General features: G+C 65.8%; 94 protein-coding genes and 2 riboswitches (1 of these 96 only partly in view). Of the genes, 44 read left to right on the forward strand and 50 right to left on the reverse strand.

Translation table 11 applies throughout. The features are described 5' to 3' along the window. A partial coding sequence (locus tag AvAM_RS20975) for an IS481 family transposase (protein WP_137748895.1) occupies positions 1–1,057 on the forward strand: 1,057 nt, incomplete at its 5' end. Between the two features lie 254 nt (positions 1,058–1,311). Here AvAM_RS20975 and AvAM_RS20980 read toward each other — a convergent pair. After that, positions 1,312–2,133 carry an SDR family NAD(P)-dependent oxidoreductase gene (locus tag AvAM_RS20980; protein WP_137748896.1) on the reverse strand — a complete coding sequence of 274 codons (822 nt, stop codon included), beginning with the start codon at positions 2,131–2,133 and terminating at the stop codon, positions 1,312–1,314. A gap of 124 nt (positions 2,134–2,257) precedes the next feature. Here AvAM_RS20980 and AvAM_RS20985 point away from each other — a divergent pair, with 124 nt between their 5' ends. Together AvAM_RS20985 and AvAM_RS20990 are read left to right on the forward strand one after the other, a co-directional pair. Beyond that, entirely contained in the window at positions 2,258–3,211 is a 954-nt protein-coding gene (locus AvAM_RS20985; RefSeq protein WP_137748897.1) for an SMP-30/gluconolactonase/LRE family protein, read from the forward strand. 75 nt (positions 3,212–3,286) lie between these two features. Then, positions 3,287–4,222 (forward strand): aldose 1-epimerase, encoded by a 936-nt coding sequence (locus AvAM_RS20990; protein WP_137748898.1) that lies wholly within the window; start codon positions 3,287–3,289, stop codon positions 4,220–4,222. A 53-nt stretch (positions 4,223–4,275) separates the two neighbouring features. On the opposite strand, the gene AvAM_RS25950 is transcribed toward AvAM_RS20990, so the two are convergent. Then, positions 4,276–4,656 carry a DUF1801 domain-containing protein gene (locus tag AvAM_RS25950; RefSeq protein WP_249368284.1) on the reverse strand — a complete coding sequence of 127 codons (381 nt, stop codon included), beginning with the start codon at positions 4,654–4,656 and terminating at the stop codon, positions 4,276–4,278. A 466-nt stretch (positions 4,657–5,122) separates the two neighbouring features. On the opposite strand from AvAM_RS25950, the gene yjjJ reads away from it, so the two are divergent. Further along, complete coding sequence (gene yjjJ, locus AvAM_RS21000) at positions 5,123–6,481, forward strand: type II toxin-antitoxin system HipA family toxin YjjJ (RefSeq protein ID WP_137748900.1); 1,359 nt, start codon at positions 5,123–5,125, stop codon at positions 6,479–6,481. Positions 6,482–6,599: 118 nt separating this feature from the next. Here the strand turns inward: yjjJ and AvAM_RS21005 are convergent, their stop codons facing one another. Continuing rightward, complete coding sequence (locus tag AvAM_RS21005; RefSeq protein WP_171012356.1) at positions 6,600–7,178, reverse strand: TetR/AcrR family transcriptional regulator; 579 nt, start codon at positions 7,176–7,178, stop codon at positions 6,600–6,602. A 230-nt stretch (positions 7,179–7,408) separates the two neighbouring features. Between AvAM_RS21005 and AvAM_RS21010 the strand changes: the two genes are divergently transcribed. Beyond that, entirely contained in the window at positions 7,409–8,302 is an 894-nt protein-coding gene (locus tag AvAM_RS21010) for an NAD(P)/FAD-dependent oxidoreductase (protein ID WP_137748902.1), read from the forward strand. Between the two features lie 148 nt (positions 8,303–8,450). Beyond that, a complete protein-coding gene (locus AvAM_RS21015; protein ID WP_137748903.1) occupies positions 8,451–8,915 on the forward strand; it encodes an isoprenylcysteine carboxylmethyltransferase family protein in 465 nt (154 codons plus the stop codon). Positions 8,916–8,967: 52 nt separating this feature from the next. On the opposite strand, the gene AvAM_RS21020 is transcribed toward AvAM_RS21015, so the two are convergent. Beyond that, a complete protein-coding gene (locus tag AvAM_RS21020) occupies positions 8,968–9,912 on the reverse strand; it encodes a LysR family transcriptional regulator (RefSeq protein ID WP_137748904.1) in 945 nt (314 codons plus the stop codon). A gap of 97 nt (positions 9,913–10,009) precedes the next feature. Between AvAM_RS21020 and AvAM_RS21025 the strand changes: the two genes are divergently transcribed. Continuing rightward, positions 10,010–11,263, forward strand: coding sequence for an MFS transporter (locus AvAM_RS21025; RefSeq protein WP_249368270.1), 1,254 nt, complete (start codon positions 10,010–10,012; stop codon positions 11,261–11,263). A 110-nt stretch (positions 11,264–11,373) separates the two neighbouring features. Here the strand turns inward: AvAM_RS21025 and AvAM_RS21030 are convergent, their stop codons facing one another. Next, the gene (locus AvAM_RS21030; RefSeq protein WP_137748905.1) at positions 11,374–11,970 is read right to left on the reverse strand and encodes a molybdopterin-dependent oxidoreductase; all 597 of its coding nucleotides are present in this window, start codon (positions 11,968–11,970) and stop codon (positions 11,374–11,376) included. Between the two features lie 243 nt (positions 11,971–12,213). Between AvAM_RS21030 and AvAM_RS21035 the strand changes: the two genes are divergently transcribed. Next, positions 12,214–13,410: an MFS transporter gene (locus AvAM_RS21035; RefSeq protein WP_249368272.1), complete on the forward strand. Its 1,197-nt coding sequence runs from the start codon at positions 12,214–12,216 to the stop codon at positions 13,408–13,410. Between the two features lie 21 nt (positions 13,411–13,431). Here AvAM_RS21035 and arsB read toward each other — a convergent pair whose 3' ends face one another. The 4 genes from arsB to AvAM_RS21055 all read right to left on the reverse strand — a co-directional run bounded on the left by arsB (position 13,432) and on the right by AvAM_RS21055 (position 15,928). Continuing rightward, on the reverse strand, positions 13,432–14,454 hold the full coding sequence (arsB, locus tag AvAM_RS21040; RefSeq protein ID WP_137748997.1) for an ACR3 family arsenite efflux transporter: 1,023 nt from the start codon (positions 14,452–14,454) through the stop codon (positions 13,432–13,434). Between the two features lie 81 nt (positions 14,455–14,535). Beyond that, entirely contained in the window at positions 14,536–15,042 is a 507-nt protein-coding gene (locus AvAM_RS21045; RefSeq protein WP_137748906.1) for an arsenate reductase ArsC, read from the reverse strand. Positions 15,043–15,055: 13 nt separating this feature from the next. Then, positions 15,056–15,556, reverse strand: coding sequence for an ArsI/CadI family heavy metal resistance metalloenzyme (locus AvAM_RS21050; protein ID WP_137748907.1), 501 nt, complete (start codon positions 15,554–15,556; stop codon positions 15,056–15,058). 45 nt (positions 15,557–15,601) lie between these two features. Next, positions 15,602–15,928 carry a helix-turn-helix transcriptional regulator gene (locus tag AvAM_RS21055; RefSeq protein WP_137748908.1) on the reverse strand — a complete coding sequence of 109 codons (327 nt, stop codon included), beginning with the start codon at positions 15,926–15,928 and terminating at the stop codon, positions 15,602–15,604. A gap of 294 nt (positions 15,929–16,222) precedes the next feature. Between AvAM_RS21055 and AvAM_RS21060 the strand changes: the two genes are divergently transcribed. Next, positions 16,223–17,278: a methionine ABC transporter ATP-binding protein gene (locus AvAM_RS21060; RefSeq protein ID WP_137748909.1), complete on the forward strand. Its 1,056-nt coding sequence runs from the start codon at positions 16,223–16,225 to the stop codon at positions 17,276–17,278. Between the two features lie 14 nt (positions 17,279–17,292). Then, positions 17,293–17,958: a methionine ABC transporter permease gene (locus AvAM_RS21065; RefSeq protein ID WP_055397552.1), complete on the forward strand. Its 666-nt coding sequence runs from the start codon at positions 17,293–17,295 to the stop codon at positions 17,956–17,958. A gap of 254 nt (positions 17,959–18,212) precedes the next feature. Here AvAM_RS21065 and AvAM_RS21070 read toward each other — a convergent pair whose 3' ends face one another. The 3 genes from AvAM_RS21070 to AvAM_RS21080 form a co-directional block, all read right to left on the reverse strand. After that, on the reverse strand, positions 18,213–18,986 hold the full coding sequence (locus AvAM_RS21070; protein WP_137748910.1) for an N-acetyltransferase: 774 nt from the start codon (positions 18,984–18,986) through the stop codon (positions 18,213–18,215). A gap of 42 nt (positions 18,987–19,028) precedes the next feature. Then, complete coding sequence (locus tag AvAM_RS21075; RefSeq protein WP_137748911.1) at positions 19,029–20,033, reverse strand: tripartite tricarboxylate transporter substrate binding protein; 1,005 nt, start codon at positions 20,031–20,033, stop codon at positions 19,029–19,031. 95 nt (positions 20,034–20,128) lie between these two features. Then, a complete protein-coding gene (locus AvAM_RS21080; RefSeq protein ID WP_137748912.1) occupies positions 20,129–21,220 on the reverse strand; it encodes a tartrate dehydrogenase in 1,092 nt (363 codons plus the stop codon). 188 nt (positions 21,221–21,408) lie between these two features. Here AvAM_RS21080 and AvAM_RS21085 point away from each other — a divergent pair, with 188 nt between their 5' ends. Further along, positions 21,409–22,383: a LysR substrate-binding domain-containing protein gene (locus tag AvAM_RS21085; protein WP_137748913.1), complete on the forward strand. Its 975-nt coding sequence runs from the start codon at positions 21,409–21,411 to the stop codon at positions 22,381–22,383. Between the two features lie 100 nt (positions 22,384–22,483). Then, positions 22,484–23,062, forward strand: a complete 579-nt coding sequence (locus AvAM_RS21090; RefSeq protein WP_249368274.1) for a DUF1566 domain-containing protein — start codon at positions 22,484–22,486, stop codon at positions 23,060–23,062. 63 nt (positions 23,063–23,125) lie between these two features. On the opposite strand, the gene AvAM_RS21095 is transcribed toward AvAM_RS21090, so the two are convergent. The 8 genes from AvAM_RS21095 to AvAM_RS21130 all read right to left on the reverse strand — a co-directional run bounded on the left by AvAM_RS21095 (position 23,126) and on the right by AvAM_RS21130 (position 30,098). After that, positions 23,126–23,836, reverse strand: a complete 711-nt coding sequence (locus AvAM_RS21095; protein WP_137748915.1) for a YkgJ family cysteine cluster protein — start codon at positions 23,834–23,836, stop codon at positions 23,126–23,128. 11 nt (positions 23,837–23,847) lie between these two features. Continuing rightward, the gene (locus tag AvAM_RS21100; RefSeq protein WP_137748916.1) at positions 23,848–25,041 is read right to left on the reverse strand and encodes a serine hydrolase; all 1,194 of its coding nucleotides are present in this window, start codon (positions 25,039–25,041) and stop codon (positions 23,848–23,850) included. A gap of 98 nt (positions 25,042–25,139) precedes the next feature. Then, a complete protein-coding gene (locus tag AvAM_RS21105; protein ID WP_137748917.1) occupies positions 25,140–26,495 on the reverse strand; it encodes a HAMP domain-containing sensor histidine kinase in 1,356 nt (451 codons plus the stop codon). Then, positions 26,492–27,151, reverse strand: a complete 660-nt coding sequence (locus AvAM_RS21110) for a response regulator transcription factor (RefSeq protein WP_137748918.1) — start codon at positions 27,149–27,151, stop codon at positions 26,492–26,494. Before AvAM_RS21110 ends, AvAM_RS21105 begins: the two co-directional genes overlap by 4 nt. Positions 27,152–27,156: 5 nt before the next feature. Continuing rightward, on the reverse strand, positions 27,157–27,636 hold the full coding sequence (locus AvAM_RS21115; RefSeq protein ID WP_137748919.1) for a VOC family protein: 480 nt from the start codon (positions 27,634–27,636) through the stop codon (positions 27,157–27,159). Between the two features lie 303 nt (positions 27,637–27,939). Then, entirely contained in the window at positions 27,940–28,644 is a 705-nt protein-coding gene (locus AvAM_RS21120; protein WP_137748920.1) for an HNH endonuclease, read from the reverse strand. A 264-nt stretch (positions 28,645–28,908) separates the two neighbouring features. Next, positions 28,909–29,430 carry a GNAT family N-acetyltransferase gene (locus tag AvAM_RS21125; RefSeq protein ID WP_137748921.1) on the reverse strand — a complete coding sequence of 174 codons (522 nt, stop codon included), beginning with the start codon at positions 29,428–29,430 and terminating at the stop codon, positions 28,909–28,911. Beyond that, positions 29,427–30,098 carry a helix-turn-helix domain-containing protein gene (locus tag AvAM_RS21130; RefSeq protein WP_137748922.1) on the reverse strand — a complete coding sequence of 224 codons (672 nt, stop codon included), beginning with the start codon at positions 30,096–30,098 and terminating at the stop codon, positions 29,427–29,429. The genes AvAM_RS21125 and AvAM_RS21130 overlap by 4 nt, the downstream gene beginning before the upstream one ends. Positions 30,099–30,408: 310 nt before the next feature. On the opposite strand from AvAM_RS21130, the gene AvAM_RS21135 reads away from it, so the two are divergent. From AvAM_RS21135 to AvAM_RS21145, 3 genes are all read left to right on the forward strand, one after another. Further along, a complete protein-coding gene (locus AvAM_RS21135) occupies positions 30,409–31,497 on the forward strand; it encodes a DUF6817 domain-containing protein (protein ID WP_137748923.1) in 1,089 nt (362 codons plus the stop codon). Positions 31,498–31,706: 209 nt separating this feature from the next. Beyond that, positions 31,707–32,543 (forward strand): MetQ/NlpA family ABC transporter substrate-binding protein, encoded by an 837-nt coding sequence (locus AvAM_RS21140; protein WP_137748924.1) that lies wholly within the window; start codon positions 31,707–31,709, stop codon positions 32,541–32,543. Between the two features lie 499 nt (positions 32,544–33,042). Next, a complete protein-coding gene (locus tag AvAM_RS21145; protein WP_137748925.1) occupies positions 33,043–35,373 on the forward strand; it encodes a bifunctional diguanylate cyclase/phosphodiesterase in 2,331 nt (776 codons plus the stop codon). 127 nt (positions 35,374–35,500) lie between these two features. Here AvAM_RS21145 and AvAM_RS21150 read toward each other — a convergent pair whose 3' ends face one another. Next, the gene (locus AvAM_RS21150) at positions 35,501–36,145 is read right to left on the reverse strand and encodes an FMN-dependent NADH-azoreductase (RefSeq protein ID WP_137748926.1); all 645 of its coding nucleotides are present in this window, start codon (positions 36,143–36,145) and stop codon (positions 35,501–35,503) included. 152 nt (positions 36,146–36,297) lie between these two features. Between AvAM_RS21150 and AvAM_RS21155 the strand changes: the two genes are divergently transcribed. Together AvAM_RS21155 and AvAM_RS21160 are read left to right on the forward strand one after the other, a co-directional pair. Further along, positions 36,298–37,245, forward strand: coding sequence for a LysR family transcriptional regulator (locus AvAM_RS21155; RefSeq protein WP_137748927.1), 948 nt, complete (start codon positions 36,298–36,300; stop codon positions 37,243–37,245). Between the two features lie 200 nt (positions 37,246–37,445). After that, positions 37,446–38,315, forward strand: a complete 870-nt coding sequence (locus AvAM_RS21160; protein WP_137748928.1) for an HDOD domain-containing protein — start codon at positions 37,446–37,448, stop codon at positions 38,313–38,315. A 32-nt stretch (positions 38,316–38,347) separates the two neighbouring features. Here AvAM_RS21160 and AvAM_RS21165 read toward each other — a convergent pair whose 3' ends face one another. The 3 genes from AvAM_RS21165 to AvAM_RS21175 all read right to left on the reverse strand — a co-directional run bounded on the left by AvAM_RS21165 (position 38,348) and on the right by AvAM_RS21175 (position 40,972). Next, on the reverse strand, positions 38,348–39,430 hold the full coding sequence (locus AvAM_RS21165) for an ankyrin repeat domain-containing protein (protein ID WP_137748929.1): 1,083 nt from the start codon (positions 39,428–39,430) through the stop codon (positions 38,348–38,350). Continuing rightward, positions 39,427–39,966: a sigma-70 family RNA polymerase sigma factor gene (locus AvAM_RS21170; RefSeq protein ID WP_137748998.1), complete on the reverse strand. Its 540-nt coding sequence runs from the start codon at positions 39,964–39,966 to the stop codon at positions 39,427–39,429. Before AvAM_RS21170 ends, AvAM_RS21165 begins: the two co-directional genes overlap by 4 nt. A gap of 97 nt (positions 39,967–40,063) precedes the next feature. After that, positions 40,064–40,972 (reverse strand): hypothetical protein, encoded by a 909-nt coding sequence (locus AvAM_RS21175; protein WP_137748930.1) that lies wholly within the window; start codon positions 40,970–40,972, stop codon positions 40,064–40,066. 203 nt (positions 40,973–41,175) lie between these two features. Between AvAM_RS21175 and AvAM_RS21180 the strand changes: the two genes are divergently transcribed. The 6 genes from AvAM_RS21180 (at position 41,176) to AvAM_RS21205 (ending at position 46,510) form a co-directional block, all read left to right on the forward strand. Continuing rightward, a complete protein-coding gene (locus tag AvAM_RS21180; RefSeq protein WP_137748931.1) occupies positions 41,176–41,760 on the forward strand; it encodes an alpha/beta hydrolase in 585 nt (194 codons plus the stop codon). A gap of 209 nt (positions 41,761–41,969) precedes the next feature. After that, entirely contained in the window at positions 41,970–42,974 is a 1,005-nt protein-coding gene (locus AvAM_RS21185) for a sulfate ABC transporter substrate-binding protein (protein WP_137748932.1), read from the forward strand. Positions 42,975–43,011: 37 nt separating this feature from the next. Next, entirely contained in the window at positions 43,012–43,881 is an 870-nt protein-coding gene (gene cysT, locus AvAM_RS21190; protein WP_137748933.1) for a sulfate ABC transporter permease subunit CysT, read from the forward strand. After that, complete coding sequence (cysW, locus tag AvAM_RS21195; protein ID WP_137748934.1) at positions 43,878–44,780, forward strand: sulfate ABC transporter permease subunit CysW; 903 nt, start codon at positions 43,878–43,880, stop codon at positions 44,778–44,780. Before cysT ends, cysW begins: the two co-directional genes overlap by 4 nt. Positions 44,781–44,792: 12 nt before the next feature. Further along, positions 44,793–45,917 (forward strand): sulfate/molybdate ABC transporter ATP-binding protein, encoded by a 1,125-nt coding sequence (locus tag AvAM_RS21200; RefSeq protein WP_137748935.1) that lies wholly within the window; start codon positions 44,793–44,795, stop codon positions 45,915–45,917. A gap of 56 nt (positions 45,918–45,973) precedes the next feature. Next, a complete protein-coding gene (locus AvAM_RS21205; protein ID WP_171012357.1) occupies positions 45,974–46,510 on the forward strand; it encodes a disulfide bond formation protein B in 537 nt (178 codons plus the stop codon). Positions 46,511–46,647: 137 nt separating this feature from the next. On the opposite strand, the gene AvAM_RS21210 is transcribed toward AvAM_RS21205, so the two are convergent. The 3 genes from AvAM_RS21210 to AvAM_RS21220 all read right to left on the reverse strand — a co-directional run bounded on the left by AvAM_RS21210 (position 46,648) and on the right by AvAM_RS21220 (position 48,712). Continuing rightward, complete coding sequence (locus AvAM_RS21210; RefSeq protein ID WP_137748936.1) at positions 46,648–46,866, reverse strand: hypothetical protein; 219 nt, start codon at positions 46,864–46,866, stop codon at positions 46,648–46,650. Between the two features lie 176 nt (positions 46,867–47,042). Then, positions 47,043–47,714 (reverse strand): glutathione S-transferase, encoded by a 672-nt coding sequence (locus AvAM_RS21215; protein ID WP_137748937.1) that lies wholly within the window; start codon positions 47,712–47,714, stop codon positions 47,043–47,045. Then, on the reverse strand, positions 47,711–48,712 hold the full coding sequence (locus AvAM_RS21220) for a rhodanese-related sulfurtransferase (protein WP_137748938.1): 1,002 nt from the start codon (positions 48,710–48,712) through the stop codon (positions 47,711–47,713). The genes AvAM_RS21215 and AvAM_RS21220 overlap by 4 nt, the downstream gene beginning before the upstream one ends. Positions 48,713–48,802: 90 nt before the next feature. Here AvAM_RS21220 and AvAM_RS21225 point away from each other — a divergent pair, with 90 nt between their 5' ends. Together AvAM_RS21225 and AvAM_RS21230 are read left to right on the forward strand one after the other, a co-directional pair. Continuing rightward, positions 48,803–50,431, forward strand: a complete 1,629-nt coding sequence (locus AvAM_RS21225; protein WP_137748939.1) for an HD family phosphohydrolase — start codon at positions 48,803–48,805, stop codon at positions 50,429–50,431. Between the two features lie 196 nt (positions 50,432–50,627). Continuing rightward, positions 50,628–53,627, forward strand: a complete 3,000-nt coding sequence (locus AvAM_RS21230; RefSeq protein ID WP_212742292.1) for an EAL domain-containing protein — start codon at positions 50,628–50,630, stop codon at positions 53,625–53,627. A 130-nt stretch (positions 53,628–53,757) separates the two neighbouring features. Here AvAM_RS21230 and AvAM_RS21235 read toward each other — a convergent pair whose 3' ends face one another. Beyond that, positions 53,758–54,639 carry a LysR family transcriptional regulator gene (locus AvAM_RS21235; protein ID WP_137748941.1) on the reverse strand — a complete coding sequence of 294 codons (882 nt, stop codon included), beginning with the start codon at positions 54,637–54,639 and terminating at the stop codon, positions 53,758–53,760. 113 nt (positions 54,640–54,752) lie between these two features. Between AvAM_RS21235 and bla the strand changes: the two genes are divergently transcribed. Further along, entirely contained in the window at positions 54,753–55,670 is a 918-nt protein-coding gene (gene bla, locus AvAM_RS21240) for a class A beta-lactamase (protein WP_137748942.1), read from the forward strand. A gap of 47 nt (positions 55,671–55,717) precedes the next feature. On the opposite strand, the gene argA is transcribed toward bla, so the two are convergent. The 4 genes from argA to AvAM_RS21260 all read right to left on the reverse strand — a co-directional run bounded on the left by argA (position 55,718) and on the right by AvAM_RS21260 (position 61,658). After that, positions 55,718–57,064 carry an amino-acid N-acetyltransferase gene (argA, locus tag AvAM_RS21245; RefSeq protein ID WP_063461764.1) on the reverse strand — a complete coding sequence of 449 codons (1,347 nt, stop codon included), beginning with the start codon at positions 57,062–57,064 and terminating at the stop codon, positions 55,718–55,720. An 84-nt stretch (positions 57,065–57,148) separates the two neighbouring features. Beyond that, positions 57,149–59,176 (reverse strand): AAA family ATPase, encoded by a 2,028-nt coding sequence (locus AvAM_RS21250; protein ID WP_137748943.1) that lies wholly within the window; start codon positions 59,174–59,176, stop codon positions 57,149–57,151. 17 nt (positions 59,177–59,193) lie between these two features. Further along, complete coding sequence (locus AvAM_RS21255; RefSeq protein ID WP_137748944.1) at positions 59,194–59,445, reverse strand: hypothetical protein; 252 nt, start codon at positions 59,443–59,445, stop codon at positions 59,194–59,196. A 323-nt stretch (positions 59,446–59,768) separates the two neighbouring features. After that, positions 59,769–61,658: a serine hydrolase gene (locus AvAM_RS21260; RefSeq protein WP_137748945.1), complete on the reverse strand. Its 1,890-nt coding sequence runs from the start codon at positions 61,656–61,658 to the stop codon at positions 59,769–59,771. A gap of 106 nt (positions 61,659–61,764) precedes the next feature. Here AvAM_RS21260 and hrpA point away from each other — a divergent pair, with 106 nt between their 5' ends. After that, a complete protein-coding gene (gene hrpA / locus AvAM_RS21265) occupies positions 61,765–65,853 on the forward strand; it encodes an ATP-dependent RNA helicase HrpA (RefSeq protein ID WP_137748946.1) in 4,089 nt (1,362 codons plus the stop codon). Between the two features lie 527 nt (positions 65,854–66,380). Here the strand turns inward: hrpA and AvAM_RS21270 are convergent. Next, positions 66,381–71,537 (reverse strand): Ig-like domain-containing protein, encoded by a 5,157-nt coding sequence (locus AvAM_RS21270; RefSeq protein WP_137748947.1) that lies wholly within the window; start codon positions 71,535–71,537, stop codon positions 66,381–66,383. Between the two features lie 1,505 nt (positions 71,538–73,042). Between AvAM_RS21270 and AvAM_RS21280 the strand changes: the two genes are divergently transcribed. Continuing rightward, the gene (locus tag AvAM_RS21280; protein WP_137748948.1) at positions 73,043–74,728 is read left to right on the forward strand and encodes a long-chain fatty acid--CoA ligase; all 1,686 of its coding nucleotides are present in this window, start codon (positions 73,043–73,045) and stop codon (positions 74,726–74,728) included. A gap of 93 nt (positions 74,729–74,821) precedes the next feature. On the opposite strand, the gene AvAM_RS21285 is transcribed toward AvAM_RS21280, so the two are convergent. Continuing rightward, the gene (locus AvAM_RS21285; protein WP_137748949.1) at positions 74,822–75,196 is read right to left on the reverse strand and encodes a PilZ domain-containing protein; all 375 of its coding nucleotides are present in this window, start codon (positions 75,194–75,196) and stop codon (positions 74,822–74,824) included. Positions 75,197–75,366: 170 nt separating this feature from the next. On the opposite strand from AvAM_RS21285, the gene AvAM_RS21290 reads away from it, so the two are divergent. The 4 genes from AvAM_RS21290 to AvAM_RS21310 all read left to right on the forward strand — a co-directional run bounded on the left by AvAM_RS21290 (position 75,367) and on the right by AvAM_RS21310 (position 80,810). Continuing rightward, the gene (locus AvAM_RS21290) at positions 75,367–78,297 is read left to right on the forward strand and encodes an EAL domain-containing protein (RefSeq protein WP_249368278.1); all 2,931 of its coding nucleotides are present in this window, start codon (positions 75,367–75,369) and stop codon (positions 78,295–78,297) included. A gap of 254 nt (positions 78,298–78,551) precedes the next feature. After that, the gene (locus tag AvAM_RS21295; protein WP_137748950.1) at positions 78,552–79,076 is read left to right on the forward strand and encodes a hypothetical protein; all 525 of its coding nucleotides are present in this window, start codon (positions 78,552–78,554) and stop codon (positions 79,074–79,076) included. 128 nt (positions 79,077–79,204) lie between these two features. Next, complete coding sequence (locus tag AvAM_RS21300) at positions 79,205–79,981, forward strand: 2OG-Fe dioxygenase family protein (RefSeq protein ID WP_137748951.1); 777 nt, start codon at positions 79,205–79,207, stop codon at positions 79,979–79,981. 391 nt (positions 79,982–80,372) lie between these two features. Then, entirely contained in the window at positions 80,373–80,810 is a 438-nt protein-coding gene (locus AvAM_RS21310; RefSeq protein WP_094290608.1) for a universal stress protein, read from the forward strand. 198 nt (positions 80,811–81,008) lie between these two features. On the opposite strand, the gene AvAM_RS21315 is transcribed toward AvAM_RS21310, so the two are convergent. The 4 genes from AvAM_RS21315 to AvAM_RS21330 all read right to left on the reverse strand — a co-directional run bounded on the left by AvAM_RS21315 (position 81,009) and on the right by AvAM_RS21330 (position 84,779). Continuing rightward, complete coding sequence (locus tag AvAM_RS21315) at positions 81,009–81,992, reverse strand: tripartite tricarboxylate transporter substrate binding protein (RefSeq protein ID WP_137748952.1); 984 nt, start codon at positions 81,990–81,992, stop codon at positions 81,009–81,011. Between the two features lie 180 nt (positions 81,993–82,172). After that, a complete protein-coding gene (bktB, locus tag AvAM_RS21320) occupies positions 82,173–83,357 on the reverse strand; it encodes a beta-ketothiolase BktB (RefSeq protein ID WP_137748953.1) in 1,185 nt (394 codons plus the stop codon). A 92-nt stretch (positions 83,358–83,449) separates the two neighbouring features. Further along, entirely contained in the window at positions 83,450–84,223 is a 774-nt protein-coding gene (locus AvAM_RS21325; protein WP_137748954.1) for an SDR family NAD(P)-dependent oxidoreductase, read from the reverse strand. 40 nt (positions 84,224–84,263) lie between these two features. Then, the gene (locus tag AvAM_RS21330; RefSeq protein WP_137748955.1) at positions 84,264–84,779 is read right to left on the reverse strand and encodes a MarR family winged helix-turn-helix transcriptional regulator; all 516 of its coding nucleotides are present in this window, start codon (positions 84,777–84,779) and stop codon (positions 84,264–84,266) included. 68 nt (positions 84,780–84,847) lie between these two features. Here AvAM_RS21330 and AvAM_RS21335 point away from each other — a divergent pair, with 68 nt between their 5' ends. Together AvAM_RS21335 and AvAM_RS21340 are read left to right on the forward strand one after the other, a co-directional pair. Then, positions 84,848–85,738: an EamA family transporter gene (locus AvAM_RS21335; RefSeq protein WP_137748956.1), complete on the forward strand. Its 891-nt coding sequence runs from the start codon at positions 84,848–84,850 to the stop codon at positions 85,736–85,738. Between the two features lie 92 nt (positions 85,739–85,830). After that, complete coding sequence (locus AvAM_RS21340) at positions 85,831–86,448, forward strand: nitroreductase family protein (protein ID WP_137748957.1); 618 nt, start codon at positions 85,831–85,833, stop codon at positions 86,446–86,448. 40 nt (positions 86,449–86,488) lie between these two features. On the opposite strand, the gene AvAM_RS21345 is transcribed toward AvAM_RS21340, so the two are convergent. Continuing rightward, a complete protein-coding gene (locus AvAM_RS21345; RefSeq protein ID WP_137748958.1) occupies positions 86,489–87,151 on the reverse strand; it encodes an RluA family pseudouridine synthase in 663 nt (220 codons plus the stop codon). Continuing rightward, the gene (locus AvAM_RS21350) at positions 87,138–89,369 is read right to left on the reverse strand and encodes a PAS domain-containing sensor histidine kinase (RefSeq protein ID WP_137748959.1); all 2,232 of its coding nucleotides are present in this window, start codon (positions 89,367–89,369) and stop codon (positions 87,138–87,140) included. The genes AvAM_RS21345 and AvAM_RS21350 overlap by 14 nt, the downstream gene beginning before the upstream one ends. A gap of 249 nt (positions 89,370–89,618) precedes the next feature. Between AvAM_RS21350 and AvAM_RS21355 the strand changes: the two genes are divergently transcribed. Then, positions 89,619–90,275, forward strand: coding sequence for an NAD(P)H-dependent oxidoreductase (locus AvAM_RS21355; protein ID WP_137748960.1), 657 nt, complete (start codon positions 89,619–89,621; stop codon positions 90,273–90,275). A gap of 63 nt (positions 90,276–90,338) precedes the next feature. Here the strand turns inward: AvAM_RS21355 and AvAM_RS21360 are convergent, their stop codons facing one another. The 10 genes from AvAM_RS21360 to AvAM_RS21405 all read right to left on the reverse strand — a co-directional run bounded on the left by AvAM_RS21360 (position 90,339) and on the right by AvAM_RS21405 (position 102,476). Beyond that, complete coding sequence (locus tag AvAM_RS21360; RefSeq protein WP_137748961.1) at positions 90,339–91,679, reverse strand: MFS transporter; 1,341 nt, start codon at positions 91,677–91,679, stop codon at positions 90,339–90,341. Beyond that, positions 91,669–92,943, reverse strand: a complete 1,275-nt coding sequence (locus tag AvAM_RS21365; protein WP_137748962.1) for an acyltransferase family protein — start codon at positions 92,941–92,943, stop codon at positions 91,669–91,671. Before AvAM_RS21365 ends, AvAM_RS21360 begins: the two co-directional genes overlap by 11 nt. An 80-nt stretch (positions 92,944–93,023) precedes the next feature. After that, positions 93,024–94,034 carry a MerR family transcriptional regulator gene (locus AvAM_RS21370; protein WP_137748963.1) on the reverse strand — a complete coding sequence of 337 codons (1,011 nt, stop codon included), beginning with the start codon at positions 94,032–94,034 and terminating at the stop codon, positions 93,024–93,026. Between the two features lie 4 nt (positions 94,035–94,038). After that, complete coding sequence (locus AvAM_RS21375) at positions 94,039–94,407, reverse strand: FKBP-type peptidyl-prolyl cis-trans isomerase (protein ID WP_137749001.1); 369 nt, start codon at positions 94,405–94,407, stop codon at positions 94,039–94,041. Between the two features lie 208 nt (positions 94,408–94,615). Further along, a complete protein-coding gene (gene gcvP / locus AvAM_RS21380) occupies positions 94,616–97,528 on the reverse strand; it encodes an aminomethyl-transferring glycine dehydrogenase (RefSeq protein WP_137748964.1) in 2,913 nt (970 codons plus the stop codon). A 143-nt stretch (positions 97,529–97,671) separates the two neighbouring features. Further along, a complete protein-coding gene (gene gcvH / locus AvAM_RS21385; RefSeq protein WP_137748965.1) occupies positions 97,672–98,046 on the reverse strand; it encodes a glycine cleavage system protein GcvH in 375 nt (124 codons plus the stop codon). An 86-nt stretch (positions 98,047–98,132) separates the two neighbouring features. Beyond that, positions 98,133–99,275, reverse strand: a complete 1,143-nt coding sequence (gene gcvT / locus AvAM_RS21390; RefSeq protein ID WP_137748966.1) for a glycine cleavage system aminomethyltransferase GcvT — start codon at positions 99,273–99,275, stop codon at positions 98,133–98,135. Positions 99,276–99,325: 50 nt separating this feature from the next. After that, a riboswitch (glycine riboswitch) is annotated at positions 99,326–99,457 on the reverse strand. 21 nt (positions 99,458–99,478) lie between these two features. Continuing rightward, positions 99,479–99,568, reverse strand: a riboswitch (glycine riboswitch). Between the two features lie 17 nt (positions 99,569–99,585). Beyond that, a complete protein-coding gene (locus tag AvAM_RS21395) occupies positions 99,586–100,863 on the reverse strand; it encodes a TRAP transporter large permease (RefSeq protein WP_137748967.1) in 1,278 nt (425 codons plus the stop codon). After that, positions 100,860–101,354 (reverse strand): TRAP transporter small permease, encoded by a 495-nt coding sequence (locus AvAM_RS21400; protein WP_137748968.1) that lies wholly within the window; start codon positions 101,352–101,354, stop codon positions 100,860–100,862. The genes AvAM_RS21395 and AvAM_RS21400 overlap by 4 nt, the downstream gene beginning before the upstream one ends. A gap of 150 nt (positions 101,355–101,504) precedes the next feature. Continuing rightward, positions 101,505–102,476, reverse strand: coding sequence for a TRAP transporter substrate-binding protein (locus AvAM_RS21405; RefSeq protein WP_137748969.1), 972 nt, complete (start codon positions 102,474–102,476; stop codon positions 101,505–101,507). 429 nt (positions 102,477–102,905) lie between these two features. Between AvAM_RS21405 and AvAM_RS21410 the strand changes: the two genes are divergently transcribed. The 9 genes from AvAM_RS21410 to AvAM_RS21450 all read left to right on the forward strand — a co-directional run. After that, positions 102,906–103,370 carry an Lrp/AsnC family transcriptional regulator gene (locus tag AvAM_RS21410; RefSeq protein WP_137748970.1) on the forward strand — a complete coding sequence of 155 codons (465 nt, stop codon included), beginning with the start codon at positions 102,906–102,908 and terminating at the stop codon, positions 103,368–103,370. Between the two features lie 95 nt (positions 103,371–103,465). Next, positions 103,466–104,377, forward strand: a complete 912-nt coding sequence (locus tag AvAM_RS21415) for a LysR family transcriptional regulator (protein ID WP_137748971.1) — start codon at positions 103,466–103,468, stop codon at positions 104,375–104,377. A 373-nt stretch (positions 104,378–104,750) separates the two neighbouring features. Then, complete coding sequence (locus AvAM_RS21420) at positions 104,751–105,545, forward strand: putative hydro-lyase (RefSeq protein WP_375708165.1); 795 nt, start codon at positions 104,751–104,753, stop codon at positions 105,543–105,545. Positions 105,546–105,570: 25 nt separating this feature from the next. Beyond that, entirely contained in the window at positions 105,571–106,536 is a 966-nt protein-coding gene (locus AvAM_RS21425; RefSeq protein WP_137748973.1) for a TRAP transporter substrate-binding protein, read from the forward strand. A 105-nt stretch (positions 106,537–106,641) separates the two neighbouring features. After that, positions 106,642–107,151, forward strand: coding sequence for a TRAP transporter small permease (locus AvAM_RS21430; protein ID WP_137748974.1), 510 nt, complete (start codon positions 106,642–106,644; stop codon positions 107,149–107,151). Between the two features lie 21 nt (positions 107,152–107,172). After that, on the forward strand, positions 107,173–108,471 hold the full coding sequence (locus AvAM_RS21435; protein ID WP_137748975.1) for a TRAP transporter large permease: 1,299 nt from the start codon (positions 107,173–107,175) through the stop codon (positions 108,469–108,471). A gap of 38 nt (positions 108,472–108,509) precedes the next feature. Further along, on the forward strand, positions 108,510–109,475 hold the full coding sequence (locus tag AvAM_RS21440; RefSeq protein ID WP_137748976.1) for a TRAP transporter substrate-binding protein: 966 nt from the start codon (positions 108,510–108,512) through the stop codon (positions 109,473–109,475). 26 nt (positions 109,476–109,501) lie between these two features. Further along, entirely contained in the window at positions 109,502–113,164 is a 3,663-nt protein-coding gene (locus AvAM_RS21445; RefSeq protein ID WP_171012358.1) for a hydantoinase B/oxoprolinase family protein, read from the forward strand. Positions 113,165–113,270: 106 nt separating this feature from the next. Beyond that, positions 113,271–114,255 carry the 5' portion of a methyl-accepting chemotaxis protein gene (locus tag AvAM_RS21450; protein WP_137748977.1) on the forward strand. It continues 686 nt past the right edge of the window, so 985 of the gene's 1,671 nt are visible here — the first part of the coding sequence; it begins with the start codon at positions 113,271–113,273; its stop codon lies beyond the right edge, outside the window.

Genomic DNA, 114,255 nt, shown 5'->3' on the forward strand with positions numbered 1-114,255 from the left:
TCGGCGTTTTGGCATCTCACCCAAGACTGGATATGAGCTGCTCAAGCGTTTTGCCAGCGAAGGCGAGAAGGCTTTCACCCAGCGCTCACGCCGCCCGCTGCACAGCCCCCTCCAGACCGCTGAGGCTGTGCAATCGGCCGTGCTGGAGCTGCGCAGGCAACACCCAGCCTGGGGCGCGCGCAAGATCTGCCGACGGCTGCAGGATCTGGGCCATGAGCAGGTGCCTGCCCCCAGCACGGTCACGGACCTGCTGCGCCGCCATGGGCTGATCGCTCCAGCGGACAACGATACCCAAGGCGAATGGCAACGTTTCGAGCACGAACTGCCCAATGGCCTGTGGCAGATGGATTTCAAGGGCTGTTTCGAGACGGCGGCAGGGCGCTGCTCGCCGCTGACCCTGCTAGACGACCATTCGCGCTTCACATTGGCCACGACGGCTTGCAGCAAGACCGACGCTGCCACGGTCCAAGCGCTGCTGCAGGGCGTCTTCGAGCGCTATGGGTTGCCTGCGCGCATCAATTCCGACAATGGCGCGCCTTGGGGATCTCCCAGCGCCCCGGGCCACTTGAGCTGCCTGGATGTCTGGTTGATTCGCCTGGGCGTTCGCAGCAGCCACAGCAGTCCATACCATCCGCAGACCAACGGAAAGATCGAGCGCTTTCACCGCTCTCTGAAGGCCGAGGTGCTGCGCGGGCGGACTTTCGACAGCCTGGCACAGGCGCAGGAGGCGATGCAGCGCTGGCGTGAGATCTACAACCACCACCGGCCCCAAGAGGCACTGGCAATGCAGACACCGGTGCAGCACTACCGCATGAGTCTCCGGCCCATGCCAACGATCCTGGCACCCATCGAGTACGCCGAGCGCGACCACGTGCTCACGGTGGGCTGGAATGGCTTTGTGAAGTTCCGGGGACACAAGCTGCGGCTATCCAGCGCACTGCACAGGCTGCCGGTCGCCTTGCGCCCGGATGATCTGCACGACGGGTGCTTTGACCTGTACTTCTGTCACCAGCGATTCATGCGCCTGGACATGAACGCTTTGACGGCTTCCAATTGACGAGGTGTTCCCTATGTCCCCGCACACCTGTTACCCATGTGTCCGGTCTGAACAGGCGACGCGAAAGAAAGTTACTCGCATGCCGGGCGACTCCCGGCCTCCACCCCCAGCAAAAGCACGCCGTCCAACCCAGCACACAGTCCCAGACTCAAACAGGCTCAGCCCAACCGCTTGGACCCCCAATAGAAACTATAAAAACAATAGCTAAAAAAGCTTACCAGACAGGCGGAAACGCCCAAAAAGACTCAAAAAAATCAAACCCACCCCGCATCTACCTTGAACTCCTGCGCCGTACACATCGCCGCATCGTCCGACGCCAAAAACAAAACCATCCGCGCAATGTCATGCGGCCGCAGCTTGTCTGGCAAACACTGGTTGCGCGCCAGCTCCTTCTCCCCCTCGGCGTCCAGCCACAGCTTGATCTGCCGCTCCGTCATCACCCAGCCCGGCGACACCGTGTTGATGCGGATCCGGTCCTGCCCCAGCGTCTTGGCCAGCCCGCGCGTGAGGCCGTTCACCGACGACTTGGCAATGGCATAGCAGGGGTAGCCCGTGCCCTTGCCCTGCCAGCCGGTGGAACCCAGGTTGATCACCGAGCCCGCGCCCAGCCTGCGCATGCCCGGCACCACGGCCTGGATGGCGAAGAAGGCGGGGCGTTCGTTGATGGCCATGCGCTCGTCGTAGTACTCGGGGGTTACGGACTCCAGCGTGTGCCGGTCGTCGCTGGCCACGTTGTTCACCAGCACCGCAAAGTCGCTGCCCAGCTCGGCCGCCGCTTCGGCCACACAGGCCTGCAGGGCGTTCACATCGCGCACATCACACACACGCCACCAGGGCCGGGGCAGGCCTGCGTCGGCAATGTGCTGGGCCAGGGCTTCGCTCGCGTTGCGCGCCACGTCCACAAACGCCACGCGGGCGCCTTGCTCGGCAAACGCCGCCACGATGGCCGCGCCAATGCCGCTGCCGCCGCCGGTCACAAACACGGCGCGGCCTTGCAAGCTGGGGAATTTCGCCAAGCCCTGGGGGGCACCCGTGGCATCGGTCGAGGAAGAGGAGGGGGTAAAAAGCTGTGACATATCAATATTGCAATCAATTAATGGCAAAAAAATTCATTTCAAGCATCAATTGGCGTTGATAAGATGCCGCTCGTCAAGTGCCTGGCGGCAGGCCGATGCAAAAAAACGACCGGAGACAACCCACGTGCGCCCTTCGCTGGATACCCCCATCCCACCGTCCAGCGGCGCGTCCGCCTCTGCGCCAACGCCCACCAGCGCCTTGCGCTGCGTGATGGCACTGGGCAACGCGCTGGGCGAGGGCGTGCTGTGGTCGGTGCGCGAGCAGGCGGTGTACTGGGTGGACATCCTCCAGCACGAGCTGCACCGCTGGAGCCCGGCCACCAGCGCCCACCAGCGCTGGACGTTTGACGAAGAAATCTCCGCCGTCGCCGAGCGCGCCAACGCCCCGGGCTTCATCGTCACCTTGCGCAGGGGCTTTGCACTGTTCGACCCCGCTGCCGACATCGCCCCGCGCTACCTGCACCAGCCCGAGCCAGAGCGCACCGGCAACCGATTCAACGACGGCAAGTGCGACGCCCAGGGGCGCTTTTGGGGTGGCAGCATGGACTTTGCGTGCGAGGCCCCCACGGGCGCGCTGTACACCTACACCGCCAGCGGCGACTGCGTGCGGCACGACGATGGCTTTGCCGTGACCAACGGCCCCACCTGGGCCACCACTGCGCAGGGCCCGGCCATGTTTTTCAACGACACGGTGCAGGGCACGACCTACCGCTACCGCTGCGACCCGGCCACCGGCACCGTGAGCGACAAAACGCTGTGGAAGCGCTGGCCCTCTGCGGACGGCGTGCCCGACGGCATGACCACAGACGCGCAAGGCTGCCTGTGGGTGGCGCACTGGGGCGGTGGCTGCGTCACCTGCCACGATGCCGACACCGCCGACGAGCTGGCCCGCATCCCGCTGCCCGTGAGCCAGGTCACCAACTGCGCCTTTGGCGGTGCGGACCTGCGCACGCTGTACATCACCTCGGCCCGCACCGGCCTCACGCCCCAGCAGCTCGCGGCCGAGCCGCTGGCCGGTGCACTGTTTGCCGTGGACGTCAGCACGCCCGGTCTTTCCGCACACCTGTTTGGCGGCTGACGCCGACCCCACGCGCAGCGGCGGGGCCGTGGCTCCGCCATTCTTTTTCTCCATCCCGCAGAAAGCACACCGCCCATGACCGAGGCCTCTTCATCCCACCCCATCGTCTGGCTGCACCACGCGGGGCAGCACTTGGGCTTGGTGCCCACGCTCGGCGGCAGCGTGGCGGCCTGGCAGATCGACGACCCGCAAGCGGCGGGCGCGCGCATCGACCTGTGGCGGCCGTGGGACGGCGCCACGCCCGACCTGTACCAGCTCGCGTCGTTTGCCATGGTGCCCTGGTCCAACCGCATCAGCGGCGGCGGGTTTGAGCATGCGGGGCAGTTCCACCCCATGCGGCCCAACCGCGTGGGCGAGCCGTACCCCATCCACGGCGATGGCTGGCTGCAGCCCTGGCAACTGAGCCAGCCCGCACCCGACACGCTGCAGATGCAGCTGCGGTCAGACCACTTCGACGGCAACCCCTACGAGTACGAATGCGTGCAGACCTTCCGCCTGGTGGATGGCGGCCTGGACCAGTCGGTGCAGGTGCGGCACCTGGGCGCGCAGCCGCTGCCCTATGGCCTGGGCCTGCACCCCTGGTTTCCGCGCACGCCCGCCACGCGCATCACGGCGCCGGTGCAGGGCGTGTGGCTGTGTGGCGACGACCCCTTGCCCACGGAGCACACGCAGCACTTCCCGCCCGGCTGGGACTTGAACAGCGGCGCGCCCGCACACGGTGGCCTCATCGACAACGCCTACACCGGCTGGGGCGGCACGGCGCACATCGACTGGCCCGAGCGCGGCCTGCGCCTCACGGCCCACATGCCCGATTTTGAAAAAGATGGCGGCACGGCACACCACTACTGCCTGGTCTACCGCCCACCACAGGGCCCCGCGTTCTGCTTCGAGCCCATCACTCAACCCATCGACGCCTTTCACCAACCGGGGCAGCCCGGCCTGCGCACGCTGGCGCAAGGGGAGGCAATGGTGATGAATGTGCAGTGGCGCTACTCGGCCCTGCGCGGTTGAGGGCGCATGCCAACGCGCAGCCGGGGTTGAGAACCGCAGGTAGCGCGCAGCGCTCAGCCTGCTTTCTGCCTTGTGCCCTTGCGGCGGCTGCCCATCGCGTTCAGCTCCACCGCCGCGCGGATCAGCGCGCGAAACGCATCCGCATTCAGCGCATCGCCCTCATGAAAATCGATGGCCCGGCGTGCGTTGCCGTCCAGGCTGGCGTTGAACAACCGGCTGGGGTCGGGCAGGGATGCGCCCTTCAAGAAAGTCAGCTTGACGGCGGCGTTGTAGCTCTCGCCCGTGCACAAGATGCCGCCCAGCGACCACACCGGCGTGCCGCGCCACTTCCACTCTTCCACCACACTCGGCGCCGCCTCGTGAATCAGCTGGCGCACCCGCGCCAGTGCCTCCCCCCGCCAGCCGCCCAGGTCGGCAATGCGCTGGTCAATCAGCGCCGATGCCGCAGGGCCTGAAGGCGTCCCGGCTTCTGCCGAAGATGCCTGCTGCGGCGCAGCGGAAGCCGGTTTGCCGGGCGACAGGGCCACGGGGGGGGAGGGGAGTTTTTTGGCAACAGCCACAGCGGGGTCCTTGGTGGGTGGGGCGGTGTGCAGCGGCGCGCAGGGCGGCGCGAAAGGTTTGCCATTGTTGCCGTCGCCTGTGCTTTGGCAAGCCCCAAGGCTTGGCGAGAAGCATCCCTCACGGATGAGCATGCGTGCCTGGTCGAATTCTGAATGAAATAGACATCCACCGCCCTTCCAGTAAGCGCTAGCAGCTATCAATTTTGATTTCTGGCGTTTATCCCTGCAAGGATGGAAAGAGGCCCGCGCAGCCCATTCGTGGTTGCGCAGGCTCAGCTTCCCTCATTAATCTATTCTTTTATCTATTCAATTTTCAATTCAAACGGCGTATGCTTGAGCCATGCCCTCCGCCGCCCAGACCCACGCCAACGCCATCCGCACCCTGTTGCACCCCGGCCCCACCAAAGCGCAGAAGCTGGCCCAGGCGCTCCAGGTCAGCCAGCCCACCGTCTCCCGGGCACTCAGCGCGCTGGGGGGCGACGTGGTGCCCTTTGGCGCTGCAAGATCTATTCAATACACGCTCCGCGATCCAGTCCGCGCCGATCTGGAGGCCACCGTGTACCGCGTCACCCCCCAGGGCGCACTGGAAACCCTGGGTACCCTCGTCCCGGTGTGCCCGCAGGGCTTTGTGATGGTCGAAGCGGGTGGAGCCCGGCTGCACAGCGACGGCCTGCCGTGGTGGATTTTTGACATGCGCCCGCAGGGCTACCTGGGGCGCGCCTACTGCCAGCGGCACGGCCAGCGCCTGGGCTTGCCCGAGCGGCTGGGCGACTGGAGCGACACCCACGCGCTGCGCGCCATCCTGGACCAGGGCGACGACATGCCCGGCAACCTGCTCATCGGCCCCACCGCGCGCGACCAGTTCGTCAACGCGCCCGACCCCGTGCCCATTGCCGCCGCGCAAAAGCTGCACACCTACGCCCAGTTGGCCGACCTGGCCGCGCGCGGCGAAGTGGCGGGCTCGTCCGCTGCCGGAGAGCAGCCCAAGTTCACCGCCTACGCAGAGCAAGCCGATGGCACCGCCGCGCATGTGATGGTCAAGTTCACCGCAGAGCTCGACACCCCCGTCAGCGCCCGCTGGCGCGACCTGCTGCTGGCCGAACACATCGCCCTGCAGGTCCTGCGCGACCACGGCGTGCCTGCCGCGCAGTCAGTTACCTGGATGCACGGCACCCAACGGTTTTTGGAAGTGCAGCGGTTCGACCGGCTGGGCGCGCGTGGGCGCAGGGCGCTGCACTCCTTCGCGGCGCTGGATGCCGAGTTTGTCGGCAGCGGCGGCAACTGGCCGGTGATTGCCAGGGCGCTGCTGAAGTCCGGGGTCATCACCCCCCAGGCCTTTGACACGGCCTGCCTGCTGTGGGCGTTTGGCACCTTGATCGGCAACACCGACATGCACAGCGGCAATCTGTCGTGTTTGTCAGAGGGGCGCAGGCCTTACGAGTTGGCGCCTGCGTATGACATGACGCCCATGGCGTTTGCACCCACGGCGGGGGGAGGTTTGCGGGATCGGAGGCTGGAACTGACGGTGGGGGAGCAGGTCAGCGCGGCGGCTTGGAAAGAGGCACTTACGATGGCACAGGTATTCGTTCGGCGGATAGATGGCGAGGAAGGATTCAGCGCGGGTTTTGACGCGTGCAAAGCTGAGTTGGTGCGCCATGTGACGGTGGCTGCGGAGCGTGTCGGGCGGCTAGTGGTTTAGAGGGGGCGACCAGCGCTGCTGCGCCTTGCTCCATCATTTTGAGGTCAGCGGCGCACTTGCAGGCGGTCTGCGCGGCCCGGCTCACACTCGCGGTGCCCTTCTGCATGGCAGGGCCTGACTACGCGCCGTAGGCCGCCATGAAGACCCGTACGGCCTCGCGCAGCAGGGCGTTGTTTTCCCGGGGATCTGGCCGGTCGAGCATTAGCAACCCGCGGAAGTGTCCGGAACCCAGAAACATGGACAGGAAAAGGTCCGCAGCCTGAAGCGGGTTCCGCACCTTCAGCGTGCCCGCCAAGTGGGCGCGCCGCAGGTACGCCGCCAGTTCGCTGGTTGCACGCTCCGGGCCTACCTTGTAAAACTCGCGGCAGACTTCCGGTTGCGCCCCCGCGACTCCGTAGACGGAGCGCAACGCGCCAAGCGCGTCGTCCCCACGTGTCAATGCAAGGAACCGGGTGCCGATTGTCCGCAGTGCCTTCTCTGGCTCGGCCGGATCCAGCGCCTCGGCGCCCGGGACGTCCGCCACCACCACCGCTGTCCTGTCGCGCACGACCGCGTGGAAAAGTCCCTCCTTGGACCCGAAGTTTTTGTAAACGGTCATCTTGGACACACCAGCATCCGCTGCGATGGCATCCACGCTGGCACGCTCCAGGCCATGCTCATTGAAGTGTTTTTGTGCCGCCTCCAGGATGCGCCGCACACGCTCAGGATCGCGTGGTCGGCCACGTTGGGACTTGGGCGAGGGCGAGGGCGAGGGCGAGGGCGAGGGCGAGGGCGAGGGCGAGGGCGAGGGCGAGGGCGAGGGCGAGGGCGAGGGCGATAGGGAGGTTGACATGGTCTATATAGTGTACTTGACTGTACATTATATAAATCTTATATTACTGTACTTGTAAGTCCAATAATAAATCAGCCTACATGGAGCCCATCACCATGGATGACGTCATCATCATCGGCGGCAGCTTTGCTGGCCTCGCCGCCGCCCTGCAACTCGGCCGTGCCCGCCGCAAAGTCACTGTTCTCGATACGGGGCGGCCGCGCAATCGCTTCGGTCATCACTCGCATGGCCTGCTCGGTCACGATCACAAGCCACCGCTGGACATCCTGGCTGAGGCGCGGCAGCAGCTGGCGCGCTATCCTGCGATCAGACTGGTCAGTGCCCGGGCCGAGAGCGTGTCTGGCGCCATCGACGACTTCTGCGTCGTCACTGACGACAAAGAAAGCCTCAGGGCGCGTCGCCTGATCCTGAGCTATGGCGTCGCCGACCAGATGCCCAATGTTCCAGGCTTCGCCGAAAGCTGGGGCACGTCGATCGTGCCGTGCCCCTATTGCGACGGCTTTGAAGTCGCCGACCAGCATTGGGGCGTCCTCTGGTCGGGCCCGCAGTCGTTCCAGTCTGTCAGGCTGTTCCGCGATTGGACTGACAAGCTGACGGTCTTTGCCGATGGCCATGACATTGCGCCAGATGTCCTGGCCGATCTGGCGCGCCGCAACATCCCAGTTGCCGATGGCCGAATCGTCGAAATCGCCCACCAGCAGGGTCACATCGCCACCGTCAATCTCGATACCGGCCGCAACGTCGCCGTCGATATCCTGTTTGCCCAGCCGCGCAACAAGCCGTCCGCAAGCCTGCATGCATCACTGGGCCTCGCCACGGTCGATACGCCCACCAGCATCGTCCTCAAGGTTGATGAGCGCCGCCAAACCAGCGTGCCCGGCATCTACGCAGCTGGCGACCTCGCGACGCCCTTCTTGCCCTCGGTCACCCAGTCAACATGGCAGGGCGCGATGGCGGGCATCTTTGCCCAGCAATCAATGGTGGTTTGAGGACGCCGAGTACCCTTTTGGGGTTGCTGTGGGCTATTGCGAGAAACACGGTCGTGGCGACGAAGCGAGCCGCAACACTTGCCGCCGATCCGGTGAGTCTGTGGCTGTGCATGCCGGGCACGACCTCGTCATGGAGTGATACGGTGATATGAGCTTGCTTGAACTGAAGGTTCCGCCCCCGGTCGTTGCGCTTGTCCTGGCGCTTCTTATGTGGATGACGACGCCGTCCGCTGGAGGCCTCTTGCAGTTGCCCCATCCGGTCAGCGTGCTCTTTGCTGTTGTCTTGGTGTGCGTTGGCCTGAGCATCAGCTTTGCCGGAGTCGTTGCGTTTCGGCGCGCCAAGACCACAGTGAGCCCGACAAAGGCAAGCTCGGCGTCTTCTTTGGTTGTTCAAGGCGTCTACCGGTGCACGCGCAATCCCATGTACGTTGGGTTCTTGCTAACCCTGTTGGCCTGGGCAGTGTTTCTGGAAAATCCGCTCGCTGTCCTATGGGCTCTGGGGTTCGTGCTTTACATCACCCGATTCCAGATCATCCCGGAAGAACGCGTGTTGGCTTCGCTCTTTGGGGCAGAGTACGAGGCATACAAAGGGAGAGTGCGCAGATGGCTGTGAGGCCTGACAGGCTGCAAGCACTTTGTCAGATCCCTGTGACTAGCCTCAACCCTCACCCCACCGCCCGCATCCCCACCAACCCCGGCATCGCCCCCCGCATCGCCTCCAAAAACAACCGCAACCGCGCCGGATAAAACCGCGCATACGGGTACACCAAATACACCGGCAGTGGCGCCGCGTGCCAGTTGGGCACCAGGTGCAGCAAGTTGCCCTGCCGCACATCGTTGTCCACGATCCACGCCGATGAAATGCATGCCCCCAGCCCGGCCAGGGCGGCGCTGCGCAGGGCGTACAGGCTGTCGGTGGCCAAGCGAGGGGTGATGCCGAATGTGTGGGCCTGGCCGCCGGGCTCCTGGGTCAGCGTGACCTCGCGGCGGTAGAAGGTGCTCAGGGCCAGCCAGGGCAGGGGCTGCAGGTCTTGCGCGTGCTGGGGCGTGGGGCGCCCAGCCATCAGGGCGGGGGCGGCCAGCACGATGCGGGGTACTTCGGCCAGGCGCACTGCGACCACGCTGGGGTCGTCCACCGCGCCGACCTGGATGGCGCAGTCGATGCCTTCGGCGATGAAGTTGGGGCGGCGGTCGTGCAGCATCCATTCCACGTCCACCTCGGGGTAGCGGCGCAGGTAGGCCATCAGCGGGGCGATGAACTGGTCTTGCCCAAAGGCATGTGGCGCCAGCACGCGCAGGGTGCCGCGCGGGGTGTCGGCGGTGCCGCGCAGGTCGTCTTCCATGGCGCGCCAGTCTTCCAGCAGGGCTTTGGCGTGGGCAAAGCAGCGGTCGCCGTCTTCGGTCAGCTTCATCACATGGGTGGAGCGCTGCAGCAGCTTGATGCCCAGGCTGCGCTCCAGCGCCTGCAGGCGGCGGCTCACGGTGGGCTGGCTGGTGCCCAGTTGCTGGGCGGCGGCAGACAGGCTGCCGGCCTCCACGATGCGGACAAAGGTCTGCATCAGCTCGATGCGGTCTGCGCCGGGTTGCAAGGCTGGCTGGGTGCTGCTCATGCGTCAAGCGTATAACGAATCTGCAATTCAGCCTACTACCCAGCGAGGCGGTGGGCTAGAACAATCGCACCATTCCTTTTCAATCGATGGTGTTGCGATGTCTTTCATTCAAAATGTGCATGCAAGCGGTGCAGTGGGGCGGGCCCCGGTGGCCCCGCCTGCAGAGGGCGCCGAGCGTGCAGAAAGCGCAGTGAGTGCGCCGCTGCTGTTGCTGCTGGCGACCACGGCGGGGCTGAGCGTGGCCTCGCTGTACTACAGCCAGCCCATGCTGGGCGTGCTGGGGCCCGACATGCAGGCCGACAGCCGTGTGGTGGGGCTGGTGCCCACGCTCACGCAGCTGGGGTATGCGCTGGGCATCTTGCTGCTGGCGCCGCTGGGCGACCGGTTTGACCGGCGCCGCATCATCGTCATCAAGTCCATCGCGTTGATGCTGGCGTTGTTGCTCAGCGGCCTGGCGCCCGGCATGGGCGCGCTGCTGGCGGCCAGCCTGGCGGTGGGGCTGGCGGCCACGGTGGCGCAAGACGTGGTGCCTGCTGCCGCCACGCTGGCCCCGGCGGCGCAGCGCGGGCGCATGGTGGGCATGGTGATGACGGGGCTGCTGCTGGGCATCTTGCTGTCGCGCGTGGTCAGCGGCTTTGTGGCGCAGCAGTGGGGCTGGCGCACGGTGTATGTGGCGGCGGCGGTGGCCATTGCGCTGCTGACGGTGGCCGTGTGGCGCGGGCTGCCGCGCTTTGCGCCCACCACGCAGATGGGCTATGGCGCGCTGATCGGATCGATGGTGGCGCTGTGGCGCCAGCACGCCGTGCTGCGCCGCGCGGCCTGGGCGCAAGGGCTGCTGGCCGTGGGCTTCAGCGCGTTCTGGTCCACGCTGGCGGTGATGTTGCACAGCCAGTTCAACCTGGGCACTGCGGCGGCAGGTGCGTTTGGCCTGGCGGGGGCGGCGGGTGCACTGGCTGCACCGCTGGCCGGGCGCCTGGCCGACAAGCGTGGGCCCGAGGTGGTGACGCGCTATGGCGCCGGGCTGGCCGCTGCGTCGTTTGCGGTGATGGCGCTGGCACCCCTGCTGCCTGCGCAGGCCCAGCTGGGCTTGATTGTGGTCAGTGCCATCGGCTTTGACTTTGGCGTGCAGGCCACGCTGGTGGCGCACCAGACCATCGTGTACGGCATCGACCCTGCGGCGCGCAGCCGGCTCAATGCGCTGCTGTTCACGGGCATGTTCATCGGGATGTCGGCGGGCGCTGCGCTGGGCGCCTTGGTGCTGGCGCAGTGGGGCTGGCTGGGGGTGGTGGGGCTGGCCACGGTGGGTTCGCTGGCGGCGCTGGGGGTGCGGGTGGCGCGGCGGGCAAGTTGATTTGAATAAAAAAGGGCTCTACCGCCTGATGGGTAAGCGCTAGTAGCTATCAAAAAAAGAGCGGCCAGAAGGCCGCTCTTTCTTTTTGCTGAGTCACCTTGCCGGTGGCCTCAGGCCTTTTTCACCTCAATGTGATACAGCCCCCAGGGGCACAGGCCAAAGCGTTCCTTCACGGGCTTGTCCTTGAAGGCGGGCAGCACATCCGCGTCGTACAGGGCCCACTGCGGGCCCAGGCCGCCCAAGGCCATGGGCTGGCCGTCGATGTGGGTGGCGACGATCATGCGGTAGGCCTGCGCGTCGGCCATGCTGATGGTGACGTTGTAGCCGTCCACCGCGCGCAGCACCAGTTGCACGGGGCTGCCGGCGGCCACGCCCGCTGCAGCGAGCACGGTGGTGAGCAGCGGGCCTTTGAGCGTGTGGGGCTTGCTGTCGTATTCCAGCGTGGGCTTGATGGTGACGGCGGGCATGCGCTGCAGGGCGGCGGCGTCCAGCGCGTGGGCCTTGTCGAACTGGATGCCGTGTTTGCCCATCATCTGGTCGATGGTGGCATCGAGCGCGCCCCGGTTGGGCTGGGTGATGGCGCCGCTGATCGTCAGCAGCGCGGGGCTGGTGGATGTTTTGGCGGGTGGGGCGGCGTGGCTGCTGGTGGTGGCGGTCCACAGGCCTGCCAGGCCGACGCTGGCAGCCACAAAGTTTCTTTTGTTCATGCTCGGTTTCTCCTCGTGTGTTGTTTGCTTGGTTGACTGATCGATGGATGGGGCGCATCAATCCGGGGCGCATGGTAAGCGCAGGACTGGCGCTTGCCACCCAAAAAAGTGTCAGTACCTGTGTGCGTGTGCAGCACATGCCGTATGTGTCGTGTGGCATGCGCGCCCTGTGGCCTTCAACCCCCAGGGTGCATGGCGCGCCCCGCCAGCGCGCAGGCGCGTGCCGCACCACAATCGGCCCCCATGACTTCTTCTTCGACGATGCTGCGGCTGATCAGCCTGGCAGCCTTTTGCAGCATGGCGTCCATGCGCGTGTGCGACCCGATGCTGGTGGCGCTGTCTGCGGAATACCAGATCACCACGGGCGATGCCTCGGCCGTGATTGCGGCGTTTGCCGTGGCCTATGGCGTGCTGCAGCTGGTGTATGGCCCGCTTGGCGACCGGGTGGGCAAGGTGCGCGTGATCATTGGCGCCACGGCGGCCTGTGCGGTGTTCAGCGCCATGACAGCGCTGGCGCCCAGCTTCAACGTGCTTGTGGTGGCGCGGGCGGCCATGGGGGCGGCGGCGGCCGGGATCATTCCGCTGTCGATGGCGTGGATTGGCGATGAGGTGGCCTACGAGCAGCGGCAAGAAACGCTGGCCCGGCTGATGGTGGCCACGGTGACCGGGATGATGGCGGGCCAGTGGTTTGGCGGCTTTGCGACCGAAACGCTGGGCTGGCGCGCTGCGCTGGGGGTGCTGGCCGTGCTGTTCTTTTCGGCAGCCACGCTGCTGCTGCGCCATGCGCGCGCCAGCGGTGCGCTGCGCAGGGTAGTGGCGCCGGGCGCCCCAGCGTTTTCGCTGGCCAATTACCTTGCGGGCACGGCGGCGCTGCTGCGCATTCCGCGCGTGCGCTGGGTGCTGACGGTGGTGGCGATCGAGGGCGCACTCGCGTTTGGCACGCTGGCTTTTGTGCCCGCGCGCATGGTGGATGGGTTTGGCCTGTCGGCCTCTGCCGCTGGCGGTGTGATGGTGCTGTATGGCGTGGGCGGGCTGATCTACAGCGTGTTTGCGCGGCGCTGGCTGGCGGCGCTGGGCGAGCAGGGGTTGGCCGTGCTGGGGGCCAGCTTCATTGCCATCGGCCTGCTGTCGCTGGCCTGGGCGCCTGCGGTGGGCTGGGCCATGCTGGGCTGCTTCTTGGCGGGCATCGGCTTTTACATGCTGCACAACACGCTGCAGGTGCAGGCCACGCAGATGGCGCCCGAGGCGCGGGGCACGGCGGTGACGCTGTTTGCGTGCCTGCTGTTCCTGGGCCAGTCCACGGGCGTGCTGCTGGTGGCGTTCAGTGTGGACCGGGGCTGGCTGCCGCCGGTGTTCACGGCGGCGGCCGTGGGTATCTTTGTGCTGGGGCTGCTCATCTCGCGCCGGGTGCAGGCGCGCGGCGCTGTAGCAGGGGCTTGAACTGCCCCAGCGGTGCACCCGTTAGCCCCGCGCCTCGTACCACCCCTTGCTGCGGTTGACCACGGCCACCACCGCCAGCATGACCGGCACCTCGATCAGCACGCCCACCACGGTGGCCAGTGCTGCACCGGAGTGAAAGCCAAATAGGCTGATGGCGGTGGCCACGGCCAGCTCGAAGAAGTTGGACGCGCCGATCAGCGCCGAGGGGCAGGCGATGCTGTGCTTTTCGCCCACGGCGCGGTTCAGGCCGTAGGCCAGGGCGGAGTTGAACAGCACCTGGATGAGGATGGGCACGGCCAGCAGCGCGATCACCAGCGGCTGCTGCAGGATGGCCTCGCCCTGAAAGGCGAACAGCAGCACCAGCGTGGCCAGCAGCGCGGCGATGGACCAGGGGCCGGTGCGCGCCACGGCGGCGTCAAACGCAGCCTGGCCCCTGCGCAGCAGGTGCTTGCGCAGCCATTGCGCGATCACCACGGGGATCAGGATGTACAGCACCACCGAGGTGAGCAGCGTGTCCCACGGCACGGTGATGGCCGACAGGCCGAGCAAGAAGGCCACCAGCGGCGCAAACGCCACGATCATGATGCTGTCGTTCAGCGCCACCTGCGACAGCGTGAACAGCGGGTCGCCCCCGGTGAGGCGGCTCCACACAAACACCATGGCCGTGCAGGGCGCGGCGGCCAGCAAAATGAGCCCGGCGATGTAGCTGTCGATCTGGTCGGCAGGCAGGTAGGGCGCAAACCAGTGGCGGATGAACAGCCAGCCCAGCAGCGCCATCGAAAACGGCTTGACCAGCCAGTTGACGAACAACGTCACCCCAATGCCGCGCACATGCTGGCGCACCTCGGCCAGCGCGCCAAAGTCCACCTTCAGCAGCATGGGGATGATCATCACCCAGATGAGCAGGCCCACCGGCAGGTTGACGCGCGCCACCTCCAGCGCACCCACGGCGCGGGCCGCGCCGGGCAGCCACTGGCCCAGCGCAATGCCCGCCACGATGCACAGCAGCACCCAGACGGTGAGGTAGCGCTCGAACACCGCCATGCCAGCGGCGGGGGAGGGGGGCTGGGCACCAGCCAGTGCGGATGCAGATGTGTTTTGCTGCAGCGTCATGTCAATCCAGGTTCAGTGGGCGGACAGGGTGCGCGCCGTGGCTTGCAGCACGGTGGCGGCCAGCTTGTCGCCCGGCAGGTTCACCAGCAGTTCCAGGCGCTGCTTGATGGCGTGCAGGGTCTTGCGGAAGGCTTCGGCCTTGTCGGCGTCCGAGCCATCACCCGCCGACGGGTCGGCATAGCCCCAGTGCGCTGTGGCCGGGTGGCCTGGCCAGAAGGGGCAGACCTCGCCCGCCGCGTTGTCGCACACGGTGATGATCAGGTCCATGTGCGGCGCGCCGGGGGCGGCAAACTCGTCCCAGCTTTTGCTGCGCAGCCCTTCGGTGGGGATACCTGCGTGGGCCAGCGCCTGCAGGCCCAGCGGGTGGGGCTGTTGGTTGTCGCGCGGGCTGCTGCCGGCTGAATAGGCCTTGAAGCGGCCCTGGCCCATGGCGTTGAGCAGGGCTTCGGCCAGGATGCTGCGGGCAGAGTTGTGCGTGCACAGAAACAGCACGTTCAAAGGAGTGCGTGGGGTGCTCATTGCAGACCTGGGCTCAGCAGCATTTGTTGGGGTTGCTGGCGGTGGGCCCGCAGCAGGCGGCCTGGCCGGGCGCGGGGGCGGACGGCGCGCCCGTGGGGCAGCAGGCGGCCTGGGCTGCCTGGGGTTGCTGCGCAGCGGCTTCGTTGAACACGGGGATGTTGCCCAACGTGTGGAAGTGTTCCCAGGCCACGCCCTGCGGGTCGGTGATCCAATGCTTGTCGCTGCGGGCATAGCAGCAGGTGGTGGCGCCTTCGTCCAGCAGGGCCATGTCGGCACCCTGGGCACGGGCCTTGAGCTCGGCCAGCTCGTCCGCTTCATCGACCTGGAAGCCCAGGTGGTCCACGCCGGGCTTGTCGCCCCGGGTGGAGATTGCGAAGTTCACGCGCGGGTCTTCGAGCATCCACTTGGCGTAGTCGGTCTCGACCCGCGCAGGCTCGGCCGCGAACAGCCTGGAATAGAACGCGATGCTCTTGGAGAGGTCATCGACATGCATGTGAACGTGGAATCGCTTCATGGTGGCTTCCTTTCGGCTGGGGGTCGTGGGGGTTGGTGGGGGTGATCAGCACTTGCAGGCAGCGGTGGCCTCATCGGTCAGGCAGGCGGCGCCCTGGCAGCAGTTCTCGGTCAGGTAGGCGAGCAGCTCGTTCATGGTGGCAAACGAGGCGCGGTAGATCAGGTTGCGGCCCTGGCGCTCCTGGCTCACCAGGCCCGCGTGGGTCAGCTCCTTGAGGTGGAACGACAGCGTGTTGGGCGCAATGCCCAGTTGCTCGGACAGCCCGCCGGGCGTCAGCCCCTCCTGGCCCGCCACCACCAGGGCGCGGAACACACGCAGGCGCACTTCCTGGGCGAGGGCGGCGAGGGATCGGATGACATCGGTTTCTTGCATGGTTCGATAATACAACAAAAGTTGAAATATAGAAATGTTGCCAGATGCCACCTCCGTGGGTGTCAGGAAAATTCAAGAAAAAATGGCACTTACCGCGCTAAGGTATTGCTCTAATAGCTATGAAATTCATAGTTATCGAAGTCTGTGTACCACGGCCTTCATAACTCAGCGATCTAATCACCCGATTTTTTAATCGTTTGTGAACTTACGATTCGCCGATACAGTCGCCCCTCCTTTCCCAGACCCGCGCGGCAGCGGCCACGACCTGTGGCCTGCGCTGCGCCAGTGCTTTTCATGATCGATTTACGGGGTATCACCCAAACCTACCAGGGCCCACAAGGCCCCGTCGAAGCCCTGCGTGGCATCGACCTCAGCATCCAGCCGGGCGAAGTGTTCGGCATCATCGGCAAGAGCGGCGCAGGCAAAAGCTCGCTGGTGCGCGTCATCAACCTGCTCAACCGGCCCACCACGGGCCAGGTGATCGTGGGCGGGCGCGACCTGACCCAGCTGAACGACGCGCAACTGCGCGAGGCCCGCCGCGAGATCGGCATGGTCTTCCAGCACTTCAACCTGCTGTCGTCGCGCACCGTGTTCGACAACGCCGCGCTGCCGCTGGAGCTGGCGGGCATGAGCAAAGCCGACATCCGCGAGCGCGTGAACCCGCTGCTCGAACTGGTGGGCCTGGCCCACCTGGCCGACCGCTACCCCGCGCAGATCAGTGGCGGGCAAAAGCAACGTGTGGGCATTGCGCGTGCGCTGGCCAGCCGCCCCAAGGTGCTGCTGAGCGACGAAGCCACCTCGGCGCTGGACCCGGAGACGACCCGCTCCATCCTCGACCTGCTGCGCCAGGTCAACCGCGAGCTGGGCCTCACGGTGGTGCTCATCACCCACCAGATGCAGGTCATCAAGCAGGTGGCCGACCGCGTGGCCGTGATCGAGGCCGGGCGCATCGTGGAGCAGGGCCGCGTGCTGGACGTGTTCACCCGCCCGCAGCAGGCCATCACCAAGAGCCTGATCGACGAGATCCTGCCGCAAGAGCTGCCCGTGAGCGTGCTCGACCATGTGCGCAAGCTCACCCGCCAGCTGGCCGCCACGGCGCCCGACCACGCGGGGCGGCTGCTGCGCCTGTCGTACTCGGGCGACAGCGCCTACCAGCCCATCCTGTCGCAGTTGATCCGCGAGTTTGGTGTGGACATGAGCATCCTGCACGGCCAGGTGGACGAGATCCAGGACGAGACCTTCGGCTCGCTGGCGGTGTATGCCAGCGGCCAGCCCATGCAACTGCGCGGCGCGGTGGAGCATCTGCGCGCGGGCGGCGTGGCGGTGCAAGAAGTCACGATTGAAATCTGAGGAAGAGGCCAACCATGTTCGACCATTTCACTCCGGCCATGCTGGACCTCTTTGCCTCCTCGCTGTGGGAGACGCTCATCATGGTGGGCATCTCTGGCATCGTGGGTGGCCTCATCGGCGTGCCACTGGGCGTGTTCTTGCGACTCACGGACCACGGTGGCGTGCTGCAGAACGGCCCCGTCAACAAGCTCGTGGGCTGGCTGGTGAATGCCGTGCGCTCCACGCCTTTCATCATCCTGCTGGTGGCCATCATCCCGTTCACGCGCTTCATCACGGGCTCGTCCATCGGCACTGCTGCTGCCGTGGTGCCGTTGACCATTGCCGCTGCGCCCTTTGTGGCCCGCCTGGTCGAAGCCGCCTTGCGCGAGGTGGACCACGGCCTGGTCGAAGCCGCTCAGGCCATGGGCGCCACCACCAGCCAGATCGTGTGGAAGGTGCTGCTGCCCGAGGCGCTGCCCGGCATCGTGGCGGGCCTGACCATCACGTTCGTGAGCCTGACCGGTTATTCGGCCATGGCCGGTGCGATTGGCGGCGGTGGTCTGGGTGACCTGGGCATCCGGTACGGCTACCAGCGCTTCCTGCCCGAGATCATGCTGGCCGTGGTGCTGGTACTGATCTTCTTTGTACAGGCCGTGCAGAGTTTGGGCGACTGGGCGGTGCGCAGATTGAGCCACCGGTAAGTGTTGTTCTACCGACTCTTTGTGCTACTCATTTAATAGCTATAAAGGGATGATGGACGCGCGCAGGCGGCCATTTTTTCTTCAGATTACGGTCTCAATAGCCGCATCCATGACCGCCCCTGTCTTCACTCCCTCTCCCCTCGTGGGAGAGGGCCGGGGAGAGGGCCGGGGAGAGGGGGCGCGCAGGCACGCCGCATCGATTCACCCCCTCTCCCCAACCCTCTCCCGCGAGGGGAGAGGGGGCTGAACCCCCCTCAGCCTGGCACCCGATAGTGGTAGCCATACGCTGTCTTGAAACCCATCGATTCATACAGCCGCAGCGCCGGAACGTTCTGCGCGCGCACCTGCAAATAGGCACTGGCCGCCCCGGCCTCTGCCGCCCAGTGCAGAAGGGCGGTGACCAGCGCGCGCCCGCGCCCGCCGCCCCGGTGCTCGGGCGCCACGGCCAGGTCGTACAGGCCCACGGCGCCGCGTTCCAGCACCGCCAGCCCAAAGCCTACGGGCTGGCCTTGCGCATCGTGCTGCAGGGCAAACGCGGCAGGGTGGGCGATGTGGTCCAGCATGCTGTTGTGCAGCGCGCGGTGGTGCAGGGGCACGCTGTTGGCAGCGGCAAAACCCTCCAGCCAGGCGGCGGTGGGCGTGGTGCTGATGTGGGTGCTGCCATCAGGCTTGCCGGCCGACCCCAGGGCCAGCGGCCGGTGCAACACCAGGGAGGGGTCGAAGTGCTGGTAGCCCGCCTCGGCCAGCTCCTGGTCGGCCTCGGGCGGGGCCAGGGGCGAGATGCGGAACACGGCGGGCAGCCCGTGCCGCGCATACAGCGTGGTGGCCGCCTCGCGCACCCCGTCAAACGGCGCGCCGGGCAGCAGTGCGTTGACCGAGTTGGCGCGCTTGGTGTAGCCGCCCGACAGCCGGAACACCCAGCCCCGGTGGAACACTGTCTGGCGCGCGGGCCAGGCGTTGAAGGCGCGCTCTTCGAGGGCGCGGATCAGGGCGGCGGGGACGGTGGGCTCGATGGTGGTGGGCGTCATGGCTGGCGTTATACCAACCCGCCCCCGCCAGATCACGCTCAATCAATCGGTCGTGATCTTGTTGTCCACCACCAGCTTGCCAAAGCGGGTGGTGTCGCTGGCGATCTGCTCGGCCATCTGCGCGGGTGTGTTGCCGATGGGCTCGGCGCCGATGTCCTGCATGCGCTTCTTGAAGTCGGGCGACTGGATCACCTTGACCATCTCGGTGTTGAGCTTGGCCACCACATCGGCAGGCGTGCGTGCCGGGGCCAGCACGCCAAACCAGGTGCCGATATCGAAGCCCGTAAACCCGACCTCCTGCAGCGTGGGCACGTCGGGTAGCGAGGAAGACCGCTTGGCCGTGGTCACCGCCAGCGCGCGCAGCTTGCCCGCCTTGATGTGGGGTAGCACGGGCGTGATGGTGTCGAACGACATTGACACCTGCCCGCCCAGCAGGTCGGTGGTCAGCGGGCCGCTGCCCTTGTAGGGCACATGCAGCAGCGGCTGGCCGATGGCGGTGGAGAACTGCGTGCCGATCAGGTGCTGCGCCGTGCCCGCGCCGTTGGAGCCATACGAAAACTTGTCGGGCGCGGCCTTGATCAGGGCCACGAGTTCCTTCACATCCTTGGCGGGTGTGGTGGCGCTCACGGCCAGCACGTTGGGCACCAGGGCCACGGTGGTGATGGGCGCAAAGCTCTTTTGAAAGTCGTAGCCGAGCTTCTTGTAGACGCTGGTGGCAATGGTGTGGTGCACCGCGCCCATCAGCAGGGTGTAGCCGTCGGGTGCGGCCTTGGCCACATAGTCGGCGCCAATGGTGGCGCCCGCGCCGCCCCGGTTTTCCACGATCACGGGCTGGCCCAATGCGGTGCTGAGCTTTTCGCCCAGCGCACGCGCCAGCACGTCGGTGGTGCCGCCTGCGGCAAACGGCACGACGATGGTGACGGGTTTGCTGGGCCAGGCCTGCGCGTGGACGGCCGTGCCGGGCAGCAGGCAAGCGGCGGCCACGGCTGCGAGGGCCATCAGGTGTTGGCGGCGCTGCGGGGTGGCGATGCGGGTAGGGCGGTGCATGGTTTGTCTCCGAAAGGATGGGGGTGCGGCGGCCTTGTTTTTTTGCCCGCCGGGTGGCGCCCCGGCCCGTCTGTGCGGGCCTGGGGCATGTGCGGTCAGGCCGCTTTGCGTGCAGCCGGTGCGCTGCCGATCAGCGCGCACACTGCATCGGTCACCTGCGCCGTGGTGGCCGTGCCGCCCAGGTCGCGGGTGTGCAGGGCGAGGTTGGCGGTGACCTGCTCGATGGCCTGCATCACGGCGCGGGCGGCATCTACTTCGCCCAGGTGCTCCAGCAGCATCACCACCGACCAGAAAGTGCCGATGGGGTTGGCCAGGCCCTTGCCCATGATGTCGAACGCCGAGCCGTGGATGGGCTCGAACATGCTGGGGTAGCGGCGCTCGGGGTCGATGTTGCCGGTGGGCGCAATGCCCAGGCTGCCCGCCAGCGCGGCGGCCAGGTCGCTGAGGATGTCGGCATGCAGGTTGGTGGCGACGATGGTGTCGAGCGTGGCGGGGCGGTTGACCATGCGGGCCGTGGCGGCGTCCACCAGTTCCTTGTCCCATTTCACGTCCGGGAACTCGGTGGCCACCTGCGCGGCAATCTCGTCCCACATCACCATGGCATGGCGCTGGGCGTTGCTCTTGGTGATGACGGTGAGCAGCTTGCGGGGCCGCGACTGCGCCAGGCGGAAGGCAAAGCGCAGGATGCGCTCCACCCCCACGCGGGTCATGATGGACACATCGGTGGCCGCCTCGATGGGGTGGCCCTGGTGCACGCGGCCGCCCACGCCCGAGTATTCGCCCTCGGAGTTTTCGCGCACGATGACCCAGTCCAGGTCCTTGGGCGTGCAGCGCTTCAGCGGTGCATCAATGCCCGGCAGGATGCGCGTGGGCCGCACGTTGGCGTACTGGTCAAAGCCCTGGCAGATCTTCAGGCGCAGGCCCCACAGCGTGATGTGGTCGGGGATGTCCGGGTCGCCCGCCGAGCCGAACAGGATGGCGTCCTTGCCGCGCAGGGCATCCAGCCCGTCGGTCGGCATCATCACGCCGTGGGCGCGGTACCAGTCGCCGCCCCAGCCAAAGTTTTCGAACTGGAACTGCAGGCCGGGGTGGCGCGCAGCCAGCGCTTCGAGCACGCGCTGGCCCGCAGGAATCACTTCCTTGCCGATGCCGTCTCCGGGGATGGTGGCGATTTGATAGGTTGTCATGCAGATGCCTGGGTAAAAGAGAAGTCAGAAAAATCTGGAAATGCCCGCGCAGCAAGCCCGGGCGTGGAAAAGAGACACAAGAGAAACCAAACGGTGAGAAGGACTGTAGGCCTGGACGCCTTTGCAGAACGCCGCTAGAGTGAATCCATCGTTAACCTGCAGTTAAAAGACTGCGCGAGATCTATTCGATGAGTTCCACCATTCAGCCCACAGAACTGGGCTTTTTCTCCGCGCTGGCCGCCAGCCCCAGCCTCAGCGCCGCCGGGCGTGAAATGGGGGTCTCCACAGCGGCGGTCAGCAAGCACCTTGCGCAGATGGAAAAGCGCCTGGGCGTGGTGCTGGTCAACCGCACCACGCGCCGCATGAGCCTCACGCCCGAGGGCGAGCTGTTGCTGGAGCACGCGCGCCGCATCCTGCGCGAGATCGATGCGCTCGATGAACTCATCGTGCAGTCCAAGGCCAGCCCCAAGGGCCTGCTGCGCGTGAACGCCACGCTGGGCTTTGGCCGCATGCACATCGCCCCGGTGATCTCGGACTTTGTGCGCAAGTACCCTGAGGTGGATGTGCAGCTGCAGCTGTCGGTGCACCCACCGCCGATCACCGACGATGCCTACGATGTGTGCGTGCGTTTTGGCGAGCCGCCCGACGGCCGCGTGGTTGCCCGCCGCATTGCCCCCAACCGGCGCGTGCTGTGCGCCGCACCGGCTTACCTCGACCGCCACGGCAGGCCCCGCCTGCCGCGCGACCTGATGGAGCACCAGTGCATCGGCATCCGCCAGGGCGACGAGGCCTATGGCCTGTGGCGCCTGACCACCGGGCGCGGCAGCAAGGCGCACACCGAGTCGATCAAGATCACCGGCAACCTCACCACCAACGACGGCGAGATCGCCGTGCTGTGGGCGCTGCAGGGCCACGGCATCGTGATGCGCGCCGAGTGGGACGTGAACCGCCACCTGGCCCAGGGCCTGCTGGAGCCCGTGCTGCCGCACTACCAGACCCCGGCGGCCGACATCTATGCGGTCTACCCCCAGCGCCACCAGTTCTCCACCCGCGTGCAGGCGTTTGTGGGGTTTCTGGCCGAGGCGCTGGCAGCATCGGGGGCACCGGCTGGCGTGCCCGCCAAGCCAGGTAAGCCAAATAAAAGCGCAATGCAGCTTTCTTGATCTGCGGGGGGGCGCCGATCCGGTGGGGTGGTTAGGGTGTCGCTATCCAACTTGCTGAGCCTGCCGTCTTCAACCGCCTTTCCCTGGCCTGCTATTGACTGTGAAACCACTCCCGCTACTTTCTGCCTTGCTGGTGGGCGCCTTCGTTACCCTGCCTGTGCGTGCTGCTGATTCCACCGCAACGCAAGACTGGTCGCTGTCTACCGACGGCGCCTATGTGCTGGACCACCGCGCGGGCCTGGCCTGGCCGCGCTGCGTGGAAGGCATGCAATGGACCGGCAAAACCTGCACCGGCAAACCCCAGCTGCTGGACCGCGCCGAAGCCACGGCCCTGGCCACCGAGCGCTGGAAGGCCGAAGGCGTGGGCTGGCGCATTCCACGCGCGGCCGAGCTGCAGCGGCTGGTGGACAAATCTCTCTCGCCGCCGGGCCTCAACCCCATCCTGTTCCCCGCCGCCCCAGGCCAGTGGCACTGGTCGGCCACCAGCAACGTGAGCGCGCCCAGCGTCAACCAATACACCTACGGCAACATCGCCCAAGGCCGCGCGGGTGACAGCGCCCGGCAGGCCGCCATGATCAACGGCTGGGCCGTGAACCTGTCTACCGGCGAGGCGCGGGGCGATGCGGCGCGGGCTAGCAGGCTGCCGGTGCGGCTGGTGCGGCCGATGCCTGTGCAGTGATCCACACCCTGCGCCCGCAGGTCACGCGCAGGCACCGGGGGCGAGTGGTGCACGCTGCGGGCCTCATTGCCGTGGGTGGGCGTCGGGGCCTCTGGCATCGAAATCGCGGCTAGAGGCAATGACGGCTGCCGCGATGGCGGTGTCGGTCAGGGTGGGCAGATCCGCCCGCAGAAACACCGCATGCACCTTGAGGGCCAGCAGGGCCAGTTCGTCTGGCCTGCGGGGCACGCGGCCGCCGGGGAAGGCCGATGCCTTCTCCTGCATGAACCGGGCTGCCGCCTGCACGGCCTGGTGGGCGGCCTGCGCTTGGTGGCTGCCATACGAGAAGCGCCAGGCGCGCACCCTGGCGTTGATGCGCGAAAAGCTGTCTGTGCCTGCGGCCATGCCCGCAGCGGCGAACACGCGGCAGTCGTAGGCGCGGCAGGCCTGGGGCCTTGCTGGGTAGATGCTGCAGTGGTTGTGCTCCAGCATGGGGCAGGCGCCCTGGGCGGTGCGGCCTAGCACCTGGTAGCCGGGTGGCATGCCCGGGGCCGGGCTCAGTAGTGGTGCAGGGATGGCCATGGCGGCGGCGGAGTCTGACGGTGTCAGGGGGATGAAGTACCCCGAGGTGCAGCACCCCCGGCAGTCGCCGCAGGGCACCGGGGCCGTGGTGCCGCTGTGCAGCCCTTGCAGGGTGTGGGCCAGCCAGTCGGCAAAGTCGCCCGCATCGACCGGGGCCTCCTGGACCATGCGGTGGGTGGGGATTGCAGGGGGTGATGTTTGTTGGCGATGCATGGTGGCGCAGGTCAGCGGTTCAGCAGGTCCAGCAGCCCCCGGTTCAGCGCATCCATCACCCAGCTGGTGCTGTCGGGCTCCACGCTCAAGGTGTTGGTCAGCGCAAAGTAGGCGCTGCGCCCGTCCTGTGCCAGCACCGTCAGGCCCATGAACCCCTGGTCGGCCCCGCTGTGCACCAGGGCCCCCTTGCCGTGCAGCCAGGAGCCCTCCCAGCCCAGCGCGTAGTCGCCGCGGCCCAGCGTGCGCAGGCGCTGCACATAGGCCGCAGGCAGGCTGTGGCTGCGCCCCTGAAAGGCGCGCTGGTGTTCGGCCAGCCACTGGCCATAGCCTGCGGGGCCCATCCACACGTCCCCCGACGGCTTGGCTGCATCCACCCAGGGTTGCACCTCGGGTGCAAAAGCGGTGGCGGGCAGCAACCGGCCCGGGGCGGGGCCCTCATGGCCTTGCGCCGCGTTGGCAGGGGGCTGCCACTGCGGCTGCAGGCCGCGTGGCTCGGCCCATTGCCGCATCAGGGTTTCGAAGTCCTGCCCCGTGGCGGCCTCCAGCATGGCCCCGGCCGCGGTGTAGCCCGCGTTGGAGTACGCAAACTCCCCGGCACCGACCACGGGCGTCAGCGACAGCAGCCAGCCCGACAGCACACGGCGCCGCGCCGCATCGGTGGCAGGGTGGGGGAGGGGCAGTGTGGCCACAAAGTCGGCAATCCGCGCAACCTCGGCCGGGTCGTTGAAGGTGGGCAGGCCGCTGCGGTGGTCCAGCAACTGCGCCAGGGTGGCGTTGGCGTAGGCTGGGTGCTGCTTGGCGGCGGCTTCGGGCAGCAGGTCGGTGGGGCGGCTGTCCCAGCGCAGCTTGCCTTGTTCCACCCAGTGGGCCACCAGGGCGGCGGTCATGGCTTTGGACAGGGATGCGAGCTGGAAGGATTCGCTGCCCGTCATGGCATCGCCCTTCAAGCGGGCTTGCCCGGCCGCACCCAGGTAGAGTTTGTCGGCGCTGTCGCGCTGGCTGCCAAACACGGCGCCGACCAGGCCCGCGTTTACGGCGGCCTGTGCGCGCTCGCGCAGGGCCTGGTTTTCCAGCAACAGCCGGGGGTCGCGCAGTTCGTCGCCTTCTGCGCCGCCACAGGCGCCCAGCAGGGTCAGGGATGTGAGGGCCAGCGCTGAGGCAAGGGCGTGTCGGCGGGTGAGGTGCGGGGCTGTGCAGGGGGTCATGCCGGGGCTTTTCAGAATCAGAAGAAGCCGCCGATTCTGAAAACGGTGCCCTAAAGATTCCCTAAAGAAACGCGCAGGGGCTGCCCCTTGCGCACCCCTCAGCTGCCCGGCTGCATGCCACCCAGGTCCAGCACAAAACCCACGCCCCGCCCGTCCAGTCCCTCGTCCAGCCAAAGGCGCGCATGCAGGCGCTCGGCCGCCTGGGCCACGATGGCCAGGCCCAGGCCCGTGCCGGGTTCGTCGTGGCCCGTGCCGCGCCAGAAGCGCTCGAACACCTGCGCGCGCAGCGCCGGGGCAATGCCCGGCCCGTTGTCGCGCACCGCCAGCCGGATGCCGCCCTGGTGCTGCTCTATCGACAGCTCCACCCGCGTGGCGCCGTAGCGCAGTGCGTTGTCCACCAGGTTCTGCAGGATGGACTGCAGCGGCAGCGGCTCGCCATGCCAGGCCAGCGACTCCGGGCCTTCCAGGGCGAGGGTGACTTTGCGGCGCTTTGCATCGGCATGGGCGTCCAGCAGCACGCCTGCCGCCAGCTCGCACACATCAATGTCCTGCGCATCGCCGCTGCGGGTGGGGTCGAGCGCCGACAGGTCCAGCAGCTGCTGGCCCAGGTGGGCCGCGCGTTGCAGGCCTTGCTGCAGCGCCTGGGCGGCTGCGGCGCGGCTGGCTTCGTCGGGGCTGCCAAGCAGCACATGCGCCTGTGCCGACAACGCCGCCAACGGCGTGCGCAGCCCGTGGGCGGCGTCGTGCACAAAAGCGCGCTCCAGCGCCAGGTGTTCGCGCAGGCGGGCCAGCAATGCATCAAAGGCCCGTCCCAGCGGTTGCAGCTCGGCATAGCGCAGGTCCGCATCCAGCGGCTGCAGGTCGCGCCGTGTGTCCAGCGCCTCGATGCGCTGCGAGAACTGGCGCAGGGGCCGCAAGCCGCTGCGCACGGCCAGCCACAGCGTGAGCAACAGCACGGGCAGGGCGATCAGCAGCGACATCCCCACCTCGCCCAGCAGCCACTCCAGCAGCTCCAGGTCGGTGAGCAGGGGTTCCAGCATCAGCAGGTTCCAGCGCTGCCCTTGCGCGCTGTAGGCCACATGGGGATGGCCATCGATATCCAGGCGGCTCAGCCCGGTGGGGGCTGTCTGGTTGCGCAGGTCGCGCCCGCTTTCGTACACGGTGCCGCCGCCATGGCGTTCCAGCCGGACGGAGACGCTGGCACTGCCAGGCACCACCTCCTGCCGGACGCGGTTCAGCTCGGCGATGAAGGCCTGCAGCACGGCGGTGGCGGCTTCGGCATCGTCCAGCGCATCCAGCGACTTGATCAGCACCGAAGCCAGAGGCGCAGCAGTGGACTGTTTGTCCAGCTCCGTCCGGGCGTTCCAGTAGTTCATCGCGATGACCAGCACGCTGATCAGCGCAAACGCCAGCAGCAACGCTGCCACCAGCCGCAGGCCCAGGGTTTTCTTCACACCGACTCCAGCCAGTAGCCCACGCCCCGCAGCGTGCCTACGCGCTCAGTGCCGATCTTGCGCCGCAGGTTGCTGATGTGCACCTGCAGCGCTGCCGTGTCCATCGGGTCGCCCAGGGGCTCCAGGCGCTGGGCCAGCGTGCGCTTGGGCACCACATCGCCACCGCCCTGGGCCAGCGCCAGCAGCAGTTGGAATTCGCGCGGCGTCAGCTCCAGCGGCTGCCCGCCCAGCTGGGCCTGGCACTTGCGGGGCCACACGCTCAGGGCCCCAAACTGCCACTGCTCGCCCGACTGCGCGGCCGTGCGCCGCAGCACCGCCCGCAGCCGCGCCAGCAGCTCGGGGATGTCAAAAGGCTTGACCAGGTAGTCGTCCGCCCCCGCGTCCAGCCCGCCCAGGCGGTCTTGCAGCGCGCTGCGTGCCGTGATCACCAGCACTGGTGCGGCTGCCTGGGCACGGCGCCAGCGGCGCAGCAGCTCCATGCCACTGCCATCGGGCAGGCCCAGGTCCAGCAGCACGGCGCTGCAGCCCGGATCGTCCAGCTGCAGGGGCGCATCGTGGGCGCGGCGCAGCCATTGCACGGTGAACCCGTCCTGCTGCAGCGCCCGCACCAGCGAAGCCCCCAGGTCCAGGTCGTCTTCGATCAGCAGGATGTGCATGGGGCTCAGCGCGCCGCGCCGGTTTCAACGCCCGCAAAGGCATCGGCGATGAACTGCTCAAGGCCGGCTTGCTCCAGCAGCTCGATGGAGAAGTTTCCAAACCGCCGGGGCAGCCACAGGATCCGGTTGCCCCCCGGCGCACTCAACTGGTCGCGGGCCAGGGGCTTGCCGTTCTCGTCCTCGGGCTGCACACCACGGGCCACCAGCGCGTCATAGGCCGCCTCGATGTCGGGCGTGCTGTAGCAATGGCGGTAGATGGTGCCGTCCCCGTGGGTGTCCAGCAGCTCCTTGAGATTGCCCGCCAGCGGCTGCACCAGCATGAACCGCTCCACCCCCATGCGCGCGATCGCGTAGCGCACATGCAGCCCGTCGCGCTCCCACACCAATGTGCGGGAGATCTGCGCGTTCAGCACCGCCTGGTAGTAGGCGCAGGCCTCCTCCAGATTCAGGACCAGGACATCGACGTGGCTGAATGTGAGTTGCATGGAGGAGGGCGGGGGCGGCGAGGGGGGCGGATTTTCTCATGGACCCGTTGTGGGCTTTGGGAGTCGCGGCACGCTGCTGCGCGCGGAGTGGGTGCGCGGAAATGCCTGTCGGCGGGTTGGTTGATGTAGTTATTGGTGCAGTACAGCCGCTTGGACGTGGATATTCGTGCGGTTCATGCGCAGCGGCACCGGACGTCGTTTCGGTTTAAGACGGTTTTTGATTTTTTGGTAGCGGCTTTGCAGGAGTGAGGGGGCTCTGAGTCAACGCCCAAGTTAGGCTGCAGATAGATGCGCAACCTGGTGTTATTCCTCGGCGTCATCAGGATTTTCCTTGAACTCTGTCGGTGGGATGTATCTGAAATAAAGCACGTCTGCAGGAGAGCCGTCTTCCTTTTTTAAAGTGCTGGAATAGTGGATTGTGGCAATTTCGTTTTGAACGTAATTGTCGGGTAGTTTGACCCCTACTGACTGCATGATGGCTTCTAACATGCCTCTAGGTGTTTGGTTCCAGATCTGATATGCCTGCTCAATTTTTCGACCTTTAAAAATTGCATCATCAGGTATTCCTTGTATCTCTCTGAATGCATGTAGCGCCTTATCGCTAAAATAATAAAGATGCTCATCAAATAGATTGCGCCTGCTGGAGTCAATCACTAGCGCGCCTAAGTAGCCTGTGAATAAATCAATTTTTTCGCCGCCTTGAGCGTCCATAGGTTGGTTGAGGTCAGGCCGCCCGTTGAAGCCGGCGTGCGGATCTTTGTGGCATACGCGGCAAAGCGTAATTCCGTTACCAGTCTGGTATCGGAGATATTTCCAAAAGCTTTTGCGAATTATGTGATGGGCAGAAAGGCCATTCTTGGAGTTGCAAATAACGCAGCGGTGTCCATCTCGCTCTCGAATGAACTTACTCCACAAGCTTAAGCAGTATGTGTTGCTTCTGTTTCCGTCAACTGCTTTTACCAATCCATCATAAATATGGGAGAGGTCGGTTTTGAGGTTCTCGTTCATAAAAGCCTAACGTAATTTAGACCGCGAAACCTGCGGGATAAACTGGATCGTGCGAGATTTTCTGGCCACTGACTCCTCCTGAGCGTGGCTTGCAGCCTGGGTTTGCAGTCGCTGCGCTGTGAGAGCACTCAGATATAAAAAATATAAGAAACCCGGCAGACTTGCAACGGGCGGACTATAGCCCGCGAGCAGGCGAAACTTGGGTACCAGATGGGCAACCCAAGGACACCGGCCTGCTGCAGCAACGCGCCCCGCGCAGCTCCCTCACACCCTCTTGCAAAAAAACGTCGTCCCGCACAACGCCCCATCCGGCATCAGCGCGTAGTCCGGCACCACGCCCACGCGCTGCCAGCCTGCGCGTTCATACAGCCGCTCGGCGTCGCCGCCGGTGACGGTGTCGAGCACCAGCACGGTTTTGCGCTCCTCACGCGCGGCGTCGTCCACGGCGGCCATGAGCTGTTGGGCGATGCCCTGGCGGCGGGCGCGGCGGTGGACCAGCATCTTGGCGACGTCGGCGCGGTGGGGCTGGTTGTCGGGCATGGCGGTGACGAGCTGCACGGTGCCCACGATGGTGCCGTTGGCGTCTTCGGCCACCAGCAGCACGCGCTCGTTGCGCGCTACGCCGTCGGCCACGCCGCGCCAGAAGGCCAGGGCCTTGTCGCGGGGCAGGGGCGCCATGAAGCTGACCGAGGCGCCGCCGTGCACACAGTCGATCAGCACATCGGCCAGCGCGCCTACGCTGGCGGCGGCTTCGTTGGGCCCCAGGCGGCGGATGGTGGTGGTCATGGTTGTCTCCGGGCGGTTGGGGTGGTGGCAGTGGGGGCAACTGCGCGCGCAGGGGCCGGGCTGCGCGGGGTGAACCCTGCAAAGGGCGCGATCGTGGCCAGCGCGACCAGGTAGCGCGCGGGCACGGTGCCGGGGTTGTGGAACACGATGGGCTGGTTGAGCTGCATGGCAAGGCAGTCGCCCGCAGCCAGCGGCCAGAGGGTGTCGCCCACGGTCAGCTCCATGTGGCCTTCCAGCAGCCAGACCTGCTGGTGGATGTCGGCGCCGGGCACGGCCGAGTCCAGGGCCACGCGCTGGCCGGGGGGGAAGACGACTTCCACCAGCTGCAGCGGCGAAGGCGCAGGGGGCGAGAGGCGGCGGCGCACGTAGCCCGAGGCGGGGTCTTGCCACCGGGGCTGGTCGGCGGCGCTGATGTGGGGGGAGGGGGCTGCGGCACTTTCATTGCCTTCACCGCCATCAGCGCTGTCGTCAAAAAACGAGGCCAGCGCTACGCCCAGGCCGATGGCGAGCTTGTCGAGTACGGCCGCCGTGGGGCTGCTTTCGCCGCGCTCGATGAGCGAGATGTTGGAACGGCTCACGCCGCTGCGTTCGGCCAGGGCGTCGAGCGAGTAGCCCCGGGCGCTGCGCAGTTCGCGCAGCCGCTGGGCGATGTGGTGGTGGATGTCCATGGCGGCAGTTTATTGGAAATTAAATCCACAAAACTGGAAATTGCCGAAATCCACCAGAGCGCTTTGGCGAGATACGGCGCGCCGTTATGCGCTACGTTGTGGGTGTTTACTATATTTTTGATAGCTGGTTGGGCAATACAGTCGCGCGGTAAGGCCCATTTTTGCTTGTAACCCACAGGGTGTGCCCGCTGGCGCGGGCCCTGGGCGATGCTGATACTGTGTGTACTTTGCATTTTTCTTCACCCACCCGCCGATCCCTTCGGGCTGCCCGATATGGCGGATCGCACCAGAACACCGGAGACAACCCCCCATGACCCTGCCGCTTCACCCCCTGGACGCCGACCTGTTTGCCCGCGCCTTGCCGCTGCTCGACGACGAGTGGCTGACCCGCGACCCCGAACTGGCACCCGTGCTGCCCACCGTGCTGGCGCGCAATGTGGGGCAGGACTGGCACAAGGCGGGCACGTTTCGCCACCACCTGGTGGGCGTGACGCGCACGCTGACGGTGTGGCAGCAGCCGCGCGATGTGCGCCTGCTGGGCCTGCTGCACAGCGTGTATGGCAATGCGTTTGTGGACCTGGTGAAGTTCGACCCCGCCAAGGAGCGCGCCCGGGTGCGCGAGATCGCGGGCGAGTCGGCCGAGCACCTGGTCTACCTGTTCTGCACCCAGTCGCGCACGCAGTTTGTGCAGAAGGTGCTGGCCCACGCGCTGGAGGCCGACGGCAGCTTGGTGCTGCAAAAGGATGGGCAGGACCACGTGCTCACCCCCTACGAGGTGGCGGCCTTCATCATCGTGAGCATGGCCGACACCATCGAGCAGTGGTTCAGCTGGCAAGACGACATCTTCTCGCGCTTCCCCGAGGTGCAGCACCGTAGCCAGAAGGCGCACTGGGCCGCGTCGCTCTGGCCCGGGCCCATGCGGCCGTCGGGGCGCATGGTGCACCAGATCAATGGCCTGGCCAAGGCGCTGCAGCACCCTGGGCTGAAGGATGTGCTGCCCATGCCGCCCGTGTTTGCGCACTGCTCGCAGTACCTGTCTGCGGCCGACGAGGCGGCAGCCACGTCGCTGTATTGGTCCGTCATCCAGCAAGACCAGCCGCTGGTGGACCTGGACGTGGCCACTGGCGTGCTGGAAAGCGCCGTGCGCCACAACCCCTGGGTGGGCGAGCCACAGATGGTGCTGGCGCAGCTGTATCTGTCGGCCGGCCGCAAGGACGATGCCAAGGCCGCCGCCGAGAGCGCGCTGCACCTGTTCTGCGCCTGGGGCAATGCGTGGGACAAGCGCGTGCAGTGGGACGCCTGGGTGGCCTGGACGCGCATCCTGCTGCAGGGCGCGACAGTGGAGGGCACCTGGCCCGAGCGGCTGGACAAGCTGAACAATGTGGCGTTAAGAGGGTGACCCCCTGAGGCGCTGCGCGCCTTCCCCCAAAGGGGGACGCCACCAGCGCACGCAAGCGAAGCGCCGCATGCGCGGCTTGGCGGCCCTTGCGCGGTGGCCGCTGAAGGGGCGCACGCCTTTTCAAAGCGCAGGGTGCATGTTTTTATATGCAATTAGGTTGTAATGAAATGAAAACTTAGTTGTTCCAGTTTTATCGGGGAAACCCTAGGATGCAAGCCATCTCTTTACGAAAGGTTTTCCCTGTGAACAACAACAAGCGCCTTCTCCTGCAATCCGCCCTGGCCCTGGCTGCCGCTGCTGCTTTCTCGTCGGGCGCCATGGCCCAGGACAAGCCCATCAAGGTGGGCGTGACCGGCGGCCCCCACGCGCAGATTTTTGAGCAGGTGAAAAAGGTCGCCGAGAAGGACGGCCTGAAGATCCAGATTGTCGAGTTCAGCGACTACGTGCAGCCCAACGCCGCGCTGTCGGCGGGCGACCTGGACGCCAACAGCTACCAGCACAAGCCTTACCTCGATGCGCAAGTGGCCGACCGTGGCTACAAGCTGGTGTCGGTGGGCTACACCGTCAACTTCCCCATCGGCCTGTATTCCAAGAAGGTCAAGAAGCTGGAAGACCTGAAGGAAGGCGCCAAGTTCGGCATCCCCAACGACCCCACCAACGGCGGCCGCGTGCTGCTGGTGCTGCAGGACAAGGGCCTGATCAAGCTGCGTGACGGCGCGGGCCTCAAGGCCACGCCGCTGGACGTGGTGAGCAACCCCAAGAAGCTCAAGTTTGTCGAACTGGACGCCGCCCAGCTGCCCCGTTCGCTGGACGATCTGGACGCCTCGGCCATCAACACCAACTTTGCGCTGTCGGCGGGCCTGAACCCCGGCAAGGATGCGATTGCCCAAGAAAATGCCAAGAGCCCCTACGTCAACCTGATCGCCGTGCGTGAAGCCGACAAGGACAAGCCCTGGGTGGCCAAGCTGGTGAAGGCCTACCACTCCGAAGAAATCAAGAAGTTCATCCAGACCGAGTTCAAGGGCTCGGTGCTGCCGGGGTTCTGAGGCTGAGGGTCTGAGCGCTCTGCAAGGGAGAGCGGGCTTGGGGCAATGGTTTTGCCTGTGCGCCCCCTCTCCCCAACCCTCTCCCGCGAGGGGAGAGGGGGCGTGGGCCGGGGTAGATCGACCGACCTGCCCTGTGGGTGATGGATGCTTGCCATGGCATGCCGTGCCGTGCCTTGTAATGGCCGCGCGATTTCCCTTCACCCCCTCTCCCCTCGCGGGAGAGGGTCGGGGAGAGGGGGGGGACTTCTCGCCATCGCCGCACCTGTATGCCCCGCGCTCCAACCCGCCACAGGATGGGCCGTTCGGGTACCGCGTACAGCACACGAAAATATGGATTAAAAAAGGCCCTTGCGCCTGTCCAGTATGCGCTGATAGCTATCAAATTTGTAGCTTTTGAGCCGCCGCAGTACCCCAGTGCTTCTCTGGGAGAACTGCGCGGCTGCGCTTGCCTCCACAATGGAAGGGTAACGCCCGGTAACACCCGCCCCCTTCCTCACCCATGCCCTTCGCCGAACGAGCCCTCACAGCGGTCTGGCTGGGCGCAGCCTTGCTGTTGTTCGCCGCATCGCTCTGGGTGCCGGATGCGCCGACGCGGCTGTTTTTGGACAACGCCTCCTGGACGCTGGCGTTTGGCCTGTCGGCCTTCTGGGCCTGGCGGGGGCGGGCGCAGGTGCCGCCCGCACAGCGCTTGCTGCACACGGGGCTGTGGGTGGGCACGGTGCTGGTGCTGGCCGGGCAGCTGGTGTGGAACCTGCAGGTGGCACTGGACTGGAACCCCTTCCCGGCGCCTGCTGACCTGTTCTTCCTGAGCGTGGGGCCGCTGTGGGCGGCCACGGTGATCCGCGCCACGTTTGCGCGGCTTTCCAAGGACCGCGCCTATCCCGCAGCGCTGGACTTTGGCGGCGCGGTGCTGGCGCTGCTGGCTTTTACCCTGGTGATCTACCTGCCCTCGGGGCAGGCGCAGCCATTGGCTACTGCCACGGTGCTGCTGCTGTACCCGGCGGTGTACCTGACGGCGGCGGGTGTGACGGCGCTGGCCATGCCCACGGTGGGTGTGCGGGTCACGCGGGCCCACCTGCTGGTGCTGGCGGGCATGCTGGGCTATGGCCTGAGCTGGATGCAGTGGAACCTGATGCTGCTGCGCGGCGATGTGTTGCCGGGCATGGTGTTCAACGCCAGCTTCAGCCTGGCTGCGCTGGCGCTGGGCTGGGGCGCGCGCAGGCTGCGGTTTGAGGTGTCGGACGACGCGGACTACCGCCGCCGCTGCGACCAGGCCATGAACTATGTGCCCCTGGTGGCGATGGGGCTGGCGGGCATCACGCTGGTGCGGCTTTTCATCATCACCCCCGAGGGGCGGGCGGGCGTGCAGGCGCTCATCCTGGTGTGCTGCCTGCTGGTGCTGCTGCTGGCGGCGCTGCGCCAGGCGATTGTGGTGGGCCTGCTCAACCGCCTGCGCACGGCCGAGGCGGCGGTGCTGCGTAACGAAGAGCGGCTTTACCACGTCGCGCATTTCGACGCCCTCACGGGTCTGCCCAACCGCCGCTATTTTGAGGACGCGCTGGAGCGCGCCGTGGCCGAGGCCGGGCGGTACACGCAGGCCCCCGACCACTGCGTGGCGCTGTTGCTGATTGACCTGGACCATTTCAAAAGCGTGAGCGAAACCTACGGCCACCGGGTGGGCGATGCGCTGCTGAGCGAGGTGGCGCAGCGCATTCACCTGCTGCTGGAAGGGCGGGGGCTGGTGTCGCGGCTGGCCAATGACCAGTTCACGGTGATGCTGCAGCGCCCCGCGTCGCGCACGGTGCTGGAGCAGCTGGCCACCACGCTGCTGGAAGGGCTGGCGCGGCCCTGGGGGCTGTCGGACGTGGGTGCGCAGTACATGGGCGCGAGCATCGGCATCAGCCTGTTCCCCGACGATGCGGGCGACAGCGTGGAGCTGGTGCGGCACGCGCATTCGGCGCTGCATGCCACCAAAAGCGCGGGGCGGGGCTCGTACCGTTTTTACATCGAGGAATTTACCCAGGCCGCGCGCAGCCGGCTGGAGCTGCGCCGCCGCCTGCACGGCGCACTGCAGGGCGGGGAGTTCACGCTGGTGTACCAGCCGCAGCTCAACCACCTGCGCCAGACGGTGGGGGCCGAGGCGCTGCTGCGCTGGTCGGTGGACGGCAGGCAGGTGCCGCCCGACGAGTTCATCCCCCTGGCCGAAGAGAGCGGGCTCATCGTGCCCATGGGGCTGTGGGTGTTCGAAACCGCCTGCCGCCAGGTGGCGCAGTGGCGCGCCGAGGGCTGGCAGGTGCCGGTGGTGTCGGTCAATGTCTCCACCATCCAGCTGCGCGAGCCGGGGTTCACCCAGGCCCTGCTGGGCATCGCGCAGCGCACTGGGGTGGCGCCCGCCTGCCTGGTGCTGGAGATCACCGAATCGCAGTTGCTGGATGAGTCGCTGTATGCCATGGCGCTGGACCTGAAAAACGCCGGGTTCGTGCTGTCCATCGACGACTTTGGCACCGGCCACTCGTCGCTCGTCAAGCTCAAGCGCCTGCCGGTGAGCGAGCTGAAGATCGACAAGGTGTTTGTGCGCGACATCGTGGTGGACCCGAACGACCGCGAGATCTGCGCCACCGTCAACGCCCTGGCCCGCGCGCTGGGCCTGGAGGTGGTGGCCGAAGGGGTGGAGACCGAGGAGCAGTGGCAGCTCCTGGTCAAGATGGGCTGCCAGCGGTTTCAGGGCTGGCTGTTTGCGCCTGCGCTGGCGCCCGGGGAGCTGGCGCGGCACTGGCTGCAGCCGGTGGCAGGTGGCCCGTTGGTGCAGATTGTCAAAAATGATAGCTAGCGAGGCATGATGGACGCGCGGCAGGGGCGATTTTTCTTTGAATCGAACCCTCCAAAGCGCAACACCCGGCGCGTGGCCGTGTGTGGGGGAGCGCAAGGCAGCCGCTGCTGCTGAAGCAGCCTGCGGGTTATGCCACCTGCGACACACGCGCCTGGTTGGCGGCCACGCTGGTGTGGCTGCTGATCTCCACATCCGCCGAGGCCAGGGCAGCGGCCTTGGCGTCCGGGCCCATGGCCACGCCTTCGGCGCGCACAAAGCGCACGTCGGTGATGCCGAAGAAGCCGAACACCACCTTCAGGTAGCTCTCCTGGTGCTCCATGGCCTGGCCGCCTTCGCTGGTCGAATACACGCCGCCCCGGGTAGAGGCCACGATCACCGTCTTGCCACCGGCCAGGCCCACGGGGCCCTTGTCGGTGTACTTGAAGGTGCGGCCTGCCTGCGCCAGGCGGTCGATCCAGGCCTTGAGCTGGCTGGGGATGGAGAAGTTGTACAGCGGTGCGCCGATCACGATCACGTCGGAGGCCAGGAACTGGCTCACCAGCGCTTCGGACAGTGCGTTTTCAGCGCGCTCTGCCTCAGTGGCTGCGGCCTGGCCTGTGCGGAACCCCAGCGACTGTGCCGACAGGTGCGAAGGCGCCTGCTGGGCCAGGTCCAGGTACTGCACGGTGGTGCCGGGGTGGGCAGCTTGCCACGCAGCCACGGTGCGGGCAGTCAGCTGGCGGGACACGGATTGTTCGCCGGTGATGGCAGAGTCGATGTGAAGCAGTTGCATGAGAAATCTCCTGAAAAGGGCGCGGGGCTGTGGTTGCGCTGGGGTTGCAAGCCACGCCGTGTGGCCATGGGGAGAATTGTGGTTGGTCATCCAGCTGTTGATAAGGCAGGGAACTTGCGATAGATTGTTCTATCCATAGGACGATGAAGCCCATGCAAGACCTCAACGACATGCTGTATTTCGCCGAAGTGGTGGAGCGCGGTGGCTTTGCCGCCGCGGGCCGCGCCCTCGGCATTCCCAAATCGCGGCTGTCGCGCCGGGTGTCTGACCTCGAGGCGCAGCTGGGCGTGCGCCTGCTGCAGCGCACCACCCGCAAGCTCTCGCTGACCGAGGTGGGCGAGGCGTATTTGCGCCACTGCCAGGCCATGCGCGAATCGGCCCAGGCGGCGGCCGACACGGTGGCCCAGGTGCAGACCGTGCCGCGCGGCACCATCCGCGTGAGCTGCCCGGTCACACTGGCACAGACCGTGGTGGCCGAGCTGATCCCCCGGTTCCTGGCCAGTTGCCCCGAGGTGCGCATCGACATGCTGGTGAGCAACCGCGCCGTGAACCTGGTGGAAGAGGGCATCGACGTGGCGCTGCGCGTGCGCCCCTCGGTGGACGACAGCGGCAGCATGGTGGTCAAGCGGCTGGACCACACCACGCAGATCCTGGTGGCCAGCCCCGAGCTGCTGATCCGTCAGGGCACGCCCAAGACGCTGGACGATCTGGCCCAGCTCGACAGCATTGCCATGTCGGCGCCCGATGGCCGATCGACCTGGAACCTGATCGGCCCGGGCGGCGTGCACCAGGTGGTGCAGCACACGCCGCGCTACGTGGCCGACGACCTGCTCACGCTCAAGTTCGCCGCCGTGGCGGGTACCGGCGTGTGCTGGATGCCCGACTACATGTGCCAGGACGAAATGCGCGAGCGCAAGCTGGTGCGGGTGTTGCCCGACTGGGCGCCCGCGCCCGCCATCGTGCATGCGGTGTTCCCGTCGCGCCGGGGGCTGTCGCCTGCGGTGCGGCGGTTTCTGGATTTTCTGGGCGAGGCCATGCCGGGGCGCAGCAGCCTGCGCACGCGCCAGGCGCTGCAAGGGCTGGACGGCGCAGACATCTAGGGCACCCAGAGCGGCCTTGCACGGGTTTGGCAAGCGGCCGCCACAAAGACCGCGTGCCCCCGTGGGACGGCGCCCGCAGCACGCATTTTTGGCCCCACAATGCAACGAATTGCAACTGTGTGGGCTGCCTTCTTGCACCACCGCGCACCTGGGCGCACCAGGGTGTCGCGCGGCGCGGAACGGCCCGGAACTGGGCCCTTGTGACCGCTTCTCACCCCATCGACCAAGACATCCGGCAGGCCCGCGTGCACCCCGCCGTGCGCGCCATCGTGATCCCGCCATGCCCCGAGTCGCTGCTGCGCCTGCAGCAGATCCTGGCCGAGCCCGAACTCGACGCAGCGGCCCTGGAGCAACTGGCCGCCTCCGACGTGGCTCTGGCCGCCGCCGTCATGCGGCTGGCCAACAGCCCGCTGTATGGCCTGGCGCAGCCGGTGCAGACGGTGGGCATGGCGCTCACGGTGCTGGGGCTGCGCCCGGCGGTGGAGCTGATGTCGGCCTTCATCACGCGCAACGCGCTGCAGGTGCGCTCGCCGCTGCTCGACCACTTCTGGGAAAGCTCGCAGCGCCGCGCCATCGCCTGCGAACACATCGGCCACCAGCTCTACAGCTTTGACCCCGGGCTGGGCTACAGCTTTGGCCTGTTCTGCCACGTGGGCATGCCTGTGCTGGTGAAGGCCGTGCGCGGCTACGCCAGCACCGTGACCGAAGCGCTGGCCCGCAAGGACCGCACCTTCACCCAGACCGAAAACGCCAGCCACCGCACCGACCACGCCGTGATGGGCGCCATCGTGGCGCGCACCTGGCACCTGCCGGGCAACGTGGCCCAGGCCATCTGGCTGCACCACGACTTTGCATGCCTGAACGACGAACAGTTTGACCCCACGGTGCGCCACCTGGTGGCGCTGGGCCTGCTGGCCGAGTTTCTGGTCAACCAGCACGACGGCCTGGCGCCCACGCGCGAGTGGCTGCTGCATGGCGAGGCCTGCATGGACCACCTGCATGTGACGCAGGACGAGCTGGACCACTGGATCGATGCGCTGCATCCGGCGTTTGAGGCGGTGCGGTTTTGATCTCGGTGCGCGGCTGATGCGCTAGAGCTCTTTCAGCGCGCAGCGTCCAGCAGTTCGGCTAGGCGCGTGTGCCCCCGCTGGGCTGCCTGCTGCGCCGCGTTCTGGCCCTCGCGGTCCACCAGGGCGGGCTTGGCGCCCAGGGCCAGCAGCTTCTGTACGGTGGCGGTGTGGCCGTTCAAGGCCGCCAGCATCAAGGCGGTTTTTCCTTCTGGGTCGCGGGCGTCCACCGGCGTGCCCTGTTGCACGAGGGCTTCCACCTGCTGGGTGTGTCCTGCGCGGGCAGCATCCCACACGCTGCGGGGCACAGCAGCGCCGAGCCTCTTTTGCATGGCGGGGGCGGCGGCTGTGTTGTGGTCGGGGGCCAATGCATCAGCCTGCGGGCTGCGAGCTACCGGGGCGGCGGCCCCAGGAGCCATGGGGGCCGTGGGGGGGGCCGGGGCTGCCTCTTGTAGGGCTGGTGCTGCGGCTGCTGCCGGGCGCTCGCGCCTTTCGGCACTGGGGGCTGCGGCCGTGGAGGGCGACGCTGGGAACCCGGACGGGGCCCGGGTTGCACGGGGTGCTGACTGGGTTTCCGGTTCGATGACAGAAGGCGACGCGGGCGCAGCCCTGGCCGCAGCTTGTGCGGGTGCCGGTGGCTGCGCAGGCGAGGGCGCAGGTGCCGTGGCGGGCTTGGGGGCCACGGCGTCGGCCGATGGGCCGGTGCTGCTCCGCGCGCTTTTCTGAGCACTTTCGGGGGCAGGAGGCGACGCTGGTGGGGGCTCTGCCGGTGGCTGGGCCGCTGGTGTGGCCAAGGGCACAGGGGAGGCTGGCGCCGGTGCCTCGGCCCTGCGGTGGCTGAAAGCGGTGTCTCGCTCTTCGGGCGTGCCGCGTTCAAATTGCAGCATCAGCAAGCCGGTCAGCCCCACCACGGCCACCGTGGCCAGGGCTGAAATCTTCCAGCGCGCCTGGTTGGCGGCAGGGGCCGCAGCCTGGGGGGCCGGGCCTGCCGCCGCTGCGTTGGCCAGCATCTGGGCATGCGCACGCACGGCATCGCGCACGTGTGTGCCGGGGCGGGCGCCTTCCTGTTCACTGGCTTCGTGGTAGCGCCGGACCAGTTCGTCGTCCTGCCGGGTCATACAAACTCCTTGAGGTGCTGGCGCAGGCTGGCCCGTGCGTAGCGCAGGCGGCTCTTGGCGGTTTCAAAATTCACGCCGGTGGCCTCGGCAATCTCCTGCACGCTCAGGTCGCCTTCGGCCTGCAGCAAGAAGGCCTCGCGCTGCTCCAGCGGCAACTGCTCCACCGCCGCAATCAGCGCGGCCGCCTGCTCGCGCGACTGCAATTGCCGCACAGGCCCGAAGCCCGAGTCGGCCACCAGTGTGTCGGCCAGCGTGCGCGCATCGTCGTCGCTCGCGTCCAGACTGGTGTGGTGTTTGGCGGTGCGCAGGTGGTCCACCAGGCGGTGGTGCGCCAGCGTGAACAGCCAGGTGCGGAACTTGGCTTTCACCTCGTAGCGGCTGGCATTGCGCGCCACGGCAAACCATACGTCCTGCAGCAGGTCGTCGGCCACCGCCTGCACCTTCACGCTGCGAAACACAAACCGCCACACGGCCAGTTCATGCCGGGCGTACAGCCGGTCGAACGCGGCCATGTCGCCCGTGGCGTAGCGCAACATCAGCGCTTCGTCGGCGTCGTGGACATCGTCAGAGGGTGGGGCGGTGGGCACCCGGGCATTATGCGAAACCCCCATGCGCTCACGGGCCGGTCCCGGCCTACCGTGGGTCGGGTACGTACGACAGGTTGTCCGACTGCGGAAACGCGCGGGGCACCGGGGGCACGTAGGGCCGGGCGATGGGCTCGCGGATCACGCCGCTGGCGATCAGGTTCTCGCGGCTGTCGTAGCGGATGCTGATGATTTCATTGGGTTGCTCCTGCAAGCGCGTGAAGCTGGTGTGGGTGACGACCGATGTCTCGCGCTGGCCATGCGCCGTGCCCAGCTTGGCCGATGGCATGGGGGCGGCCTTGGCCACACTGTCGGCAGACTGCGAGCGGGCAGAGGATTCGGCCTCGGCCGATGGGGCTGGGGCAGCTGGAGCACCGGCAGCCCCAGCGGCTGCGGGCGATGCGGGCTCCTCCCGCAGGCGCCCGAGGCCCAGGCCGTTGTCGCGGCGCTGGCTGTAGGGCTCGGGCGTGATGGCCGGGGCCGGTTGGGGCAGCGGCAGCTGTTCGCAGAACAGGGCCACGCCAATCACGCCCACATGCGCCGGGCGGCCCGTGCGGGCGGCATACGAGTTGGCAATGTGGGAAAACTCGAAGGCCGCCACCTGGCTGTCGCTCTTGCGCCAGCCGGTGATCTGGTAACGCTCGTAGGGCGAGAACACATAGCCGCGCTGGTCCCATGCGGCGGTTTCGCCGCTGAGCACATTCACACCGTCCACCGAAGGCACGGCCAGCACCCGCTCGCCCAGCCGGTTGCGCACCGTGATGGCATACCGCGCCCCAGGCCGCCCGGCCACCCAGTATTCGCCCCGGGCGTAGTGCACCGGCAGCGTTGCGCCGGTGTCGCGGTCCACGATGGTGACATCGGCCAGGCGGCCAATGGCCTGAGCAGGAAGGTGGGCCAGGCCCAGCAGTGCGGTCAGGGCGACGAGGGCGGGCAGGGTGAGCGAACGGGGTTTCATGGCAGCTCCATCAAAAAAAGTGGTGGTGCTGGGTGAAACGAACGGGGCGATGGAACGGGGTTAAACCAGGCGAAAAAAAGAGGCCCACTGTGGGCTGGAGCCCCGAAAACGACGAAATGAGCGGTGGTTAGATGATTTGGCGATTAAATAACAAGAATTAAGTCGTTTGGGTTTTAAAGAGCGGCTCGCAGAATGCCAGCCCTGTGACCTCTACCACCTCCATCATCATCGTCCCCGGCTGGCGCGATTCGGGCCCCGGCCACTGGCAGAGCCTGTGGGCCGAGCGCCTGCCCAACGCGCGCCGTGTGGTGCAGGACGACTGGATCACGCCCACGCGTTCGGCCTGGGTGAGCCAGCTTGAAAAGACCGTGCTGGCTGCGCCGCACCCTGTGGTGATCGTGGCGCACAGCCTGGGCTGTATTGCCACCAACCACATGGACCCGGAGGCTGCGGCCAAGGTGTGTGGTGCGCTGCTGGTGGCCCCGGCCGACCCGGAGCGCCGTGCCATCCTGAGCGACTTTGCGCCCGTGCCCTATGCCGCGCTGCCCTACCGCAGCATTGTGGTGGCCAGCAGCAACGACCCGTTTTGCCCCATCCGCCTGGCGGGCGCTTATGCCCGGGCTTGGGGCAGCGAGTTTGTGCGCATGCAGAACGCGGGGCATATCAACATCGATTCGGGCCACGGCGAATGGCCGCTGGGCTGGGCGCTGTTGCAGTCGCTGGAGGGTGGGCCTGCTGCCCACCCGCTGGCAGCCACCCCAGCCCATTCCCATCCGGCTGTGATGTAGTTGCTATGATTTTTGTAGCTATAAATCCATACTGATCGCGCGGTAAAGGCTATTTTGGATGCATGGATGGCAGCGGCTATCCGCAGCGGACAGTCCATCAACAATCCATATGCCAATAGCTGATTATTTAACAAGAATATATTCTTTTGAGTTTTAAGAGCGCCTCCGCACAATCCGGCATCTCCAGCAATTTTTTGGGCGACACCACCATGACTTCTCTGAAACTCAAGACCCTCCTGGCCTCCCTGGCCCTGGCCGCGAGCGGCATGGCTGCCGCGCAGAACTCGCTGCTCAACGTGTCGTATGACGTGGCTCGCGAGTTCTACAAGGACTACAACGCTGCCTTCGCCGCCCACTACAAGAAGACCACCGGCCAGGAGGTCAAGATCGACCAGTCGCACGCCGGCTCCAGCGCCCAGGCGCGTGCCGTGAACGACGGCCTGGCCGCCGATGTGGTGACCATGAACACGACGACCGACGTGCAGTTTCTGGCCGACAGCGGCGTGGTGGCCAAGGACTGGGCCAAGAAATTCCCGCACGACGCATCGCCCACCACCTCGACCATGCTGTTCCTGGTGCGCAACGGCAACCCCAAGAACATCAAGGACTGGGACGATCTGATCAAGCCCGGCGTGCAGGTCATCGTGGTCAACCCCAAAACTGGCGGCAACGGCCGTTATGCCTACCTGGCCGCCTGGGGCGCCGTGCGCGAAAAGGGCGGCACCGAGGCCCAGGCCGCCGAATTTGTCAGCAAGCTGTACAAGAATGTGCCCATCCTGGCCAAGGGTGGCCGTGACGCCACCGCCACCTTCCTGCAGCGCAACCAGGGCGATGTGCTGATCACGTTCGAATCCGAGGTGGTCTCTATCGACCGCGAGTTCGGCGCGGGCAAGGTCGATGCGATCTACCCTTCGGTGAGTGTGGTGGCTGAAAACCCCGTGGCCGTGGTGGAGCGCACCGTGGCCAAGAAGGGCACGGCCCAACTGGCCAAGGCCTACCTGGACTACCTGTACTCCGAGGAAGCGCAGGAAATCGCGGCCAAGCACGCCATCCGTCCCCGCTCGGAGACCGTGCTCAAGAAGTACGCCGACACCTTCAAGCCGCTCAAGCAGTTCACCGTGGCCAAGTACTTTGGCTCGCTGACCGAAGCGCAGAAGGTGCACTTCAATGACGGCGGCCAGTTCGACAAGCTCTACACGCCCGGCGCCAAGTAAGTAGGCCCGGCGCTTCTCCCGTCTCACCACTGCATCTATGACCACTGCGACCGCTGTGGCCGCAGCCCCGGCCGGACGGCGCGCGCCCAAGCGCGTGCTGCCCGGCTTCGGGCTGTCACTGGGCTACACCCTTTTCTACTTGAGCATCATCGTGCTGATCCCGCTGTCGGCACTGATCTTCAAGACCTTCACCCTCACCTGGGACCAGTTCTGGGCCGCCATCAGCGCGCCGCGCGTGATGGCGTCGTACCGGCTGACCTTCGGCGCATCGTTCATCGCAGCACTGGTTAATCTGGTGTTTGGCCTGCTGATCGCTTGGGTGCTGGTGCGCTACAAGTTCCCCGGCAAGAAAATCGTGGACGCGCTGGTGGACCTGCCGTTTGCGCTGCCCACGGCCGTGGCGGGCATCTCGCTCACGGCTTTGCTCGCGGGCAATGGCTGGGTCGGCAGCATTCTGGAGCCCCTGGGCATCCAGCTCGCGTTCAAACCCGCAGGCATCGTGATTGCGCTGATCTTCATCGGCCTGCCGTTTGTGGTGCGCACCGTGCAACCGGTGCTGGAAGACGCCGAGAAGGAGCTGGAAGAGGCCGCCACCTGCCTGGGTGCCACACGCCTGCAGACCTTCACCAAGGTCATCTTGCCCTCCATCACGCCCGCACTGCTCACCGGCTTTGCCATGGCGTTTGCGCGGGCCGTGGGTGAATACGGCTCGGTCATCTTCATCGCGGGCAACATGCCCATGGTGTCCGAGATCACGCCCCTCATCATCATCGGCAAGCTGGAGCAGTACGACTACGCAGGCGCTACGGCTGTGGCCGTGGTGATGCTGGTCATCTCCTTCATCCTGCTGCTCATCATCAACGCGCTGCAAGCCTGGCAGCGCCGCCACGCGGGGGCCCCAGCATGAGCGGCGCCAACTCTCGAACTGTTCGCCGCGCCCAGGCCGGCACCACCGAGGCGCCATGGGTGCGCTACACGCTGATCACGCTGGCACTGGCTTTCATGCTGCTGTTCCTCGTGCTGCCGTTGGCCGCCGTGTTCGCCGAGGCGCTGCGCAAGGGCTTTGGCGCCTACCTGGAGGGCCTGCGCGAGCCCGATGCCTGGTCGGCCATCAAGCTCACGCTGATCACCGCGCTGATCGCGGTGCCGCTGAACCTGGTGTTTGGCGTAGCGGCGGCCTGGTGCATTGCCAAGTACGAGTTCAAGGGCAAGGCGTTCTTGACCACGTTGGTGGACCTGCCGTTTTCCGTGTCGCCCGTGGTGGCGGGCCTGATCTACGTGCTGATGTTTGGTGCCCAGGGCTGGTTTGGCCCGTGGCTCGCGGCGCATGACATCAAGATCATCTTTGCCGTGCCGGGCATCGTGCTGGCCACCGTGTTCGTCACGTTCCCGTTTATCGCCCGCGAGCTGATCCCGCTGATGCAGGCCCAAGGCAACGACGAGGAACAGGCTGCCATCGTGCTGGGTGCGAGCGGCTGGCAGACCTTCTGGTACGTGACCTTGCCCAACATCAAGTGGGGCCTGCTGTACGGCGTGATCTTGTGCAACGCCCGGGCCATGGGCGAATTTGGTGCGGTGTCGGTGGTGTCGGGCCACATCCGGGGCCAGACCAACACCATCCCGCTGCACGTCGAGATTCTCTACAACGAATACCAGTCGGTGGCCGCGTTTGCCGCAGCCTCGCTGCTGGCCTTGCTGGCGCTGGTCACCCTGGTCATCAAGACGATTGCCGAACACCGCAACGAGCAGGCCCTGAAGGCCGCCGCCGAACTGCCGCCAGAGCGCCCCGCGCCCGCTGGTGTGTGAAGGAAACAGAACATGAGCATTGAAATCCGTAACGTCAGCAAGCAGTTCGGCGACTTTCAGGCGCTGCGCGATGTGAGCCTGGACATTCAGTCCGGCGAACTCATTGCGCTGCTCGGCCCCTCGGGCTGCGGCAAGACCACACTCTTGCGCATCATCGCCGGGCTGGAGACGGCCGACGTGGGCACCATCCACTTCAGCGGCGAAGACACCACCGACGTGCATGTGCGCGAGCGCAACGTGGGCTTTGTGTTCCAGCACTACGCGCTGTTCCGCCACATGACGGTGTTCGAGAACGTGGCCTTTGGCCTGCGCGTCAAGCCCCGCAGCGAGCGCCCGAGCGAGGCGCAGATCAAGAAGAAGGTCATGGACCTGCTCAAGCTGGTGCAGCTCGACTGGCTGGCCGAGCGCTACCCGTCGCAGCTGTCGGGTGGCCAGCGCCAGCGCATTGCGCTGGCCCGCGCTCTGGCAGTGGAGCCCAAGGTGCTGCTGCTGGACGAACCCTTCGGCGCGCTCGATGCCAAAGTACGGAAGGAACTGCGCCGCTGGCTGCGCCGCCTGCACGACGAACTGCATGTCACCTCCATCTTCGTGACCCACGACCAGGAAGAAGCGCTGGAAGTGGCAGACCGCGTGGTGGTGATCAACCAGGGCAAGATCGAGCAAAGCGGCTCGCCCCAGCAGGTGTGGGACCAGCCCGCCAGCCCGTTTGTGTATGGCTTTTTGGGCGATGTGAACCTATTCCATGGCCGGGCCCATGAAGGCTTGGTGCATCTGGAGGGCATGCAGATCGACTCGCCCGAGCACCAGGCCGCGCAGAACGCCAAGGCCTTTGCCTATGTGCGTCCACACGACCTGGATGTGGAGCGCTACTCCCCCGGCGCGGGCCTGGACGCCGAAGGCCGTCCCCGTGGCATCGTGGCCCAGCTGAGCCGCGCCATTGTGGTGGGGCCGATTGCGCGGCTGGAACTTATTCCGACCGATGACCACAAACCAGCGGACAATGCGTCCCCAGAGTCCCTGATCGAAGCGCAGATCCCTGCGCAGCAGTTCAAGGAAATGGGTTTCAAAGAGGGCGAAACGCTGGTGGTCACACCACGCCGCGCCCGAGTGTTCTTGGATCACGCCGCTGGCATCTGAGCTGCTTCCCTTGGGATGCCGCGCCAGGCACTGCGCGGCTTAGAGGGATAACAAAGATGTTGTTGAACTGGATCGATCAGGCCCCGCGCCGCGTGCTGGCCCTGATCAGCGTGGCCTGTGTGGCCATGCTGGCCTTTGGCATGTACCTGCAGCATGTGGTGGGCCTGGAGCCTTGCCCCATGTGCATCGTGCAGCGCTATGCTCTCATTGGTGTAGCTATCTTCACAGGTCTGGCAAGCGCTAGAGGCTCAAAAGGATGGTGGATGGGCTGGGGCGTGATGGCCCTCATTGCCTCGGGCTTCGGCGCCTTTGTGGCGGCCCGCCAGAGCTGGCTGCAGTGGTATCCGCCCGAAGTCGCCACCTGTGGCCGCGACTTCTACGGCATGATCGAAAACTACCCCATCAGCCGCGCCATCCCCATGATCTTCCGGGGCTCCGGCGACTGTGCTGCGATTGACTGGACGTTCCTGGGCGGCTCGATTGCCAACTGGTCGTTTGTCTGTTTTGTGGGGTTTGCCGTGGTGCTGCTGGCCTTGCTGGTGCGTGGCCTCCGGGGCGGGCGCCAGGGCGGCTCGGGATACTCGATGGCCTGATATCCGTGATGCAACGGACCCTTTAAAAAGGCGCTCTTCAGAGCGCCTTTTTCGTTGTTGGACAGGTTGTGAGTCCTGTGCCGTCTTGATCAAGAGATGCCCACCTCCCCGAGCGTCTGTACGGGCGGATGGGGCGATCAAACAAAAAGAGCGCCACCAGCGTCCAGGGAGGGCGGACGCAGAAGGTCCTCGTCGATGCCCATGGCCTGGCTGGCGCGTTCCACAGCCTGCCACAGGGGCGCTGGCATTTGCAGAATCTCGTCCGGGGTCGAGGAGCGCGCGATCCATGCGCTGATTTGCGTGTGCTGCTCGTGGGTGAGCAGGTCCAGGTTCAGCATCTCGTCGATGATCTTCATCTTTGGCAAATCCAGGGTTGTGGGGTGTGGCTGTGCATCCGCAAAGCCCGGGAGGGGCAGATGGCGGATTGCCGAAATAGGGCGCGCTCCAGCCACTTTAGACGGTATGGAGCGCGGAGCGTCTGAAGAACATGGTGCCCTGGGCCCCAATCTCAAGCAGAACCTTGGCGAGGGATTCAGTCGGTGCTCTCGATCCCGTGCGGGAACAGCACTCCTTCTGTCCCATCCATCCACGCCGGCAGCTTGTGCATCACGCTGGCCAAAAGATCGCCAGCCTGCCACTGAGCCAACCAGGCTTGCAGGCGGGGCCAGGGCTGTGCGGCCCACCAGTCGGCGTCAATGCCTGCAAACTGCCGCACAAATGGCGCAATCGCCATGTCGGCCAGGGCCGCGTGGGTGCCGAACAGGCAGAGCTGATCCGGCGAGAGGCGCGCGTCCAGCGTATCCAGCCAGGCTAGAGCCCGGGCGCGCTCTGCGCCTTGGTCGGCATCGGGGTAGCGGCTGGGGTACTTGCACCGGTCCAGCGCTTGCTTGAACGGGCCATCGCATTCGGCGATCAGCGCCAGCATGTCCTGCAGGCTCCCGTGGCTGGGGGTGAGCCAGCCCTCGGGGTCGTGCTGCGCCAGCGCCCACAGCATGATGTCCAGGCTTTGCTCCAGCACCTGGCCGCTGGGCAACACCAGCACGGGCACGGTGCCCTTGGGCGATGCCAGCAGCAGGCCCTGGGGCTTGTTCTTGAGCACCACTTCGCGCAGCTCGCAGCCCTGGCCGCTCACGGCCAGGGCCAGGCGGGCGCGCATGGCATAGGGGCAGCGGCGGAATGAGTACAGGACGGGCAGGGCGGTCACGTTGTGCCATCCGTGCCATCGTCACCGGCGTCCTTGGCCGCAGTGTGCGGAGGGCGGCCGGGTTGCTGCGCGCCGATGTGCTCTTGCCCGCGCTGCCGGGCCAGCTGCATCTGCCGCTCGCGCTCGGCCAGTGCGCGCTCCTGCTCGGGTGTGCGGGTGCCGTGGCAGTAGGGGCAACTCACGCCGGGCACATAGTGCGGCGACTGCAGCTCTGCTTCGCCCAGGGGCATGCGGCAAGAGCGGCACAGCTGGTGGTGGCCCGGTGCGAGGCCATGGCCTACCGACACGCGTTCGTCGAACACAAAACAGTCGCCATGCCACCGGCTGGCTTCTTCGGGCACGGTCTCCAGGTATTTGAGGATGCCGCCTTCCAGGTGGTACACCTCGTCAAAGCCTTGTGACTTGAGGAAGGCGGTGGATTTTTCGCAGCGGATGCCGCCGGTGCAGAACATGGCCACACGGGGCTTGCCCGCCAGCACGCCACCGGCCTGTTTTTCACGTTCGACCCACGCGGGAAACTCCGCAAAGGTTTTTGTGTGTGGATTGACCGCACGTTCAAACGTGCCAATGCCCACCTCGTAGTCGTTGCGTGTGTCCACCACGACCACGCCCGGGTCGTCGATGAGCGCGTTCCAGTCTTCGGGCTTCACGTAGGTGCCTGCGTTGCGCGCAGGGTTCAGGCCCGGCACGCCCAGGGTAACGATCTCGCGTTTGAGGCGCACGCGCATGCGGTAGAAGGGCATGCGCTCGGCCTGCGCCTCCTTGTGCTGCAGGGCGGCAAATCGCGCATCGCTGCGCAGCCAGGCCAGGACGGCGTGCACGCCCTGCGGTTCGCCCGCGATGGTGCCGTTGATGCCCTCAGGCGCGAGCAGCAGCATGCCGCGCACGCCGTGGGTGTCGCACAGGGACTGCAAGGGCTCACGCAGAGAGGCAAAGTCCGGCAGATCCACAAACTGGTAGAGCGCGGCGGTGAGAAAGTGGGGTGTGACCGAGTCCACGAAATGGGCGTTTTTGAAACAAGGGGGTGATGATAGCTGTCACCTTTCGTTACGATGCAGGGTCGCCAACGCTGTTTCCAAGGTGGTTGTATGAGCAAGGAATCCACGATCCATCTGTTCCGCAGGCTCGAACAGCTCAACGGCATTGGTGCTGCGCTCTCGCGCGAGCGGGACATCGACCGGCTGCTGGAGAACATCCTGGAGGCCGCCAAGACCATCACGGGAGCCGATGGCGGCACGCTCTACAGCGTCACCGAAGACCAGTCGGCACTCAAGTTTGAGATCCTGCGCACCGACTCCTTGGGCATCCGCCTGGGGGGCACCACGGGCAAACCCATCGATTTGCCGCTGCTGCCCCTGCGCACGGCCGCTGGCGCGCCCAACGACTCGCTGGTGGCAGCCCACTCGGCCATCCACGACCGCACGGTGAACATTGCTGACGCCTACAGCGCGGCGGGGTTTGATTTTTCGGGCACACGCGCGTTTGACCAGCGCACGGGCTACCGGTCGCAGTCGTTCCTCACGGTGCCGATGAAGAACCACGACCGCGAACTCATCGGCGTGCTGCAGCTCATCAATGCGCGTGACCCCGATACCGGCGAGGTGATCACCTTCTCGCAGGCCGACCAGAGCCTGGCCGAGTCGCTGGCCTCGCAGGCGGCCATTGCGCTCACCAACCGGCTGCTCATCACGCAGCTCGAACGCTTGTTCGAGTCGTTCGTGAACCTGATCAACCTGGCGATCGACGAAAAGTCGCCCTACACCGGCGGCCACTGCCAGCGCGTTCCCGCCCTCACCATGATGCTCGCCGAAGCCGTGGATGCCACGCGCGAAGGGCCGTTGGCGGGTTTTGCGATGACCGACCGCGACCGCTACGAGCTGAAGATGGCGGGCCTGCTGCATGACTGCGGCAAGATCACCACGCCCGTGCATGTGGTGGACAAGGCGACCAAGCTGCAGACCATCTACGACCGGATCGGCCTGGTGGACACGCGGTTTGAAGTGCTCAAGCGCGACGCCGAACTGGCCGCGCTGCGCCGCCAGCTGGCGCTGCGCCCCGTGGTGGACGCGCGGGCCGAGGGTCAGGAGCTGCAGGCCCTGCAGCACGAGATCCACACGCTGGAGGAAGACCGCGAGTTTCTGCGCCGCTGCAACACCGGCACCGAGGCCATGCGGCCCGAAGACCAGCAGCGCGTGCGCGACATCGCCGTGATGCGGCACTGGCGCAACCCGCAGGGTGTGCAGACGAGCTTTCTGAGTGCCGAAGAGGTGGAGAACCTCACCATCCGCGCGGGCACGCTGAACCAGTCCGAGCGCGACACCATCAACTACCACATCGTCGCCACCATCAAGATGCTGGAGACGCTGCCCTGGCCGCGCCACCTCAAGAACGTGCCCGAATACGCGGGCGGCCACCACGAGCGCATGGACGGCAAGGGCTACCCGCGCGGTCTCACGCGCGAGCAGATGTCGCTGCAGGCCCGGATGATGGGCATCGCCGACATCTTCGAGGCCCTCACGGCCGCCGACCGGCCCTACAAGAGCGGCATGACCTTGTCGCAGGCGCTGGCCATCATGTGCCGCATGCGGGACAACGGCCACATCGACCCCGACCTGTTCGAGGTGTTTGTGCGCGAAGGGGTGTACCTGCGCTATGGGCAGGCGTTTCTGGACGCGGGGCAGGTGGATGCGGTGGATGTGGGGGCGCTGGGGTTTTAGGCGCCCCATGGTTTGCCTGGTGTGGCGCGCCAGGACGGCACATGCTCGCGCCAGAATTCAGTAACATGTTGAAACGCTTGCGCCGTTCCATTCGTCTCCTGACCTTTTCAAGAGGCCTTGTTTGCTGACTTCCCGGCTTCGTGCATCGGTGATTCACCGGCTGTCCCTGTCGATATGGGGATTGTTTCTGGGCTTGGTGGTCCTTCTGTCCCTGCTCGGGTACGCCGCACTGAGTGCGGTTGCCGATCACGCGGTGCCATTGTTGATGCGCCAGGCGGTGGAGCTGCGTGCGCAGGCGGTCGAGGGCCTTTTTGTGCAGGCGGGGCAGAGTGCCCAGCAGGTGCAGCAGGACTTGCTCACACGGCTGCGCGCTGCCGATACCGAGGCTGCCCTGAGCCGGTTCGATGAGTTGTTTGCGCGCGGGCCGGACGGGCTGTGGCGGCTTCGGCCCGGCAAGGTGGACACGGCCAATGCGCCCACGCTGTACCTGCACCACGGCCCGGCGGGGCCCGATGAGTCCACGCGCGTGCGCGCAGCCGTCAGCTATGACCTGTTCAGGGAGCGGGGGCCTGCGCTGGTGCCGCCTTTTTTCTCTGCCTACATGGATTTTGTGGAAGACGGCCTGATGGTCTATGCGCGCGGTGTGGACTGGGGCAGCGGCGCCACGGCCGATGCCAGCAACGCCGACTACCCCACCATGCGGGGGGCCGACCCCCAGCGCAATTCGGAGCGGCGCATCTTCTGGACCCCGGTGTACTTTGACGAGCAGGCCAAGGCCTGGATGGTGTCGGTGATCCAGCCCCTGGACTGGCAGGGCCGCTGGGTGGGCACTGTGGGCCACGACCTGTCGATTGAAACCCTGATTGACGCCGTGGCCGCCAGCCGGGACCAGCTGGGCATGCAGCTGATCCTGAGTGCGGAGGGCGATCTGATCTCCCACCCCGACCTGCGGGACCGGATCGCCGCAGCGAATGGTCAGCTTCAGATTGCAGGCCTCAAGGACCCCCTGCTGGAGCAGGTGCACCGCATGGTGTCGAACGCGCATACCGACCGGGGTGCGGGCCTGAGTGCCGACGGGACGCAGTGGATTGCCTGGTCGCGCATCCGGGGGCCGAACTGGTACCAGATCTACCTCATGCCCCAGTCGCGGGTGGACGGACTGGTCATGTGGGGCATGCTGGGCCTGGGCGGCATTGGCCTGTTGGGGCTGGTGCCGGTGCTGTGGTCCATGCGCCGCAGGGTGAACACGCTGGTGGTCCGCCCTCTGCAGCACCTGACGGAGGCCGTCGATACCCTGGGCCAGGGACAGACGCCGACCCCTGTCGCCCTGGACACTGAAGACGAACTGGGCCGCCTGGCCCGGGCGTTTGACTGCATGGTGTCCGAACTGGTCCAGAAGCGCGCCATGGCCACGGCGCAGGCGCAGGCATTGCAGGCCGAGGTGGACGGGCGGCGCCAGTACATGGTGAGCCTGGAGGAGGAGCGGGCCCGCCTTTTTGCGCTCCTGGGGGCCATGAAGCTGGGCATCCTCTTTGTCACGACCGAGAACCAGGTGACCTACTGCAACCCTGCGTTCTTGAGCATCTGGCGTATCGAAGGCGATGAAGCGTCGTTTGTGGGCCGCCCTGCCAGCGACATCTTCCAGGCCGTGCAGCATGGGCCAACGTCCTTGGCGGCCCTGGCACACCACGCGCACCATGCGCGGGAGTCGCTGGTGGCGCCGGGGCTTTCCAGTCGCTACGAGATGGACGTGGGCGACGGGCGGACCTTGCTGCTGCGATCGCACCCCGTGCACGACAGCGACAAACGCTACATCGGCAGGCTCTGGATTCACGAGGACGTGACACGCGAGCGCGAGACGGCCGCACAGCTGATCTATCTGGCCGAGCGCGATGCCCTCACGGGCCTGTACAACCGGCGCAGGTTTGAAGACGAATTGCTGCGGTTCTTCCGGGGGTACGAGCGGCATGACCGGCGCGATCCGCGCGATCCGAGTGACCTGCGCGAGCGGCAGGGTGCCTTGCTGTTCTTTGATCTGGACGAATTCAAGGCCATCAACGACACCTTTGGCCACCGCATCGGGGACTCGGTGCTGGTGCGGGTGGGCGGCGATGTGCAGGCGCTGGTGCGCCAGACGGAAACCCTGTGCCGCCTGGGCGGCGACGAGTTTGCGGTGCTGATGCCCCATGCCTCGGTGGAAGAGGCCCAGCATCTGGCCGAGCGCATTGTTCGCGCCATTTCAGAGGGGCCTTTTGTCATCGAGGGGCAGAGCCTGCGGCTGACCACCAGCCTGGGCATTGCCCTGGCGCCGCAGCATGCGGACAACGCGGAAGACCTGGTGGCCCACGCGGATGCCGCGATGTACCAGGCCAAGCACCTGGGCAAAAACTGCTGGTCGGTCTACCAGCCAGGTCACCATGCATCACAAGAAACGATCACGCGCCTGGCCTGGAATGAGCGCATATCCCGGGCCCTCGAAAGAGACCTCCTGCGCCTGCACTACCAGGGGGTGTACGACGCCGCTACCGGGGAGCTGTCCCACCTGGAGGTGCTGGTCCGCATGCGGGACGAGGCCGATGGCACGCGGCTTATTGCTCCCCGCCAGTTCATTGGCTATGCCGAGAAGAGCGGCAAGATCCTGGAGATCGACCGCTGGGTTGCGCGCGAGAGCATTGCCCTGCTGGGTGCGCAGCCGCAGCTGCCTGCGTTGGCGATCAATATCTCGGCGCGCTCGTTCGACGACCCCAGCCTTCCTGCCTACATCGCGGGCCAGCTGCAGGCAGCGGGTGTGGCGCCCCAGCGGTTGTTGGTGGAGCTGACGGAAACTTCGGCGGTGTCGGACCTGCGCGATGCCGAGCGGTTCATCGACGCCTTGCGCCACACGGGGTGCCAGGTGTGCCTGGACGATTTCGGGACGGGTTTTGCGTCGTTTGCCTACCTCAAGCACCTCAAGGTGGATGTGCTGAAGATTGACGGGCTGTTCATCCGCAACCTCACCCACGAGCACGACAACCAGGTGTTTGTCCGCGCCATCATCGACGTGGCCCGTGGGCTGGGCAGGCGCACGGTGGCAGAGTTTGTGGAAAGCCAGGAGATCCTGGACATGCTGAAGACACTGGGCGTGGACATGGTGCAGGGCTACCACCTGGACCAGCCGCAGGCCGAACACCCCGCGCTGGCCACATCCGCTGTGTAGACGCTGCGCGGGCACCAATGCCCCATCGGTTGTGGCGCTGTACCGCTACAGATTGCCTCTTGTAGCTATTTTTTTGATAGCTATCAGGGCATGATGGGCACGCGCAAAGGCCTATTTTTCTTCATGTTTTTCATCTTGCTTCGCTGCTCTCGTCCACACGGGCCTCTTCCATGAGCCAGTCACTGAAAGCCGCCATGGCCCCGGTGGCCGGGCGCGACTGCAGTCGTGTGAGCCAGTAGGCGCCGCGAGGCAGCTCCTGCGCAAAGGGCTGCACCAGCCGTCCTTGCTGCAGCTCGCGCGTGAACATCTTCACGGGCAGCAAGGCCATGCCTGCGCCCTGGGCGGCGGCCTCGGCCAGGGTGAGGGACGAGTCGAACACCGCGCCGCGCACCACGGGGCAGGGCGCGCCCGCGGCGTCAAACCAGGCTGCCCATTCGTCGGTGCGGTAGCTGCGCAGCAGGGGCTGGCGTGCCAGGTCGGCCACCGTGCGCAGGCCGTGGGCCAGCGCGGGCGCGCACATCACCGACATGGGCGCATCCATGATGCGCTGCGCATGCGTGCCGTGCCAGGCGCCGTCGCCAAAGCGGATCGCAAAGTCCAGCCCTTCACCCGCCATGTCCACCCGGTTGTTGTGCGTAAGCAGGCGCAGGTCCACAAAGGGGCAAGCCTGCTGAAAGTCGCGCAGCCGGGGCAGCAGCCAGCCCACGGCAAAGGTGCCCACCGCGCCCACGGTCAGCACCTCGCGCGGGCGGGTGTCGCCCAGCTTTTCCAGGGCGCGCTGCAGCTTGCCGAACGATTCCACCACCACCGGCAGCAGCGCCTGGCCCTCGTCCGTCAGCGCCAGCCCGCGTGGCAGGCGGCGGAACAGCGGCTTGCCCAGCCGGTCTTCGAGCTTGCGAATGTGCTGGCTCACGGCGGTCTGGGTCACGTGCAGCTCTTCGGCGGCGCGGGTGAGGTTCTGGTGGCGCGCAGCCGCCTCAAAGGCACGCAGGGCGTTGAGCGGCAGGTGCATATAGTCAAAAGGTAAAAGTTTTTCTTGGGGCTTTTGGCAATTATTGTCGATGGTGCTGGGGGCTGAACCCCCGTATCGTTCGGGCCTTGTTTCCCATCACGCTTCCAATTGATATGCAAAGAAGACAGTTTTCCTTGGGTTTGATAGCGGCCACGGCCCTGCCTCTGTGGGGGTGCGCCGCTGCCAGCACCCCGGCCCACCATGACCAGACCACCCGCGCGTGGAACGATGCCCTCGCCACCATCGAACGCACTGCCCAGGGCCGCCTGGGCGTGGCCATGCTGGACACCGGATCGGGCCTGGCCCTGGGCTGGCGGCAGGACGAGCGTTTTGCCATGGCCAGCACCTTCAAAGCCGTGCTGGCGGGCTGGATGCTGGCGCTGGTGGACCAGGGCAAGGAGCGGCTGGACCACCGCCTCCACTACGGCCGCGATGCCGTCATCGCTCATTCGCCGGTCAGCGGCCCCAGGGCGGGCGATGGCGGCGGCCTGACAGTGGCCGAGCTGTGCGCTGCTACCGTGAGCCTGAGCGATAACACCGCCGCCAACGTGCTGTTGGCGCAGCATGGTGGCCCAGCCAGCTATACGGCTTTCGTGCGTTCGCTGGGCGATGCCGCAACGCGGCTGGACCGCTACGAGCCACACATGGCTGAAGCCGCAGCGGGCGACCTGCGCGACACCACCACGCCGCAGGCCATGCTGCAGACGCTGCAAAAACTGGTGCTGGGCGACGTGCTCACCCCGGTGTCTCGTGCGCTGCTGCAGCGCTGGCTGCTGGAGACCAGCACTGGTGACAACCGCCTGCGTGCAGGCGCACCGGGCTGGAAGGTAGGTGACAAGACAGGAACTGGCGCCAGCGGCAGCGGCACGGCCAACGACATCGGCGTACTCTGGCCTGCGGGTGGGGGCGCTCCGGTGCTGGTGACTTGCTACCTCACGCGCTCTGCGGCGTCGCCCCAGCAGCGGGATGCGGCGATTGCTCAGGTGGCGCGCGCCGTGGTGGCGGCGCGCGAAACGTTCAGACGGGGGTAGTGAATCCGACGTGGCCGAGCGGGTGCGGAGGGTTCGTTCGCCCCTTCTTAGAGCTTCTTGACCAGCACCTGGCTCTTGCGGTCCCAGTTGTACTTGCGCTTGCGTGCGTCGGGCAGCCAGTCCGGGTCCACGGGCTGAAATCCGCGCTTGATGAACCAGTGCATGGTGCGGGTGGTCAGCACAAAAATGCTGTCCAGCCCCAAGAGGCGCGCACGCTGCTCGATGCGCTTGAGCAGCTTCTCACCATCGCCCGTGCCCTGGCTTTGCGGCGACACCGTCACGGCAGCCATCTCGGCCGTTTTCGCCTCGGGGTAGGGGTAGAGCGCCGCGCAGCCAAAGATCACGCCGTCATGTTCGATGATGGTGTAGGTGGCGATGTCGCGCTCGATCTCGGTGCGGTCGCGCTTGACCAGCGTGCCGTCTTTCTCAAACGGCTCGATGAGCTGCAAGATGCCGCCCACGTCGTCAATCGTGGCCTCGCGCAGCTCTTCCAGCTTTTCGTCAATGACCATGGTGCCGATGCCATCGTGCACATACACCTCCAGCAATAGCGATCCATCCACCGCAAACGGCAGGATGTGGCTGCGCTCCACGCCGGCCTTGCAGGCCTTCACGCAGTGCTGCAGATAAAAGCCCGTGTCGGTGGGCTGCTGGGCGGGCGGCAGCTGCGCCAGCAGGGCCTGCGCGGCGGCCAGGGGCAGCTCCGTGTCGATTGGGTTGTCGTCGCTTTCGGGCTCGGTGGGCGACATGCGGATGCCCTGCACCTCGGTCAGGAAGATCAGCTTGTCGGCCCGCAACTCGATGGCCACGCTGGTCGCCACTTCTTCCATGCTCAGGTTGAAGGCCTCGCCCGTGGGCGAGAAGCCAAACGGAGACAGCAGCACCAGCGCGCCCATGTCCAGCGTCTGCCGGATGCCCGCCACATCCACCTTGCGCACCAGGCCCGAGTGCTGAAAATCCACGCCATCCACAATGCCCACGGGCCGCGCCGTGAGGAAGTTGCCCGAGATCACGCGCACCGTGGCGCCCGCCATGGGCGTGTTGGGCAGGCCCTGGCTGAAGGCGGCCTCGATCTCATAGCGTAATTGGCCCGCAGCTTCCTGCGCGCAATCGAGCGCTACCGAGTCGGTGATGCGGATGCCGTGGGAGTATTTGGCTGCATGCCCCTTGGCTGCCAGCTGCTCGTTCACCTGCGGGCGAAAGCCGTGCACCAGCACGATCTTCACGCCCATGGCCTGGATCAAGGCCAAGTCCTGCGCAATGTTGTGCAGCTTGCCTGCCGCAATCGCCTCGCCCGTGAGCCCGATCACAAAGGTCTGGTTGCGGAACTTGTGGATGTAAGGCGCCACCGAGCGGAACCAGGGCACGAAGGTGAAGTTGAAGACGGCGGACATGGCGGTGCAAGCGGTGGGGCGGACCTTGGAATGACGGAAAAAGCGGCAACGGTGGGCGGCCCCCTGGGGCCGCCAAACCGCGCATCATAAGCATGCTGAGCTTTGCCGCGCCACATTCGGCGCCACAGCGGGTGCAGCGGTGCCGTTGGTGTGTTGCTGAAACGCCGCCAGCCGCGCCGCAAAGGGCTCCAGCACCAGGGCTTCGTCCGTGCCGGATGCGGGCGGCACGGCGATAGCGATGCCGCTGTCGGCCATCAGCGCCTGCATTTCGGTCCGGGCAATCATGCCGTGGTCCATCAGCGCATCCACCAGCCGGTTCAGCGCACCCTGGTGCTGGCGCAGCAAGGTGCCTGCGCGCTGGTATTGCGCCTGTAGCAGCTCCTCAATGGCGGCGTTGCTGGGCCCCACATCGGTGTTGATGTGGTGGTCCATCTCCACCGTCACATCGGTGCGCGCCAGCCGGGCGCCAAAGCCGTGGTGGCGGATGTAGCGCGCGGCTTCGGCTGTTACCTGCTTGTAGTCCTGCTCGGCGCCCGTGGTGCAGGCCATTTCGCCAAACACCAGCTCCTCGGCCACGCGGCCTGCCAGGCCCACACACATCATGTCGAGCGCGTTCTGGCGTGTGGTGACCTTCAGGCCTGCAAAGCTGTTGTAGCCGCCCTCAAAAGATGCGATGTTGATCTTCACCTCCTGCGGGGCCTGGCCCAGCAGCAGGCCATAGACCAGCGCGTGGCCTGCTTCGTGCACTGCCAGCAGCGCGCGAAAGTCGGCGTTGGCGCGCTGCTTGAGGCGGTTCAGCTCCAACGTGACTGGGAGGAGGGCCTGCTGCGCCCCGGCCTGAACCACCAGGTGGCGCTTGTCCGCTGCGAGCGTGATGGGGTAGGTGGTGCCAAGCGGCAGCGCCTGCTCCAGCACCCACAGCGCGGCCTTGACCAGATTGGCGCTCAGGATGGCGTGCACCGACGAGAACAAAGGGCGCGTTCCCTGCGCCGGGAACACTGCGTTGGCATACAGCTCGTCCAGCACATCCTGCCCGATGGCAAAGCGCACGCCGCACTGGGTGGCAATGTCTTCGCAATACCGCGCGCACAGATTGCGGATGAGCTGCTCGTAGGTGGCCTTGTTGAACGACGGGTAGACCACATGCTCGTTGCCCAGCCGTGCGATCTGCTCAGGCTTGAAGCGCTCCGAGAGCGCTTTCTTCACATCAATGAGCGACAGCTTGCGTGTGAGGCGGTGGAAGATGTCGGCATCGGTGTCGCAGTCTTCCACGCGCTGCGCGGTCTCGTGGTACATCTCGTCGAGGTTGCCGCACACAAACACCAGCAGCTTGCTGTAGTCGGTTTCCCACGACGACAGCGACTGCTGGAACCGCGTGAACAGCGCCTGCACCTGCGCGGGCGGCCACTGCATGATCTCTGCCAGGGGCTCCGAGAGCTTGAGCATGCGCTTGAGTTCCTGCGCGTCCCAGGCGTCGAGCTGGAAGCGGTAGGACTTCTTGCCCGCACGATCGCCGTCGCCATCCTCGGCGCGTTCGGCCTCGTAGTGCGCATCGGCCAGCTTGCGTTCGATGTTGGTCAGCGCACTCAGGGCCGGGGGCAGGCGCCCGTCGGAGAGCAATGTCCACACGTCCTGGTAGCGTTCCACCTTCACGTCTTCGCCCTTGCGGTCCACGGTGCGAAAGCGCTGGAACTCGTCCAGCACCAGAATGCCGGGCACGCCCTCGTGGATGCCCGAGTCGCCCAACATGCCCGAGATGGACGAGCTGCGGTAGCTCGCGCCATGGCTGAAGCCGTCCATCTGCACTTCCACAAACCGGTCATAAAAGCCCAGCAGCTGCGCCAGGCGCCGCGTGAGCTGGGTTTTGCCCGTGCCGGTGAGGCCCCACAGGCAGACGATGACGGGCCGGGTGATGAGCTGCGGCAGCACATACCAGGCACGCACCGCGTCGATCACGCGGTCGATCACGTCGTCGATGCCGAACAGCTCGGTCCTGAGCTGCTCGGCAGCGTGGGCCAGTGCCTGCTGGCGCTGGGCCAGCAGTGCCCGGTGTGTAGGGGTGGGCGGGTGCTGCCCATGCGGCAGCGTTGGAGTTGGGGTTGAAAGGTCCATGTTTTCTATCGTTCTTGTCAGTCGCGCTCGGTAAAACGAGCGTTCAGGGTCGCCTTGCGCAGGGCGACGGTGTCCGCACGGCGCTGGGCGCCACGGGCTCGGATGTGTTTGCCTGCTGCGCTGGACAGGCTGCGTTGGGCCAGTGCGGCGGCCACAGGGTTTCGGGGCGGACCCGAGGCTTCGAGCTTCAGCACCAGGGGCTGCTTCATGCGGCGCAGCTTTTTGATTTCACCCTGGGCGAAGGCCCGAGACAGTTTTTTGGCACTCATGTGTGCGTTCCACAAACAAAAAACCCCGGCAAATAAGCCAGGGCTTGTGGAGCGCTGCACTGGGGTGCAGGAGGTCGCTTGTCTGCCGTGGCTGGATGCGTGAAAACACAGTCCAGCCGGGGCGGTGGACAGTGGTCAGGCGGGAGCGAACAAGGGAACAAACATAGTGGTGACCTCCAGGGCTTTCAGGGGCTGGCCGACAGGGCCACGCAGTGCTGAAAGAAGGCGCGATTGTGGCGAGGCGTGCCGCGCGTGGCAAGCGCACAGGGCGCGGCACCGGCGGATATGTCGCACAAAACGCACAGTGCAAAGGGCGGGGCGGCTCAGTCGTGGCGGCGATACGCCCAGCCTGCGGCGTGTATCCACTCCTCCTTGTCACGGATCTGCACCACCAGTTCCACCAGGTCGCGGCCCGCGTTGAGCGGCACCTGCACAGTCATGCCTGCGCGGTCTGCCGTCAGGGGCAGCAACAGCTGGCTGTCGTCCCAGAGCAGGTAGCCAGGCAGCTCCGGCAGCTCTTGCAGGGTGGCGGTCCCTGCGCCCATGGCCAGCGGGATGGAGTCGGGGGTTTCGTTGGCCAGCAGCCAGGTGCTGCCAAGCCGCGCGGACCACTGCGGCGGCAGCGGGGCCGGTGCCTTGGGCATCTGCTGTGCCATTGGCATGGTCACCCCGTAATGCCCGGCCGTGGCAGGCTCGCGCGAGAGCAGGTAGCGGCGGCCTTCGGCCTGCTCCCAGCGGTACTGGGTGCGGGGCTGCGTGTCCGACCACCACCAGCCGTCACTGCGCAGGCGCATCCCCGTGCACAGCGGCTCCCAGTCTTTGGCCTTGGCCGACCAGATCGATAGATCCACTTGCTGGCCGTCGGGCGAAGCCGCTTTCATGGGGTGGGAGGAGCAGCCGTAGATGCCCAGCACTGCCTCCACCGCCACAGAAGAGATGGTCGCGAGCGCAGGCATGGCCACCGACACCCTCGGCGGCAGCACGCGCAACTGGCCTGTTTCCTGCAGCGCACGCAGCAAGATGCCTTCGGCAATGGTGCCGGGCTTGAAGCCAGGCGCATTGCCGGTGAGCAGCAGCGCCAGCCCTGCCTGTGGCAGCACATAGAAGTCGCTGGAGTGAAACATCGTGCCGCCGCTTTTTTGCCATGCCACAAAGCCCGCCGCAGCCAGGCCTTGCTGGCGGGCACTGTCCCAGCCCAGGCCCCAGTGCCAGTCGGGGGTGAGGTTCAGGCGCATGCCCTGGTTCTGGGCGCTGCCCATTTCGGCCACACCAGCCTTGGAAACAATGCGCTGCTCATCCAGCTCGCCGCCCCGCATCAGCAAGGTGGCCAGCTTCATCATGTCGCCCGGGGTGGTGCATAGCCCGCCGGTGGCGTGGCCCATCACAAACTCCTGGCGCTGGCGCACATCGCCGATGTACCCCGGGGCAAAGCTGCCCGCAGGCAAGGGCTGCAGCGTGTAGCCCGAGCGCGCCATGCCCAGCGGGTTGAGGATGGCCGACTGCACAAACGCCGGATAGGCCTGGCCGGTGACGGCGTGCACGATGCGTTCGACCAGCGTGAAACCATCGTTGCAGTACACCGCCATGGCACCAGGTGTGTGCTTGAGGTGCATGTCGGCCAGGGCCGCCTCCAGGTCGGCCGCATAGCCTGGCTGCGGGGCAAAGGCAAACATGTGGCGGGCATAGGTGCCGGGCAGCCCTGATGCGTGGCTCAGCAGGTGCCGCACCGTGATGTCGCGGTAGCCCGGCGACAGCATGGTGAACTGCGGCAGGTAGCGCACCACGGGCGCATCCAGTTCCACCAGTTGGCGGTCCACCAGAATCATCACGGCCAGCGCCGCCAGCACCTTGCTCACGGAGCCCACGTTAAAGCGTGTGTCGGGCGTGGCGGGCGCGCGGGAGGCATCGTCCAGCACCCCAAAAGCCTCCTGCCAGACCAGGCGGTCGCCCTGCAGCAATGCGACGGAGGCCGCGCGCGCCTGGCTGGCCTGCATGGCCTGCCGGATTTCATGGCGGCCCCAGGCCTGGGTGGCCGCCAGATGGGGGCCGGGGTTGTTGCTGCCCCCGCAGCCCGACAGCAGGGCGGGCAGGGGTGTGAGGGCGGTGGCGCCCGCCCACGCCAGCCAGTCGCGGCGTGATGGTGTGCGGGGTGTTGCACGGGGCGGGGTGCGGTCGTCGGCAGCGGGCGGGAGGGCGGATGTCTGCAAGGGCATTCGGGCATTCCAGAGGGGATGCACGCCACGGAGACATCGCCAGGCGGTGCAGGAACTGTGCGCATTACATACTGAAAATGCGGGCTCTCGGATAATGCGTGCCTTCATGACCGAATCCGCGCCTTTCTCCCCCCCGCCCACCGCCCCCCGCGCCGCCCCTGCCACCCCGCCGCTGCGCATCACTTTTCCCGAATCCCTGCCCGTCTCGGGCAAGCGCGAAGAGATCATGGCGGCCATCACCAAGCACCAGGTCATCATCGTGTGCGGCGAGACGGGCTCGGGCAAGACCACGCAGCTGCCCAAGATTGCACTGGCGCTGGGCCGCGGCAAGTGCAATGCCAAGCCAGGTCAGAAAGGCCAGCTCATCGGCCACACCCAGCCGCGCCGGATTGCCGCCAGCAGCGTGGCCAAGCGCATTGCCGAAGAGCTGAACACGCCACTCGGTGACGTGGTGGGCTTCAAGGTGCGTTTTCAGGACCGCCTCAGCCGCGATGCCTCCGTCAAACTCATGACCGACGGTATCTTGCTGGCCGAGACGCAGACCGACCCGCTGCTCAAGGCCTACGACACCATCATCATCGACGAGGCGCACGAACGCAGCCTCAACATCGACTTCCTGCTGGGCTACATCCGCCAGATCCTGCCGCGCAGGCCTGATCTGAAAGTCATCGTCACGTCCGCAACGATTGATGCCGACCGGTTTGCCAAGCACTTTGAAAGTGCCAAGGGCCCGGCCCCGGTCATCATGGTCTCGGGCCGCACCTTCCCGGTGGAGCAGCGCTGGCGGCCGTTTGAAGAGACGCGCGACCACGGCCTGAACGAGGCCATCGCCGATGGCGTGGACGAGCTGTGGGCGGGCAATGCGGGCGGCGACATCCTGATCTTCTTGCCTGGCGAGCGCGAGATCCGCGAAGCCGCCGACCACCTGCGCAAACACCTGTCGCACCAGCCCGTGATGCGAAACGCCGAAGTGCTGCCGCTGTTTGCCCGCCTGTCGCAGGCCGAGCAGGACCGCATCTTCGACGGCCACACCGGCCGCCGCATCGTGCTGGCGACCAACGTGGCCGAAACCTCGCTCACCGTGCCCGGCATCCGCTATGTGATTGACGCAGGCACAGCGCGCGTCAAGCGCTACTCTTTCCGTAGCAAGGTGGAGCAGCTGCTGGTGGAGCCCATCAGCCAGGCCGCCGCCAACCAGCGCGCAGGCCGGTGCGGCCGCGTGGCCAACGGCATCTGCATCCGCCTGTACGACGAGGCGGACTTCAACAGCCGCCCGCGCTTTACCGACCCCGAAATCCTGCGCAGCTCGCTCGCAGGCGTCATCCTGCGCATGAAGTCGCTGCACCTGGGCGATGTGGGGCAGTTTCCGTTCATCGAGGCGCCCTCGGGCCGCGCGATTGCCGACGGCTACCAGCTGCTGGGCGAACTCGGCGCGGTGGACGATGCGAATGAACTCACGCCCATGGGCGTGGAGCTGTCCAAGCTGCCGCTGGACCCGCGTGTGGGCCGCATGATCCTGGAGGCGCGCGAGCGCCGCGCGCTCGACGAGGTGCTGGTCATCGCCAGTGCGCTCAGCGTGCAGGATGTGCGTGACCGCCCGCTCGAAGCGCAGCAGCAGGCCGACCAGGCGCACGCCAAGTTCGACGACGAAAAGAGCGAGTTCAGCGGCTACCTCAAGCTCTGGAAGTGGATCAACGAAGCGCGCGGCGGGGCGCCCAGCCTGCCGTCGGCGCGTGCACAAAAGGCCATGGCGCAGCAGAAGGCGCCTTCGCAGGCGCATCTGCCCGTGGCCCAGCGTGCCTTGGCGGCTGCGGCACCCGCATCGGCCGTTGCTGCCGTTTCCGCGCCCACCCACAAGCTCAGCAACCGCCAGTACGAGCAGCTGCTGCGCCAGAACTTCATCAGCATTCGCCGCCTGCGCGAGTGGCGCGACATCCACACTCAGCTGCTCACCGTGGTGACCGAGCACAAGTGGCAGATCAACACCCAGCCCGCGAGCTACGAGCAGATCCACCTGTCCATGCTCTCGGGCCTGCTGGGCAACATCGGCGTCAAGAGCGACGAGGAAGACTGGTACCTGGGCGCGCGTGGCATCAAGTTCTACAAGCACCCGGGCGCCCACCTGAACAAGAAGCCGGGCCGCTGGATCGTGGCGGCCGAGCTGGTCGAGACCACGCGCCTGTTTGGCCGGGGCATTGCCGCGATCGAGCCCCAGTGGCTGGAGCAGGTGGGTGGCCACCTGCTCAAGAAGCAGATGCTGGACCCGCACTGGGAGAAAAAAGCCGCGCAGGTCACGGCGCTGGAGCGCGCCACGCTCTACGGCATCGTGGTCTACAACAACCGCCGCGTGGACTTTGGCAAGGTGGACCCGCAGGGCGCCCGCGAAGTCTTCCTGCGCGAAGCCCTGGTGGGCGGCGAGTGGGACACCCGCCTGCCGTTCCTGGCCGCCAACCAGAAGCTCATCGCCAAGGTCGAAGAGCTGGAGCACAAGTCGCGCCGCCAGGACGTGCTGGTGGACGACGAACTCATCTACGCCTTCTACGACCAGCAGGTGCCGCAGGACGTGTGCAGCGGCACCACCTTCGAGCGCTGGTACAAGGACGCGAGCCGCGCCAACCCCGAGCTGCTCAAGCTCACGCGCGACGAACTCATGCGCCACGAGGCGGCGGGCATCACCACCAGCGCCTTCCCCAAGACCGTGCGCCTGGGCGGCGTGGACTGCACCGCCACCTACCTGCACGAACCCGGCGACGCGCGCGACGGCATCACCGTGACCATCCCGCTCTTCGTGCTCAACCAGGTGAGCGACGAGCGCTGCGAATGGCTGGTGCCCGGCATGCTCAAGGACAAGATCCAGGCGCTGCTCAAAAGCCTGCACCAGCGCCCGCGCAGCCGTTTTGTGCCGCTGCCCGAATCGGCCGCGCGGCTGGCCGAGCTGTTCAACGCGCCCGAGCGTTTTGGCACTGGCAGCCTGACGGACGCGCTGCTCAAGCAGGTGCGCGACGAGACCTCGCTCGACGTGAAGCGCGCCGACTTCAAGCTCGACATGCTCAGCCCCCACCTGTTCATGAACTTCCGCGTGGTGGACGAGCACGGCCGCCAGCTGGGCCATGGCCGCAACCTGGGCGCGCTCAAGGCCGAGTGGGGCGCCAAGGCGCGTGGTGCCTTCCAGGCGCTGGCGGGGCTCAAGCTGGGCGGCGCGGCGGCAGAGGAGCAAAAATCTGAGTCAAAAATGCCCTCTGCGCGCGATGGTAAAGCGCAAACAGCTATCAAATCAGGAGCATCTGCGTCAACACAGTCCGCGCAGGCCACCCCGCCAGTGCACGCCACCCCGTCGGCCCCCGCAGGCCAGCGCTATACCAGCTGGACGTTTGGCGAGCTGCCCGAACTCATGGAGATCAAGAAGGCCGGGCAGACGCTGATCGGCTTCCCGGCCCTGATCGACGGCGGCGACGCCGTGAGCATCGAAGTGTTTGACGAGCCCGAGGTGGCCGCCGCCAAACACCGCGCGGGCCTGCGCCGCCTGTTTGCGCTGCAGATCAAGGACGCACTCAAGTACCTCGAAAAGAACATCCCCGACCTGCAGAAGATGGCCGTGGCTTATATGCCCCTGGGCACGCAGGAAGAACTGCGCACCCAGATCATCGATGTGGCGCTGGACCGCGCTTTTCTGCTCGACCCGCTGCCCACCGACGAGTTCGCCTTCAAGCGCCGCGTGGAAGAGGGCCGGGGCCGCCTCACACTGATCGCCAATGAGGTCGCGCGCCTGGCGGGCACCATCCTCATCGAATACGCCGCCGCCGCCCGCAAGATCAAGGACACCAAGAACGCCCCGGATGCGACTGCCGACGCGCAGCAACAGCTGCAGCGCCTCGTGCCCAAGAACTTCATCGCCGTGGCCCCGTGGGCGCAGCTGGCGCACTACGCCCGCTACCTCAAGGCCATCACCCTGCGCCTGGACAAGTACCGCGCCGACCCCGCCCGCGACGCCGCCAAGCTGGCCGAACTGCGCCCGCAGGAGCAGCGCTACTGGCGCCTGGTGGCCGAGCGCAAAGGCGCGGTGGATGCCCGCATGCAAGAGTTGCGCTGGCTGCTGGAGGAACTGCGCGTGAGCTTCTTCGCACAAGAGCTGCGCACGCCCCAGCCGGTGAGCGTGAAGCGGCTGGACAAGCTGTGGGCGCAGGTGAATAGCTGATGTAAGGGGACGGACAGCAGGCGGGGCTGTGGGCGCTTCAGGTGGCTTTGCAGCGATTGCGGCCGCCCGATAACTTGCGCACTACTCACGCTCTAGGACGCATTCCAGACATTGCGGAGCGCAAATTCCGATATTGCTCTGGCTCAATGAATAGGACCTGCCATTGGCACTGCTGTCACCGCGCACTACCAGCTTGACCAGCCGGGTAGCGTCCTGGCTCGGCAACCAGGCATTAGCGGTGCCTGAGGCGTTGTGCACCACCAGGGCGGTTACAGCTGGCGTGACGCCAGCTGCCGTGACCCTGCGGCCCTTGAGCTGGGTGGGGTCGATGGTGGGACCAGCTGCATCACCCCCTCCACCTCCGCCACAAGCAGCAAGCAAGCGGGTCAGGACTACAGTGAGCGCGATTGCAGGCACTTTAAGGTGTACTTGGTCACAGTCTTTGATGGCTGTTGTTGCTCTTCCATGGTTGCTGATGGTTCGCGTTTCACGATTTCAGAATGGGTGAGGTCCTGGGCATGTGTCATTCAGAACCAGAACCCATGTGGCATGTCCGGCGCCATCCCCACTACCGACAGCGCCATGTGCCCCGGCGCCCCTGGGTCCGTGATGATCCCATTCACCTTCCCGTCCGCGTCGAACTGCCCGCCATCTTCAATGTGGAAGTCCAGCCGCAGGCGTCCTCCCTCCATCACCATCTTGCCTCCGTAGGGTTCGCTGGCGATGTTCACCCATTGACCAGTGGCGTTCTCTTTCCAGTATCCATTCACGCCCAGCGCCGGGTCCACGTACAGGCTGAAGTTCTCTCCAGTCTTACCTTGTCCCAGCTCTACCGTGAAGCTCACCAATCCGATGGGTATTTGCATGCCCGCTGGCAGGTCTTGCGGCGCATCCAGTTGTTTGAGGCTGGTGATGCGTGAATTGTCGTTGCCACTGCCCACCTTGCCGTCTTGACTGCTGGCCACCAACGTGGTGAAGGTAGGCGGTGCGTTGCCGGGGTTGCTCTCGCCCGTGGGGCTGAGCACGAAGCCTATCGAGGCCACTCCCGGCTGTTCGCTGTCCCTGACGCCGTCTCCGTTACCGTCTCCGGTGGTTGTTGTGCCACCGGGGCCAGGGATCCCTGGGGTCAGGTCTTCCACAGCGTTAGGCACGCCGTCGTTGTCTGGCACCCCGGGCGTCGGCGGGGTCACGGGTGGGGTTACCGGCGGTTCCGGGTCGGGAGTGACTGGCAAAGTACCCAGTAGCAGTTCTCCGGCCGTTGTATCACTTGCAACATTGCCAGCGAGATCGGTAACTGTCGCCACCACCTCGTAGCGCTGGTTCAGTGCCAGTGTCAGTGTGCCGCTGGCCGGCACCGCCGTAGCCAGATCCAGGCTCCAGGCACCGGCCACCGGCACGACGTCATAGGTGGCGCCGCCCACCGTGACAGTCATGGTTTCACCGGCTCCCAAGGCGGCGGCGCCCGTTAGCACCGGCGTCAAGCTTTGGCTCGACAAGGCAGCGACGGTCGGTACGGTAGCTGCTGTGTCGTAAATGTAGGCCTGGCCGAGCACAGCACCATCGTTGCCTGCCGTATCGGTGACCTTGACCAGCAGTGTGTCGCTGACGCTCAGCGTCTGGCCCCCCAGCGACCAGGCGTTATTGCCGACAGTCGATGTGGCTGCAGTCCAGGTGGCGCCGTTATTGAGCGAGACCAGCACCTGTTCCCCAGAGGCCAGGTTGGCAGACAATGTGCCGCTGACCGTCTGCGCTGCCGTCTTGGTAATGAAGTCGGTGGACGAGACTCCCGTGTCAGCCGACAAGACCACCGAGGCTACGCTCGTGGTCGGAGCGGTAGTGTCAAGCACGTAGGCCGCATTGGTTGCGGTGCCATTGTTACCGGCCACATCGCTCACTCTCAATTGCAGCGTGTTACTGCCGGCCAAAGTGACGCCGTTCCAGGTCAGCGTGGTGCCAGACACTTTGTTGGTGACGTCGGTCCAGGTGGCGCCGTTGTCAAGCGAGCCGTACACCACGTCGCCAGCGGCCGGCGCGCCGCTCAACGTGGCGCTGATGGTCTGCGCCGCCGTGTGGGTGATCAGGTCGCCCGCCACGCCGGTGTCGGCCGACAGCGCGATGCCGCTGAAGCTGATGGTCGGCGCCGTGGTGTCGAGCACATAGGCGTGCCCGTACGCGGTGCCGCTGTTACCGGCGTCGTCCACCACTCTCACCTGAAGCGTATTGCTGCCCACCAGAGTCTGGCCGGGAAGCGACCAAGCGCTGGCCCCAGTCGAGGCAGCAGCCAGCACCCAGGTGCTTTCGTTATCGAGCGATACATAGACCTTCTCGCCACCGGCCAGATTGGATACCAGCGTGCCGCTGAGGGTTTGCGCGGCTGTCTTGGTGATGAAGTCAGTAGCGGACGTGCCAGTGTCGGCCGAGAAGGTGGCGCTGGCAATGGTGTTGGTCGGCGCAGTAGTGTCGATGACCAGGTCTTTGTTCGCGCCCAAGGAACTGGCCGCTCCCGGCGTAGCCAAGGTCAGTGCGGCAGGCTGATGAGAACCGCCTGCATCAACAATCGTGGCGCCATTGAGCGTCAGCGCGCTGGTCGAACTGTAGTCGAGGTCGGCGCTGTTCTGGCCGGCGCCGACCGTGTAGACGAAGGTCAGTGTGCTGCTCCCAGAGCCACCTGAATAGGTAGCGGTGCCACCGCCATCCAGCGCCAGGGTCGGAATACCGCCGGTGGTATCAACATCCACTGCCGTGGAGAAGTCGACAGTGATGGTGACCGTCGAACCGACTGCGTATGCGCCGTCGGCCGTGCTGGCGCTGACGTTGGTGATACTGGGGTTGGAGCCGTCGACATCGACAGCGGCGGTGCTGGCAACGCTGTTGAGAGTGGTCGCGGCGCTGTTGCCAGCGGCGTCCCGCAGTGTGCCACCATTGACCGACAGTGCACCAACGGTGATACCGTTGGCGTCGACGTCGCCACTTTGAACGGTGTAGCGGAACAACAGCGCGCTTGTACCCGAGCCAGACACATAGTCGGCGTAGCGGGTGGTGGCGCCGACCACGAGGGCGATGCGTGGTGTACCCCCGCTGGTGTCTACAACAACCGCCTCGAAGAAGTTCGCCGTGAAGTCCAGTGCGGCCCCACTGTAGTAAGTGCCGTCGGCAGGCACTGTAACCGATGTTACGGCAGGGGCGGTGGTGTCGACGGTGAAGGCCAGCGCAGCCGAGGCGGCCGAAGCATTTCCGGCCGTATCGGTCGACACGACGGTGATGGTGTGGCCACCCTCCGCCAATACGCCAGTGGTCAAGGTCCAACCACCAGCGCCGGCAGTGACGGCGCCAAGCAGGGTAGCACCGTCAAAAACCGTGACGGTGCTACCGTTTTCTGCGTTGCCGGTCAATGTCGGAGTAGTGTCGCTGGTGATGCCATCGCTGTTGGACAAGCCGCTGTCGCTAGCACTGTTCAGCACCGGGGTGCCTGGCGTGGCTGGGGTGTTGGTGTCGAGCGCATAGGCCTGGCTGCGCACGGTGCCATCGTTGCCGGCAGAGTCGGTCACTCGCAGCTGCAACGTATCGCTGGCAGTCAGCGTGACGCCATTCCAGGTCAGCGCCGTTCCAGACACCTTGCTGGTGATATCAGTCCATGTGGCTCCGTTGTCGAGCGAGCCATACAGAATGTCGCCGCCGCTCAGAACATTGCTGAGCGTTGCGGTAATGGTTTGGGCCGCGGTCTTGGTGATGAAGTCGGTGGCACTGGCGCCCGTGTCGGCCGACAGCGACAGATTGCTGAAGGTGGTGGTGGGCGCGGTGATGTCGTACTGGTAGGCCTGGGATAGCACGCTGCCGTCGTTGCCGGCGGTGTCGCTGACCTTGACCTTGAGGGTGTTGCTGGCGGTGAGCGTGCGCCCCGTCAGCGACCAGGTGTTCTGGCCCACGGTGGTGGTGGCGGTGGCCCAGGTCGCGCCGTTGTCGAGCGAGACCAGCACCGACTCGCCAGCGGCCACGCTGGCCGACAGCGTGCCGCTCAGGTCCTGCGCCGCCGTGCGGGTGATGAAGTCGGACGACGAGGTGCCGCTGTCGTTGGAGAAGCTGGCCGTGTCCACGGTGGTGGTGAGCGCGGTGGTGTCGAGCGTGTAGTTCTGGGAGCTCAAGCCGCTGTCGTTGCCGGCCGCGTCGGTCACCTTGAACGCGATGGCGTTGCTGCCGGCGCCCAGCGTGGCGCCATTCCAGGTCAAGGAGGTGCCAGCCACCTTGCTGGTGACGTCGGTCCAGTGGCTGCCGCCGTCGACGGAACCCCAGACGATGTCGGTGCCGGCTGGCGCGCCGCTGAGCGTGGCGGTGATGGTCTGGCTGGCCGTCTTGGTGATCAGGTCGCTGCTGCTGGTGCCGGTGTCGGCCGACAGCGTGATGGCGGTGAAGCTGGTGGTGGGCGCCGTGGTGTCCAGCGTGTAGCTGTGCGTGTAGGCGGTGCTGGAGCCGTCGGCGTTGGTGACGCGGGCCTGGAAGGTGCTGCTGCCGGCCAGCGTGGTGGTGGTGCTCCAGCTGCTGGAGCCGACCGCGTAGGTGGTGGCGTCGCTCCAGCTGCTGCCGTTGTCGTACGACACCTGGACCTTTTCCCCTGTGCTCAGCGTGGTCGACAGCGTGCCGCTGATGGTTTGCCCGGCGGTCTTGGTGATGAAGTCGCTGCCGCTGGTGCCGGTGTCGGCCGACAGGCTGGCGCTGCTGACCGTGACCGTGGGCGGGTGCAGCACGGCCTTGACGTCGGTGATGTCGAAATTCTGGAACAGCCCGAAATCGCCGGAACTGAACACCACCTGCTTGACGTCGTTGATCGGTTTGCCCAAGCCGCCACTGGTTAACGTTTGCCAGCCGTTGGCCAGCGAGTTGACCGTCAGGGTATCCGTCGTACTGTCGGCATACGTAAAGTCTATCGTCAGGCTACCTGTCAGGACGCCGACATCAAATGAGTTGATGTCAAACGAGTAGCCAGCCGCGGCGGTGATGGTCAGCTTGATCTCGTTGGTGGGGCCTTGATAGGAGTACAAGCCGTCCGAACTATAAGAAAAATTATCTATGCCCAGCCCGCCGGCGGCGGCGCCACCTGTAAAGGTGATATTTTGGCCGTTGACCTGTTTTACGATAGTGGTGGAAGAGTAGTCGGCATCCACGCCAGTGAGGCTGATCAGGGTGAATACATCCTGATAGTCGGCAATCTCTAGGGTTTTGGTGTCGATCTTGCCTTCGTGCGCTTCTAGCGCCCAGTTGCCACCCAGTGCCGCGGCTCCCGTCAAGTCTGTTGAAGCCGCGACGTCGGCACCAGTCAACTGGGCCAGTGTCGATACGAATTGCGCGCCCCCCTCGCCGGCACCCACATCACAGGCATACACCAGCAGGTCGCCATCCGGTGTCATGGCACGGCCGATGGCGGTCAACTGCGCACTATGGGAGTCCAGTTGGTTGCCCAGCACGGTATTGCCCAGCAGCAACTGCCCTTCGCTTCCATGGGCCAGCACGTGCACCGCCCTCACGTCGCCACGCTCCCCCAGCGCCGCAGCCATTTGCTGCAAGCCATCTTCACCGGCTTTCAGCACCACCACCTCCGCACCCGGGGGCAGGCCTTTGAGCAGCGTAGCGACGTCCTGCACACGGCTGTCGACAATAAAGATTTCACGGGTATGGGTGTCAGTGGTCATGGTGGTTTGGGGAGAAAGTGGCTCTAGCGCTTATGGTTATTGTGGTGGCAGCTATCAAATCGTAGTCAGTGCAGGGGGCGCCTGGTGCTGTCGGCCCCCCTTGCGCCCATGCGTGCGCAAGGGGGGCCGACGCCGGGGAGTCCGGTAGGTCACCAAGGGGTAGCAGATGGTTGTGGATTCACGAAAGGGGACACTGGCTGCACACAGGAACCCTCTGGGCAGATCTGCGCGCGGGGGGGGCGAATAAGGGGCGTAGTTCACTGCAATGCCCTTTCTGCAGGGCGCTGTACCTTGCATTTCGAATACCAACCCGGGGTTTGGCATCACTCTGGGCAGAAGTGACCAACGGCGATATTGTTTTTTACCAGAAAGTAATTTCAACTACGAATGTTAATTTGTGGATACGAGGAACCTTCACGCCCCACCGGCAGGTTGGAGTGCCGTTGCACTGTCAGTCCACGCCATTTCGCCAGCAGTGTCCCGAAAGCGTCTGGATGTTTCGCAAAAGTATCCGCAGCTAAAAACCAATACGAAGTACCCTGAGCGCTTATCTATGAGGCCCCAATAGCTATCAATTAGATGGCAATGCAGTGGACAGCAGAAGCCCTTGCTGCGCCGCTACGGTATCGCGCAAGAATGCCCACCAGTGCACCGCAGGCGGGACGCTCCTGCGAGATGACGATGTCCGCCTCTCGGCGCTAAAGGTGCACCAGCGCTTGGCAGCGCCTGCAGGTCACCCATCAAGCCGGGATGGTCCAGCGCAAAGCGAGCCAGTTTCGATGCTCGGATCAGGTTTGCACGGTCGGCCGGCTCGGGTTGGCTTGTAGCCAATCTGCGAGCGGCCCCACTAAGGCTTTAAGCGAGGTGGGAAGGTCTCGAAACTTGCAGAACGCATGGTCCCATGCGATCACCTGCATTCCAAGTAGAGTGGCCAAAAGAAGCTATGGGCAAGTGAAGTTTGTCTTGATGTCCCTCCGGTATTTCACCAACGAGTTGGGCGTGACAGACAATGCCCTCGCGTCAAAAGCGAACAACTCTTGGGCAGCAACGAGAACAATACGATTTCTAGGGTGCGAACGGTCTAACCGCGGCTCGCTCTGCGAGCTGGCTCGAACCAGTGAGTGGCGCATTGCTGCGACGAGAATTGCTTGGCATGCATGATCATTGCCACCAGGAGTTCCTCGCGGAAGTTTCGAGGATTTTTTAGCACACCAGTTTATTAATCGGCATGTTGGGTTTGTACGCCTTCCCTAACGAAAGTGAAGCAGCTGGTTTCGGTGTGTGGAGTCATTCAAGGGTCAAGGCATGAGTGGCTGCTGCCAGCCTGAATCTGACACCTAACTCCTCCACAACCGCATGCGTTGTCGCGGCACATACGTTCTCGCCTGTGCCGAGCTGCTCTGCGTGGCAGCGTGGTCACTTTGGCGACGCAGAACCGGGCCACCCCCATTGCCCGGCCACCGCGCGGCATCTAGGCTAGTGGGCAAAAGGAGACTGTCTGCCCTATGCGTTCGCATCACAAGTTCTGGCCTCGCCGCCTGCCGCATTCCATCACCTTGCCCGCCACCTCGCTGTGGGACAACCTGGCCACCAACGCCCGGCGCTATCCGGACAAGCCAGCGCTGGTCTTTTTTGGCAGCACCGTGACCTATGCGCAGCTGGCTGCGGGGGCCGAGCGGGTGGCGGCGCGGCTGGCGGCGCTGGGTGTGCAGCGGGGCGACCGGGTGGTGCTGTGCATGCAGAACTGCCCGCAGCTGTTGATGGCGCACTTTGGCATCCTGCGCGCCAATGCGGTGGTGGTGCCGGTCAACCCCATGAACCGGGCCGAGGAGCTGAAGCACTACATCACCGACCCCGACGCCAAGGTGGCGATCACCACGGGCGACCTGGCTCCGGAGATGGCCAAGGCGAGCAATGCGCTGCACCCGTCGGAGCGCCTGGCGCACCTGGTGGTGACGCAGTTCACCGATGCGTTCGATGTCAATGTGACGGGCGCCGATGCGCCGCCCGAGGCCTGGGCCGAGTGGCTGGGCACCCGGCACCCGCTGCCCGTGCTGGAGGGCGGCGAGGCCCATGCGTGGGCAGACGCCGTGGCCTGCTCCGACACCCCTCCGGCGCTGGCGGTAGGCCCGCACGACCTGGCGCTGCTGCCCTATACCAGCGGCACCACGGGCCTGCCCAAGGGTTGCATGCACCTGCACAAAAGCGTCATGCACAACGCGGTGGCGAGCAGCCTGTGGGGCAGTGGGTCGGCCGACAACGTGACGCTGGCCGTGGTGCCCATGTTCCACATCACCGGCATGGTGAGCGTGATGCACACGTCCATCTACTGCGGTGCCACCCTAGTGATCATGCCCCGGTGGGACCGTGACTTGGCCGGACGCCTGATCTCGCGCTACCGGGTGACCACCTGGACCAACATCCCCACCATGGTCATCGACCTGCTGGGCAGCCCGAACTTTGCCAGCTACGACCTGTCGAGCCTGGCCTACATCGGCGGCGGTGGGGCGGCCATGCCCCAGGCGGTGGCGCAGCGCCTGCTGGAGCAATATGGCCTGCGCTACGCAGAAGGCTATGGCCTGACCGAAACGGCAGCCCCGTCGCACGCCAACCCGCCCGACAATCCCAAGCAGCAGTGCCTGGGCATCCCGTTCATGAGCACGGATGCGCGGGTGATTGACCCCGACACCTTGCAGGAAGTGCCCGTGGGCGAGCAGGGCGAGATCATCATCCACGGCCCCGAGGTGTTCGAGGGCTACTGGAAACGGCCCGATGCCACGGCGTCGGCCTTCATCGAGTTCGAGGGCAAGCGGTTCTTCCGCTCGGGTGACCTGGGGCGCATGGATGAGGACGGCTATTTCTTCCTCACCGACCGGCTCAAGCGCATGATCAATGCGAGCGGCTTCAAGGTGTGGCCCGCTGAGGTGGAGGCGCTGATGTTCCGCCACCCTGCGATCCAGGAGGCCTGCATCATCTCTGCCAAGGACAGCTATCGGGGCGAGACGGTGAAGGCGGTGGTGGTGCTGCGCGCATCCCACAAGGACACCACCGAGCAGCAGATCATCGACTGGTGCCGCGAGAACATGGCGGTGTACAAGGTGCCGCGCATCGTGCAGTTTGTGCCAGCGCTGCCCAAGAGTGGTAGCGGCAAGGTGATGTGGCGCACGCTGCAGGAGCAAGAGGCTGCGTAGCCACTGGACAGGACGAACGGGACTAACGAGTGAAGGGCTGCCGGTGCGCAGCCCTTTCTTTTGACGGGTGGGGCAGGGCGGGGTGGGGCTGCGTCAGGACGCAGCCGACGCAAGGGTCAGCTCGCCCAGGTCCCGCTCCAGCAGGGCCGGGTCGCCCAGTTGTAGCTCGATCAGGCGGCGCAGGTGGGTCACGCTGTCCAGGTCGATGCCCCGGCACAGCAGGCCAGTGTGCAGCCCGTGTACATGGGCCACCTCGGTGGACATGGCGATGTGGTTGCCGGTTTCGGCCAGGGGGATGGTGATCTGGCAGAGCATGCCGGGCTCCAGCTCGGCCTGCGCAGGCACCGTGATCAGGGCGCCCTTGAGTGACAGGTCCAGCACATGCACGCTGAACGCATCGTGGGAGGTGGTGAGCAGGGCCGGCGCGTCAAAGCTGACGCGGACAAAGTGGCGGCGTTCATGGGGCATTGCTGTCTCCTGAGCGAGGCGTGGTGGGCACATGCTACTCCAACCACCGTCTGGTCAGATTGCCTTTGGAGCTTTTGGCAAGCTTTCGTTACGATGCGGCTTCCGCCGTTGATGGATGGAGTCAGGCCGTGGGTCCAGGCGTTTACCGGTTCAGGCGCCGAGGTATTGGCGTGCTGCGATGGGTTGTGGTGATCTCCCTGCTGTGGGTGGGCGTCAGCGCGATCAACGCATCTGCGGCCCCGCGCGAGCTGCGGGTGGGGGTGTATTCCAACGAGCCCAAGGTGTTTGTCGATGAGGACGGCAAGGCTGCGGGCATTTTTGTGGATCTGCTGCAGCTGGTGGCCGCGCGCGAGCAGTGGACGCTGAAGTTTGTGCCCTGTAACTGGCAGGACTGCCTGGAGGCCCTGCGCACCGGGCAGCTTGACCTGATGCCCGATGTGGCCCGTTCGCCCGAGCGCGAGGCGCTGTACGACTTCCATTCCCTGCCGGTGCTGCACAGCTGGTCGCAGATCTACCGGGCGCAGGGCAGTGCGATCCACTCGCTGTTTGACCTGCAGGGCAAGCGGGTGGCGGTGCTCAAGGGCTCGGTGCAGCGCGCTACTTTCATCAACATGATGGACAGCTTTGGCATCCAGGTGTCGCTTGTCGATGCTCCGAGCCTGATCGAGGCCTTTGCGCTGGTGCAGCGCGGCGAGGCCGATGCGGTGATTGCCAACCACCTGTTTGGCAACTTCCACTCGGTGCGGTTTGGGGTGACGGACTCGGGCATTGTCTTTCAGCCTGCCACGCTGTTTTTTGCCACCACCCCGGGGCGCAACACCGATCTGCTGGCGGCCATCGACCGGTCGGTGCAGGACTGGCGCAGCGGTGCCGACCCCGCGTATGCCGAGGTGCTGCGCCGCTGGGGCGTGCAGGCGCAGGAGAGGCGCATGTCGCCCCTGGTGTGGTGGAGCCTGGGCGGGCTGCTGGCGTTTGGGCTGCTGGCGGCGCTGGCGGCCCTGGTGCTGCGCCGCCAGGTGCAGGAGCGCACCCGGCACCTGCAGGACAGCGAGCAGAAGCTGGCCACCATCCTCGACAGCGTGGGCGCCTTCATCTACATCAAGGGCCGCGACTACCGCTACCAATACGCCAACCACCACACGCTCAAGCTGTTTGGCAAGGCGGCCAGCGAGGTGGTGGGCCATGATGACACCGCCGTGTTCGATGCTGCCACAGCCGCGCAGCTGCGTGCCAACGACCGGCGTGTGCTGGAGGACGGCGAGACGCTGGAAGCCGAGGAAGTGAACACCCAGCTGGCCACCGGCGAGACCCGGGCCTACCTGTCCATCAAGATCCCGCTGCGCCATGCCGACGGCAGCATCCATGCGCTGTGTGGCATCTCCACTGACATCACCGAGCGCCGCAAGGCCGAGGAATCGCTGCAGATTGCCGCCACGGTGTTCGAGTCGTTCGAGGGCATGATCGTCACCGGGCCGGACCAGCGCATCCTCAAGGCCAACCAGGCCTATGCGCGCCTCACGGGCTATGCGGTGGAAGAACTGGTGGGGCAGACGCCCCGGCTGCTGCACTCTGGCAGGCAGGACGCGGCCTTCTATGCCGCCATGAAAACCGCGCTGCGCACCACCGGCATGTGGCAGGGCGAGGTGTGGAACCGGCGCAAGGATGGCACGGAGTACCCCGCCTGGATCACCATCACCACGGTGCGCTCGCCCGAGGGCGAAGTCACGCACTATGTGGGCACCCAGACCGACATCTCCAGCCGCAAGGCGGCCGAGGAGGAGATCCGCCTGCTGGCCTTCTACGACCCGCTCACCGGCCTGCCCAACCGGCGCCTGATGACCGACCGCCTGCAGCACAGCCTGGCAGCCAGCGCGCGGTCGGGCACGGGCGGGGCGTTGCTGTTTGTGGATCTGGACAACTTCAAGGACCTCAACGACACCCAGGGCCATGAGCTGGGCGACCAGTTGCTGCGCCAGGTGGCGGCCCGCCTGTCTGGCTGCGTGCGCATGGGTGACACTGTGGCCCGCCTGGGGGGGGACGAGTTCATCGTCCTGCTGGAGGGCCTGAGCCCCCAGGCCGCCGAAGCCGCAGCCCAGGCCGAGACCGTGGGCCGCACGGTGCTGGCGGCGCTGAGCCAGAGCTACCTGCTGGGTGGGCTGTCGCACCACAGCGCGTGCAGCATCGGCATTGCGCTGTATGCCGATGCACGCGGTTCGGTGGACGAGCTGCTCAAGCATGGCGATATGGCGATGTACCAGGCCAAGGGCGCGGGGCGCAACACTTTGCGGTTTTTTGACCCGCGCACGCAGGCCAACGTCACGGCACGCACGCTGCTGGAGGCGGGGCTGCGCGAGGGGCTGCGCGATGGCCAGTTCTTGCTGCACTACCAGGCGCAGATCAACGCGCACCAGGGCGTGGTAGGCGCCGAGGCCCTGGTGCGCTGGCAGCATCCGCAGCGCGGCCTGGTGTCGCCCGCCGAGTTCATCCCCGTGGCGGAGGCCTCGGGCCTGATCGTGCCCCTGGGCACCTGGATCTTGCGCACGGCCTGCCAGCAGCTGGTGGCGTGGGGCCAGGACGCGCGCACCGCGCACTGGACGCTGGCCGTCAACGTGAGTGCGCGGCAGTTCCGCCACAGCCATTTTGTGGACGAGGTGCTGGGCGTGCTGGAGGAAACCGGCGCCAACCCCCACCGCCTGAAGCTGGAGCTGACCGAAACCCTGCTGCTCGACGACGTGGAAGACACCATCGAGCGCATGGAGCAGCTGCGCCGCCACGGCGTGGGCTTCTCGCTCGATGACTTTGGCACAGGCTATTCCAGCCTGAGCTACCTCAAGCGGCTGCCGCTGGACCAGCTCAAGATCGACCAGGGCTTTGTGCGCGACCTGCTCACCGATGCCGACGACGCGAGCATTGCGCGCACCATCGTCACGCTGGCGCACAGCATGGACCTGGGCGTGATTGCCGAAGGTGTGGAAACCCGCGAACAGCGCGACATGCTGGTCGGCCTGGGCTGCCTCACCTGGCAGGGCTACCTGTTTGGGCGCCCGGGTCCGGCGGAGGCGCTGCTGGCGGCCGCTGCCGCCCATGCTGTGGCGCCTTGATGGGGGAGAGCCAGGGGTGTTGAAACTCCTTTTTTGATAGCGTAAAGGCCATGATGGATGCGCGGTAGGGGGCATTTTTATTCATAAAATTGGATGATGCTCCGCCCCTGTAGCGGGGCACCCGATGCGCGGCATCTGTCGCCATTGGCTGACATCCTGGCTGTCTCCCCGGGGGTAAGGTACGGCAGGCTTGGCGATCAGCGCAGGCCCCCTCCAGCCCGCGCAGCGGTGCTGGCATGTTTTCGGAGTCCCCCATGAACACCATCAAAACGACAACAACCTTCACCACCTTGCGTCGCCAGGTTTATGGCGCCGCAGCCGCGCTGCTGCTGGCGGCCGCAGGCGGCGCGCACGCCCAGACCTACATCAACGCCACGGTGGGGGGCGAACTGGCACCCGGCGTGTATGGCCGCATCAACATCGGCAATGCGCCACCGCCACCTCTGATCTACGCCGAGCCCGTCATCATCCACCGCCCTGCCGTGGTGGTGCCACGCGCACCCATCTACCTGTACGTGCCCCCGGGCCACGCCAAGAACTGGGGCAAACACTGCGCACGCTACAACGCCTGCAACCAGCCGGTGTACTTTGTTCAAGAACCCCCGCCACGCAAGGGCCCCAAACACCACCACCAGGGCCGCGATGACCGCCGCTGGGACGATGACCACCGCCACGGCGGCGGCAAACACGACCGCGACCACGGGCGTGGCCATGGACGGGGTGATGACCGTGGTGAGCGTGGCGAAGGCCGTGGCAAGGGCCATGGCCCCCGGGACTGAACGGCCTGAGCTGCCGGACGGACTGGCGGCCTGAGCGGCTGCGTGCGGCGGGTGTTACGCCCGCTCCCGTCCTCTCCTTGCGCCACCGCAGATCGCGGGCCTGCGCCAGCGGTTAAGCTCGGGCTTCTATGGCCCAAGTCACCTTTTCCCCACCATTCACTACCCCTTCCGAAGTCGCCAGCCAGCTGCGCCAGGGCGGTTTTGCCGTGTTGTCCCCGGCGGCTGTGGCCGAGTGGATTGGCTGTGATCTGCCTGCGCTGATGGCCCTCAACAGCGACTGGGCCGCGCTGCCGCCCGATGAGTTTCTGAAGGACGGTGGCCGCTACCGCCGCCGCCGCCACGCCTGTTTTGTGGTGCAGGGCGGGCAGGTGCAGCAGGCCCCGCACCGCGCGCACTGGCAGCCGGTCGAATACAACGCGCTGCATGGCGGCATGGAGCGCTGGTTTGCGCCCATGGAGCCTGCCACTGTGGCCCAGCCCGTGTGGCAGCAGTTGCTGGCTGCACTGGCGGGCGTGTCCGATGCTGTGTTTGCCGGGCCGCACGCGCCCGCACCCTGGTTTGTGGAAGCGCACCAGTTCCGCATCGACACCACCGACGGCATTGGCCGCCCCACACCCGAGGGCGCGCACCGCGATGGTGTGGACTTGGTGGCGGTGTTTCTGGTGGGGCGCGAAGGCGTGAAGGGCGGCGAGACCCGCGTGTTCGAGGCCACAGGCCCCAGCGGCCAGCGCTTCACCCTCACCGAGCCTTGGTCGCTGCTGCTGCTAGACGATGCCCGCATGATCCATGAATCCACCCCCATCCAGCCCGTGGCTGCGGGTGGGCACCGCGACACGCTGGTGGTGACCTGCCGACGTGGCAATTTCCAGGGCGCCGATGTGGTGGGGCGGAGCCCGGCCGCCTGAAAACCGGTGCGAGTGCGCTGGATTTGATGCGAATCAAGATGCGGGGTATGGTGGCGGTTCACACTGTGTCCATGGTCAGGCCATAAGAACCTGTTCAAGATCTTTTCGGGGTCGCACAAGTCCCTTGCCGGGATGGAATGCTAGGCGCGGTGCGCCGCCAATAGCTCGGCTATTGGCAAGCGCAGCAACGCCGCAGACCGCCCGGCAAGGCACTTGCCCGAAGGGTTGGAGTGAAATCGGGCGATTGGAAGCCTCGGCTGCTTGCATGGGCATGAGCCCATGCGGCGCACCAGAAGCCTCCACTCGTGCCGATTGCACTCCAATGCGATCCCCGAAAAGATCTTGAACAGGTTCTAAGCCTGGTCCCACCCCTCACTTAAGGAGTAGCACCATGTTCAAGCACATTCTGGTTCCCGTCGATGGCTCCAAGACCTCGATGCTGGCTGTTTCCAAAGCCGCAGCCCTTGCCAAGACCTTTGGCAGCGCCGTGACGGCGGTGTATGTGATCGACCCTTATCCCTTCACCGGCGTGGGCGCCGACTTTGCCTACGGCCAGGCGCAATACATCAACGCCGCCACGGCCGAAGCCAATGCCGCCCTGGACGCCACCAAAAAGGCCATGGCCGAAGCGGGCGTGCAGGCCAACGCCCTGGTGGGCGAGGGCCATGCGGTGCACGACGGCATCCTGCGCGCACTCGAAACCTCGGGCGCCGACCTCATCGTGATGGGCTCGCACGGCCGCCGTGGCCTCGAAAAGCTGGTGCTGGGCAGCGTTACCCAGCGCGTGCTGGGCGTGGTGCACATCCCCGTGCTGGTTGTGCGCGACTGAGCGTTGCACAGCAGCATCGCTCCATGACAAACGGCTCCCGAGGGAGCCGTTTTTTGCTGCGGTTCTTGGTGGCGCCAGGCATCGCCGCAGCCATGGAAACTGGCACGCCCCCAGGCCAGTGCACCCGTGGAGCTGGCTTCGCCAGGCCACCGGGTGCGTCCCCCTTCAGGGGGAAGGCGCCGCAGGCGACTCAGGGGGTCACTCGATCTTCGCGCCAGAGGCTTCCACAATGCCCTTCCACTGCGTGTATTCCTTCTTCAGGAGAGCACCCAGCTGGGCCGATGTCATGGCTTCGGGCTCGGCGCCCTGGGCATGGATGGCGGCCTTCATGTCGGCCGTGGCCAGCAGCTTGTTGACCTCAGCGTTCAGCGCAGCAACCACCGGCGCAGGCGTGCCAGCGGGGGCAAACACGCCGTACCAGGTGCTCACGTCAAAGTCCTTGAAGCCGGATTCGGCCACGGTGGGCACGTCGGGCAGCGACGAGCTGCGTTTGGCCGATGTGACGGCCAGCGGGCGCAGCTTGCCCGCCTTGATCTGACCCATGGCCGAGGGCAGCGAGGACACGAGCAGGTCCACATTGCCTGCCAGCGCATCCATCAGCGCGGGGTTGGAGCCCTTGTAGGGGATATGGCTGAGCTTGGCGCCAGCGGCTTGCTCAAATAGATGCCCCGCCAGATGGATGGACGTGCCGTTGCCCGGCGAGCCATAGGTGATGGTGCCGGGGGCGGCCTTGGCGGCAGCCACTACGTCGGCGAGGGTCTTGTACTTGGAGTTGACGCTGGTGGCGATGACCACAGGCGTCCAGGCCACATGGGCCACGGGCGTGAGGTCTTTGGTCGGGTCCCAGGGCAGGTTCTTGTAGAGCCAGGGGCCGATCACCAGGTTGTCCTTCTGGCCCATCACGATGTCGTAGCCGGTGGGCGCGGCCTTCACGGCTTCGCCGATGCCGATGGTGCCGCCCGCACCCGCCCTGTTGTCGGCCACCACAGTCCACTTGGCGCTTTCGGTGAGCTTGGTGGCCACCAGGCGCGAGAGGATGTCGGTGCCGCCGCCGGGCGGGAAGGGCACGATCAAGCGGATGGGTTTGGTGGGATAGGCCGCAGCCGGTGCAGGCGCCTGGGCGTAGGCCGTGGCACCCATGGCGAAGGCGAGGGCGGTGAAGGAAAGCAGGGTTCGAATCATGGTGGGCAATGTCTCCGTCGGTTCAGGGGTGTGCGGGCTGCCGCTGGGGGAGGAAGGGGGCGCCCGGCTGATCTGGGTCAGCGGGCGCCAATGATCGCTGATCACTGGCAGCGCCCGCCTTGCCAATAGCGGGTGGCAGCATCGCCGCTGGCGATGGCAGCCACACCGCGACGCTGAGAATCAAAGGCGCTCGAAGATCGCCGCAATGCCCTGGCCGCCGCCAATGCACATGGTCACCAGTGCATAGCGGCCCTGCACGCGCTGCAGCTCGTGAATGGCCTTCACGGTGATCAGCGCTCCGGTGGCGCCAATGGGGTGGCCCAGCGAGATGCCCGAGCCGTTGGGGTTGACCTTGGCCGGGTCCAGGCCCAGGTCCTTGGTGACGGCGCAGGCCTGTGCGGCAAAGGCCTCGTTGGCCTCGATCACATCCAGGTCGGCCACGGTGAGCCCGGCCTTCTTCAGCGCCAGCTGCGTGGCGGGCACGGGGCCAATGCCCATGTACTTGGGGTCCACACCCGCGTGGGCGTAGGCCACCAGGCGCGCCAGGGGCTTGGCACCGCGCGCCTTGGCGGCAGCGGCGTCCATCAGCACCACGGCGGCGGCGGCGTCGTTGATGCCCGAGGCGTTGCCCGCCGTCACCGTGCCGTTTTCCTTCACGAACACGGGCTTGAGCTTGGCCATGTCGTCCATCGTGGCGCCGGGGCGGAAGTGCTCGTCGGTGGCGTATTGCACATCGCCCTTCTTGCTCTTCAAGGTGACGGGAACGATCTGTTCCTTGAAGTAGCCCGCCTGGGTGGCGCGTTCGGCGCGGTTGTGGCTTTCCACGGCCAGTTTGTCCTGGTCTTCGCGGCTGATGCCCCACTTGGCGGCGATGTTCTCGGCCGTCACGCCCATGTGGATGGTGTGGAAGGGGTCGTGCAGCGCGCCGATCATCATGTCCACCATCTTGGTGTCGCCCATGCGGGCGCCCCAGCGCATGTTCAGGCTGGCAAAGGGTGCACGGCTCATCACCTCGGCGCCGCCGCCAATGGTTACGTCGGCATCGCCCAACTGGATGGCCTGCGCGGCCGACACGATGGCCTGCAGGCCCGAGCCACACAGGCGGTTCACGTTGAACGCGGGCGTGCCTTCGGCGCAGCCGCCGTTGATGGCTGCGACGCGCGAGAGGTACATGTCCTTGGGCTCGGTGTTCACCACATGGCCAAACACCACATGGCCCACGTCCTTGCCTTCCACGCTGGCGCGCGCCAGCGATTCCTTGACGACCAGCGCACCCAGGTCGGTGGGGGCGATGTCTTTGAGGCTGCCGCCAAAGGTGCCAATGGCGGTGCGCACAGCGCTGACGACGACGACTTCACGGGTCATGGGGAGGTCCTTGTAGAAAAAATATGAATAAAAATAGCCGCTTCCGCGCGGCCATCATGCGTTAGTAGCTATGAAAACAGGAGTAATTGGGCTCACGCCTCGCGCACGTCGGCCACCGGGTTGGTGCCGAAATCTGCGCGCTCCAGCCAGGCGAGCACGCGGGTGGCGGCGTCGGCAGGCGATGTGAGCTGGCCACCCGTCTTGAGGTTGGCGAAATTCTGGCGGTCCGGGAAGGCGGCCGGGTCGGCGGCGCGCAGCTGGACCTGCATGTCGGTGTCGATCACACCGGGCGCCAGCGAGCATACCTTGGCGCCATGGGGCTTGATGGCCTCGTCCAGCGCCACGCAGCGCGTGAAATGGTCCATGCCGGCCTTGGCGGCGCAGTAGGCGGCCTGCGAGGCCATGGCCCGGCGGCCCAGGCCCGACGAGATGTTGAGCACCTTGCGCGGCACTGTCCAGGCGTCCGTCGCGCCCAGGAAGGCGGCGGTGAGCTGCATGGGCGCCTCCAGCCCCACACGCAGCGCGTGGGCCAGGTCGGCCAGATCATGCGGGTTGGCGCTGGCCGACAGCGGCGCGATGCGCGGGATCACGCCCGCGTTGTTGATGAGCGTGGCGCTGGCAAACGCCTGCGGGCCTTGGGCCTGCAGCCAGGCCTGCAATTGGTGGGCGGCCTGCGCGCCCTGCGACAGGTCTTGCTGCCACTGCTCCAGCGTGGCGCCTGCGGCCTTGGCCTCGGCGGCCAGATCGGGGTTGGTGCTGCGGGCGATGCAGATCAGGGTGTTGCCGCTTTGGAGCAGCTGCTGGGCCATGGCCAGGCCCATGCCGCGCGAGGCGCCGGTGAGGATGATGAGGTGGTTGTGAGGCATCCCGCCATGTTACTGCGCAGTACGCACTATCAACAGGCTCTCACTGACCTTCGGGCGACTCCAGCACAGCGAGCAGCTGGGCCAGCTTGCGGTCCAGGGCCGCGAGGTCGGCTGCGCGCAGCGGCGCCAGCAGGGCGTGTTCGTTGGCCACATGGGCATCTACCGCGCGGTCGATCAGCGCCAGGCCCGCCGGGGTGAGCTGGACCAGCAGGCTGCGGGCGTCCGCAGGGTTGGGCAGGCGTGTGATCCAGCCGCTGGCTTCGAGCCTGTTCATGCGGTGCGTCATGGTGCCCGAGGTGACCATGAGCGTGGAGAACAGCGTGGTGGGCGCCAGGCAATAAGGCGCGCCCGAGCGGCGCAGCGTGGCGAGCATGTCGAACTCCCAGAACGACAGGCCGAGGGGCGCGAAGGCGGCTTCGAGCCGCCGGTCCACCAGTGCGGCGCAGCGTTTGAGGCGGCCAATGGGGCCCATGGGGGACACGTCCAGGTCGGGGCGTTCGGTGTGCCATTGGGCCAGGATGGCATCCACGGCGTCGGCGGGGCGAAGGTCAGGCATAGGCGTTATTTATCTTGATGTCGAGATTTTATGCTACGGTGATTTATCTTGAATTAAAGATAAAAATCATGGCTTTCACCTCGACCTCTTCACCGTCCTCCCGCTGGCTTGACGTGTGCATCACCGCGCTGGCGCCTGCCATCTGGGGCTCCACCTACATCGTCACCACCGAGCTGCTGCCACCCGGGCGGCCATTCACCGCCGCGCTGCTGCGGGCGCTGCCCGCCGGGCTGCTGCTGGTGCTGTGGGCACGGCGCTGGCCGGTGCCCGGCGGCTGGGGACGCATGGCGCTGCTGGCTGCGCTCAACATTGGTGTTTTCCAGGCGCTGCTGTTTGTGGCGGCCTACCGCTTGCCGGGCGGGCTGGCTGCCGTGGTCGGGGCCATTGGCCCGCTGGTGGTGATGGGTCTGGGCTGGGCGGTGGACCAGCGCCGCCCCCCGGTGGTAGCGCTAGGGGCGGGTGTGCTGGCGGTGGCGGGTATGGCGCTGTTGCTGCTGGCACCCGGCACCGTCTGGGACGCTTGGGGCGTGGCGGCGGCGCTGGCAGGCACGGTGTGCATGGCCATGGGCACCTTTCTTTCGCGCCGCTGGCAGTCTGGCCTGCCGGTGCTGGCCTTTACCGGCTGGCAGCTGCTGCTGGGCGGGCTCATGCTGGCCCCGGTGGCCTGGTGGGCCGACCCGCCTTTGCCTGCACTGACGGCCACACAGGCCGCTGGGTATGTGTACCTCTGCCTGGCGGGTGCGCTGGTGGCCTACGTGCTGTGGTTCCGGGGCATCGAGCGCCTGCCTACGGTGGCGGTGGCATCGCTGGGGCTGTTGAGCCCGCTCACCGCCGTGGTGCTGGGCTGGGCGCTGCTGGGTCAGTCCATGCGTGGCGTGTCGCTGCTGGGCATGGCCACGGTGCTGGGCTGCGTGCTGGCGGTGCAGTGGGCCATGGCGCAGCGTAGCGCGGGGCGGTGAGCCCCCCTGGCGTCTGCCCACGCCCGGTCGTCGGGTTTCGTTCTTTGTTTTTCCTCCTTTTTTCTTTTTTGATCTGAAAGGTCTGCTCTTCCATGTCTGCCCATACCGTGGCTTCGGCCATTGAAAACCGCGTCTCCACCCACCTTTTCGATGCAAACCATGCGCTGGACGAAGCCCAGATTGCCGAGCTGGTGCGCCTGGCCACGCTGGCGCCCACGGCCTACCACCTGCAGAACTGGCGCTTCATCGCGGTGCGCACGCCAGCGGCCAAGGCACAACTGCACGCCTTGGCCTGGCGCCAGCAGAAGGTGCTGGATGCGGCTGTCACCTACATCGTGTGCGGCACGCTGGGCGCCCACACACAGCTGGCCGACAGGCTGACGCCCGTGGTGCGTGCGGGTGTTTTTGCACAAACGGTGGGGGATGCCTGGGTGGCCCAGGCCACCGCAGCCCATGCACCCGATGCCCAGCTGCAGCGCGATGAGGCGGTGCGCTCGGCCTCGCTGGCCGCCATGACGCTGATGCTGGCGGCTGAGGGCATGGGCCTGGCCAGCGCGCCCATGGGCGGTTTTGATGCGGCGGGGGTGGCCAGCGCTTTTGGGCTGCAGGCCGATGAATTGCCCGTGATGCTGGTGGCGGTGGGGCGCGCCGCTGCGGTGGCGCCGCCCAAACCGCGCAGGCCGGTGGCCGAGGTGCTGGCGCTGGCCTGAGCGCTGAGCTGGCAGCAGACTTGTGCGGCCGAGTGTGGCGTCAGAAATCCGGTGCGGATTCGAAGCGACACGGCGCCCCGTGCCGAGGGTGCGCAAACTCCAGCACACAGGCGTGCAGCAGCAGCCGAGGCGCTTTTTGCTGGGCGGCTTCGTCGGCATACAGCGTGTCGCCCAGGATGGGGTGGCCCAGGGCGGCCAGGTGCACGCGCAGCTGGTGGGTGCGGCCGGTGATGGGCTCCAGCTCGACGCGCGATGTGTGTGCCACGCCATCTTGGGCCAGCAGGCGCCAGCGGGTCTGGCTGGGTTTGCCCAGGGTTTGGTCGATGACACGCAGCGGGCGGCGCTCCCAGTCGGCGGCGATGGGCAGGTCGATCTCCTGCCAAGTTTGCTCTACCGGGCCCAGCAGCCCCTGCACCACCGCCTGGTAGCGCTTGTGTACCTGGCGCTCGGCAAAGGCGTGGCTCAGGCGGCGCTGCATGTCGATGTGGCGCGCCATGAGCACCAGGCCCGAAGTGGCCTGGTCCAGCCGGTGCACGATGAGCGCGCCGGGCCAGCGCTGCTGTGAGCGGGCGCTCAGGCAGTCCTGCTTGTCGGGGCCCCGGCCGGGCACACACAGCATGCCGGGAGGTTTGCACAGCACCAGCAGGTCGTCGTCCTCATACAGCGCCTGTACGCCATCTGCCACGGGTTCAGGCAGGGTCATGGCCCACGATCAGCCGTTGCACGGTGGCGCAGAGTTCTTCCACGTCGTTGGGTTTGTGGATCAGGGCCTGGGCGCCTTCGGCCAGCGCAGCCTGCTCGATTTCGGCCGTGACATACCCCGAGGCCAGGGCCACGGGCAGATCGGGGCGAATGAGGCGGGCCTCGCGCACCAGGTCCACGCCGCAAAAGCCGGGCATGTTGTAGTCGGTGACCAGCAGGTCGTAGCGCTGGGGCGCCGCGCGCAATGCTGCCGTGGCCTCGTGGGGGTCGGTGAAGCCGCTCACCTCGTAGCCCCGGCGGCGCAGCAGGCGCTGCACCAGAAAGACCAGCGCCTGGTCGTCGTCTACGTACATCACATGGTGCTTCTTGGCGGGTGTGGAGCTGGACGGTGCCGCAGGTGCGGGCGCTGCGGCCTCCGTGGCTAGGGGCTGTGTCTGCGGCGCCGAGTTGGCTGGCGCAGCGGTTGTGGCACTGGTCGCCACCGGAAAGTAAAGCGTGAACCGACTGCCCTGGCCGGGCGTGCTCTGCACGTCCACACCGCCTTCGTGCGTGCGCATCACGCCATGCACCACGGCCAGGCCCAGGCCTGTGCCCTGGCCCACGGGCTTGGTGGTGAAGAAGGGCTCAAAGATGCGCTCCAGGGTGGCGGCATCCATGCCGGGGCCGGTGTCACGCACCGTCAGCGCGACGTAGTCGATGGGGGCCAGCCCCAGGCGTTCGGAGAGGCGCTGGTCGGGCTGCACGGTGGCAGCCTCCACATGAATGCTGCCGCGCTCTGCGCCCTGGCCCTGGATGGCATGGACGGCGTTGGTGCACAGGTTGAGCAGGGCCTGTTCGACCTGCGTGGCATCGGCCAGCACGGGCGGCAGGCCCGCCTGCAGCTGCATGTGCAGTTCGATGGCGGGAGGCAGGGTCACGCGCAGCAGGCGTTCGGTGTCGTGCACCACCTCGGCCAGCGAGACCGCCGAGCGCTGCGGGGGCTCGTTGCGGCTGAAGGTGAGGATCTGGCGAACCAGGTCGCGTGCGCGGCGCCCGGCCTTGTCGATCTCCAACAGGCTCTCCAGCACGGGCGAACCGGGCGCGTGGGTGGCGCAGTCGGCCTTGGCCAGCTCCACGTTGCCCAGGATGGCGCCCAGGATGTTGTTGAAGTCGTGGGCAATGCCTCCGGCCATGGTGCCCACCGCCTGCATCTTGTGCGATTCGCGCAGCTGGGCTTCCAGCTCATTGCGGTGCGCCTCGGCCTTCTTGCGGCCGGTGAGGTCGCGCGCGAACACGGTGGTGGTTTCGCCGCCGCCCACGCTTTCTGCATGGCGCTCGAACGACACGCTCACCTCCACCGCCAGCTCCTTGCCGCTGGCGGTCAGCGCGGTCATCTCGCCCAGCAGGGCCTGCGTGGTGAGCTGTGCAAACGCGAGGGCCTGCGCCGCGTCAGGCAGGAAGCGGTCGAGCGTGCTGCCCAGCGCATCGCTGGCGCTGCACTGGAACAGCGCGGCGGCGGTGGGGTTGAACACGGTGATGCGCTGGTGCTGGTCCACGCAGATGATGGCGTCCAGCGCGGAGTTGATGACGGCCTCCAGCCGCTTTTCGCTGGCGCGGATCTGCTCGTTGCGCTGCTGCAGGGTCTCGGCGCTGTGCTGCAAGGCCTGGCGCTCGGCCAGCAGCGGGCCCTGGTCGATCACGGCGCACAAAAACTGTGACAACGGCGGGCCGCTGGTTTGCGGTGCTTCGATGTGGGCGATGTGCAGGTCGCCGGTGATGCGCGTGGTGTCGCTGATGAGGAAGACCACCTCCTTCACCTCGCTGTGCCCCAGGTCTTGCGCCTGGGCAAAGGCATCGCGCACGCGCGCGGCGTCTTGCGGGCACACAAAAGGCATCAGCGCGGTCAGTGGCCGGTCGCGCTCGGTGGGCTGGAACGAGCGGTGTGCCATGGAGTTGGCCTGCACCACCATGTCGTGGTCGTCCACCACCATGAGGGCCAGCGGCACGCTGGCAAACAGGGTCTCGAAGCGTTCGTAGGCGCTCTCGGCCACGGTCTGGCTGTAGCGCAGCACCTTGTTCTGGTTTTCTAGCTCGGCCTGGTAGGCGCGCAACTCAGCCACCAGGCCCTCGGCCGGAGCGCCGGGCGTGCGGGGTGGGCTGGCAGGCTGGCGGGGCATGTGTTCTGCAGTTGCGGGCTGGCGGCCTGCAGGGTCCAGAAAAGACAGGTCGGGTTCACTCATGGAGGGGCGCGGTCAGCCGGGTGCGTGCCCGGGCGCTCGCCTAGGCTTTCTCAAGTGTACGCCTGCCCATCTGGCACCAGGCAATGGCGGCTGCACCATCAAACTGCGATTTCAACGCGCGTTTGGGTCGATTGTTGATGAATCGCGAACAATCCGTTTCTTTGGCAGGGCTTACCGAACCGTTGTGGGGTGCCTACAGTTCAACCATCGATACATCCCTCGATCCACACATTCTTTCAGGACCCTGCCATGACCACAGACACCACCCTCGCCCAACCCCTGCTGAACAAGCTGCAATGGCGCTACGCCGCCAAGAAGATGAACCCCGCCAAGAAGGTTCCGCAGGACAAGGTGGAGCGCATTCTCGAAGCCGCACGCCTGGCCCCCACCTCCAGCGGCCTGCAGCCGTTCGAGATCATTGTGGTGACCGACCCCACCGTGCGCGCCAAGATCCAGCCTATCGCCTGGAACCAGGCCCAGATCACCGACGGCTCGCACCTGCTGGTGTTCGCTGCCTGGGACAACTACACGGCTGACCGCATCAACATGATGTTCGACATGACCAACGACCAGCGTGGCTTCAAGAACGAAGGTTGGGAAAACTACCGCCAGATGCTGCTGAACAGCTACCCCCAGCGCGATGCCGAAGTGAACTTCCAGCACGCCGCCCGCCAGGCCTACATCGGCATGAGCGCAGCCCTGATCGCTGCGGCGTTTGAAGAAGTGGACTCGACGCCCATGGAAGGTTTCGATCCCAACGCGCTCGATGAAATCCTGGGCCTGCGGGCTCGTGGCCTGCGCAGTGTCGCGATTCTGCCGCTGGGCTACCGCGCCGATGAAGGCGACTGGCTGGTGAGCCTGAAAAAGGTGCGCCGCCCCCGCGAGCAGTTCGTTACCGAAGTCTGAGGCTCTCCTCCTCAGGCACAAAAAAGGCTGGACAGTGGTCCAGCCTTTTTTGCGAGCGGAGTATCAGCGTGTGGCGGGCGCTGCATCCGTCACGTGGCGCATGGGCGTCAGCACAAAAGCTAGTGCTGCCAGCACCACCAGCGTGCCGCCGCTGGCTGCAAACAGCTGGGTGAGCGTAATGCTCTTCATCACCCAGCCGGTCACGGCGGCAGAGATGGGCGCCAGGCCCATGAAGATGAACATGAACAGGCTCATCGCCCGGCCCAGCAGCGCCGGGGGTACACGCTGCTGTATCCAGGTGAACACGCTCACCTGCATGAAGCCGCCCAGCAGGCCGATAAGCAGCATCAGCGCTGCCCCCTGCCACACGGCGGTGATCAGGCCCATGGGCATGAACAGCGCGCCGATGACCACGTCAAATGCCAGGATGGTCATCCCCAGGCTGCCAAAACGCAGCCGGGGCACCATGCCTGACACCACCATGCCCAGCAGCGTGCCCGCACCGTGGGCGCCCACGATGATGCCGAAAGCCGCCGCCCCCAGCGCGGGTGTGCTGCTGGCCAGCACCGGGATCGCTATGTGGATGGGGCCCATGATGAACAGGGCGATCGCACTCCAGTAGAGAAAGCAGGTGCGCAGCTCGCTGTCGCGCCAGAAATGCACCAGCCCCTGGGCCACCGAGGCCAGCACTGCCTGGGGTGCGGCTGCGGGGGCTGCATGGCTGGCATGGGTTTGCACTTTGGATAGCGTCCAGGCCGACACCGCAAAACTCAGTGCATCGAGCGCAAAGGCCAGGCCAATGCCGAAAGCGTTGGCGCGAGTGGGTGTTTCAACGGCCACAGTGCCAGTGGCCTCGCCCGTGCCAAACAGCGCGATCAGCAGCCCTGCCAGCAAAGGGCCGAGGAACATCGTCAACTGCCGCAGGCCCAGGCTGATGCCGTTGGCGGCCTGCAGCTGCGTGCGCGCCACCACAGACGGCATCATGGCCGTGCCGGCCGGAATGCTGAAGGCCGTGGCCAGCCCAATGCCCAGCGACAGCGCGTACACCATCCACAACGACAGCGTGCCCGCAAACACCAGCCCCGCCAGGGCGGCCAACAGCACCAGGTTGACGTATTTGGTGATCATCAGCACCTGCTTGGGCGAATACCGGTCTACCAGTGCGCCGCCGATCAAGATGAACAGCGCACGCGGCACGCTGACGAGGGCCAGAACGGTGCCTAGCACCAGCGTGTCGCCAGTCATCTGCAGCACCAGCCAGGGCAGTGCAATCAGGGTGAACTGGTCGCCCAGCATGGACAAGGCCGAGCCGCCAAGCATCCAGCGGAAGTTGCGGTCCTGCAGCAGCGCGGCGCGCGGGTCTGCGGGTGGGTGGGCAGGACGGGGTGAGGTGTCAGGTCGCATGGATGAGGTCTCCCAAAGAATGGCGGGCGTGCGTGCGCCCCGTGAGCAAGCGGCCCACAGCGGTAAAACGCACTAACAGGTGGTAGCTGGCTAGGCACAGGGCCGTCGTGGCCAGCACGTTGATCAGCATCTTGGCCAGGGCCGGAACGGGCAGGCCATACAGCAGCGCACCCAGGCCGATGGTGAGTGGCAGGTGCACGAGGTACACCCAGTACGAGCTGTCGGCCAGGTAGGCCAGCCAGGCGCGGGGCTGGCCCACATGGCGCAGAAACAGCCCGATCAGCGCAAAGCTCCACAGCCACGACGCGCTGTTGTAGGCCAGCGCCATCCAGAACTGCAGGTGCCGGGTGGCAGACACGGGCGCGGCCAGCAGGTCAGTGAAAGCCCCGGTGACCAGCACCAGTGCAAAGGCCGATGCCTCCGGCTGGGCCAGCACTTCTGACAGCAGCGCAGTGATCAGGAATCCCGCAAGCCCCAGGCCCGCCAGCGCAGGCCAGTGCCGTTCGTAGCGTGCCATCAGCGCCTTGCGGTGCGCATACAGGCATAGCCCAAAGCCGTAGAACAGCCCGTTGTGTATCCATTCCGCCAGCGGCGGCAGGAAGGACCCACTGGGCGTGACGATGCCGTGGTCGTAGCCCGCGCCAATCCAGGCCAGCGGCAGCGTGAGCACCAGCAGGCCCGCCGGGGTGCCACCCATCCAGAGGGCTCCGCGTTGCAGGGCCTGTTGCATCTTTTGCGGCAAGGCACGCACCGCTGTCCATGCCACGGGCGTCAGCAGCGCCAGCCACAACAGCATCCACAAGAACCAGAGGTGCATGGTGGCCGGGCCCTGGGGCACGTTGGGGCCTTGGGGCAGCAGACTGCGGTCCACGCCCCAGGTGCCATAGGCCATGCGGTGCAGGAACATCAGCCCGAGCAGCGCGCAGGCGACGAACAGCGGCGGCCAGAACAGCGCAAAGGGCAGTCCCAGGCGGCGCAGCCGGTTGCGCACCATGCCAGCCAGCCCGTGCCGTTGGACCAGCGCCGCCACAAAGAACCCGGCGAGGATAAAAAACAAGGGCATGCGGAAGGCATGGATCACCGCCACCAGCAGGTCAGCCAGAGGACTGGACTGGTCGTCGTGCCAGGGCAGCGGCGATGGCCGGCTCATGTAGAGCACCGAGACATGCAGCACGATGCCCAGCCACATCATGGTGGCACGCAGGTTGTCCAGGGCATGCAACCGCCGGGTGGAGGGGGCGGGGGAGGGCGTCGATCCGTTCATAGGGACCGACTGTGGCGCCTCACGTTGCGTGAGGGTCAAGCACTTTTCAGTGGTTTTTTGGGAGGCGGTGCGAGACCGTTTCAGCAGCGCGCAGAGATGGCTGCAGCCACAGCAGGGCTTGGCATCGCTAGCGCTAGCGCCAGCGCCGCATGCAGGTAGGCGCGCACGGGGGCACTCAGGGGCGAGCCTGCCTGCAGCAGTGGCGCATCGCCGCGCGTCAGCTGGTCAAACAGCTTGTTCCAGTGCAGTGCAGCCGCCGCTGCTTCGACGTGGTCGGTGGGGATTTGGCGGGTCAGCAATTGCTGTACGTCGCGCTCCAGCGCCGCCCACGCGGTGTGCGGCACATGGCCCAGCATGCGCAGGTCGTCGCGGGTCAGGTACTTCTCCAGCAGGGCAAGGCGCAGCTTGATGGCTGTCTCCACGTACTCGATCATGTCGCCCGGTGGCGCGTGGTTGCGGCCCTGCGTGCTGGGTTCGGTACGGAACATGTGGCCCCAGCGCTCCAGCAGGTCGAGGTCACCGCCCATCCAGTGCAGCATGAGCGCCATCCAGCGGTAGGCCAGTGCCTGGACCTCGGGCGCATCGGGCGGCAGCTGCCGGTCCATGGCATCGCGCACCAGGTCCTTGACCACAAGCCAGTCCGCCTCGATCAGGCTCCAGTTGGTGAAGATCTGCTTGAGTTCGGTGGTGCTGAAGTACTTGCCGTAGGTGGTCATCAGCGCCAGTGCTTCGAGCCAGTTGCCCATGTTGGGCTCTGCCCCGGCCATCAGGCCATCGCGCAGCATGGTCAGGCGCCCGCGCAGTTCGGTAGCCTGCGCAATCTGCTGGTCCAGTGCCCGAATTTGCTGGGCAATGATGCGCTCGGGGGCCATGCCTTCGCCGGCCAGCAGATCGCCGATGTCGCTGAGCGCCAACCCCATCTGGCGCATGGTCTGGATGCCGTGCAGGCGCTGCACATCGGCCTGGCTGTAGAGCCGGTAACCCGCCTCCGAGCGGCCCGAGGGCGTGAGCAGGCCGATCTCGTCGTAGTGGTGCAGCGTGCGCACCGTGAGGCCAGTGCGCCGCGCGAGGTCACCGACCTTCAGCAACATGGGATCAACGGCCGATGGAAATCAGCTCGACTTCAAAGTTCAGCGTAGCGTTGGGTGGAATCACGCCACCTGCTCCCCGAGCGCCGTAGGCGATGGAGGGTGGGCAGGTCAGCTTGGCCTTGCCGCCCGGTTTCATGCGCTGCACGCCTTCGGTCCAGCAAGGGATCACGCCATTGAGCGGGAACGAGGTCGGTTCGCCACGCTTGTAGGAGCTGTCGAACTCCTTGCCGTCCAGGAACATGCCCTTGTAGTGCACCTTGACCGTGTCGGTGGCCTTGGGCGATTCGCCCGTGCCGTCTTTGAGCGATTCGTAGACCAGGCCGCTGGCGGTGGTGACGGGCTTGGAGGTCTGGGCCATGGCGGCGGGGGCCATCACAACGGTGGCGAGCAAAAGGCACAAGAGGTTTCGCAAAGGGGGCTCCTGAAAGAGTGAATCACAACGCAGCCCGCGATCTTATGCGCGTTCGTGCTGCGACCCGTGGGAGAGGCACCACGAAAAAAGCCCTGGGCATGCGGGCACCAGGGCTTGGTAAGTCAAGAACCACGGCAGCGGGTGGGCCGCCATGGTCTTCATGGCAGGGTCAAGCGTAGTCGCTCACCGGGATGCAGCTGCAGCTCAGGTTGCGGTCGCCCCACACGTTGTCCACGCGGCCTACGGGCGACCAATACTTGGCCTGGCGCAGGGCCGCCACGGGGTAGGCGGCAGCTTCGCGGCTGTAGGGGCGGGCCCATTCGCCGGTGAGAAGGTTCTCTGCCGTGTGGGGGGCGTTCTTGAGAGGGTTGTTGTCCTGCGGCAGCTTGCCCGCTTCGATCTGGCGGATCTCTTCGCGGATGGCGATCATGGCGTCGATGAAGCGGTCGATCTCGAACAGCGTTTCGCTTTCGGTGGGCTCCACCATCAGCGTGTTGGGCACGGGGAAGCTCAGCGTGGGGGCGTGGAAGCCGTAGTCGATCAGGCGCTTGGCCACGTCTTCGGCCATCACGCCGCTGGTGTCCTTCAGGCCGCGCAGGTCCAGGATGCATTCGTGCGCCACATGGCCGTTCTCGCTCGCGTACAGCGTGGGGTAGTGGTCCTTGAGGCGCGCGCTGATGTAGTTGGCGCTCAGGATGGCGGTTTCGGTGGCCGCTTGCAGGCCGTCGGCGCCCATCATGCGGATGTACATCCAGCTGATGGGCAGCACGGCGGCGTTGCCCAGGGGGGCGGCGCTCACGGGGCCCACCTTGCCGTTGGTAGGGCTCTTAGGCTGGTCATCCTGGCCAGGCAAACCGGGCAGGAAGGGCACGAGGTCTGCGACCACACACACCGGGCCCACGCCGGGGCCGCCACCGCCGTGGGGGATGCAGAAGGTCTTGTGCAGATTCAGGTGGCTCACGTCGCCGCCAAACTCGCCAGGGGCGGCCACACCCACCAGGGCGTTCATGTTGGCGCCGTCCACATACACGCGGCCGCCGTGGCTGTGCACCAGGGCGCACAGTTCCTTCACCTGGGTCTCGAACACGCCATGCGTGCTGGGGTAGGTGATCATCACGCAGGCGATGTTGCCGCTGTGCTGCTCGCACTTGGCCTGCAGATCGGCCAGGTCCACGTTGCCGCTGGCGTCGCAGGCTGTCACTACCACCTGCATGCCCACCATCTGTGCGCTGGCGGGGTTGGTGCCATGTGCGCTGCTGGGGATCAGGCAGATGTTGCGGTGGCCTTCGCCACGCGACTCGTGGTACGCCTTGATGGCCAGCAGTCCCGCGTATTCGCCCTGGCTGCCCGCGTTGGGTTGCAGGCTGATGCCTGCATAGCCCGTGGCCTCGCACAGCCAGGCGCGCAGTTGCTCGTCCAGCTCCTTGTAGCCCTGCTGCTGGTCGGCCGGGGCAAAGGGGTGCATGTGGGCAAACTCTGGCCAGGTGATGGGGATCATCTCGCTGGTGGCGTTGAGCTTCATGGTGCACGAGCCCAGCGGGATCATGCTGCGGTCCAGCGCCAGGTCCTTGTCGGACAGCTGGCGGATGTAGCGCAGCATGCCGGTTTCGCTGTGGTGGGTGTTGAACACCGGGTGCGTGAGGTACTGGCTGGTGCGGCGCAGCGCGGCGGGGATCAGGGGCTCGATGCCGTTCTCAAACGCGTCAAACGTGGGCAGGGCCTGGCCGTCCTTGGCGAAGACTTTCCACAGCAGCTCGATGTCGGCGCGTGTGGTGGTTTCGTCGAGCGAGATGCACAGGTAGTTTTCGAAGTAAATACGCAGGTTTGCGCCTGACTGTATTGCCTTTGCAGCTATTGATTTTGTAGCGTTATCGGTTTTCAGCACCAGCGTGTCGAACGTGGCTTGTTCGCGCACGGGGGCGCCCAGTTGTTGCAGCCCCAGGGCCAGGATGGCGGTGTAGCTGGCCACGCGCTGGGCAATGCGCGCAAGGCCCTCGGGGCCGTGGTAGACGGCGTACATGCTGGCGATCACGGCGGGCAGCACCTGGGCCGTGCAGATATTGGAGGTGGCTTTTTCGCGGCGGATGTGCTGTTCGCGCGTCTGCAGCGCCAGGCGGTAGGCGGGCTTGCCGTGCACGTCCACGCTCACGCCCACCAGGCGGCCAGGCAGGCTGCGCTTGTATTCGTCGCGGCAGGCCATGAAGGCCGCGTGCGGGCCGCCCGCGCCCATGGGCATGCCAAAACGCTGGGTGGTGCCCACCACAATGTCTGCGCCTTGTTCGCCGGGCGGGGTGATGAGTGTGAGGGCCAGCAGGTCGGCTGCCACGATGAAGGCGGCCTGCTTGGCGTGGGCTTTTTCCACGTCGGCGCGCAGGTCGTCAATGCGCCCGCTGGTGGCGGGGTATTGGGCCAGCACGGCAAAGTAGTCGCCTGCCAGCAGGGTGTTCCACTCTTCGGCCGAATTGGCCAGGCGCACTTCCAGGCCCAGGGGCTTGGCGCGGGTCTGGATCACTTCAATGGTCTGTGGGTGCGCGTCGCCCGCCACCACAAACACGTTGCTCTTGCTCTTGACCGAGCGCTTGGCCAGGGTCATGGCTTCGGCAGCGGCGGTGGCCTCGTCCAGCATCGATGCATTGGCGATCGGCATGCCGGTCAGGTCGCACACCATGGTCTGGAAGTTGACCAGCGCTTCCATGCGGCCCTGCGAGATTTCGGCCTGGTAGGGCGTGTAGGCGGTGTACCAGGCGGGGTTCTCCAGAATGTTGCGCAGGATGACGCCCGGTGTGTGTGTGCCGTAGTAGCCCTGGCCGATGAAGCTCTTGAGCACCTTGTTCTTGCCCGCGATGGCCTTGAGCTCGGCCAGTGCCGATGCCTCGGTGGTGGCTGCTGGCAAGTCCATGGCGCGGCTGCGTGCGATGGAGCGCGGCACGATGGAGTCGATGAGCGCGCGGCGCGAGGCCTCGCCGATCACGGACAGCATGTGGGCTTCGTCCGCTGCGTCGATGCCGATGTGGCGGGGCAGGAATTCAGCGGCGTTTTCCAGCGCGGACAACGGTAAGGAGGTGGGCAGGGCGGCAGTCATGGCGGGCGTTCGGGGTGCTATGAAAAAAGAAGCTGCTGGCGCTTGTCAGCTATTGGTTTCAGTGGTTTTTTATCTGAAACCTAATGGAATCAAGCGCTGGCAGCTATGGTTTTTGAAACCAGAGATGAATGGGCTAAGCGCCTTCAGGCGTTGGCCGCAAAGGCGCTGTAGGCGGTTTCGTCCATCAGGGCGTCGAGCTGGGCGACATCGGCCAGCTTGACCTTGAAGAACCAGCCAGCGTTCAGCGGGTCGCTGTTGGCCAGCGAGGGGTCGGCGCGCAGGGCTTCGTTCACTTCGACGATTTCGCCGGTGACGGGCATGTAGACATCGGCAGCGGCCTTCACGGACTCGACCACACCCGCCACATCACCCTGGTTGAAGGTGGCGCCGACCTCGGGCAGGTCCACAAACACCACATCGCCCAGCGCATCCTGTGCGTGCACGGTGATGCCCACCACAGCAGCGGCCGTGTCGGCGGTGTTGATCCATTCGTGTTCTTTGGAAAATTTGACGGTCATGGGGAAGCTCCTCCAGCAACGGGATAAATAAAGGAATCAGCAATGTAGCGGGCGCGGGCCGCGTTGGTGCGCAGCCGCCTGCGAAATCAGCCGCGAAAGTAGTTGGCGGGCGTGAAAGGCATGGCGCGCACTTCCATCGGGACGGCCTTACCGCGCACGATGGCGTTCACGCGGGTGCCGATGGCGGCATAGACAGGGGCGACGTAGCCCATGGCCACGGGTTCGTTCACCGTGGGGCCCAGCAGGCCGCTGGTGACTTCGCCGATCTTTTGGCCGTCCGTGCTCTGCAGTTCGGTGTGCTCGCGCACTGGCACACGCTCCAGCGCGACCAGGCCCACGCGCTTGCGGGGCAGGGTGGCGGGGTTGTCAATCTGTGCCAGCACCTTGTCGGCGCCAGGGAAACCACCTGCGCGTGCGCCACCAGTGCGACGCACCTTCTGGATGGCCCAGTTCAGCGCGGCTTCGGGGGGCGTGGTGGTGGTGTCGATGTCGTTGCCATACAGGCACAGGCCCGCTTCGAGGCGCAGCGAGTTGCGTGCGCCCAGGCCGATGGGCTTGACTTCGGGCTGGGCCAGCAGGGCGCGGGCGAGCGTCTCGGCCTGCGCAGCGGGCACGGAGATTTCAAAGCCGTCTTCGCCGGTGTAGCCGCTGCGGGTCACAAAGCAGTCGCAGCCCGCGATGCTGAACGCGCCACCGGTCATGAACACCAGCTTTTCCACACCGGGCGCAAGGCGCGCGAGGGCGGTGACGGCCTGCGGGCCCTGCAGGGCAAGCAGGGCGTGGTCGGGCATGGGCGCCACGGTGCAGCGCTGGCCGATGCGGGCCTCTATGTGGGCAATGTCGCCCACCTTGCAGGCGCCGTTCACGATGACGAACAGCGTGGGTTCACCATCCACCACGCCCTGGTTGAAGAACATCAAATCGTCGATGACCGTGCCCTCGTCGGTCAGCAGCAGGCCGTAGCGCTGCTTGCCCACGGGCAAGTCGATCACGTCCACGGGCATCAGGGTCTCAAACGCCGCAGCGGCATCGGCACCGATGAGCTTGAGCTGGCCCATGTGCGAGACATCGAACAGGCCCGCAGCGGTGCGGGTGTGCACATGCTCTGCCATCAGGCCAGCGGGGTACTGCACGGGCATGGAGTAGCCTGCAAAAGGCACCATGCGGGCGCCCAACTCGATGTGCAGGGCGTTCAGGGGTGTGGTGAGCAGGGGGGCGGTGGCGGACATGGCGGAACTCCGGGGCAAATGGGGGCCGCAGCCACCAAGGTGACTACGGGATTTGCCCTGCTGTCCGCTTTACCTGAGAGATTCACCGCAGCGCCCTGGCTGGCCGTGCGGCTTGCTCCTTCGGTGGATGGCCTGCACACAGTTTCTTTTCTGTGGGGCCGTCTCTCTCCAGCAAGGGAACGCCCGCATCACTGCGGGCGGTTGCCAGTCCTTTTGCCTGAGCGTTCGGCTGCTGCCTGCGCCTTCGGCGGTGCTGCACGCCCGGTTGGGTGGGCGGAGCACTCTCTCCTGACGGGCGGGATTCTAACGCCTACTTGGCATAGACCAGGTCACGCAATGCCAGAGAAATCGATGGCACATAGGTAATGACCAGCAGGCACACCAGGATCACCCCCACAAAGGGCAGCAGGTGTTTGATGATCCGATCCAGCGAAATCTTGGCCACGGTACAGGCCGCAAACAGGTTCACGCCAAAGGGCGGCGTGATCATGCCCAAGGCCAGATTCACCACCATGATCAGCCCGAAGTGAACGGGATCCACACCGAAGTGCATGGCCACGGGCGCCAGGATGGGCGCGAGCACGATGATGGCGGCGCTGGTCTCGATGAACATGCCGATCACGAACAGCGCCGCATTCACGCCCAGGAGGAAAAGCGTAGGCGACTGCAGAACCGCTTCGAGCCAGCGGCCGATGGCATCGGGCACCCCGGCGCGGGTGATGAGGAACGCGAACAGCCCCGCATTGGCAATGATGAACATGATCACCGCCGACGAGATGGCCGACTTACGCAGGATGGCGTACAGGTCTTTGAGCTTGATCTCGCGGTAGATCACCACGCCCACGATCAGCGCATAGAACACGGCCACGGCCGATGCCTCGGTGGGTGTGAAAACGCCGCCGTAGATGCCCCCCAGGATGATGACGGGCATGAGCAGCGCCCAGCCTGCCTGCAGCGTAGCCTTGCCAAAGGACAGGCGGCCATCGCCATCGTTCTTGCCCCAGCCCTTGTACTTGCAGTACGCCCAGACAAACAGCATCAGCGCGCCGCTGATCAGCAGGCCAGGGCCAAAGCCCGCAATGAACAGCTCGCCAATCGACACCTCGGCACTCACGCCATACAGGATCATCGGGATGGAAGGCGGGATGATCACGCCCAACTCGGCACTGGTGGCCTGCAGCGCGGCTGCATAGCTGGTGGGGTAGCCATGCTTGATGAGCGCCGGAATCAGGATGGCGCCAATCGCAAACGTGGTGGCCACCGATGAGCCGGACACCGCCGCAAAGATCATGCAGGTCAGCACACAGGTCATGGGCAGGCCACCCTGCACGCCGCCCACAATGCTTTTGGCAAATTCCACCAGGCGGCGCGAGATGCCGCCGGTTTCCATCAGGTTGCCCGCGAGGATGAAGAAGGGGATGGCCGCCAGCGGAAACTTGTTGATCGAGGCGAACATCTCCTTCACCGAGATCAGCATGTTGGCGTTGGACGCCTGGATGCCGAGGATGGATGCAAGACCAATCGATACGGCCACCGAGATGGTGAGCGCAAAGCACAGCACCATCGTGGAAATCATCACGGCGCTCATTGGGCGGTCTCCAGTTCCATGCGCAAGGGGTCGATCAGGTTGCCGATGATGCCCACGGCGCAAAAGACGCCGCCCACGGGCATGGCCAGGTAGGCCCAGAACATCGAGACCGACTCCAGCCCGGCCATGCTTTGCACGCCGCCGCGCTGGGCGTAGTCCCAGCCGTACCAGATGACAATCCCGATCAGCGCCAGCGCTGCCAGCGCCACCACCCAGTCCAGCACCCGCCGCATGGCAGGGCGGCTCCAGCGGTACAGCACGTCCACGCTCACCATCGCCCCCTGGCGGAAGGCAGCGGGGATGGCCAGGAACACCATCCAGATCAGGCTGAAACGGATCAGCACTTCAGTCCATTCGGCGGGCTGTTCCAGCACAAAGCGCATGAGGATCTGGAACATGCCCAGCGAGGCAGACAGGGCCAGCATGGTGCAGGCCCCTAGCATGGCGATGAAGGTGGTCCATCGCTCAAAAGTGAGAAAAGCATTTTTCATGGGGCTGTGCCGACCATGGGCAGTTGTTGAATCGACAGGTGGGGCAACACGGTGGGAGAGCAGGAAGGCAACCCGGGGCAGGAATAAAAACGCCCGATAGCGCAATGGCTACGGGCGTTGGTTGCTACTACAAAGATAGTAGCGCGTGCATCACTTGACGTCGCGGATCTTGTCGAGCGTGGCCTTGCCGAACTGCTTTTCGAACTCGGCATTCACGGGGGCCAGGGCCGCCACAAACTTGGACTTGTCGGGGTTGTCCACCACTGTCATGCCCTTGGCACGCAGGTCGGCCACACCCTTGGCGTCGTCCTCGTCCACGCGGGCGCGGTTGGCCTTGGTGCCTTCCTTGGCGGCCTCGATGAAGGCCTGCTTGTCGGCGGCCGTGAGCTTGTCGAACGAGCCCTTGTTCATCACAAAGATGGCGGGCGAGTACACGTGGCCGGTCAGCGTCAGGTGCTTTTGCACCTGGTCGAACTTGGCCGAGATGATCACGGGCAGCGGGTTCTCCTGGCCGTCCACCGTGCCTTGCTGCAGGGCGGTGAACACTTCGGGGAAGGCCATGGGCGTGGTGATGATGCCAAAGCCCTTGTAGGCAGCGATGTGCACGGGGTTTTCCATCGTGCGCATCTTCAGGCCCTTGAGGTCTTCGGGCGTGTTGACCGAGCGCTTGCTATTGGTCATGTGGCGAAAGCCGTTTTCGGCCCATGCCAGGGCCTTGAAGCCCTTGCTGTCGAACTTGGTCAGCATCTCCTGGCCGATGGGGCCGTCCAGCACCGCACGGGCATGCGCCTTGTCGCGGAACAGGAAGGGCACGTCCAGGATCTTGGTTTCAGGCACAAAGTTGGGGATGGGCCCCGTGGAGCTGAAAGCCAGCTCTTGCGTGCCCAGCTGCACGGCTTCAATCGACTCGCGCTCGCCGCCCAGGGCACCGTTGTAGAAGGTCTGGACCTTGTAGCGGCCGCTGGTGCGCTTTTCGACTTCCTTGGCAAACGTGTCGATGGCAACCCCCTGGTGGGAATTCTGGGCCGTCGAGATGCTGATGCGCATGGTGGTTTGCGCGCCAGCGGTGGCCATAAAGCCGAGCGCGAGGCTCAGTCCAACGACGAGTTTGGTCAATTGCATGGTGTCTCCTGTTGATGGTGGGTCAGGGGGCGCGTTTGGCACCCTTGCGGAGCTGCCCCCGACCTCGCTGAAATTATGGCGGTGCAGCATGACCGCAGGCATCCGGGTTTGTGCTGGTAAGCGTGCTTATCAACTGGGCGGCAGGGCGCTTGCAGTTGCGTTGGCGACACCCCTGATGCCGGGCTGGCAGATGTTTGCACGCAGTCTGCATGGCGGCCGATGGGTGCTAGCAATGGGGGCCGGAATGCCAAGGGCCCCGTGCTGGCGGTAACCAGCCGGGGCCTTGTCAATTTGTGCACTCCGGTAAGAGCGCCTTGATGGAAGAAGTATGCGCCGCGTGGCAGAGATGAATTTGCTGAATTCGCTTGGTTTCATCTCATTCGCAGAAAAATTTTCTGTACTGGAGATTTTTTGTGAATAATCCGGCCGATGGATCGCCTCGATAGAAAAATTCTCGCCGTGCTGCAGGGCAACGCGCGCGCCAGCTTGCAAGAGATCGGCCAGGCCGTGGGTCTGAGCCCCTCGCCCTGCTGGGGCCGCATCAGGAAGATGGAGGAGGCGGGCGTGATCCAGGGCTACACGGTGCGCATCAACCCGCAGTCGCTGGACCTGGCGGACACTGTGCTGGTGCAGGTCACACTCGACAGCCACTCGGACAACACGCTCGAAAAATTTGGCGAAACGCTGGCCAGCATCCCCGAAGTGATCGAGGCCCACCTGGTGTCGGGCGACTACGACTACCTGCTGCGCATCGTCGTCAAGGACACGCGCGACTACGAGCGTCTGTTGCGTGAGAAGCTCTACAAGATCAAGGGCATACGCCACAGCCGCTCCAGCTTTGTGCTGCGCACGCTCAAGAAGGCGGATCTGCCGCTTTTTGTCGGATCCGTTTGAATAAAAATGGCCGCTTCCGCTCAATGGGTAAGCGCTTTAAGCTATCAAAATAAGAGCATTCAGCGTTTGCTGGAATGCACTTGGGGGTCCTCACCATGAACCTGCGATTTGTCGAAGCCTTCTATTGGGTGGCCTCCCTCAAAAGCGTGACGCGTGCGGCTGAGAAGCTGTTCCTCACGCAATCGGCCATGTCCAGCCGCATCGCTGCACTCGAAGAGGAGCTGGGCGTGCTGCTGCTGGACCGGCGCGACAAGCACTTCAAGCTCACGGTGGCAGGGGCCCGTTTTCTGGTCTATGCCAAACGCATGCTGGAGCTGCAGCGCCAGCTCAAGGCCGAGATGGGCTCGGGCGGGCCGCTGGAGGTGTCGATCCGCCTGGGGGCCATCGAATCGGTGCTGCACTCGTGGCTCATCCCGTGGGTGGAGCAGCTGCGCAAAGACAATCCTTTGCTGGAGCTGGAGCTGACAGTGGAGACCACGCCGGTGCTGCTCGACCAGATCCGCCGGGGCACGCTGGACGCCGTGTTTGCCGCGCTGCCCGCAGCGGCCGACGGCATCCGCAGCCAGGCCGTCACGCCCATGGAGATGGTGTTTGTGGGCAACAGCAAAACGCACCGCAAGCGGCGCTACGCGCTCGAAGACTTTGCAGGGGCCGACATCCTGACCTTTCAGCGCGGCTCGCAGCCCCATGTGTCCTTGCTCGACACGTTGCGCCAGGCCCAGGTGGAGCCGCGCTGCGTGCACACCATCTCGTCCATCTCGGCCATGGTCCAGCTGGTGCAGGGCGGTTTTGGCGTGGCCACGCTGCCCCGACTGGCAGTGCAGCGGCTGCTGGCCTTTCCGGACTTGCGGGCGCTGGCCTGCGACACGGCGCTGCGCCCCTTGCCCATCCACGTGAGCTACCACGAAGACCCATCCTCACCGGCGATGGAAGCTGTTGTGCGCTCGGCACTCAGCTTCATCGACGCGCAGCCGCCACTGCCCAAGGCACGCAAAGCCCGCGCCTGAGCAATTTTTCGCGCCCCCGTAGGCGCCCCTGCACCTGCGCAGTGCATGGGTGCAGCACCTGCATTGCGCATCCGCTGCAGCAACAAAGGGCGATTGAAAAGCATGTCGGCCAGCACGCGCGCGCTCCACGGCCGTCAGAGGCTCTTTTTTTTTCCGGGTTAACCCTTAAATTGCCACCAAGGGTTAACCCTTGAGCACCAGTCTGGTTCACTCTGCCCCAATGAAGTGCATCGAAAAAATCGATGAGCTAAGAGAAAATTTTTGAATTTGCCAGCAGGCAGTGCAGGCCAACACAATCCGCCCAACGTCATGCAATTGACATTTCTCAATGCAAGGAAACACGGTGGATTCAGTTCAAGACAAAGCGCTGGCAGTGTTTGGCGCCGAGGGAATCAACAACCCCGGCCACGTGCGCAGCGTCATCCGGCAAGGGGCCTGGTCGTCGCACACCAGTGGTCTGGCACACGGGCGGGTGCAGGGCAACCTGGTGATCCTGCCCGAGGTGCAGGCGGGTGACTTTCTGCGCTTTTGCCAGCGCAACCCCAAGCCCTGCCCAGTGTTGGCCGTGAGTGAGCCCGGCCAGGTCACGCTACCTTCGCTGGGGCAGGGCATCGACATCCGCAGCGATGTGCCTCAGTACCGCGTCTGGCGCCACGGCGAGCTGGCGCAAGAGGTGGCCGACATCACCGACCTCTGGCGCGCCGACCTCGTGACCTTTGTACTCGGCTGCTCGTTCTCGTTCGAGTCGGCGTTGCAAGAAGCCGGCATCAGCCTGCGCCACATCAACGAGGGCAAGAACGTGGCCATGTACCGCACCAACATTGCGACCGAAGCCGCAGGGCCCTTTGGCGGCGCCATGGTGGTGTCCATGCGGCCCATGCCTGCTGCCGATGTGATCCGCGCCGTGCAGGTCACTTCGCGTTTCCCCAACGTGCATGGCGCCCCGGTGCACATCGGCGACCCGGCACTCATCGGCATTGCCGACATTGCCCAACCCGACTACGGCGATGCCGTGGCGCTGCTGCCCGACGAGATCCCTGTGTTCTGGGCCTGTGGCGTCACGCCGCAGTCCGCCATCCTCAACGCCCAACCGGCGTTCTGCATCACCCACGCCCCGGGTTGCATGCTGGTCACTGATCTTCTTAACCACCAACTCGCCAGCTTCTAAGCGGCTTTCCCCCAGGAGTCTCACCATGAAAAAATTTGCACTGTGTATGACGGCCGCTCTCAGCGTGTGCGCGGCCCAGGCCCAGGTCAAGTGGGATCTGCCCACCGGCTACGGTGCCAACAGCTTCCAGACGCAAAACGTGCAGCAGTTCGCCACCGATGTGGACAAGCTCACGGGCGGCAAGCTCAAGATCACCTTGCACCCTGGTGGTTCGCTGTACAAGGCCAACGAGATCAAGCGTGCCGTGCAGACCGGGCAGGTGCCGTCGGCCGAGTTCATTCTTTCGGGTGCCTCCAACGAGAACCCGCTGTTTGGTGTGGATTCCATCCCCTTCCTGGCCACGAGCTACGCGGACTCCAAGCGCCTGTACCTGGCTGCCAAGCCTGCGCAAGAGAAGCTGCTGGCATCGCAGGGGGTGAAGGTGCTGTTCACCGTGCCATGGCCCGGCCAGTCCCTGTATTCGCTCAAGCCCCTGAGCACACCTGCGGACTTCGCGGGCACCAAGATGCGCGCCTATAACCCGGCCACCACACGCATCGCACAGCTGCTCAAGGCCCAGCCCGTCACGATCCAGCTGTCCGAACTGGGCCAGGCCCTGGCTACCAACACCGTGCAGAACTTCTTGACGTCGAGCGCCAGCGGTGTGGAGTCCAAGCTGTATGAGCAGGTGAAGTATTTCTACCCCGTCAGCGCCTGGCTGCCGCGCAACGCCACGGTGGTGAACCAGAAGGCGTTTGATGCGCTCGACAAGCCCTTGCAAGAAGCCGTGCTCAAGGCCGCAGCGGATGCAGAAGCGCGGGGCTGGGCCACCAGTGAGCGGGTGGACAAGGAGTTCATCAAGGAGCTGACCGCCAAGGGCATGACGGTGGCCGAGCCCAGCGACAGCATCAAGAAAGAACTGGCCAGCATTGGTGAATCGATGACGGCTGACTGGGTGAAGTCGGCCGGTGCCGAGGGCCAGGCCATCATCGACGCCTACCGCAAGAAGTAAGCGCAGCGTTCTAGGCCCCGCCACGGGGCCGGGCAGCCCCCCTGTGCGTGCTGCCCCGTTTCCAGCCACTCCCTTTTCATTTTTCAAGCGTTACCGGAGTACGCCATGGACAAACTCGTCCGAAATTTCTACAGGCTGCTGATGCTGCTGTCCGGCATCTCCATGCTGGCCGCGTTCGCCGCCGTCACGCTGGGCGTGTTTGCCCGCGAAGTCATCCACCTGAACATCGACGGGCTCGATGCGTACGCAGGCTACGCCATCGCCGCTGCGCTGTTCTTTGCCTTGCCCAGCACGCTGCAAAACGGCGATCACATCCGCGTGACGCTGGTGCTGGACCGGCTGCCGACGCGCCTGCGCTCGGCCTTCGAATGGTTCTGCCTGAGTGCGGCGCTCGTGCTCACGCTCTACATCGCCTGGTACGCCGTGCGCTCGGTCTGGATTTCTTACATCACGCACGACATCTCGCCCGCAGCCGACGCCTCGCCGCTATGGATCCCGCAGATCAGCATGGCCATGGGCTGCATCGGCTTTGCGCTGTCGTTTGCCCATGCCCTTGTCCTGCGCTTTCAGGGTGTGGCCTTCATGGCCGTGTCCGAGTCGGCGCGTTCCGAATAACCCGAACCCGGAGACACCATCATGGACGTCATCATCGCGTTGGGCCTGATCATTGTGCTGTTCGCAGTGCTCGGCTCGGGCCTGTGGATCGGCCTGTCATTGCTGGCAGTGGCTTTGGTCGGCATGGAATTTTTTACCAACCGCCCCGTGGGCGACAGCATGATGCTGACCATCTGGGGGTCTACCTCCAGTTGGACGCTCACGGCTTTGCCGCTGTTTCTGTGGATGGGCGAAATCCTTTTCCGCAGCAAGCTGTCGAGCAGCATGTTCAAGGGCCTGGCCCCGTGGCTGGAGCGCCTGCCGGGCCGCCTGCTGCATGTGAACGTGGTGGGTTGCACCATCTTTGCCGCCATTTCGGGCTCGTCGGCCGCCACCTGCGCCACCATTGGCAAGATCACGCTGCCTGAACTCAAGCAGCGCGGCTACCCCGAAGACATTTCGGTGGGCACCCTGGCTGGGGCGGGCACGCTGGGCCTGCTCATTCCGCCGTCGATCATCATGATCGTCTATGGTGTGGCGGCCAATGTGTCGATCTCCAAGCTCTTCCTGGCGGGCGTGATTCCAGGCCTGCTGCTGGCAGCACTGTTCATGGGCTACATCATCGTGTGGGCACTGTTCAACAAGGACAAGGTGCCAGCGCCTGATGCCCGGCTGAGCTTTGCACAGAAGCTCTACGCCTCGCGCCACCTGATTCCCGTGGTGTCGCTCATCGTGGTGGTGCTGGGCGCCATCTACAGCGGCATCGCCACGGCCACCGAGGCCGCCGCGCTGGGCGTGGCCGGGTCGCTGATCCTGGCCAAGATCGAGGGCTCGCTCAACTGGGCCCGCTTTAAGGAAGGCCTGGTGGCGGCCTGCCGCGTGTACTGCATGATCGGCCTCATCCTGGCTGGCGCAGCCTTCCTCACGCTGGCCATGGGTTTCATCGGCCTGCCACGGCACCTGGCCGAGTTCATCGGCGCGCTGCACCTGTCGCCGTTTGCGCTGATGCTGCTGCTCATCGTGTTCTTCATCATCCTGGGCTGCTTTCTGGATGGCATCTCCATGGTGGTGCTGACCATTGCCGTGCTGCTGCCCACGGTGGAGGCTGCGGGCTTTGACCTGGTGTGGTTCGGCATTTTCATCGTGCTGGTGGTCGAGATGGCGCAGATCACGCCGCCCGTGGGCTTCAACCTGTTCGTGCTGCAGGGCATGACGCGCCGCGAAGTCACATGGATCGCCCGCACCGCGCTGCCTTTATTCGCGCTGATGATTGTTGCCGTCGTCACGACCTACTTCGTGCCCGACGTGGTGCTCTGGCTGCCGCGCCAGATGCAAGGCTGATCCACCGCACTGCGACCCAGCCTGCACAGGAGTCCCCCATGAAAACCGTTGCGTTTCTGGCCGCGCTCGCCGTGGCCCCGGTGCTACACGCCCAAACCCAGTGGAAACTGGCCACGGGCTACCGCACAGAGTCTTTCCACACCCGCAATGTGGTGCAGTTTGCGCAGGACGTGGAGCGCGCCTCGGGCGGGGCGTTGCGCATCGAGGTCCATGCCAACAACACGCTGTTCAAGCTGGGCGAGATTCCCCAGGCCGTGCAGGACGGCAAGGTCCAGGCAGGCGAGACCATCATGACCAGCCTGGTGCAGGCCATGCCCATTGCCGGAGCCGATGCGGTGCCCTTTGTGGTGCGCAGCTACGCCGATGCGCGCCGCCTGTGGGATTTGCAGCGCCCGCTGATCGATGCGCACTTTGCGGCCAAGGGCCTCAAGGCCTTGTATGCCGTGCCCTGGCCGCCGCAGGGACTGTTCTCCATCGCGCCCGTGCGCTCCTCGGCCGATTTCAAGGGCACACGCATGCGCACCTACAACCCAGCCACGGTGCGCATTGCCGAGCTGCTGGGCGCCGCCCCGGTGGATGTGCCCATGGTCGAGGTCAACAAGGCGCTGTCGGCGGGCAAGCTCGATTCCATGATCACCTCCGCCCTGACCGGGGTGGAGAACCAGGTCTGGGGCCAGATCAAGCAGTACTACGGCATCAATGCCTGGTTCCCCAAGAACATCGTTTTTGTGAACCAGCAGGCCTTTGATGCACTGCCGCCCCCGGCGCGCCAGGCCGTGACCCAGGCAGCCGCCGAGGCCGAAACGCGCGGCTGGGCCCTGAGCGCGGCCGTGGCCGAAGAGTCGGTGGGCGAGCTGCAACGCAAGGGCATCAAGGTCGAACGCGCATCCGCCGAGCTGGACACCGAACTCAAGCGCCTGGGCGAACGCTTTTCCCGGGAATGGGTGCAGTCGGTTGGCAACGAGGCCAACAAGATTTTCATTCCCTACTACTTTCAACGTTAGTCCGTTAACCAGTGAGTCTCATCACCATGCAAGCATCCTCCACCATGACCACCGCACCGGCTGGCAACCGCTGGCAGTTCTGGATCGACCGGGGCGGCACCTTCACCGACATCGTGGCCAAGCGGCCCGATGGCTCGCTCACCACCCACAAGCTGCTGTCCGAGAACCCCGAGCAGTACAAGGATGCGGCCGTGGCAGGCATCCGCCACCTGCTGGGCCTTGCGCCTGGCGAGCCGGTGACACCCGCGCTGGTCGAATGCGTGAAGATGGGTACCACCGTGGCCACCAACGCATTGCTGGAACGCAAGGGCGAGCCCACGCTGCTGGTCACTACACGCGGTTTTCGCGATGCGCTGCGCATCGCCTACCAGAATCGCCCGCGCCTGTTTGACCGCCACATCCAGCTGCCTGAGCTGCTCTACACCGAAGTCATCGAAGCCCGTGAGCGCATGGGCGCCCATGGCGACGTGCTGCAGAACCTGGACGAAGCCACCTTGCGCGGTGACCTGCTGGCGGCCTACGGGCGCGGCCTGCGCAGCGTGGCCATTGTGTTCATGCACGGCTACCGCTATGCCCAGCACGAAAAGGCGGCGCAGCGCATTGCACGCGAGATCGGCTTCACGCAGATCAGCACCTCGCACGAAACCAGCCCCATGATGAAGTTCGTGAGCCGGGGCGACACCACAGTGGTGGATGCCTACCTCTCGCCCATCCTGCGCCGCTATGTGGAGCAGGTGGCCTGCGAGATGCCGGGCGTCAAGCTGTTCTTCATGCAGTCGTCTGGTGGCCTCACCGATGCAGGCACGTTTCAGGGCAAGGACGCGATCTTGTCTGGCCCTGCGGGCGGCATCGTCGGCATGGCACGCACGGCAGGCCTGGCCGGGCACGAAAAAGTCATCGGTTTTGACATGGGCGGCACGTCCACCGATGTAAGCCACTACGCCGGTGCGTTCGAGCGTGAGTTCGAGACCCACGTGGCGGGTGTGCGCATGCGCGCGCCCATGATGAGCATCCACACGGTGGCGGCGGGCGGTGGCTCGGTGCTGGCGTACGACGGTTCCCGTTTTCGCGTCGGCCCCGAGAGCGCAGGCGCCAACCCCGGCCCCGTGAGCTACCGCCGTGGCGGCCCGCTGGCCGTGACCGATGCGAACGTGATGGTGGGCAAGGTGCAGCCCCGCTACTTCCCCAGCGTGTTCGGCCCGGCGGCCAATGAAACGCTGGACGCCGATGCGGTGCGCGCCCGTTTTCAGGAGATCGCCACCCAGACCCAGCGCCAACCCGAGGAAGTGGCCGAGGGCTTCATCCAGATCGCCGTGCAGCAGATGGCCAACGCGATCAAGAAGATCAGCGTGGCGCGCGGCTATGACGTGACCCGCTACACCCTGCAGTGCTTTGGTGGCGCAGGCGGCCAGCATGCCTGCCTGGTGGCCGATGCGTTGGGCATGTCGCGCGTATTCGTGCACCCGCTTGCCGGTGTGCTCAGCGCCTACGGCATGGGCCTGGCCGACCAGACCGTGATCCGCGAGCAGGCAGTGGAAATGCCGCTGGCTGCAGCATCCTTGCCGCTGATCGCCGAGCGCCTGGACACGCTGGGCACTGCCGCGCAGGCCGAGCTGGAGCGCCAGCAGGTCAGCACCAACCCCGTGCAGGTGCGCCACAACGTGCATGTGCGCTACGAGGGCACCGATTCGGCCCTGGTCGTGCCGTTTGGCGACATGGCCAGCATCCAGGCTGCGTTTGAAACGGCCTACCGCCAGCGTTTTGCCTTCCTCATGGCGGGCAAGGGCCTGGTGGTGGAGGCTGTCTCGGTCGAGGCCGTGATTGCAGGCGATGCCCCCGCCGAGCCGCACCTGGCAGTGCACCCGCACCGCAAGCACCCGCAGCGCGAAACCGTGCGCATGTATTCGGGAAGCCAGTGGCACGACGCCGCCCTGGTGGTGCGTGAAGACCTGCGCCCCGGCGACGTGATCCCCGGTCCGGCCATCATTGCCGAGAAGAACACCACCACCGTGGTGGAGCCCGGCTGGTCTGCGCGTCTGACCGATCTGGACCACCTGGTGCTGGACCGCGTCACCGCCCGCAAGGTGCAGTACGCCGCCGGCACCACGGTGGACCCGGTGCTGCTGGAGGTGTTCAACAACCTGTTCATGAACATCGCCGAGCAGATGGGGCTGCAACTGCAGAACACGGCGTACTCGGTCAACATCAAGGAGCGCCTGGACTTCAGCTGCGCGTTGTTCGATGCTGCAGGTAACCTGATCGCCAATGCGCCCCACATGCCCGTGCACCTGGGCAGCATGGGTGAGAGCATCAAGACCGTGATCCGCGAGAACGCGGGCAAGATGCACCCGGGCGATGTGTACATGCTCAACGACCCGTACCACGGTGGCACCCACCTGCCCGATGTGACGGTTATCACGCCGGTCTATGTGTCCGAAGGTGCCGAGCCCACGTTTTATGTGGGCAGCCGGGGCCACCATGCCGACATTGGCGGCACCACGCCGGGCTCCATGCCGCCGTTCTCCACACGCATCGATGAAGAGGGCGTGCAGATCAACAACGTGAAGCTGGTGGACCGGGGCATCTTCCTGGAGGAAGAAGTGCGCACCCTGCTGGCCACGGGCGGTGGCACCACGCCATACCCCAGCCGCAACCCGCAGCAGAACCTGGCCGACCTGCGTGCGCAGATCGCCGCCAACGAAAAGGGCGTGCAAGAGCTGTCGAAGATGGTGGACCAGTTTGGCCTGGATGTCGTGCAGGCCTACATGCGCCATGTGCAGGACAACGCCGAAGAGTCCGTGCGCCGTGTGATCACCCACCTCAAGGACGGCCAGTTCACGCTGCCGCTGGACAACGGCGCGCAGATCAGCGTGGCGGTCAAGGTCAATGTGGCCGAGCGCAGTGCAGTGATCGACTTTGCGGGTACCAGCGCGCAGCAGATGAACAACTTCAACGCCCCGCGTGCCGTGTGCATGGCGGCCGTGCTGTATGTGTTCCGCACGCTGGTGGACGACGACATCCCGCTCAATGCCGGGTGCCTCAAGCCGCTGCAGGTCATCATTCCGCAGGGCTCCATGCTCAATCCCAACCCGCCGGCCTCGGTGGTGGCGGGCAATGTGGAGACCTCCACCTGCATCACCAACGCGCTGTTCGGCGCCCTGGGGGTGATGGCGGGCAGCCAGCCCACCATGAACAACTTCACCTTTGGCAATGCGCAGTACCAGTACTACGAAACCATCGCCGGTGGCAGCGGCGCGGGCGCAGTGCTGGATGCCTCGGGCCAGGCCGTGCGTGGCTTTGATGGCACCAGCGTGGTTCAGACGCATATGACCAACTCGCGCCTGACCGACCCCGAGGTGCTGGAGTTCCGCTTCCCGGTGGTGCTCGACAGCTACGAGATCCAGCGCGGCTCGGGCGGTGCAGGCCGCTGGGCGGGGGGCGACGGTGGCGTGCGGCGTGTGCGCTTCCTGGAGGCGATGACGGCCAGCATCCTTTCGAACGGGCGCCTGAATCCCGCCTTCGGCATGGCGGGTGGAAAGCCAGGCCGCGCGGGCGCCAACCGGGTGCTGCGCGCCAACGGCCAGGTCGAAGAGCTGGGCCACATCGGCGCCGCGCTCATGGAGCCGGGTGACGTGTTCGAGATATCTACACCCGGCGGTGGCGGGTTTGGAGAGTGTGTCGCGCACTGACTGCTGCGATAGGAGTAGGCGCTGGCTGCAGTTGCCGCCAGCGCCGCCCTCGGTCCTGCATTCGGCCCCGCCGGGTGCGGGGCATGGATGAACCAGGAGAACGCTCATGAACTACTTGCCCGCTACATCTGGTGTCTCTCACGCCACCTCCTTGCCTGGAGCGCCTCTTGATGCAACCGCTCAGGGGCCACGGGCCGACGAGGCCCAGGCGCCAGTTGTGGCCCGGCGGGGGCGCCGCAGCCTGAGCGTGGGTCAGAAGCTCGCAGCCAGCTTTGGCATCCTGGGCCTGGCTGTGGCGCTGCTGGGGGCCACCACCTGGATGACGGGGGAGGGCACGGGCCGCCAGGCCGCGCTGCTGACGGCGGAGCAACTGCCCATCGAACGCTCGGTGCGCGACTGGAAAACGCAGTCGGTGGCCATCGGCCAGATTGCGCTGCGCGCCACGCTGTCGTCGGACGTGTTCCCGCTGGTGGCTGAGATGCGCACCCAGCTGGCCGCCGAAGACGCCCTGCGCAAGCGCATCGAGGCAGCCCTGGCCCAGGCCTCGACCGCCGAAAGCACCAAGCCCCTGTGGGCCGAGGCCCAGGCGCAGCGGCAGCGCTATGCGGTGCTGCGCGATGCGCTGGTGCAGAACGCTCTCGAGGCCAAGATCATTAGCCAGAAGGAGCTGCAGGAGCATGCCGCCGCCCTGGCCCAGTACCTTAAGGCCATCGACCAGTTGCTGGCAGCGTCGGAGCAGGCATCGCTAAAAGCGGGCGACAGCATGATCAGCGATGCCTCGCGCGCGCAGTGGATCAGCGCCATTGCGGTGCTGGTGGTGGTGGGCCTGTCTGCGCTGTTTGGCTGGCTGCTGCGGCGCTCCATCGTGTTGCCGCTGCGCCAGGCCTCAGAAGCCGCTGCGGTGGTGGCGCGCGGCGATCTCACGGTGCGCATGGACACGCAGCGCACCGACGAGATCGGCCAGCTGCTCATGGCGCTCAATCGCATGGTCGAATCCCTGCACTACGTGGTGACCGAGGTGCGCGATTCGGGCGAGTCTATCCATGTGGCCAGCTCCGAGGTGGCGGCGGGCAACACCGACCTGAGCGCCC

It is taken from the genome of Acidovorax sp. NB1, from assembly GCF_005405905.1.
In the GTDB taxonomy this organism is placed as follows: Bacteria; Pseudomonadota; Gammaproteobacteria; order Burkholderiales; family Burkholderiaceae_C; genus Acidovorax.

Excerpts from the sequence above, each read along its gene's own strand:
- AvAM_RS20980 (WP_137748896.1), bottom strand. The coding sequence starts at position 2,133 with ATGTCACAGCTTTTTACCCCCTCCTCTTCCTCGACCGATGCCACGGGT.
- AvAM_RS20990 (WP_137748898.1), top strand. The coding sequence starts at position 3,287 with ATGACCGAGGCCTCTTCATCCCACCCCATCGTCTGGCTGCACCACGCG.
- yjjJ (WP_137748900.1), top strand. The coding sequence starts at position 5,123 with ATGCCCTCCGCCGCCCAGACCCACGCCAACGCCATCCGCACCCTGTTG.
- AvAM_RS21010 (WP_137748902.1), top strand. The coding sequence starts at position 7,409 with ATGGATGACGTCATCATCATCGGCGGCAGCTTTGCTGGCCTCGCCGCC.
- AvAM_RS21015 (WP_137748903.1), top strand. The coding sequence starts at position 8,451 with ATGAGCTTGCTTGAACTGAAGGTTCCGCCCCCGGTCGTTGCGCTTGTC.
- AvAM_RS21020 (WP_137748904.1), bottom strand. The coding sequence starts at position 9,912 with ATGAGCAGCACCCAGCCAGCCTTGCAACCCGGCGCAGACCGCATCGAG.
- AvAM_RS21025 (WP_249368270.1), top strand. The coding sequence starts at position 10,010 with ATGTCTTTCATTCAAAATGTGCATGCAAGCGGTGCAGTGGGGCGGGCC.
- AvAM_RS21030 (WP_137748905.1), bottom strand. The coding sequence starts at position 11,970 with ATGAACAAAAGAAACTTTGTGGCTGCCAGCGTCGGCCTGGCAGGCCTG.
- AvAM_RS21035 (WP_249368272.1), top strand. The coding sequence starts at position 12,214 with ATGACTTCTTCTTCGACGATGCTGCGGCTGATCAGCCTGGCAGCCTTT.
- arsB (WP_137748997.1), bottom strand. The coding sequence starts at position 14,454 with ATGGCGGTGTTCGAGCGCTACCTCACCGTCTGGGTGCTGCTGTGCATC.
- AvAM_RS21045 (WP_137748906.1), bottom strand. The coding sequence starts at position 15,042 with ATGAGCACCCCACGCACTCCTTTGAACGTGCTGTTTCTGTGCACGCAC.
- AvAM_RS21050 (WP_137748907.1), bottom strand. The coding sequence starts at position 15,556 with ATGAAGCGATTCCACGTTCACATGCATGTCGATGACCTCTCCAAGAGC.
- AvAM_RS21055 (WP_137748908.1), bottom strand. The coding sequence starts at position 15,928 with ATGCAAGAAACCGATGTCATCCGATCCCTCGCCGCCCTCGCCCAGGAA.
- AvAM_RS21060 (WP_137748909.1), top strand. The coding sequence starts at position 16,223 with ATGATCGATTTACGGGGTATCACCCAAACCTACCAGGGCCCACAAGGC.
- AvAM_RS21065 (WP_055397552.1), top strand. The coding sequence starts at position 17,293 with ATGTTCGACCATTTCACTCCGGCCATGCTGGACCTCTTTGCCTCCTCG.
- AvAM_RS21070 (WP_137748910.1), bottom strand. The coding sequence starts at position 18,986 with ATGACGCCCACCACCATCGAGCCCACCGTCCCCGCCGCCCTGATCCGC.
- AvAM_RS21075 (WP_137748911.1), bottom strand. The coding sequence starts at position 20,033 with ATGCACCGCCCTACCCGCATCGCCACCCCGCAGCGCCGCCAACACCTG.
- AvAM_RS21080 (WP_137748912.1), bottom strand. The coding sequence starts at position 21,220 with ATGACAACCTATCAAATCGCCACCATCCCCGGAGACGGCATCGGCAAG.
- AvAM_RS21085 (WP_137748913.1), top strand. The coding sequence starts at position 21,409 with ATGAGTTCCACCATTCAGCCCACAGAACTGGGCTTTTTCTCCGCGCTG.
- AvAM_RS21095 (WP_137748915.1), bottom strand. The coding sequence starts at position 23,836 with ATGCATCGCCAACAAACATCACCCCCTGCAATCCCCACCCACCGCATG.
- AvAM_RS21100 (WP_137748916.1), bottom strand. The coding sequence starts at position 25,041 with ATGACCCCCTGCACAGCCCCGCACCTCACCCGCCGACACGCCCTTGCC.
- AvAM_RS21110 (WP_137748918.1), bottom strand. The coding sequence starts at position 27,151 with ATGCACATCCTGCTGATCGAAGACGACCTGGACCTGGGGGCTTCGCTG.
- AvAM_RS21115 (WP_137748919.1), bottom strand. The coding sequence starts at position 27,636 with ATGCAACTCACATTCAGCCACGTCGATGTCCTGGTCCTGAATCTGGAG.
- AvAM_RS21120 (WP_137748920.1), bottom strand. The coding sequence starts at position 28,644 with ATGAACGAGAACCTCAAAACCGACCTCTCCCATATTTATGATGGATTG.
- AvAM_RS21125 (WP_137748921.1), bottom strand. The coding sequence starts at position 29,430 with ATGACCACCACCATCCGCCGCCTGGGGCCCAACGAAGCCGCCGCCAGC.
- AvAM_RS21130 (WP_137748922.1), bottom strand. The coding sequence starts at position 30,098 with ATGGACATCCACCACCACATCGCCCAGCGGCTGCGCGAACTGCGCAGC.
- AvAM_RS21135 (WP_137748923.1), top strand. The coding sequence starts at position 30,409 with ATGACCCTGCCGCTTCACCCCCTGGACGCCGACCTGTTTGCCCGCGCC.
- AvAM_RS21140 (WP_137748924.1), top strand. The coding sequence starts at position 31,707 with ATGCAAGCCATCTCTTTACGAAAGGTTTTCCCTGTGAACAACAACAAG.
- AvAM_RS21145 (WP_137748925.1), top strand. The coding sequence starts at position 33,043 with ATGCCCTTCGCCGAACGAGCCCTCACAGCGGTCTGGCTGGGCGCAGCC.
- AvAM_RS21150 (WP_137748926.1), bottom strand. The coding sequence starts at position 36,145 with ATGCAACTGCTTCACATCGACTCTGCCATCACCGGCGAACAATCCGTG.
- AvAM_RS21155 (WP_137748927.1), top strand. The coding sequence starts at position 36,298 with ATGCAAGACCTCAACGACATGCTGTATTTCGCCGAAGTGGTGGAGCGC.
- AvAM_RS21165 (WP_137748929.1), bottom strand. The coding sequence starts at position 39,430 with ATGACCCGGCAGGACGACGAACTGGTCCGGCGCTACCACGAAGCCAGT.
- AvAM_RS21170 (WP_137748998.1), bottom strand. The coding sequence starts at position 39,966 with ATGTTGCGCTACGCCACGGGCGACATGGCCGCGTTCGACCGGCTGTAC.
- AvAM_RS21175 (WP_137748930.1), bottom strand. The coding sequence starts at position 40,972 with ATGAAACCCCGTTCGCTCACCCTGCCCGCCCTCGTCGCCCTGACCGCA.
- AvAM_RS21185 (WP_137748932.1), top strand. The coding sequence starts at position 41,970 with ATGACTTCTCTGAAACTCAAGACCCTCCTGGCCTCCCTGGCCCTGGCC.
- cysT (WP_137748933.1), top strand. The coding sequence starts at position 43,012 with ATGACCACTGCGACCGCTGTGGCCGCAGCCCCGGCCGGACGGCGCGCG.
- cysW (WP_137748934.1), top strand. The coding sequence starts at position 43,878 with ATGAGCGGCGCCAACTCTCGAACTGTTCGCCGCGCCCAGGCCGGCACC.
- AvAM_RS21200 (WP_137748935.1), top strand. The coding sequence starts at position 44,793 with ATGAGCATTGAAATCCGTAACGTCAGCAAGCAGTTCGGCGACTTTCAG.
- AvAM_RS21205 (WP_171012357.1), top strand. The coding sequence starts at position 45,974 with ATGTTGTTGAACTGGATCGATCAGGCCCCGCGCCGCGTGCTGGCCCTG.
- AvAM_RS21210 (WP_137748936.1), bottom strand. The coding sequence starts at position 46,866 with ATGAAGATCATCGACGAGATGCTGAACCTGGACCTGCTCACCCACGAG.
- AvAM_RS21225 (WP_137748939.1), top strand. The coding sequence starts at position 48,803 with ATGAGCAAGGAATCCACGATCCATCTGTTCCGCAGGCTCGAACAGCTC.
- AvAM_RS21235 (WP_137748941.1), bottom strand. The coding sequence starts at position 54,639 with ATGCACCTGCCGCTCAACGCCCTGCGTGCCTTTGAGGCGGCTGCGCGC.
- bla (WP_137748942.1), top strand. The coding sequence starts at position 54,753 with ATGCAAAGAAGACAGTTTTCCTTGGGTTTGATAGCGGCCACGGCCCTG.
- argA (WP_063461764.1), bottom strand. The coding sequence starts at position 57,064 with ATGTCCGCCGTCTTCAACTTCACCTTCGTGCCCTGGTTCCGCTCGGTG.
- AvAM_RS21250 (WP_137748943.1), bottom strand. The coding sequence starts at position 59,176 with ATGGACCTTTCAACCCCAACTCCAACGCTGCCGCATGGGCAGCACCCG.
- AvAM_RS21255 (WP_137748944.1), bottom strand. The coding sequence starts at position 59,445 with ATGAGTGCCAAAAAACTGTCTCGGGCCTTCGCCCAGGGTGAAATCAAA.
- AvAM_RS21260 (WP_137748945.1), bottom strand. The coding sequence starts at position 61,658 with ATGCCCTTGCAGACATCCGCCCTCCCGCCCGCTGCCGACGACCGCACC.
- hrpA (WP_137748946.1), top strand. The coding sequence starts at position 61,765 with ATGACCGAATCCGCGCCTTTCTCCCCCCCGCCCACCGCCCCCCGCGCC.
- AvAM_RS21270 (WP_137748947.1), bottom strand. The coding sequence starts at position 71,537 with ATGACCACTGACACCCATACCCGTGAAATCTTTATTGTCGACAGCCGT.
- AvAM_RS21280 (WP_137748948.1), top strand. The coding sequence starts at position 73,043 with ATGCGTTCGCATCACAAGTTCTGGCCTCGCCGCCTGCCGCATTCCATC.
- AvAM_RS21285 (WP_137748949.1), bottom strand. The coding sequence starts at position 75,196 with ATGCCCCATGAACGCCGCCACTTTGTCCGCGTCAGCTTTGACGCGCCG.
- AvAM_RS21295 (WP_137748950.1), top strand. The coding sequence starts at position 78,552 with ATGAACACCATCAAAACGACAACAACCTTCACCACCTTGCGTCGCCAG.
- AvAM_RS21300 (WP_137748951.1), top strand. The coding sequence starts at position 79,205 with ATGGCCCAAGTCACCTTTTCCCCACCATTCACTACCCCTTCCGAAGTC.
- AvAM_RS21310 (WP_094290608.1), top strand. The coding sequence starts at position 80,373 with ATGTTCAAGCACATTCTGGTTCCCGTCGATGGCTCCAAGACCTCGATG.
- AvAM_RS21315 (WP_137748952.1), bottom strand. The coding sequence starts at position 81,992 with ATGATTCGAACCCTGCTTTCCTTCACCGCCCTCGCCTTCGCCATGGGT.
- bktB (WP_137748953.1), bottom strand. The coding sequence starts at position 83,357 with ATGACCCGTGAAGTCGTCGTCGTCAGCGCTGTGCGCACCGCCATTGGC.
- AvAM_RS21325 (WP_137748954.1), bottom strand. The coding sequence starts at position 84,223 with ATGCCTCACAACCACCTCATCATCCTCACCGGCGCCTCGCGCGGCATG.
- AvAM_RS21330 (WP_137748955.1), bottom strand. The coding sequence starts at position 84,779 with ATGCCTGACCTTCGCCCCGCCGACGCCGTGGATGCCATCCTGGCCCAA.
- AvAM_RS21335 (WP_137748956.1), top strand. The coding sequence starts at position 84,848 with ATGGCTTTCACCTCGACCTCTTCACCGTCCTCCCGCTGGCTTGACGTG.
- AvAM_RS21340 (WP_137748957.1), top strand. The coding sequence starts at position 85,831 with ATGTCTGCCCATACCGTGGCTTCGGCCATTGAAAACCGCGTCTCCACC.
- AvAM_RS21345 (WP_137748958.1), bottom strand. The coding sequence starts at position 87,151 with ATGACCCTGCCTGAACCCGTGGCAGATGGCGTACAGGCGCTGTATGAG.
- AvAM_RS21350 (WP_137748959.1), bottom strand. The coding sequence starts at position 89,369 with ATGAGTGAACCCGACCTGTCTTTTCTGGACCCTGCAGGCCGCCAGCCC.
- AvAM_RS21355 (WP_137748960.1), top strand. The coding sequence starts at position 89,619 with ATGACCACAGACACCACCCTCGCCCAACCCCTGCTGAACAAGCTGCAA.
- AvAM_RS21360 (WP_137748961.1), bottom strand. The coding sequence starts at position 91,679 with ATGCGACCTGACACCTCACCCCGTCCTGCCCACCCACCCGCAGACCCG.
- AvAM_RS21365 (WP_137748962.1), bottom strand. The coding sequence starts at position 92,943 with ATGAACGGATCGACGCCCTCCCCCGCCCCCTCCACCCGGCGGTTGCAT.
- AvAM_RS21370 (WP_137748963.1), bottom strand. The coding sequence starts at position 94,034 with ATGTTGCTGAAGGTCGGTGACCTCGCGCGGCGCACTGGCCTCACGGTG.
- AvAM_RS21375 (WP_137749001.1), bottom strand. The coding sequence starts at position 94,407 with ATGGCCCCCGCCGCCATGGCCCAGACCTCCAAGCCCGTCACCACCGCC.
- gcvP (WP_137748964.1), bottom strand. The coding sequence starts at position 97,528 with ATGACTGCCGCCCTGCCCACCTCCTTACCGTTGTCCGCGCTGGAAAAC.
- gcvH (WP_137748965.1), bottom strand. The coding sequence starts at position 98,046 with ATGACCGTCAAATTTTCCAAAGAACACGAATGGATCAACACCGCCGAC.
- gcvT (WP_137748966.1), bottom strand. The coding sequence starts at position 99,275 with ATGTCCGCCACCGCCCCCCTGCTCACCACACCCCTGAACGCCCTGCAC.
- AvAM_RS21395 (WP_137748967.1), bottom strand. The coding sequence starts at position 100,863 with ATGAGCGCCGTGATGATTTCCACGATGGTGCTGTGCTTTGCGCTCACC.
- AvAM_RS21400 (WP_137748968.1), bottom strand. The coding sequence starts at position 101,354 with ATGAAAAATGCTTTTCTCACTTTTGAGCGATGGACCACCTTCATCGCC.
- AvAM_RS21405 (WP_137748969.1), bottom strand. The coding sequence starts at position 102,476 with ATGCAATTGACCAAACTCGTCGTTGGACTGAGCCTCGCGCTCGGCTTT.
- AvAM_RS21410 (WP_137748970.1), top strand. The coding sequence starts at position 102,906 with ATGGATCGCCTCGATAGAAAAATTCTCGCCGTGCTGCAGGGCAACGCG.
- AvAM_RS21415 (WP_137748971.1), top strand. The coding sequence starts at position 103,466 with ATGAACCTGCGATTTGTCGAAGCCTTCTATTGGGTGGCCTCCCTCAAA.
- AvAM_RS21425 (WP_137748973.1), top strand. The coding sequence starts at position 105,571 with ATGAAAAAATTTGCACTGTGTATGACGGCCGCTCTCAGCGTGTGCGCG.
- AvAM_RS21430 (WP_137748974.1), top strand. The coding sequence starts at position 106,642 with ATGGACAAACTCGTCCGAAATTTCTACAGGCTGCTGATGCTGCTGTCC.
- AvAM_RS21435 (WP_137748975.1), top strand. The coding sequence starts at position 107,173 with ATGGACGTCATCATCGCGTTGGGCCTGATCATTGTGCTGTTCGCAGTG.
- AvAM_RS21440 (WP_137748976.1), top strand. The coding sequence starts at position 108,510 with ATGAAAACCGTTGCGTTTCTGGCCGCGCTCGCCGTGGCCCCGGTGCTA.
- AvAM_RS21445 (WP_171012358.1), top strand. The coding sequence starts at position 109,502 with ATGCAAGCATCCTCCACCATGACCACCGCACCGGCTGGCAACCGCTGG.